112 protein-coding genes, 1 tRNA gene, 1 pseudogene and 3 riboswitches (2 of these 117 running past the window's edge) are annotated in these 115,343 nt (G+C 48.6%); of the genes and pseudogenes, 77 read left to right on the top strand and 37 right to left on the bottom strand.

The window, feature by feature from the left end; genetic code table 11:
* Window positions 1-896, bottom strand: partial view of an MFS transporter gene (locus tag B8987_RS02530; protein WP_020376379.1) — the 5' portion only. Its footprint begins 562 nt before the window's first position; only the first 896 of its 1,458 coding nucleotides appear in the window; it begins with the start codon at window positions 894-896; the stop codon falls past the left edge of the window.
* Between the two features lie 210 nt (window positions 897-1,106).
* Here B8987_RS02530 and B8987_RS02525 point away from each other — a divergent pair, with 210 nt between their 5' ends.
* Entirely contained in the window at window positions 1,107-3,113 is a 2,007-nt protein-coding gene (locus B8987_RS02525; protein ID WP_020376378.1) for a S9 family peptidase, read from the top strand.
* 114 nt (window positions 3,114-3,227) lie between these two features.
* Here the strand turns inward: B8987_RS02525 and B8987_RS02520 are convergent, their stop codons facing one another.
* The gene (locus B8987_RS02520; RefSeq protein WP_020376377.1) at window positions 3,228-3,656 is read right to left on the bottom strand and encodes a peptidylprolyl isomerase; all 429 of its coding nucleotides are present in this window, start codon (window positions 3,654-3,656) and stop codon (window positions 3,228-3,230) included.
* A 66-nt stretch (window positions 3,657-3,722) separates the two neighbouring features.
* Window positions 3,723-4,535, bottom strand: a complete 813-nt coding sequence (locus B8987_RS02515; protein WP_020376376.1) for a lipoate--protein ligase family protein — start codon at window positions 4,533-4,535, stop codon at window positions 3,723-3,725.
* Window positions 4,536-4,828: 293 nt separating this feature from the next.
* Here B8987_RS02515 and B8987_RS02510 point away from each other — a divergent pair, with 293 nt between their 5' ends.
* Both B8987_RS02510 and B8987_RS02505 read left to right on the top strand, forming a co-directional pair.
* Window positions 4,829-5,263, top strand: a complete 435-nt coding sequence (locus tag B8987_RS02510; RefSeq protein ID WP_020376375.1) for a DUF4149 domain-containing protein — start codon at window positions 4,829-4,831, stop codon at window positions 5,261-5,263.
* 97 nt (window positions 5,264-5,360) lie between these two features.
* Window positions 5,361-6,101, top strand: coding sequence for a hypothetical protein (locus B8987_RS02505; RefSeq protein ID WP_020376374.1), 741 nt, complete (start codon window positions 5,361-5,363; stop codon window positions 6,099-6,101).
* Here the strand turns inward: B8987_RS02505 and B8987_RS02500 are convergent.
* Window positions 6,086-7,264 carry an LL-diaminopimelate aminotransferase gene (locus tag B8987_RS02500; protein ID WP_020376373.1) on the bottom strand — a complete coding sequence of 393 codons (1,179 nt, stop codon included), beginning with the start codon at window positions 7,262-7,264 and terminating at the stop codon, window positions 6,086-6,088. The two genes, B8987_RS02505 and B8987_RS02500, sit on opposite strands and share 16 nt — an antisense overlap.
* 393 nt (window positions 7,265-7,657) lie before the next feature.
* On the opposite strand from B8987_RS02500, the gene dapA reads away from it, so the two are divergent.
* Window positions 7,658-8,563: a 4-hydroxy-tetrahydrodipicolinate synthase gene (gene dapA / locus B8987_RS02495; RefSeq protein ID WP_020376372.1), complete on the top strand. Its 906-nt coding sequence runs from the start codon at window positions 7,658-7,660 to the stop codon at window positions 8,561-8,563.
* A 26-nt stretch (window positions 8,564-8,589) separates the two neighbouring features.
* Here dapA and asnB read toward each other — a convergent pair whose 3' ends face one another.
* Both asnB and moaA read right to left on the bottom strand, forming a co-directional pair.
* Entirely contained in the window at window positions 8,590-10,434 is a 1,845-nt protein-coding gene (asnB, locus tag B8987_RS02490) for an asparagine synthase (glutamine-hydrolyzing) (RefSeq protein ID WP_020376371.1), read from the bottom strand.
* A gap of 148 nt (window positions 10,435-10,582) precedes the next feature.
* Window positions 10,583-11,599 carry a GTP 3',8-cyclase MoaA gene (gene moaA / locus B8987_RS02485; protein WP_020376370.1) on the bottom strand — a complete coding sequence of 339 codons (1,017 nt, stop codon included), beginning with the start codon at window positions 11,597-11,599 and terminating at the stop codon, window positions 10,583-10,585.
* Window positions 11,600-11,746: 147 nt separating this feature from the next.
* Here moaA and B8987_RS02480 point away from each other — a divergent pair, with 147 nt between their 5' ends.
* From B8987_RS02480 to B8987_RS02425, 12 genes are all read left to right on the top strand, one after another.
* Window positions 11,747-13,186, top strand: a complete 1,440-nt coding sequence (locus B8987_RS02480; RefSeq protein ID WP_020376369.1) for a cytochrome ubiquinol oxidase subunit I — start codon at window positions 11,747-11,749, stop codon at window positions 13,184-13,186.
* A gap of 55 nt (window positions 13,187-13,241) precedes the next feature.
* Window positions 13,242-14,252: a cytochrome d ubiquinol oxidase subunit II gene (gene cydB, locus B8987_RS02475; RefSeq protein WP_020376368.1), complete on the top strand. Its 1,011-nt coding sequence runs from the start codon at window positions 13,242-13,244 to the stop codon at window positions 14,250-14,252.
* 145 nt (window positions 14,253-14,397) lie between these two features.
* Window positions 14,398-14,820 (top strand): hypothetical protein, encoded by a 423-nt coding sequence (locus B8987_RS02470; protein ID WP_020376367.1) that lies wholly within the window; start codon window positions 14,398-14,400, stop codon window positions 14,818-14,820.
* Window positions 14,821-14,878: 58 nt separating this feature from the next.
* Window positions 14,879-15,391, top strand: coding sequence for a 5-(carboxyamino)imidazole ribonucleotide mutase (purE, locus tag B8987_RS02465; RefSeq protein ID WP_020376366.1), 513 nt, complete (start codon window positions 14,879-14,881; stop codon window positions 15,389-15,391).
* Window positions 15,388-16,536 carry a 5-(carboxyamino)imidazole ribonucleotide synthase gene (gene purK, locus B8987_RS02460; protein WP_020376365.1) on the top strand — a complete coding sequence of 383 codons (1,149 nt, stop codon included), beginning with the start codon at window positions 15,388-15,390 and terminating at the stop codon, window positions 16,534-16,536. The genes purE and purK overlap by 4 nt, the downstream gene beginning before the upstream one ends.
* A 371-nt stretch (window positions 16,537-16,907) precedes the next feature.
* The gene (locus B8987_RS02455; RefSeq protein ID WP_020376364.1) at window positions 16,908-17,561 is read left to right on the top strand and encodes a twin-arginine translocation signal domain-containing protein; all 654 of its coding nucleotides are present in this window, start codon (window positions 16,908-16,910) and stop codon (window positions 17,559-17,561) included.
* Between the two features lie 26 nt (window positions 17,562-17,587).
* Window positions 17,588-18,406: a cytochrome c oxidase subunit II gene (locus B8987_RS02450; RefSeq protein WP_020376363.1), complete on the top strand. Its 819-nt coding sequence runs from the start codon at window positions 17,588-17,590 to the stop codon at window positions 18,404-18,406.
* Window positions 18,407-18,459: 53 nt separating this feature from the next.
* On the top strand, window positions 18,460-20,367 hold the full coding sequence (locus tag B8987_RS02445; RefSeq protein ID WP_423242301.1) for a cytochrome c oxidase subunit I: 1,908 nt from the start codon (window positions 18,460-18,462) through the stop codon (window positions 20,365-20,367).
* Between the two features lie 30 nt (window positions 20,368-20,397).
* Window positions 20,398-20,970, top strand: a complete 573-nt coding sequence (locus tag B8987_RS02440; RefSeq protein WP_020376361.1) for a cytochrome c oxidase subunit 3 — start codon at window positions 20,398-20,400, stop codon at window positions 20,968-20,970.
* A gap of 47 nt (window positions 20,971-21,017) precedes the next feature.
* Window positions 21,018-21,251 carry a hypothetical protein gene (locus B8987_RS02435; protein ID WP_020376360.1) on the top strand — a complete coding sequence of 78 codons (234 nt, stop codon included), beginning with the start codon at window positions 21,018-21,020 and terminating at the stop codon, window positions 21,249-21,251.
* A 139-nt stretch (window positions 21,252-21,390) separates the two neighbouring features.
* Window positions 21,391-22,293: a heme o synthase gene (locus tag B8987_RS02430; protein WP_020376359.1), complete on the top strand. Its 903-nt coding sequence runs from the start codon at window positions 21,391-21,393 to the stop codon at window positions 22,291-22,293.
* A gap of 135 nt (window positions 22,294-22,428) precedes the next feature.
* Window positions 22,429-23,757, top strand: a complete 1,329-nt coding sequence (locus tag B8987_RS02425; protein ID WP_020376358.1) for an MFS transporter — start codon at window positions 22,429-22,431, stop codon at window positions 23,755-23,757.
* Here the strand turns inward: B8987_RS02425 and B8987_RS02420 are convergent.
* The gene (locus B8987_RS02420; RefSeq protein ID WP_020376357.1) at window positions 23,754-24,239 is read right to left on the bottom strand and encodes a hypothetical protein; all 486 of its coding nucleotides are present in this window, start codon (window positions 24,237-24,239) and stop codon (window positions 23,754-23,756) included. The genes B8987_RS02425 and B8987_RS02420 overlap by 4 nt on opposite strands.
* Window positions 24,240-24,584: 345 nt before the next feature.
* Between B8987_RS02420 and B8987_RS02415 the strand changes: the two genes are divergently transcribed.
* From B8987_RS02415 to B8987_RS02400, 4 genes are all read left to right on the top strand, one after another.
* Entirely contained in the window at window positions 24,585-24,878 is a 294-nt protein-coding gene (locus B8987_RS02415) for a hypothetical protein (protein WP_020376356.1), read from the top strand.
* Between the two features lie 354 nt (window positions 24,879-25,232).
* Window positions 25,233-27,029, top strand: a complete 1,797-nt coding sequence (locus B8987_RS02410; RefSeq protein ID WP_020376355.1) for a S9 family peptidase — start codon at window positions 25,233-25,235, stop codon at window positions 27,027-27,029.
* Between the two features lie 67 nt (window positions 27,030-27,096).
* Window positions 27,097-27,312 (top strand): NfeD family protein, encoded by a 216-nt coding sequence (locus B8987_RS02405; RefSeq protein ID WP_020376354.1) that lies wholly within the window; start codon window positions 27,097-27,099, stop codon window positions 27,310-27,312.
* A 13-nt stretch (window positions 27,313-27,325) separates the two neighbouring features.
* Entirely contained in the window at window positions 27,326-28,300 is a 975-nt protein-coding gene (locus B8987_RS02400; RefSeq protein ID WP_020376353.1) for an SPFH domain-containing protein, read from the top strand.
* Between the two features lie 68 nt (window positions 28,301-28,368).
* Here B8987_RS02400 and B8987_RS02395 read toward each other — a convergent pair whose 3' ends face one another.
* On the bottom strand, window positions 28,369-29,838 hold the full coding sequence (locus B8987_RS02395; protein WP_020376352.1) for an MFS transporter: 1,470 nt from the start codon (window positions 29,836-29,838) through the stop codon (window positions 28,369-28,371).
* 135 nt (window positions 29,839-29,973) lie between these two features.
* Here B8987_RS02395 and B8987_RS02390 point away from each other — a divergent pair, with 135 nt between their 5' ends.
* Entirely contained in the window at window positions 29,974-30,870 is an 897-nt protein-coding gene (locus B8987_RS02390; RefSeq protein WP_020376351.1) for a LysR family transcriptional regulator, read from the top strand.
* Between the two features lie 63 nt (window positions 30,871-30,933).
* Here the strand turns inward: B8987_RS02390 and B8987_RS02385 are convergent, their stop codons facing one another.
* The 3 genes from B8987_RS02385 to merA all read right to left on the bottom strand — a co-directional run bounded on the left by B8987_RS02385 (window position 30,934) and on the right by merA (window position 34,384).
* Entirely contained in the window at window positions 30,934-31,311 is a 378-nt protein-coding gene (locus B8987_RS02385; protein WP_020376350.1) for an ArsR/SmtB family transcription factor, read from the bottom strand.
* Window positions 31,312-31,392: 81 nt separating this feature from the next.
* On the bottom strand, window positions 31,393-32,367 hold the full coding sequence (locus B8987_RS02380) for a glycosyltransferase (RefSeq protein ID WP_020376349.1): 975 nt from the start codon (window positions 32,365-32,367) through the stop codon (window positions 31,393-31,395).
* 100 nt (window positions 32,368-32,467) lie between these two features.
* On the bottom strand, window positions 32,468-34,384 hold the full coding sequence (merA, locus tag B8987_RS02375) for a mercury(II) reductase (protein WP_020376348.1): 1,917 nt from the start codon (window positions 34,382-34,384) through the stop codon (window positions 32,468-32,470).
* A gap of 416 nt (window positions 34,385-34,800) precedes the next feature.
* Between merA and B8987_RS02370 the strand changes: the two genes are divergently transcribed.
* The 5 genes from B8987_RS02370 to B8987_RS02350 all read left to right on the top strand — a co-directional run bounded on the left by B8987_RS02370 (window position 34,801) and on the right by B8987_RS02350 (window position 39,425).
* Window positions 34,801-36,651: a glycoside hydrolase family 15 protein gene (locus B8987_RS02370; RefSeq protein ID WP_084660846.1), complete on the top strand. Its 1,851-nt coding sequence runs from the start codon at window positions 34,801-34,803 to the stop codon at window positions 36,649-36,651.
* Between the two features lie 119 nt (window positions 36,652-36,770).
* Window positions 36,771-37,091, top strand: coding sequence for a nitrate/nitrite transporter NrtS (gene nrtS, locus B8987_RS02365; protein ID WP_020376345.1), 321 nt, complete (start codon window positions 36,771-36,773; stop codon window positions 37,089-37,091).
* A 245-nt stretch (window positions 37,092-37,336) separates the two neighbouring features.
* The gene (locus tag B8987_RS02360) at window positions 37,337-37,828 is read left to right on the top strand and encodes a hypothetical protein (RefSeq protein ID WP_020376344.1); all 492 of its coding nucleotides are present in this window, start codon (window positions 37,337-37,339) and stop codon (window positions 37,826-37,828) included.
* 128 nt (window positions 37,829-37,956) lie between these two features.
* Complete coding sequence (locus tag B8987_RS02355) at window positions 37,957-38,310, top strand: hypothetical protein (protein WP_020376343.1); 354 nt, start codon at window positions 37,957-37,959, stop codon at window positions 38,308-38,310.
* 77 nt (window positions 38,311-38,387) lie between these two features.
* Window positions 38,388-39,425, top strand: a complete 1,038-nt coding sequence (locus B8987_RS02350) for a YncE family protein (protein WP_020376342.1) — start codon at window positions 38,388-38,390, stop codon at window positions 39,423-39,425.
* A gap of 159 nt (window positions 39,426-39,584) precedes the next feature.
* On the opposite strand, the gene B8987_RS02345 is transcribed toward B8987_RS02350, so the two are convergent.
* From B8987_RS02345 to B8987_RS02330, 4 genes are read right to left on the bottom strand one after another with little or no spacing between them, the layout of a single operon-like run.
* On the bottom strand, window positions 39,585-40,268 hold the full coding sequence (locus B8987_RS02345; RefSeq protein WP_020376341.1) for a Crp/Fnr family transcriptional regulator: 684 nt from the start codon (window positions 40,266-40,268) through the stop codon (window positions 39,585-39,587).
* Window positions 40,252-41,259 carry an L-histidine N(alpha)-methyltransferase gene (gene egtD, locus B8987_RS02340; RefSeq protein WP_020376340.1) on the bottom strand — a complete coding sequence of 336 codons (1,008 nt, stop codon included), beginning with the start codon at window positions 41,257-41,259 and terminating at the stop codon, window positions 40,252-40,254. The genes B8987_RS02345 and egtD overlap by 17 nt, the downstream gene beginning before the upstream one ends.
* Window positions 41,256-42,644 carry an ergothioneine biosynthesis protein EgtB gene (gene egtB / locus B8987_RS02335; protein WP_242824018.1) on the bottom strand — a complete coding sequence of 463 codons (1,389 nt, stop codon included), beginning with the start codon at window positions 42,642-42,644 and terminating at the stop codon, window positions 41,256-41,258. Before egtB ends, egtD begins: the two co-directional genes overlap by 4 nt.
* A gap of 58 nt (window positions 42,645-42,702) precedes the next feature.
* The gene (locus B8987_RS02330; protein WP_020376338.1) at window positions 42,703-42,909 is read right to left on the bottom strand and encodes a glutaredoxin family protein; all 207 of its coding nucleotides are present in this window, start codon (window positions 42,907-42,909) and stop codon (window positions 42,703-42,705) included.
* Window positions 42,910-43,258: 349 nt separating this feature from the next.
* Between B8987_RS02330 and B8987_RS02325 the strand changes: the two are divergent.
* Both B8987_RS02325 and B8987_RS02320 read left to right on the top strand, forming a co-directional pair.
* Window positions 43,259-43,660: pseudogene (locus B8987_RS02325) on the top strand (arsenate reductase/protein-tyrosine-phosphatase family protein); the annotation flags it as partial.
* A gap of 102 nt (window positions 43,661-43,762) precedes the next feature.
* Window positions 43,763-44,125: a cupin domain-containing protein gene (locus tag B8987_RS02320; RefSeq protein WP_020376336.1), complete on the top strand. Its 363-nt coding sequence runs from the start codon at window positions 43,763-43,765 to the stop codon at window positions 44,123-44,125.
* A gap of 177 nt (window positions 44,126-44,302) precedes the next feature.
* Here the strand turns inward: B8987_RS02320 and B8987_RS02315 are convergent, their stop codons facing one another.
* Window positions 44,303-44,794, bottom strand: a complete 492-nt coding sequence (locus tag B8987_RS02315) for a hypothetical protein (protein WP_020376335.1) — start codon at window positions 44,792-44,794, stop codon at window positions 44,303-44,305.
* Between the two features lie 372 nt (window positions 44,795-45,166).
* On the opposite strand from B8987_RS02315, the gene eno reads away from it, so the two are divergent.
* The 14 genes from eno to B8987_RS02245 all read left to right on the top strand — a co-directional run bounded on the left by eno (window position 45,167) and on the right by B8987_RS02245 (window position 57,394).
* Window positions 45,167-46,447, top strand: a complete 1,281-nt coding sequence (gene eno / locus B8987_RS02310) for a phosphopyruvate hydratase (RefSeq protein ID WP_020376334.1) — start codon at window positions 45,167-45,169, stop codon at window positions 46,445-46,447.
* 131 nt (window positions 46,448-46,578) lie between these two features.
* Window positions 46,579-47,100, top strand: coding sequence for a hypothetical protein (locus tag B8987_RS02305; RefSeq protein ID WP_020376333.1), 522 nt, complete (start codon window positions 46,579-46,581; stop codon window positions 47,098-47,100).
* 67 nt (window positions 47,101-47,167) lie between these two features.
* Window positions 47,168-47,626 carry an HAD hydrolase family protein gene (locus B8987_RS02300; RefSeq protein ID WP_020376332.1) on the top strand — a complete coding sequence of 153 codons (459 nt, stop codon included), beginning with the start codon at window positions 47,168-47,170 and terminating at the stop codon, window positions 47,624-47,626.
* A 447-nt stretch (window positions 47,627-48,073) separates the two neighbouring features.
* Window positions 48,074-49,078, top strand: coding sequence for an NAD(P)/FAD-dependent oxidoreductase (locus B8987_RS02295; RefSeq protein ID WP_020376331.1), 1,005 nt, complete (start codon window positions 48,074-48,076; stop codon window positions 49,076-49,078).
* Between the two features lie 71 nt (window positions 49,079-49,149).
* On the top strand, window positions 49,150-49,641 hold the full coding sequence (locus B8987_RS02290; RefSeq protein WP_020376330.1) for an HPP family protein: 492 nt from the start codon (window positions 49,150-49,152) through the stop codon (window positions 49,639-49,641).
* 166 nt (window positions 49,642-49,807) lie between these two features.
* Entirely contained in the window at window positions 49,808-50,002 is a 195-nt protein-coding gene (locus tag B8987_RS19305; RefSeq protein WP_028962861.1) for a hypothetical protein, read from the top strand.
* Between the two features lie 486 nt (window positions 50,003-50,488).
* Window positions 50,489-50,557: riboswitch (Fluoride riboswitch) on the top strand.
* Window positions 50,558-50,675: 118 nt separating this feature from the next.
* On the top strand, window positions 50,676-51,059 hold the full coding sequence (locus tag B8987_RS02280) for a DUF190 domain-containing protein (RefSeq protein ID WP_020376328.1): 384 nt from the start codon (window positions 50,676-50,678) through the stop codon (window positions 51,057-51,059).
* A gap of 69 nt (window positions 51,060-51,128) precedes the next feature.
* Window positions 51,129-51,641, top strand: a complete 513-nt coding sequence (locus B8987_RS02275; RefSeq protein ID WP_020376327.1) for a sulfocyanin-like copper-binding protein — start codon at window positions 51,129-51,131, stop codon at window positions 51,639-51,641.
* A 36-nt stretch (window positions 51,642-51,677) separates the two neighbouring features.
* A complete protein-coding gene (locus B8987_RS02270) occupies window positions 51,678-52,325 on the top strand; it encodes a twin-arginine translocation signal domain-containing protein (RefSeq protein WP_084660845.1) in 648 nt (215 codons plus the stop codon).
* 24 nt (window positions 52,326-52,349) lie between these two features.
* Window positions 52,350-53,168 (top strand): cytochrome c oxidase subunit II, encoded by an 819-nt coding sequence (locus tag B8987_RS02265; RefSeq protein WP_084660844.1) that lies wholly within the window; start codon window positions 52,350-52,352, stop codon window positions 53,166-53,168.
* A gap of 53 nt (window positions 53,169-53,221) precedes the next feature.
* Window positions 53,222-55,165, top strand: a complete 1,944-nt coding sequence (locus B8987_RS02260) for a cytochrome c oxidase subunit I (RefSeq protein ID WP_020376323.1) — start codon at window positions 53,222-53,224, stop codon at window positions 55,163-55,165.
* A gap of 12 nt (window positions 55,166-55,177) precedes the next feature.
* Window positions 55,178-55,756, top strand: a complete 579-nt coding sequence (locus B8987_RS02255) for a cytochrome c oxidase subunit 3 family protein (protein WP_020376322.1) — start codon at window positions 55,178-55,180, stop codon at window positions 55,754-55,756.
* A gap of 23 nt (window positions 55,757-55,779) precedes the next feature.
* Window positions 55,780-56,013, top strand: a complete 234-nt coding sequence (locus tag B8987_RS02250; RefSeq protein ID WP_020376321.1) for a hypothetical protein — start codon at window positions 55,780-55,782, stop codon at window positions 56,011-56,013.
* Between the two features lie 196 nt (window positions 56,014-56,209).
* Window positions 56,210-57,394 (top strand): acyltransferase family protein, encoded by a 1,185-nt coding sequence (locus B8987_RS02245; protein WP_020376320.1) that lies wholly within the window; start codon window positions 56,210-56,212, stop codon window positions 57,392-57,394.
* 22 nt (window positions 57,395-57,416) lie between these two features.
* Here the strand turns inward: B8987_RS02245 and B8987_RS02240 are convergent, their stop codons facing one another.
* Together B8987_RS02240 and trxB are read right to left on the bottom strand one after the other, a co-directional pair.
* The gene (locus B8987_RS02240; protein WP_020376319.1) at window positions 57,417-57,686 is read right to left on the bottom strand and encodes a 4Fe-4S dicluster domain-containing protein; all 270 of its coding nucleotides are present in this window, start codon (window positions 57,684-57,686) and stop codon (window positions 57,417-57,419) included.
* Between the two features lie 191 nt (window positions 57,687-57,877).
* On the bottom strand, window positions 57,878-58,837 hold the full coding sequence (gene trxB / locus B8987_RS02235) for a thioredoxin-disulfide reductase (protein WP_020376318.1): 960 nt from the start codon (window positions 58,835-58,837) through the stop codon (window positions 57,878-57,880).
* A gap of 553 nt (window positions 58,838-59,390) precedes the next feature.
* Here trxB and B8987_RS02230 point away from each other — a divergent pair.
* From B8987_RS02230 to ilvD, 8 genes are all read left to right on the top strand, one after another.
* Entirely contained in the window at window positions 59,391-60,800 is a 1,410-nt protein-coding gene (locus tag B8987_RS02230; RefSeq protein ID WP_020376317.1) for an amidase family protein, read from the top strand.
* Between the two features lie 96 nt (window positions 60,801-60,896).
* On the top strand, window positions 60,897-61,745 hold the full coding sequence (locus tag B8987_RS02225; protein ID WP_020376316.1) for a cytochrome c oxidase assembly protein: 849 nt from the start codon (window positions 60,897-60,899) through the stop codon (window positions 61,743-61,745).
* 40 nt (window positions 61,746-61,785) lie between these two features.
* Window positions 61,786-62,610, top strand: a complete 825-nt coding sequence (locus tag B8987_RS02220) for a histidinol-phosphatase (RefSeq protein WP_020376315.1) — start codon at window positions 61,786-61,788, stop codon at window positions 62,608-62,610.
* 24 nt (window positions 62,611-62,634) lie between these two features.
* Window positions 62,635-63,576 (top strand): DMT family transporter, encoded by a 942-nt coding sequence (locus B8987_RS02215; protein ID WP_020376314.1) that lies wholly within the window; start codon window positions 62,635-62,637, stop codon window positions 63,574-63,576.
* 70 nt (window positions 63,577-63,646) lie between these two features.
* Window positions 63,647-63,934, top strand: coding sequence for a hypothetical protein (locus B8987_RS02210; protein ID WP_020376313.1), 288 nt, complete (start codon window positions 63,647-63,649; stop codon window positions 63,932-63,934).
* A 14-nt stretch (window positions 63,935-63,948) separates the two neighbouring features.
* Window positions 63,949-64,584 (top strand): HAD family hydrolase, encoded by a 636-nt coding sequence (locus B8987_RS02205; protein WP_020376312.1) that lies wholly within the window; start codon window positions 63,949-63,951, stop codon window positions 64,582-64,584.
* A gap of 93 nt (window positions 64,585-64,677) precedes the next feature.
* A complete protein-coding gene (locus tag B8987_RS02200; protein WP_020376311.1) occupies window positions 64,678-64,869 on the top strand; it encodes a hypothetical protein in 192 nt (63 codons plus the stop codon).
* A gap of 230 nt (window positions 64,870-65,099) precedes the next feature.
* The gene (gene ilvD / locus B8987_RS02195; protein WP_020376310.1) at window positions 65,100-66,770 is read left to right on the top strand and encodes a dihydroxy-acid dehydratase; all 1,671 of its coding nucleotides are present in this window, start codon (window positions 65,100-65,102) and stop codon (window positions 66,768-66,770) included.
* A 60-nt stretch (window positions 66,771-66,830) separates the two neighbouring features.
* Here ilvD and B8987_RS19300 read toward each other — a convergent pair whose 3' ends face one another.
* Together B8987_RS19300 and B8987_RS02190 are read right to left on the bottom strand one after the other, a co-directional pair.
* Window positions 66,831-67,010 (bottom strand): hypothetical protein, encoded by a 180-nt coding sequence (locus B8987_RS19300; RefSeq protein ID WP_139061678.1) that lies wholly within the window; start codon window positions 67,008-67,010, stop codon window positions 66,831-66,833.
* A gap of 120 nt (window positions 67,011-67,130) precedes the next feature.
* Window positions 67,131-68,306 (bottom strand): acetoin utilization protein AcuC, encoded by a 1,176-nt coding sequence (locus B8987_RS02190; protein WP_020376309.1) that lies wholly within the window; start codon window positions 68,304-68,306, stop codon window positions 67,131-67,133.
* 94 nt (window positions 68,307-68,400) lie between these two features.
* Here B8987_RS02190 and B8987_RS02185 point away from each other — a divergent pair, with 94 nt between their 5' ends.
* The 3 genes from B8987_RS02185 to B8987_RS02175 all read left to right on the top strand — a co-directional run bounded on the left by B8987_RS02185 (window position 68,401) and on the right by B8987_RS02175 (window position 72,027).
* Window positions 68,401-70,752 carry a bifunctional acetate--CoA ligase family protein/GNAT family N-acetyltransferase gene (locus B8987_RS02185; protein ID WP_020376308.1) on the top strand — a complete coding sequence of 784 codons (2,352 nt, stop codon included), beginning with the start codon at window positions 68,401-68,403 and terminating at the stop codon, window positions 70,750-70,752.
* A 319-nt stretch (window positions 70,753-71,071) separates the two neighbouring features.
* Entirely contained in the window at window positions 71,072-71,323 is a 252-nt protein-coding gene (locus B8987_RS02180; protein WP_020376307.1) for a hypothetical protein, read from the top strand.
* A 104-nt stretch (window positions 71,324-71,427) separates the two neighbouring features.
* Complete coding sequence (locus tag B8987_RS02175) at window positions 71,428-72,027, top strand: NUDIX domain-containing protein (RefSeq protein WP_158026957.1); 600 nt, start codon at window positions 71,428-71,430, stop codon at window positions 72,025-72,027.
* Between the two features lie 89 nt (window positions 72,028-72,116).
* Here the strand turns inward: B8987_RS02175 and B8987_RS02170 are convergent, their stop codons facing one another.
* From B8987_RS02170 to B8987_RS02160, 3 genes are all read right to left on the bottom strand, one after another.
* Window positions 72,117-72,671 carry a pyridoxamine 5'-phosphate oxidase family protein gene (locus tag B8987_RS02170; protein WP_020376305.1) on the bottom strand — a complete coding sequence of 185 codons (555 nt, stop codon included), beginning with the start codon at window positions 72,669-72,671 and terminating at the stop codon, window positions 72,117-72,119.
* Window positions 72,672-72,991: 320 nt separating this feature from the next.
* A complete protein-coding gene (locus tag B8987_RS02165) occupies window positions 72,992-74,146 on the bottom strand; it encodes a C40 family peptidase (RefSeq protein WP_020376304.1) in 1,155 nt (384 codons plus the stop codon).
* A gap of 11 nt (window positions 74,147-74,157) precedes the next feature.
* Window positions 74,158-74,310: riboswitch (cyclic di-AMP (ydaO/yuaA leader) on the bottom strand.
* Window positions 74,311-74,454: 144 nt separating this feature from the next.
* Window positions 74,455-75,339, bottom strand: coding sequence for a LysR family transcriptional regulator (locus B8987_RS02160; protein WP_020376303.1), 885 nt, complete (start codon window positions 75,337-75,339; stop codon window positions 74,455-74,457).
* Between the two features lie 114 nt (window positions 75,340-75,453).
* Between B8987_RS02160 and B8987_RS02155 the strand changes: the two genes are divergently transcribed.
* The 5 genes from B8987_RS02155 (at window position 75,454) to B8987_RS02135 (ending at window position 79,788) form a co-directional block, all read left to right on the top strand.
* Window positions 75,454-75,798, top strand: a complete 345-nt coding sequence (locus B8987_RS02155; RefSeq protein WP_020376302.1) for a DUF3147 family protein — start codon at window positions 75,454-75,456, stop codon at window positions 75,796-75,798.
* A gap of 27 nt (window positions 75,799-75,825) precedes the next feature.
* On the top strand, window positions 75,826-76,176 hold the full coding sequence (locus tag B8987_RS02150; protein WP_081503436.1) for a DUF3147 family protein: 351 nt from the start codon (window positions 75,826-75,828) through the stop codon (window positions 76,174-76,176).
* Window positions 76,177-76,290: 114 nt separating this feature from the next.
* Window positions 76,291-77,469, top strand: a complete 1,179-nt coding sequence (locus tag B8987_RS02145; RefSeq protein WP_020376300.1) for a D-alanyl-D-alanine carboxypeptidase family protein — start codon at window positions 76,291-76,293, stop codon at window positions 77,467-77,469.
* A 119-nt stretch (window positions 77,470-77,588) separates the two neighbouring features.
* Window positions 77,589-78,863 carry an LCP family protein gene (locus B8987_RS02140; protein ID WP_020376299.1) on the top strand — a complete coding sequence of 425 codons (1,275 nt, stop codon included), beginning with the start codon at window positions 77,589-77,591 and terminating at the stop codon, window positions 78,861-78,863.
* A 229-nt stretch (window positions 78,864-79,092) separates the two neighbouring features.
* Window positions 79,093-79,788 (top strand): restriction endonuclease, encoded by a 696-nt coding sequence (locus tag B8987_RS02135; RefSeq protein WP_020376298.1) that lies wholly within the window; start codon window positions 79,093-79,095, stop codon window positions 79,786-79,788.
* Here B8987_RS02135 and B8987_RS02130 read toward each other — a convergent pair.
* On the bottom strand, window positions 79,785-80,984 hold the full coding sequence (locus tag B8987_RS02130; RefSeq protein ID WP_020376297.1) for a SufD family Fe-S cluster assembly protein: 1,200 nt from the start codon (window positions 80,982-80,984) through the stop codon (window positions 79,785-79,787). The two genes, B8987_RS02135 and B8987_RS02130, sit on opposite strands and share 4 nt — an antisense overlap.
* 348 nt (window positions 80,985-81,332) lie before the next feature.
* On the opposite strand from B8987_RS02130, the gene ybaK reads away from it, so the two are divergent.
* A complete protein-coding gene (gene ybaK, locus B8987_RS02120; protein ID WP_020376295.1) occupies window positions 81,333-81,818 on the top strand; it encodes a Cys-tRNA(Pro) deacylase in 486 nt (161 codons plus the stop codon).
* A gap of 233 nt (window positions 81,819-82,051) precedes the next feature.
* Here the strand turns inward: ybaK and B8987_RS02115 are convergent, their stop codons facing one another.
* Entirely contained in the window at window positions 82,052-82,621 is a 570-nt protein-coding gene (locus B8987_RS02115) for a COG4315 family predicted lipoprotein (protein ID WP_020376294.1), read from the bottom strand.
* A 451-nt stretch (window positions 82,622-83,072) separates the two neighbouring features.
* On the opposite strand from B8987_RS02115, the gene B8987_RS02110 reads away from it, so the two are divergent.
* The 9 genes from B8987_RS02110 to thiO all read left to right on the top strand — a co-directional run bounded on the left by B8987_RS02110 (window position 83,073) and on the right by thiO (window position 91,760).
* Window positions 83,073-84,443, top strand: a complete 1,371-nt coding sequence (locus tag B8987_RS02110; protein WP_020376293.1) for an ammonium transporter — start codon at window positions 83,073-83,075, stop codon at window positions 84,441-84,443.
* Window positions 84,444-84,545: 102 nt separating this feature from the next.
* Complete coding sequence (hemE, locus tag B8987_RS02105; protein ID WP_020376292.1) at window positions 84,546-85,589, top strand: uroporphyrinogen decarboxylase; 1,044 nt, start codon at window positions 84,546-84,548, stop codon at window positions 85,587-85,589.
* A gap of 48 nt (window positions 85,590-85,637) precedes the next feature.
* Window positions 85,638-86,555 (top strand): ferrochelatase, encoded by a 918-nt coding sequence (gene hemH, locus B8987_RS02100; protein WP_040767971.1) that lies wholly within the window; start codon window positions 85,638-85,640, stop codon window positions 86,553-86,555.
* Window positions 86,556-86,562: 7 nt separating this feature from the next.
* Entirely contained in the window at window positions 86,563-87,978 is a 1,416-nt protein-coding gene (gene hemG, locus B8987_RS02095) for a protoporphyrinogen oxidase (protein ID WP_157782427.1), read from the top strand.
* 172 nt (window positions 87,979-88,150) lie between these two features.
* Window positions 88,151-88,254, top strand: a riboswitch (TPP riboswitch).
* 35 nt (window positions 88,255-88,289) lie between these two features.
* Window positions 88,290-88,907 (top strand): thiamine phosphate synthase, encoded by a 618-nt coding sequence (locus tag B8987_RS02090; RefSeq protein WP_020376289.1) that lies wholly within the window; start codon window positions 88,290-88,292, stop codon window positions 88,905-88,907.
* Window positions 88,898-89,098: a sulfur carrier protein ThiS gene (thiS, locus tag B8987_RS19835; RefSeq protein WP_020376288.1), complete on the top strand. Its 201-nt coding sequence runs from the start codon at window positions 88,898-88,900 to the stop codon at window positions 89,096-89,098. Before B8987_RS02090 ends, thiS begins: the two co-directional genes overlap by 10 nt.
* A gap of 3 nt (window positions 89,099-89,101) precedes the next feature.
* Window positions 89,102-89,881 (top strand): thiazole synthase, encoded by a 780-nt coding sequence (locus B8987_RS02085; RefSeq protein ID WP_020376287.1) that lies wholly within the window; start codon window positions 89,102-89,104, stop codon window positions 89,879-89,881.
* A gap of 4 nt (window positions 89,882-89,885) precedes the next feature.
* Complete coding sequence (locus B8987_RS02080; protein WP_040767898.1) at window positions 89,886-90,629, top strand: HesA/MoeB/ThiF family protein; 744 nt, start codon at window positions 89,886-89,888, stop codon at window positions 90,627-90,629.
* Window positions 90,630-90,632: 3 nt separating this feature from the next.
* Entirely contained in the window at window positions 90,633-91,760 is a 1,128-nt protein-coding gene (gene thiO, locus B8987_RS02075; protein WP_020376285.1) for a glycine oxidase ThiO, read from the top strand.
* Between the two features lie 115 nt (window positions 91,761-91,875).
* Here the strand turns inward: thiO and B8987_RS02070 are convergent, their stop codons facing one another.
* Both B8987_RS02070 and B8987_RS02065 read right to left on the bottom strand, forming a co-directional pair.
* Window positions 91,876-93,468: a fatty acyl-CoA synthetase gene (locus B8987_RS02070; RefSeq protein ID WP_084660843.1), complete on the bottom strand. Its 1,593-nt coding sequence runs from the start codon at window positions 93,466-93,468 to the stop codon at window positions 91,876-91,878.
* Window positions 93,469-93,598: 130 nt separating this feature from the next.
* Window positions 93,599-95,326, bottom strand: coding sequence for a peptide ABC transporter substrate-binding protein (locus B8987_RS02065; protein WP_020376283.1), 1,728 nt, complete (start codon window positions 95,324-95,326; stop codon window positions 93,599-93,601).
* Between the two features lie 329 nt (window positions 95,327-95,655).
* On the opposite strand from B8987_RS02065, the gene B8987_RS02060 reads away from it, so the two are divergent.
* Both B8987_RS02060 and B8987_RS02055 read left to right on the top strand, forming a co-directional pair.
* A complete protein-coding gene (locus B8987_RS02060; protein WP_020376282.1) occupies window positions 95,656-96,363 on the top strand; it encodes a glycerophosphodiester phosphodiesterase in 708 nt (235 codons plus the stop codon).
* 194 nt (window positions 96,364-96,557) lie between these two features.
* Window positions 96,558-98,927 (top strand): glycoside hydrolase family 15 protein, encoded by a 2,370-nt coding sequence (locus tag B8987_RS02055; protein WP_020376281.1) that lies wholly within the window; start codon window positions 96,558-96,560, stop codon window positions 98,925-98,927.
* Window positions 98,928-98,947: 20 nt separating this feature from the next.
* On the opposite strand, the gene B8987_RS02050 is transcribed toward B8987_RS02055, so the two are convergent.
* Window positions 98,948-99,583: a trimeric intracellular cation channel family protein gene (locus tag B8987_RS02050; protein ID WP_020376280.1), complete on the bottom strand. Its 636-nt coding sequence runs from the start codon at window positions 99,581-99,583 to the stop codon at window positions 98,948-98,950.
* A 203-nt stretch (window positions 99,584-99,786) separates the two neighbouring features.
* On the opposite strand from B8987_RS02050, the gene B8987_RS02045 reads away from it, so the two are divergent.
* Window positions 99,787-100,059, top strand: coding sequence for a TMEM165/GDT1 family protein (locus tag B8987_RS02045; RefSeq protein ID WP_020376279.1), 273 nt, complete (start codon window positions 99,787-99,789; stop codon window positions 100,057-100,059).
* Between the two features lie 166 nt (window positions 100,060-100,225).
* Here B8987_RS02045 and B8987_RS02040 read toward each other — a convergent pair whose 3' ends face one another.
* Complete coding sequence (locus B8987_RS02040; protein ID WP_020376278.1) at window positions 100,226-101,209, bottom strand: hypothetical protein; 984 nt, start codon at window positions 101,207-101,209, stop codon at window positions 100,226-100,228.
* Window positions 101,210-101,634: 425 nt separating this feature from the next.
* Between B8987_RS02040 and B8987_RS02035 the strand changes: the two genes are divergently transcribed.
* On the top strand, window positions 101,635-102,570 hold the full coding sequence (locus B8987_RS02035) for a ketopantoate reductase family protein (protein ID WP_157782426.1): 936 nt from the start codon (window positions 101,635-101,637) through the stop codon (window positions 102,568-102,570).
* A gap of 24 nt (window positions 102,571-102,594) precedes the next feature.
* Window positions 102,595-102,669: transfer RNA gene (locus B8987_RS02030), tRNA-Arg, on the top strand.
* Between the two features lie 453 nt (window positions 102,670-103,122).
* On the opposite strand, the gene B8987_RS02020 is transcribed toward B8987_RS02030, so the two are convergent.
* The 4 genes from B8987_RS02020 to B8987_RS02010 all read right to left on the bottom strand — a co-directional run bounded on the left by B8987_RS02020 (window position 103,123) and on the right by B8987_RS02010 (window position 105,566).
* Window positions 103,123-103,488, bottom strand: a complete 366-nt coding sequence (locus tag B8987_RS02020; RefSeq protein ID WP_020376275.1) for a helix-turn-helix domain-containing protein — start codon at window positions 103,486-103,488, stop codon at window positions 103,123-103,125.
* Window positions 103,489-103,921: 433 nt separating this feature from the next.
* Window positions 103,922-104,107 (bottom strand): hypothetical protein, encoded by a 186-nt coding sequence (locus B8987_RS19830; RefSeq protein WP_020376274.1) that lies wholly within the window; start codon window positions 104,105-104,107, stop codon window positions 103,922-103,924.
* Between the two features lie 49 nt (window positions 104,108-104,156).
* Complete coding sequence (locus B8987_RS02015) at window positions 104,157-105,047, bottom strand: restriction endonuclease (RefSeq protein ID WP_020376273.1); 891 nt, start codon at window positions 105,045-105,047, stop codon at window positions 104,157-104,159.
* 60 nt (window positions 105,048-105,107) lie between these two features.
* Window positions 105,108-105,566 carry a hypothetical protein gene (locus tag B8987_RS02010; protein ID WP_020376272.1) on the bottom strand — a complete coding sequence of 153 codons (459 nt, stop codon included), beginning with the start codon at window positions 105,564-105,566 and terminating at the stop codon, window positions 105,108-105,110.
* 108 nt (window positions 105,567-105,674) lie between these two features.
* Between B8987_RS02010 and B8987_RS02005 the strand changes: the two genes are divergently transcribed.
* The gene (locus tag B8987_RS02005; protein WP_020376271.1) at window positions 105,675-106,109 is read left to right on the top strand and encodes a helix-turn-helix domain-containing protein; all 435 of its coding nucleotides are present in this window, start codon (window positions 105,675-105,677) and stop codon (window positions 106,107-106,109) included.
* Between the two features lie 262 nt (window positions 106,110-106,371).
* Window positions 106,372-106,545, top strand: a complete 174-nt coding sequence (locus B8987_RS19295) for a hypothetical protein (protein WP_020376270.1) — start codon at window positions 106,372-106,374, stop codon at window positions 106,543-106,545.
* A 248-nt stretch (window positions 106,546-106,793) separates the two neighbouring features.
* Here the strand turns inward: B8987_RS19295 and B8987_RS02000 are convergent, their stop codons facing one another.
* The 3 genes from B8987_RS02000 to B8987_RS01990 are packed head-to-tail and all read right to left on the bottom strand — an operon-like array spanning window position 106,794 to window position 110,587.
* Window positions 106,794-107,900, bottom strand: coding sequence for a GerAB/ArcD/ProY family transporter (locus tag B8987_RS02000; RefSeq protein ID WP_020376269.1), 1,107 nt, complete (start codon window positions 107,898-107,900; stop codon window positions 106,794-106,796).
* Window positions 107,900-108,997, bottom strand: a complete 1,098-nt coding sequence (locus B8987_RS01995; protein ID WP_020376268.1) for a Ger(x)C family spore germination protein — start codon at window positions 108,995-108,997, stop codon at window positions 107,900-107,902. Before B8987_RS01995 ends, B8987_RS02000 begins: the two co-directional genes overlap by 1 nt.
* Window positions 108,998-110,587 (bottom strand): spore germination protein, encoded by a 1,590-nt coding sequence (locus tag B8987_RS01990; RefSeq protein WP_020376267.1) that lies wholly within the window; start codon window positions 110,585-110,587, stop codon window positions 108,998-109,000.
* Between the two features lie 381 nt (window positions 110,588-110,968).
* Here B8987_RS01990 and B8987_RS01985 point away from each other — a divergent pair, with 381 nt between their 5' ends.
* Window positions 110,969-112,183, top strand: a complete 1,215-nt coding sequence (locus tag B8987_RS01985; protein WP_020376266.1) for an MFS transporter — start codon at window positions 110,969-110,971, stop codon at window positions 112,181-112,183.
* A 294-nt stretch (window positions 112,184-112,477) separates the two neighbouring features.
* Here the strand turns inward: B8987_RS01985 and B8987_RS01980 are convergent, their stop codons facing one another.
* Entirely contained in the window at window positions 112,478-114,838 is a 2,361-nt protein-coding gene (locus tag B8987_RS01980; protein WP_020376265.1) for a GDSL-type esterase/lipase family protein, read from the bottom strand.
* A 319-nt stretch (window positions 114,839-115,157) separates the two neighbouring features.
* On the opposite strand from B8987_RS01980, the gene B8987_RS01975 reads away from it, so the two are divergent.
* Window positions 115,158-115,343, top strand: partial view of an HD-GYP domain-containing protein gene (locus B8987_RS01975; RefSeq protein ID WP_020376264.1) — the beginning only. 1,188 nt of this gene lie beyond the right edge of the window; 186 of the gene's 1,374 nt are visible here — the first part of the coding sequence; its start codon is at window positions 115,158-115,160; its stop codon lies off the right edge, out of view.

The following is a 115,343-nucleotide window of genomic DNA, read 5'->3' as shown; positions in this document are numbered from 1 at the left end:
AAGTAAAAGGGAATGAGAAAAGCAGGAAACATCATGAGCACCCAATAAAAAATGCCAGCCAACATATTAAGTGAGAACGGGCGCACATGGAATAAGCGCAGGGGAATCAAGGGATGGGTGACGTGCGACTCAATGCGGACAAATAGGTAAAGAGATGCTGCCGTAGCCGCGACCAAAACATATCCGTACCACCGGTGAAGATTTGCTAATCCGAATTGGAGGAGTGATGTGGAAACTAAAAACATCAATGCCCCCATCCAATCAAATTTCTGTTGGCGCAAGATCTCATCTTTGGGAAAACGGGGCAGATACCGGTACGATCCCCATAGGCCCCATAATCCAAAAGGAATATTGATCCAAAAAATACTTTGCCAGCCAAAGGCTGCCGTTAATACGCCTCCTAAGGGAGGACCGGCCAATGTGCCAGCTGCGACGACAGAACCAATCATCCCCAAAGCTTTTCCGCGTTCCTGGGGAGAGAATATGAGCGCGACAATGGCCATAACGTTGGCCATAATCATTGCGCCCCCCACGCCTTGGAATATCCGTGCCGACACAAGCCATCCGAAACTCGGCGATAAGGCGCAAAACAGTGAGCCTGTAATAAAAATCGCTATGCCTGCTATGAAAACATCGCGCCGGCCCAAACGGTCTGCCAATTGGCCCATGACGGGTAGAACACCCGTAATCACCAAGAGATAAGCGGTGACAATCCATTGTAAAATGTTAATGGACAAGCTGAATTGATGTTGCATAACAGGCAATGCCACATTAACCACGCTGGAATCCACGTTGACCATAAACGTCCCGGTTGTAGCGGCGGCAAAACTCAGCCACAGTGACCGGCCACTTAATGGGGTGACGCGGCCGGATTGCTTGTCTGATGCGGTAGCCATGTCAAGCCTCCTTGCTACAATTAATATAAAGGATACACGCGCGCTTTGTGCAGTATGCAATCAAAATACTAAAATTTCTTGTATAATGCAAGAATCAGTATAAGATGTTTTATGGTAACGCTGCCGACACGTCCCTTGCTATAATCGCCCTAACCGTTCACGACACACTGTGAAGAGGGGTGTAATCACTGCGAAATGGGGAGACGCACCATGACTTTAAAAGCGGAAGACCTCCTGGCATTAAAAACGTGGGGACAAGCCGTCGCCGCCCCAGATGGCCGGGTATTTTTTGTTGAATCCCAGATAAATAAACAAACCAATGCGGTAGAACACCGCATTATGCAAACCGAACCAGACGGATCCTCCTGGAGTTCGGTCCAGCCTTTTACCCAAGGACCTTCAGATACCCTACCTCAAATATCACCTGATGGACAGTATCTGGCCTTTTTATCACGCCGGTCGGGCAGCAATCAAGTATGGATCATGCCTTTAAAGGGAGGAGAGGCACGGCAGGTTACCCAGATTAAAGGGGGGATTAAGGATTTTGCTTGGCATCCCCGTGGACAAAAAATGGTAGTGATAGCTCACTTGTTTCGGGGACTAATTGAAAATGAAAAATCAGATGATCAGGCAAACTCAGGCTCACCGTCAGATGAGATGTTGGCCTATCGTTTTACGCGTGATGTCAAAATTATTACCAAACAATATTATAAATTTGACGGATCAGGATTTTTAGGGGACTTTATTGACACGGCCGTAAGTGTGGATTTACCGACGAATTCGGTTCAGGTCATGACACCAGGGCTTGAAGATGTCTTTAATCCCGTGTTTTCTGTCGATGGCGAGACATTATTTTATTTACAGCGGCCAAAATCGAGCGCCGATGTCAATCCCCAAATTCGCGAAATCTTTTCTCACGCGGGGCCGAGGAGTCAACAATTGACCCATTTAGGATTAGCCATTAGTCGGTTGATTGTCCATCCCAATGGAAAGACCCTCGTGTTTACCGCAAATGACCCGGAGGATTTAGGATATGGCAACGAAAAGCTCTGGCTATATAATCTCGAAACCGCCCAAGCAAGATGTTTGTCGGACGAATTAGACCGCCCGGTCGGTGATCACACGTTGACTGACGTGGGGGGACTCCCGCTAGACAAACCTGTCGTCAGTCGTGATGGTGAGTGGGTATTGATGTCTTTAAGTGATCATGGACGGGTGAACCTCTGGAAGTTTTCCTTGACTGGTGAGGAGCCTCCTAGAGCCATCACGCAGAATGCCTGGACGGTTTATAGCTATGCACCGCACACTACCGGACTCATTGTCGTGGCATCGGATCCCTTAAATCCTTCAACCATCCAGATCCTAGATGAAGACGGCACCTATTTATCGCCACCGCTTCATGTGTCGCTCCCTTGGGCGCAAGAGGAGCTGGCTATGCCCCTTGCGTATCAAGCGACAAGTGCTGATGGCACAAAGCTCGATGCCTGGATATTGTTACCGTCATCGCCCCAGAAAAATATTCCGGTAATCCTTCAAGTCCATGGTGGGCCTATGGCTATGTATGGGTACCGGTTCATGTTCGAAATGCAATTGTTACGTTCGCTCGGCTATGCCGTCGTTTATGGCAATCCCCGGGGATCGTTGGGATATGGACATGATTTTTGCCGAGCGATCATTGGGCACTGGGGCGATAAAGATTATGCCGATGTGATGGCCATTCTCGATGATGCATTACAGGGTCCAGGCAAAGCGCGATGTGATCAGAAAAAGTTGGGGATTATCGGGGGAAGCTACGGGGGCTTTATGGTCAACTGGGCTATTGCGCATACGGACCGCTTTCGCTGCGCAGTGAGTATGCGTTCGGTCGTGAACCGTTTTAGCGCGATGGGGACGAGTGATTTAGGCTGGTTACGGGTCGCGCAATACGGGACGAAACCATGGTGGGACGATCCCGAGCCTTACTGGCAACAATCTCCCTTGCGCTATGCCTCGTCGATTCATACGCCCCTTTTGATTGAACATCAAATGAATGATTATCGTTTGCCCTTAGAGCAAGGGGAGCAGTTATATCACGCGTTAAAATATTTGGGACGCGAGGTCAAAATGATTCTTTACCCGAATGAATCGCACGGCATGACACGAAATGGAGAGCCATGGCACCGGGTGTTTCGTCTTCACCAAATTACTAGCTGGTTTGCAGCTTATCTTCAGCACTAACTCTGCTTAGGGGAAAACAATAGGGACATGGGTCAAGGCTTTGCCAGTGGATACATGGGTAGTGAAAGGGAGGGCTGAGGTTAAACCTTAGCCCTCCCTTAGCCGTAGCTGAAATTATTCGTCTTGAATCGTGACCCGGGTCATGTGGTCGCCTTGACGAATACTATCTAACACATCAAAGCCTTCGATAACCCGGCCAAATACAGTGTGGACGCCATCGAGATGGGGCTGGGGACTGTGACAAATAAAGAACTGGCTGCCGCCAGTGTCCCGGCCGCGGTGAGCCATCGATAATGATCCCCTCAGGTGTTTGTGGGGATTGCCTTCGGTTTCACATTTAATCGTATATCCTGGTCCTCCCGTCCCATCTCCATTGGGATCTCCACCTTGAATAACAAAATTTGGAATAACTCGGTGAAAGGTGAGACCATCATAAAATCCAGAACGGGCGAGTTTCGCAAAATTGGCGACGGTACCCGGCGCTTCATTGGGGTAGAGTTCCAAGACCATCGTGCCTTTATCTGTTTCAATCGTTGCATGCATATGAATCTTCCTCCTATATGTTGAAGATGATACTGCGTTAAAGACAGGAAATTTCTGAGTGATGAGTTAGCCTGTTCGGCCCGAGGGTTCGGAAATAGGATCCCCACGCAGGCAACGTAGAGTATTTAATTCTCGAGCTTCTTGCCATTCCTCGGGCGAAAAGGGCTCGGAAATTAGGTGATAGTGTTGTTCAAACCCGGCTATCAAGGCATCATGCACATCTTGGATCGTGACCTGGGAAAATCCTGGATGATGACTCAGGGCGGTCACGACATCAGCCCGCAATATTTGTTGGCTTCCCGCTCGGTGATAAAATTCTTGAATGAACTCTGTCGTTCTCACAGGATCTTGCTGCACTAAGATCATGCCGGAAACGAGGGCAGACCCTCCCCGAATGGCTTGCGCAATGCCGGCAATTTTCTTGCCGTCACGAGTGACGAGATCATAAGGACCTTCACAATACGAGCCTTCGGCACGTCCAAATTGGGTGGCAATACCCAGCATGCGCAATCCATCGATAATGGGGGCGGTCATATCCCGGAAATTTTGTTCCCACACGGTCAAGTCCCGGCACGGGCGGGAGACTGCGAAACTTATGCACGTGCGATCCAAAAGGACGGCAGAACCGCCTCCGACACGCATATACACGGGGTATCCTTGATTTTGTGCCCAATTTAAAGCTTCGTCCAAAAATGGTAGTCGCCGATCTTTGGGACCTAACAAGAGATAGGGATTATGCTCACGTATTAAAATACCCCATGACTCTGTTCTCGCCGACCAGCGACCTAGGACTTCTGCTAAAACGGGTGATAAGTGAAAGGTTTCAGGATTGTTGGCAGCTGTAATGGTAATGAAGCGAGCATCTGGCAATATCGTCACTGCGTGCGTCCTTTCTGTCTGACCGTTCACAGGATATGATCATGGTCGGTGCTCATGAACACATCAAACGGAAATCGTGTTGGGCAAATCACAAGAACCCTGAAAATCCTCTTCCGTAATGGTACGAAAAAGCGACCAGACAAGCAACCACAGAAGAGCTGAGCCAAAAGATGGGTGCCATAATCCTGATGAACTACAAGATTCTTTTCTTGCAAAACATGTCGGTCTTCTTTGAGTCTGACATAATATTCTAGGGATAGAGAGTAAACCCACAATAAGGGCGGGGTGAGGACATGACCGTCATGGTCGGGCGGTTTTTATGGAGAATTGGGAGTGGGATATGGTTAGGCACGATTATTTTTTTCTCGTTAGTGGTGGCCCCGGCCATTTTTTTAGAACTGCCCATGGTCGATGCTGGCCGTTTATTGGTTCGCATTTTTCCCGCATATTACGGCATCGGTTTGTGGGGCGGAGGTTTGGCGCTCATTGGTTCTCTGTTGGCAGCGTGGTATGCCTCAAGCCGCAAGAACTGGCTACTATTTATTGAAGCGCTGTTAGCATGGATATTAGTGGTATACGCTAACCGGCTTTTAGGAATCATGAATCATTTAAACAGTGCATCGAGCCGGTTTGCCCATCTTCATGGCGAATCGGTGATGATTAATACCGTGATCGGTATTTTATTGATTGTCGGCTTTATTCTTGAAACGTGGATTATTCGCGACTAAATCTCGTTTGACAAAGACAAATCGAAAAAACACATTACAGGTCCGGTGGCGCTTTAAGATAACGCGAAAAGAAGGATTGTATGGTGATGAGAAATCCATGGCAAAAGTGACTCGATGGGTTGCCACGCGCCATTTAGAGGTTGTTGTTGATAAAGAACCGTGGCGTCTTCCCGAGGGACTTCAGCAACAAGTTAACCAATATTGGGACGGCTTAATACGCCACGGGACACCATTTTTCCGCGGTCCCGTGTTGAGTGTTCGTCAAGTGCATGAAGAAGGGTCGAGCGTTTTCATCGAAGGAGTATTGACGGACTATGCCCATTACCTATTTAGCCGGCAATTGCCCGCACAGCACCCCTATCAGGTGCGGGTGCTATTTGCCGCAGCCTGTTTGGTGACTCGGGACAACTGGTTAATTGCCGGGGTGATGAGTCCTGATACATCAAGACCTGGCTGGATTCAGGCGATTGGCGGGTCGCCGAATTTTGACGATATTGTCGACGGGCGTTTTCTTCCCGTCTCTTCCGCTCGGCGTGAAGCTGTGGAGGAGGTCGGAATTGAGATTCCTCCATCGCACTGTGAAGTGAAAGGGTTCACTCAGGACGAAATGGGGCGCATTGCCATTGCCGTCTCGATGTCTTTGGAACAGCGATGTGATGAGATTATCAATGATGTGCGGCGATACTTAAACGCCCTGTCCCAGAACGGGCCGACAGAACTAGAAGACGTGTTAGGCATCCCCATTAGTCCATCGGGTTTACATGTCTTGGAGAGCCAAACACGTCCTGTTGTTCGCTATTTAAAAGCTATTGTTCAAGGATTTTACACTGGCGGATGATCGCGTAAGGCTCGTGCCATGCGGTCTAGCCCTTCTTGAAGCCGGGCCGTGTCAATCGTCAAGGAAATGCGCATCCAACCGCGTCCATGGTCGCCATAGGCTTCTCCAGGTGTGAGCACGACATCGGCATACTGGACAAAATAATTGGTGGCCTCTTGGGAACTCATGCCAAAGGGAGCCGGAAACCACAAATAGAATGTGGATCTGGGCGGGGTAATGGGAATTCCCATATTATTGAGGGCTTTGACGGCCAAATCCCGGCGCTCTTGATATAAAGCGTTCATGGATTGGATAAAAGGAATTGGATTTGAATCAAGGGTGGCGATGGCAGCATCCTGAATGGCGGTGAAAGGACCGGAATCAAGATTACTCTTAAGCGTTCCTAAGGCGTCAATGGCTTCGGGATTGCCCACCGCCGCGGCAATACGCCACCCGGTCATGTTAAAGGGTTTGGATAAGGAATAAAACTCAATCGCAATATTCTTGGCCCCGGGAATTTCTAAAATGGAAGGGGCTTGATATCCATCAAAGCCAATATCGAGATAGGCGCCGTCGCTGCACAAAAGCACATCATGTTTTAAACATAGTTGTACGGCTTCCTCATAAAAGTCACGCGTGGCGATCGCACCAGTGGGATTGTTGGGGTAATTCAGCCACAGCATTTTGGCGCGAGCCCAAACGTTTTCCGGGATGGCAGATAAATCGGGTAAAAATTGCCTTTCGGCAGTAAGAGGGAGAGCATAAGGCTCAGCACCCGCCAAAATGGTTTGGGTATAATAAACGGGATACGCCGGATCGGGGACGAGGACAATATCTCCCGGCTCCGCCATGGCCCATATCAAGTGCGCAATGCCTTCTTTGGACCCGATTAGTCCAAGAACCTCCGAGCGAGGGTCAAGTTCCACGCCAAAGCGGTTATGATACCACTGGGCCATCGATGTCCGGAAATCAAGGCTTCCCAGATAATTGGGATAGCGATGAGTTTCGGGATTATCGACCGCGCGTTTCAAAGCTTCGACAGCGACAGATGCTGTGGGTTGGTCAGGATCCCCAATACCGAGAGAAATGACATCCCGTCCCATTTCGCGTTGTCTCGCTATCAATTTATCGAGTTCTAAGAATAAATACGGGGGAATTTTGTTCATTCGCGATGCCCGTCGCATAATACAGGTAACCTCCTAAAAATCCATGGTGATGGTCAGGTGGGATTCTCAAAACACCTCAGTTATGACACAAGTCTCCACAAAGTGCAACGAAATATATACAAACGTGATGAATTTTTATTTGACGCCAGCGGCACGGCATGATATAGTAACGGCAAGAAAGTAAAACACGCGAAGAACACACAGGGAAAGGAGACAAATCATGGTCCATTCGTTTTTACGCAATGGCTTGATGAAGGTCTCCGTATGTTCTTTTGCTCCTGTTATCCTCTTAGCCTCTGTGAAGTCGTGGAAGAAGCCCGGCGTTAAGACCTGGCCGGCTCGTGCGTAATTTTCGCGCGATCCGGCGTGTCAAGATTTTGGGATATCCACAACATTCAAGGAGGTCTTTTTATGCAATTACCCCGGATTTTTACTGCGATGATTACCCCTTTTAACGATGCTGGTCAAGTGGATTACGATGAAGCAGGTCGATTAGCTAACTGGCTGGTGGAACACGGGAGTGGCGGTCTTATTCTTTCTGGTACCACGGGCGAATCCCCCGCGTTGACGGACCGTGAACGGATGAATTTATTGCGAGCGGTGCGCGAGCAGGTAGGCGATGATGTTCCTTTATGGATGGGCACCGGGACGAATAATACGGTGCACAGCCGGGAACTGTCGTGGGAAGCGGCAGAAAATGGCGCCGATGGCGTTTTGCTCGTTTGTCCCTATTATAATAAACCTCCGCAAGAAGGCCTGATTCGCCATTTTGTTGAGATTGCCACGGGATTACCCGTACCTGTTATGCTCTACAATATTCCTGGCCGAACTGGCGTCAATCTCCTTCCCGCTACGGTGCGAACCATTACCCAAGAATGTGACAATGTTGTGGCGATTAAAGAGGCAGCAGGTTCTTTACCTCAAATGCAAGAACTCATTAATCTTGTTTCGCCGCAAATTCGGGTCTACTCTGGTGACGATGCCATGTACTTTACAGCGTTGACCTTAGGTGCCTATGGCGTGGTTAGTGTGGCATCACACTTGGTGGGCGATGAGCTGGTGACGATGACAGAAAGCCTATTACAAGGAAACTTAGAGCAGGCTCGGCAAATTAATACCACACTCATGCCCATATTCCACGAACTGTTTCGTTACACGAACCCGATTAGCGTGAAATGGGCGATGAATTATCTCGGATTTCATGCCGGCGATGTGCGGCTACCGTTAGTAACTCCACGCCATGAGCAAGCTTTTGAGATGCTGCGACAGTTGATTGACCAGTTAGTTCCAGAGCGGATGTGGCCCCGGGCTAGTTAATTGGGATAAAGACCGGCGTCCGGCCTTTATCCCAGCTCAATGTGGTAATCGGCAAACCAATAATGGGCTTGAATCAAGAATGCGAATAATTGAGCGTTGCCCATTAATTGGCCAAACCACGGAATTTGCTCGGCCATCGGTCCTTGGTTCATCAATTCTTTGACACGCGTGACGTCAACGATTTGATGAAGGGCAGAAGCAGGATCAGCGAGAATGTCTGTTAATTGCTCTCGCATCCTTGCGAAATAGGATGGATTTGGAGTGGAAGGATAAGGGCTTTTTTGACGCCACAAGACATCATCGGGCAGAATCCCTTCCATGGCCTGCCGTAAAATGACCTTGCGGTGTTCGCCTTGTGTTTTCATAGCCCACGGAATATTCCATACGTATTCGACAAGCCGGTGGTCACAAAAAGGCACACGGACTTCGAGCCCCACGGCCATCGTCATCCGGTCTTTGCGATCCAAAAGCGTTGGCAAAAAGCGTGTCAGAGTTAAATAGCTGATTTCGCGTATGCGCGCAGCACTGCGCGATTCGCCTGCCAAGCGCGGCACTTCATCTAACGCTTCTTGATAGCGCTGTTGGGTGTATTCGAACGGCCGAATATAGTGGACGAATTCGTTAGATAAGATACTCACCCGGTCTTGCAGGCGGCGGGCCCAGGGGAAAGTGTGAGCCTCAATAGCATCCGGATGGTGAAACCATGGGTAACCCCCGAATATTTCATCAGCCGCTTCGCCCGAAAGCCCGACGGTCGCTTGTTGTTTGATGGCGCGGGCAAATACCAGCAACGATGTATCAACGTCTGCCATGCCAGGCAGATCCCGGGCGTGCAACGAGGCAACGAGATTATCGACAAGATCGGGCGTATCCAATACGATCCGGGAATGGATGGTGCCGAGATATTCTGATACGCGGTTGACCCAGGGGGCATCAAGATTTGTTTGAAATGCTGTCGGCTTAAAATGTTTTTCCATATCGACAAAGTCGATAGAAAACGTTTTTAGCGGACCGCGTTTTTCGTCTTTAAAGGCTTTTACCGCTAAGGCGGTGACGGCACTGGAATCTAATCCACCAGATAACAGGGTGACAACGGGCACGTCAGCAATTAACTGTCGCTTAACCGTATCTTCGAGGAGATCGCGAATGGTTTGTCGTGTGGTAAACACATCGTCAGGGTGTTCGTGGGACACGAGTTGCCAATAACGGTGGGTAGAAATGCGTCCGCGTTTATACTGCAGATATTCGCCTGGCCGCAGCTCATACAACCCGTCAAAGACTCCATGGCCAGGGGTTCTGGCAGGACCTAGCGCAAAAACTTCAGCGAGTCCCTCGCGACTGACACGGTGTGGCATTTGAGGATGAGCCAAAATTGCTTTCATTTCGGATCCAAAAAGGATACCCTGGTGTAGCGGCGCATAAAACAAGGGTTTGACGCCCAGACGGTCCCGTGCCAGAAAAAGCGTTTGTTCGGCTGCATCCCATATGGCAAAGGCAAAAATCCCATTGAGGCGGCTTAATGATTCGTGTCCCCAAGCAATGTAGGCCGTTAAGAGCACTTCGGTATCGGATTGACTGGCGAAGGAATATCCCATGCTGATGAGTTCCTGTCGCAGTTCCCGGTAATTATATAATTCGCCATTGTAAACGATTGTATAAACCCGGCGACCTTCTCGGCGGGACATTGGCTGCATACCGCCTTCGGGATCAATGACGACAAGGCGACGGTGTCCCATCGCGGCATGTTCAGTCACCCAGGTGCCGCTCCCGTCTGGTCCTCGGCACGTTAGGGGCTGAACCATGGCATCTAAAGAAGACTGGTAAGCTCGGATATCTTGCTGCCAGTCAATCCATCCTGCAATCCCGCACATACGTTAACCTCCTCATCTTCAGATTTCCATTGGATGAGAAATCTGTTTACTGAATCAGTGGTTACTCTATGCGCGGGCGCAAAAGGGGGTGAAATGCTTGCATGAGCCAACTTTTGGAGAGATCAGCGAATAATGGTAGGGCAATAATTTATCCACCAATATGCGACATTTCTACTTTGGGCGCGGATGATGTGGCTTGGGACCGCAGTAGGGAATATTGATCGGTACGCCTCTGCCACAGAAGTTGTAATGCGTTCTCAATCTGAGCATCATCCCATCTCTCTTCCCGTAAAAGATGCCGTAAATCAAACCCTTCAGAGCCAAACAAACAGGTATAGAGACGGCCTTCAGGCGAAAGGCGAATGCGGGAACAATGATGGCAAAAGGGTTGGGTTACGGACGCGATGATACCGATTTCACCCCCACCATCTTGATAGCGAAAGCGCCGGGCGACTTCTCCTGGATGATTGGGAGCTAATGGTTCTAATGGCCATTCTTGTTGGAGGATTGCCAGAATTTCTGATGCCGGTACCACATCATCTAGTCGCCATCCATTGGTGTTACCGACATCCATATATTCAATGAATCGTAAGACGACTCCACTATGGCGGAAATGGCGTGCCATGGGAATGATTTGTTGGTCATTGACATCGCGTTTCACAACCATGTTGACTTTAACAGGTCCAAGACCAGCAAAAATGGCGGCATCAATAGCGGAAAGAATTTTTCCGACGGGTACACCAACATCATTGACGGCCTTGAAGACCTCATCAGTGAGGGCATCGAGGCTGATGGTTACACGTTTAAGGCCTGCTTGGCGAAGAAGCATTGCGCGTCTTCGGTCCAAGAAGTAGCCATTGGTGGTCATGGCAATGTCTTCTATGCCCGGAACCTCACTTAATTGCCGAATTAACACATCTAAATCTTGACGTAATAAGGGTTCTCCGCCGGTAATACGCACCTTTTTCACACCTAACTGAGAAAAAATCCTTACAGTGCGCGTTAATTCATCGAATGTCAGTAAATCATGCTTGGGTAAAAAGTGAAATTTGGCGCCAAAGACTTCTTTCGGCATGCAATAGACGCAGCGAAAATTGCAGCGGTCCGTCACGGATAAGCGGAGATCACGCAGCGGACGCTTGTGTTGGTCAGTAACAGTTGGCACAGGAATCCTCACCCTTTCCCCGGTCATTGCATGGCCAGGACTTAATATTCATTTTACCTTTTCTTTGATGTGGGAAGAAGCCCTTTAAAAGATGCCCATTGCGTATGATTCTGGCTATTGTGGCACACCCTATGCTTGGTGATGACAATGACAAATGTCGGATTGGCGCGCTTACAATTTGGGGGAACCTTACTGTATCACTTTCTCTTTGTTCCCTTGACGATTGGATTAGGACTGCTGATTGCCATTTTGGAAACGTTTTACTACCGCTCCCATAACGACGTCTACCGGAAAGCGATGCAATTTTGGATGAAAATTTACTTGGTGAACTTTGCTGTTGGCGTCGTTACGGGAATCATCCAAGAATTTCAGTTTGGCACGAACTGGGCTGATTTTTCTCGCTTTGTCGGGGATGTATTTGGAGCTCCTTTAGCGATTGAAACATTAATGGCGTTTTTCTTAGAATCGACGTTCTTAGGGGTATGGATTTTTGGTTGGGAAAAACTTTCACCCAAAGTTCATCTCTTTGCCATATGGATGGTGGCTTTAGGCTCGGCGATGTCAGCCTTTTGGATTTTAGCGGCCAATTCTTTTATGCAAGAACCGGTGGGCTTTGTCTTTCGTCACGGTCGCACGGAAATGGTAAATTTTTTTGCGGTCTTAGCCAATCCACAACTTTGGTTGGAGTTCCCTCATACCCTGTTCGGCGCGATTGCTACCGGCTCTATTTTCATGGCTGCGGTAAGCTCTTACCATCTTATTCGCCATACCAATGATGAAGTCTTTGAACCGAGTTTCCGGATAGCTATGATTGGCGCCTTGATTGGCAGTGTCTCTGTCTTTATTTTAGGTCATGAGCAAGCCCAACATTTAATTGTGGCCCAACCGATGAAAATGGCAGCGTCAGAAGCATTGTGGCACACCAGTCCCATTCACGCGCCATGGACGATTGTGGGAACTATCGATACCAAAACACACTCCGATCCCTTTGTGTTGCAGATTCCTTACTTGTTAAGCATCCTCGCGTACAACCGGTTAAGCGGACGGGTTACGGGACTATTGGAACTTAACCATCTCTACCAGTTGCGCTATGGGCCCGGGAACTACATGCCGCCCATCGTTTGGACGTTTTGGGCATTTCGTACGATGATATTTGCCGGCACCACTATGATGCTTATCGCTATCGTAGGAGCCTATTTAACTATCAAAGGTAAACGGCCACACTGGTTACTGGTATTGATGGAGTGGACTTTAATCTTACCGTATCTTTCCAATACGGCGGGGTGGGTAATGACCGAAGTAGGCCGTCAACCTTGGGCTGTCTTTGGACTGCTAAGAACCCCAGATGGGGTGTCGCCTACGGTCAGTAATAGTGAATTGTGGACGACAGTTATAGGCTACGGAATTTTGTATCTCAGTATCGCGGTGGCTGCCGTATATCTCTTTTTACTCATCATTCATCAAGGCCCCAGTCAAGAACAAGGTCAAGAAAGTGAGGACGAATCCTCAAAGCATGGCTATTTGCTCCATGGCCATGAGTCGTTAAGACATGCCAAGCCAACGGCTCAGTATGATGACATGCATTGACACCACGATGGAGACATGACGAATAGGGGACTTTAACAGAAGGGAGAGTAATGACATGTTAAATGTGGCCTGGTTTGTGTTAGCCGTGGTCTTGTTCATTGGCTATTTCTTTCTTGAGGGATTTGATTATGGTGTGGGCATGTTGCTTCCCGTTGTGGGGAGGAATGATCATGACCGACGGCTGGTTCTTTCAACTATCGGCCCATTTTGGGATGGAAATGAAGTCTGGCTCATCGCTTCGGGAGGGTCGTTATTAGCGGCATTTCCGGCATGGTATGCCAGTTTCTTAAGCAGCTTTTACCTGGCGTTCTTCTTCCTATTGGCCGGATTGATTGTGCGCGGCGTAGCTATTGAATTTCGAAGCCGCGTCGAGGACCTGAGGTGGCGCCGAGTTTGGGATAGTCTGTTCGTGTGGGGAAGCTTTGTTCCCCCTTTGGTCTGGGGGTTTATTATGGCCAACATGGTAAAAGGGATACCTATTGACGCTCAAGGAAACTTTGTCGGATCTTTACTGCAACTGGTCAATGTCTATTCGATACTCGGTGCGATTTCTGTGGCTTTTGTCTTTGCACTCCAAGGCGCGTTATTTTTGATGATCCGGACCAAAGGGATATTGCATGAACGGGCAGAAAAGGTGGCGTACCGAATTGGACCAGCGGCCACGGGAATTTTTTTGGTTTTCGTCGTCATGACCTATTACCAAACCGATATCGTTCGGCGTTTAGGTCTCGATCCAGGCCCGATTCCCGTGTTTGCTTTTCTGAGTATGATTGCCGTCCGTTTGTTTTTACAGCGAGGCCAAGAAAAGTGGGCATTTGTCTCGACCGGGTTCACAATCGTTTTGTCCACTATTACCATCTTTTTGTCCCTCTATCCCAATGTCATGATCAGTTCTCTCAATCCGTCTTGGAACTTGACGATATATAATGCGGCGGCGAATACTTATAGTCTTCATGTCATGACGGTAATGACAGTCTTTCTCTTGCCGATTGTTTTAGGTTATCAAGCCTGGAGTTATTGGGTTTTCCGCAAGCGCATTGATGAGCACAGCAAATTAGAATACTAAAAAATTCCATGATTCCAAGCTGATCCCAAAGGCCATTGATGTGATACGCTACCGTATGAAAAAGAATAATGCGCCCCTGGGTGACCTGTGACCTCGACGAGTCCTCAAGCGTTATATTGTGTAAAAGCCTCGGGAGTGACATTGTATGCGCGCCAAGTTAGTTGCTTTGATTATAATGGCGCTAGTAGCTGCCTTTGCATGGGTACGCTACCCGCTTTCCTTTCACCATGTGACGACTGGCTCTATGGTGAAGCCCCCTGTATCTCCTGAGGTTAAGCTCGGTAATTTGGGTAGCCTACCCAGCGTGTCGCCTCGTGAATTACAGTCCCTGATCAATCAAGGCTTGGTTTATGGAATTGCCTTAAGATCGGCACATAAAACCGTGCTGTTCTTAGCCAGAACCCCCAATGCACCAAGTCATCTCGTCGTGGCCCATTGGCCTCCTCTTCGTTTTGCTGCGATCGCCGTATTATCAAATCCACTTACCACATTTTCTGGAAATTGGAACCGCGACCAGAAAGAAATCCACTGGCTTCGCTTGTCTTCACACCTTATCCTTGGGACATAGCCCTTTGCAGAAATTGCTATAATAGGGGAAGTATGTCGAGATGAGGAGGAAAAATGGGGTGAAAGTTGCGGTCATCATGGGAAGTCAATCGGATTGGCCCGTGATGAAAGAAGCGGTGGATTTCTTACGTGAAATCGGTGTAGCGGTGGATGCCCATATCTTGTCAGCCCACCGGACTCCCGATCGCATGGCCGAGTTTGCTAAGGCGGCAGAATCCCAAGGATATGGGGTGATCATCGCGGGTGCGGGTGGTGCCGCCCATTTGCCGGGAATGACTGCGGCGTATACAACGTTGCCCGTCATCGGGGTTCCGGTTCCTACGAAAAATCTCCAAGGATTGGATTCACTGCTTTCGATTGTCCAAATGCCTGGGGGAATACCGGTGGCTACCGTGGCCATTGGCCAAGCGAAAAATGCGGCCATTTTAGCGGCAGAAATTCTGGCAGTGCACGATAGCGATCTACGCGCGCGGCTCCATCAAGTGCGCCAGAAAATGGCACAAGATGTGGTGAGCGCTGAGAAGGCATTAAATCGCCAGGACGATGGTGGCCAAGGAGCGGATAAATCATGATTAAGCTCAAACCCGGGGAGTATATTGGCATTATTGGGGGAGGACAGCTTGGTCGCATGATGGCCTATGCGGCTTACCAGTTAGGATACCGTGTAGCGGTTTTGGATCCGGATCCAGACGCACCTTTGGCTCAAATCGCGCATCATCGCATTGTAGCGTCCTACGACGATACGGATGCGGTGAAAAATTTGGCGGCAATGTCATCCGTTATTACCTATGAGTTTGAAAATGTCAGTGTCCCCCAACTGGAAATGATCGCCCATGAACGGCCGGTGTTTCCTAACCCCGGATTATTGGCGATTTCTCAAAACCGGATCTACGAAAAGACCATGTGTCGCCGCTTAGGTCTTAAGACCGCCGATTTTTTGTGGGCGGAGAGTGTTGAACAGCGCGAGCAGTTGCGAAATTTCTCTCACTTTCCCGCCATTGTCAAAACCGCGCGGGGCGGTTATGACGGAAAAGGCCAGATGCGGGTGGATAACGCTAAAGAATTAGCCACGGCATTAACATCATGGCCCGATATGCCTCTTATCGTGGAAGAGTTTGTGCCTTATGACGTCGAGATTTCGGTGGTTTTAACTCGGGATCAAAATCAACATATTGTCGACTTCGGGACGATTGAGAATCACCATCAAAATGGGATTTTAGATGTTTCTATCTCTCCGGCCCGGGTCCCAGAACATATTACGGAAAAAGCCGTGTCCTATGCTCGTCAGATTGCTGTAGATCTGGACCTGGTCGGGACCATGACGGTGGAGTTTTTCGTGGTGGGCAATGACGTGCTCGTCAATGAATTGGCTCCACGCCCGCATAACTCAGGACATTTAACCATCGAGGCGTTTGATTACTCGCAGTTTGATCAACATATTCGAGCTATTTCTGGACTGCCCTTGGGACGTCAGCATCAGCGCAGTCCCGCCGCAATGGCTAATTTGTTGGGGGAATTGTGGCAAAGTGGCGACTTGAATTGGAGTTTTGCACTAGAAACATTAAATACGTATTTACATCTCTATGGGAAAGATGAGCCACGAGTCGGACGGAAAATGGGACACATCACGGCTTTGGCAGATACCCCGGAAACCGCCATGAGACGAGTTCGTCAAGCCCGAGATGCTCTGGGTAACCCTCGCCGCTCCGAGCATTAATCGGAGCGGTTTAACTTTCCTCAACAAACTCCCTCACAAAATCTCAGAGTCTAGGGATTCAGCCTTCGAAAATATAACCTGACACTGTTAAATTTTTATACCCAGGTAAAAACGACATGAATTTGCAAAATTTATGGGATCCCTTTTAGTCTAAACGTGCTACAATCACCTAGTAATGTCGAGTAGTGATTTATTCGGCATAGCATACTAGGCATCTACAACCATATCTTAAGGATGCCAGGGTTTGATAAACCGACAATGAAGTAATTGATTAAGGTTTTATAACCTCAATTGCTGTCGGGTAAACCACTCAATAACATAAGTCCAATTCGGATGAATCCGAGTATGGATTGTGTGAAGGAGGAAGAGGCGTGGAAAAGGATCCCGCCAAAGAAGAGAATATTCTAAATGGCGAAAATGTTGAGGAAAATCAATGGAGTCGTCGCCAGTTTCTCGTGGGTAGTGCAGCCTTAGGCGTAGCCGGTGCGGTCACTCTCTTTGGCCGCCAAGCGCTCGTGGATGCCGCCCGCGGTATCTTTGGATCGCCGGTGAGTTCCGGGACGGTTCATTTATACGCGTACGACTACTATTACATCCCCAATTACATGACCTGGCGCGTTGGCGACCAGATGGACATTATCTTCCAAAATCAAAGTCACACCCACTGGCATGAATGGACCATGGGCCGCCATGTGAATGAGGCCTATTTCCAAGCCTTTGGCAATCTCCCGGCGGACGCCTGGGCCGTCGACTTTTGGGATGGGGTCCATGTGACCTTGAGTGATCCCTATAAGGTTGACAACTTCGTTCCCAATAAAGCGATTGTGACCTATGACGGGCCCAAAGAGCTCTTTAACATTGCCAGTGGTGGAGACTTTAGCCCGACCTTAAAACCCGGCGGAAGCATCCATATTTCCTTTACCGTGCCCAATAAACCCGGGATTTGGGATTATGGCTGCTTTGTGCAACAGTACATTCACTACCGCACGGGCATGCGCGGGAAAGTGTTAATTCTGCCGGCCTAAGGCAATGAGAAAGGAGCGAGCCCTTCATGGGTGAGAATGTCGTCTTTACCATCCTGTGGGTCATTTTGAGTGTTCTCGCCGAGATTGGGGACCGGGTCCTGATTCATCACAACCCGATGTATTATATTGTCTCCAACCAAGGGGAATTGGCCCTACAGGCGTTTGACTTTATTATGGTTGTCTTAACCCCGGTTTTCGTGTTTGTGGCCTTGTTCTTGCTCTTTACCATGGTACGTTTTCACACCAAACGGGGAGAAATGCCGCCTGCGAACCGCCGGTTCGCGGTCGACAACAAAGCCTTTGTGGTGGTGTGGGTCGGTGGTAGTATTGTTTTGAACTTGCTCTTTTTCCTCCATCCCACGACCTCAGCCATGGAGCAGATGTTTGCCTTGGATGAACCTGCAGCCAACACCCACGACTTGATTGTCGATGTCACCGCCAGACAGTGGGAATGGATCTTTAGCTATCCGCAATATGGGTTGACGCAGACAGTCAATGCCAACGGGCAAGACATGTTGGAACTGCCGGTCAACAAGCCCGTGGAATTTGTCTTGCGCTCCTATGACCCTTATCACACCTACGACCAATATGCCGATGTGATTCACAGTTTCTGGATTCCGGCTTTTGGAATTAAAGAAGATGTGATTCCCGGGGAAACCCGTTATGAGTACCTGACCCCTACCAAGATTACGTCCTTCAGCGTGAATCCCATGGTGCGGGTACAATGTGCCGAAGTGTGTGGACCGGGCCATCCGTGGATGGAAGCGCCCTTGAAAGTCGTGTCGCAAGCGCAATTCGCGCAGTGGATTAAATACGAAAAATCTTTAGCCAATGGGGCGGGTTAAGTCGTTTAACAGCCTAAATACCTTGACTAAGATGGAACAAGGAGGTTAAAACCGTGGCTCAAGCCTTGTCGAGAGACATGCAAGATCCCCAAGGCGCCATTCGCCGGAAACCCGGAATGCCGCCTGTACTTCGCGCATTCTTGTGGGCGGCAATTGGCTTTATCGTTGTTGACGCCTTATTCGTAATGGTCGACCCGTTCCGGGGGCATCCGTTTGTCACTGGACCTTCGGTAACTTTAGCGTGGGTCGGCGCCGTGATTGGCTGGTTGTTAGGAGTGGGAGCCTGGGAAGGCGTAATTTTACCCACATTTGGCATCGCCACGACCTGGCGAGAAAAGAGCACAGGATGGCGTCGCTATTTTGAACTCAGTACGGACCACAAGGTTATTGGTTTGCAGTATATGATGTTTGCGACCGGTGGATTTTTAATTGCCGGTGGTATCGCCATGCTCATGCGATACGAACTGATGACCCCATACTTAACGATTTTCCATTACCCCAGCAATTATCTAACCGCCGTGGGTATACACGGAACCATTATGATGTTCTCGTTTGGTACCGTTATGATGATTGGTGGCTTGGGAAACTACTTCGTGCCCTTGATGATTGGAGCGCGCGAAACAGTCTTCTCAAGATTATCGGGAATCGGAGTATGGCTCGTCCCGGCAGGAATTCTCACCGTGCTTTTCAGCCCTCTCTTAGGTGAGTGGTCGACTGGATGGCGTGGCTATGAGCCCTTAGCGGGACAAGATGCAAACGGGATTATTTTCTACTACTTGGGTGTGTTAGCGTTAACGATGTCCTCACTCATCGTGGCTTTAAACTTGGTGGCCACGGTGATGTTCCGTCGAGCTCCGGGATTGACATGGGGCCGTCTACCCTTGTTTGTATGGGGACAAGTCACCGTTAACCTATTAATGTTAATTTGGTTCCCTGAAATTCAAACCACGTTCGTGCTTGGCTTGTTAGACAAGATTGTGCCGTTGAACTTATTTACGGCTACCGGAAGTCCTATGACGTACCTCATGCTCTTCTGGCTGTTTGGACACCCAGAGGTGTACATCATTGCCGTGCCAGCTTTCGCCATATGGAACGAGATTATCCCGGTTATGGCGCAGAAATCGCTGTTTGGGCGCCAGTGGGCTGTTATCGGATTGGTGTTCGTGATGATGTTGTCCGGACTGGTGTGGGCGCACCACATGTTCACCAACTTGCGGAACAGTGAAATCTTGCCCTTCTCCTTCTTCACCGAGATGATTTCGATTCCCACCGGATTTGCGTACATGTCAGCGATTGGGACATTATGGAAATCCAAGATTCGTTTGAATACTCCAGCGTTGTTAGTGCTCATGAGTATGTTCAACTTCCTCATCGGAGGATTGACCGGAGTGTTTTTGGCCGACCCCATTATTAACTTACAGTTGCATGACACCTTCTGGGTGGTCGGACACTTCCACTACACGATTATCGGATCTATGGTCTTCTCGGCAATGGCGGCCATCTATTACTGGTTGCCAAAATGGTCAGGGCGCATTGCGAATGAAACATGGGCCAAGACCTTGTCTATCAACACGTTCTTAGCCTTCAACCTCACCTTCAGCCAGTTCTTCCTCTTAGGACTGCACGGAATGAACCGGTGGGTGCCTGCGTACCCGGCCTACTTACAGCCCATGAACTTTGAAGTATCGATCTTCGCGTTCATTTTAGGAGCCTCGTTCGTGGCACACATCATTTTCATCGGATGGACATGGGGCAATGGTCAGGTTGCTGGAGAGAACCCGTGGAACGCCAAAACTCCTGAATGGTTCACCTCGTCGCCGCCTCCGCGTTATAATTTTCCGACACAGCCGGAAATTGTCGCCGGATTTTACACCTACGGCGAAGGAGCCAAACCCGCTATTAGCCAGACGGCCTTTAGCGAGCTAGCGGCAACGACCAGGCAGCCTCAACCGGAAGCGTAAAACAGCGAGCAGAAAGTAGGTGACTTTAGCGTGTCTAGTCAGTTGGAGCAATTAGGGCTGGAAAAAGAATTGACGCCTCGCAATTATCGCGCTGTGCGTTTCGGATTCCTTTTCTTCGTAGCAACCCAGATTGTCCCTTACGTTGTTCTGTATGAAGCGAAATATGTGTATGCGGGGAGCTATGTCTCTCCCCGCGCTAGTCAAATCTTAGGAGTCGTGACCGCAGCTCTCATGCTCCTCTCCTTGATTGTGGCTTGGGGCGTTATGCGGCTTAGTCGCGAATCCGGTGACCAACAAGCCATTCGAAGCCGGCTTAAAGTCGCTGCGGTTCTTGGCATCTTTGCGATTCTTACGACGTTCTATCAGTGGTCCGGGCGGTACACGTCACCGCAGTCGCGATTTGGTGAAATGTTTTTTGCCATTACCGGGGCAGACATTGTGTATGCGGTCGTGGGACTCATCATGCTCTGGGCCGCAATTTCTCGGGCAGGACGAATTAATCTCAAACCCGAAAAGTACTGGACGGTTGAAGCCGGGGTGTACTTCTGGGTCTTTGTGGCCTTGGCTTGGATTGCGAGTTGGATTGTTGTGTATCTCCTCTAATTGATGGTTGGAGCTTGTCAGAAAAATTTAAGAGGAGGGATATGGATATGGGTGGAGGATTTTGGCCAACCTTACCATTAAAGATGCCGTACAGTGAGGGAGTTCCGCACTGGTGGGATCCAGCGTGGTGGATATTCCAAATCATTGTGATGTCAATTTTGCTCTTGACGCTCAGGCGCGTGGCCATGAGTATTGACCGCGACGAAAAGCCTTCACAGAGTGCATCACGACGACCAGGAACCAGTACGAACACGCAGAAACCCCCGTCGATTCCCGGTTAATGACCAAAGGCTGGCGGAATCGCCAGCCTTTTTTCTTAGATAACTTGGCAAATAGGAAACGGGACGTTATAGTTAGTTCGATAGGATTACTAAATAAGTGCCCCGTATGGCGCAACCTGATTAGACGGAGGTAGCGATAATGTACGCGCAGTCAGTACCCGTGTCGCGTAGTGTTACGACGACGATATTGGATTATATTACCTTGATGAAACCGCGAATTATTTCATTGTTGCTCATTACCGCATACTGCGCGATGGTTGTAGCGGCGGGTCATCTTCCGTCTCTGAGGCTCACGGTGCTCACCATGTTAGGGCTCACACTGTCCAGTGGTGGAGCACACGCGGTAAATATGTGGTATGACCGGGACATTGACCAAATTATGCGTCGGACCAAGATGCGTCCTGTCGCTCAAGGTCGTGTTCCTGCGGTGCATTCGTTAATTTTTGGTATTATCCTTCAAGCGATCTCTTTTGTTGGTTTGGGCATGTTGGTTAACTGGACGACAGCTTTGTGTTCGTTAGGCGGCTTTTTGTTTTACGTTTTTATTTATACCATTTGGCTGAAACGGCGCACCCCGCAAAATATTGTCATTGGAGGAGCAGCTGGTGCTTTCCCGCCGCTGGTGGGATGGGCCGCTGTTACAGGAAATGTGGGATTACCCGCTATCCTCATGTTCCTGATTATTTTCTTATGGACGCCCCCACATTTCTGGGCACTGGCACTCTACAAACAAGACGATTACCGTAATGCCGGTATCCCGATGATGCCTGTGGTTCGGGGAGAACGGGTGACGAAAACTCAAAGTATGATCTATGCATGGCTTTTGTTGGCCGCATCGATTGGATTGTATTTTACGGGTACGGTCTCAGGCATCTATCTCATTATTGCGATCGTTTTAGGGGTAACCTTCATCGGCTATCATGTCTATCTCTTGCAAGAACATGAACCGGAGATCAAATGGGCTAAAAAGACCTTTAAATTCTCCTTGCTATATATGATGGGTATTTTCTTCGCCATGATTGTGGCGCTACCTCACCATTAAATGCTTTCCTTCGAACAGGCCACCCGTTGTCGTGGCCTGTTTTGTCTTTACCAGTGATAGTAAAATTTTAAACTGGGAAAACTGTAAACAAGGCGGTATAGTGGACAGTAGTGTAATGAGTTGGGAGGGCGAACATTGCGACCGAACTATAAAGCGTTAGGCGTTTACTTACTCGGAGTCTTTATCGGAGCATTAGATACGAACGTGCTGGGTCCGGTATTTCCCGTGATCGCCCGCAGCTTCCATGTTAATTTGGAAATTGCCGCGTGGACCGTTACGGCCTATACAGTGGCGTATATCGCCTCGACGGTGCTAGCTGGTGCGTTAGGTGACCGCTTAGGACACCGCAAGGTATTCGTCTGGGGAATTATTCTTTTTGCTGTGGCCTCTATTACGGAAGCCTTGAGCCGGGAATTTGCACTGTTCGTGATTGCTCGAATTGTGCAAGGGGCGGGCGCAGGAGCTGTCTATCCAAATGGCCAGGCGGAAGGACTCAAGCAATTTCCACCGGAAAAGCATGGCATGGCTCTTGGCATGTTTGGAGCTGTGTTTGGTTTGGCCAGTGTTATTGGTCCAACGTTAGGAGGCATTTTAGGGCAGGTATTTGGATGGCCTGCGGTGTTTATCATTAACCTACCGATTGCGCTGATCGTTTTAGCAATGCTGCGCAACGCTCCGCCCTCGACCGTTGTTCCTCGCGCCTTGCCAGATTGGGTAGGAGGCGCGAGTTTCAGTGCTGGGTTAGCTAGCATTCTTTTAGTGATTATGGGCCAAGGCATCATTCGGCTCGTCTTTTTCATTCTTGCCGTGTTTTTCTTTGGTTTGATGATTTGGCGGCAAAAGGTGGCCAAGACGCCGTTTTTGGATTCCAAACCTTTAATGAATAAAGCGGGTGTCGCCATGATGATTGGGGCCGCTTTAATTGGATTAGACATGTCGGCCGCTATCTTTGTACCCGCCTTGGTGCAGTCCGATTTGCATTTCTCTGTCTTACAATCCGGACTCGCGTTATTGCCAGCTGCATTTACCGGGGCATTGTTAGCCGGAGCGGGAGGTATCATGGTCGACCGAATGGGAGCCAAGAAGATTTTGGCCGTCGGCCTTGTGGCAGCTGGTGTGGGAGCCGTGCTTTTGGCGTGGCCGCACTTAACATTTTTCCGGTTTATCCTGGCAATGATGGCATTAGGCTTAGGAACAGCCTTTACCATGGGCGCGCCTTTGAACCGGTTGGCTTTAGATCTCTACAAGACCGATCAAGCAGGAGAAGCCTTATCACTAATGGCAGTATTTCGGGCAACGGGTTTAGCTGCGGGTCCAATCTTGCTGACGGCAGCCAAAGTGGTTCACGGTTTCACCGGCATGTATGGAACCGTCGCCATTGCTTCTGTTATCGGTGCCCTCGTGTTCATGGTTGTGCCTGAACATCGTCCGGGAATGCGCACGTCCTTGGCTCAGAAGGGCTAAGAGGAGGCATGCGCAAAGCCAGATTCAATAAGGCTTGCCGAATTGATCCCTGTAAAAGTATGGATGATCGTACCATGAGCATTGAGAAGAAAGATTGTGGGCAATAGGTCGGTTTTTTTAGCAAAGATGGTGCTGTCTGTAGGATCAATCGTTAGATCCTGCAGCGGCACATGATAGATAGTAGAATATTGGTCGAGTAGATGGCTCAGCGCTTTAATGCCTTTGGGGCTTGATCCTAAGTAATTACCTGAGCCATCGGTTCCATCGCCAGGATTCGTTTTCGGGCCCGCAATACCAATCCCTCCGCGAGGAGAAATATCCAGTAGCGTCACCGCCACATGATGGGCGCGGCCCCATTGGAATAACGCCGGTTCCTGCCACTTGGCTTCCCATGCGCAATATTTACACCAAGAAGCCATACTAATGACGATCCCGCCACGGGGACCGACAAAAGTTGTAGATTCCCATTGATTCTGTTTCACTGACCACACCTTATAGTGCGGAGGCTGGCTGGTGTGAGTTCCACATCCTGAGAGCAGGAACAAAGATGCCACGAAAGGCAGCCAATATCTTTTGCGAGCACGATGCATAGTGGGTTGGTGAACTCCCTTCACAGCGGATTCTTTTGGCTGTATTGTATCACGGATTCTCAACACGACGGGTACGCTTGACATGTTGAAGGAAGCTGATGCCTTTTGATGACAAAACTCGGCTTTGTAGCTCAAAATCCCTAGATGATCTTGATTAGCTCGGGAATCCCTTATAAAATAGGAACCATATCATCTGTTGGCGTAACATTCGGAAAATGGCGGTGGGAGTGGGTAGGCATGGACACACTAGTATTGGATGCAGTTGGGGTCTCCGTTCTTGATGCACTCTGGATTCTCATTCCAACCGGTTTATTTATTGGCTTTGGTTGGTGGATGGTCAAATGGTTGGGTAAGGAGTTTCCTAAAGAGGTGGCTTACGGAGAAGAATATCCTAAATGGCTTCAACCGCCATCGGAGACAAATTCTGGAACGATTCCACCCCACTGGGCTGTAATACGCGGGGGCAAGCGTGGACATAAAATGGCGCCCCGGCCTCGTCGCAAAATGGAACGCCATCACAGTTCGTCGTAACCCCGCAACATCATCTTAATGGTCCGCGTAATGCCAGGAGCTCCTGATACTTGGAGCTTCTGGTATTCTTAATATGGCATAGATGACCGCATAGAGAGATACTGCCCTGTCCGCCTTCATGACATGTATCATAAGGGTTTAATCACCTCATGGATATCTGATTACTTCTGTCGCTTCAGGGTTCTCTTGTCGAAAAAGCCGTCATCACACGACACTCATCACGACCAAATCACCATCCGTGAATGTCCTTTACAAGCCCTTATAACGATGTCATGATGCAATTAAGCTTGATGCGATTTATAACGATATTTAAAGATAGAAAATTGATACCGTCGTGAGAGGAGATTCCATACAGTGAGTGAATGGGAATTTGGACCACCGGATATTGAAGATTTTTTTCGTTATGCGAATATTACCGCGTTTAGCGTGAGTGACGATGAACAGTCTATTGCAGTCGCGACGAATCTTGGGGGAACCTTCGATCTGTGGGGACTCACGATCGGCATTCATTACCCTCATCAATTAAGCCACATGGGCCAGATGATACATGATGTCCATTATGATCCAGCTGGCCGATATATCTTGTTTAGCGCGGATCATGATGGCGATGAAAATACGCAAATGTATTTATTACCGCCCCAAGGCGGAACGGCCAAAATTCTTCGGGAAGCACCTTCCCACAAGCAACTGATTTTGCATGTATCCGAGGACGGTAACCGTCTATATTATGCATCTGACCGGGAGAATCCTTCTTTTTTCAATAATTACCGTCTTAACTTAGAAACCGGCGAGGAAGAATTGCTCGTGAAAGGCGAGGGAGGGGCGACGTATATTGCCCAAGTTTCTCCTAACGAGCGCGTCTTTGTGGTGTTGAAATTATTTGCGAATACCTTTATCGCAGGATTTATCGTACAAGATGGCATATGGCATTCGATTGTGCCTAATCCCCAAACGCCCCATGTCGTATACGGTGCGGAATTTATTGACGATGGGCATTTATATGTCACAACCAACTATGAGAGAGAATTTAGCTATTTGGCCAAGTATGATTTGGCAACACAGCAATTTTCGCCGGTGGCACAGATCGAGGGGCAAGATTTAGCAGACTTGAAATGGGATAAAGAGCGTCAACGCCTTTATGTTTTGGCCCATGCTGGGGTGGAAGACCGATTTTATGTGATGGACCTTACGGTTAATAACCCGTCTTTACAACCGATTGACTTGCCGGTAAGCCTTGTCACGAGTTGGACAGTGGCGCGTTCAGGAACGGTATATGTCCTGGGACAATCGGAAATCATGCCCAATAATTTGTTTCGCTATACTCCTGGCAGCCCGTGGACACCGATAACTGACAACAGGTCGATGGGCATTGATCCAAACACTGCGGTTCATGCCGAAGTTGTGCACTATCCCTCATTCGATGGAACCATTATCGAGGCTTTGTGGTTCTCGCCGCCGGCCGAGCGCCGAAATGGTTACACCATCATTTGGCCGCATGGTGGACCGCAATATGCCGAACGCCGCCAATTTCGAAGTATCGTTCAATATTTTGTCCATGAAGGCTATCAATTTTTTGCACCCAATTTCCGTGGCAGTACGGGTTACGGCAAAACCTTCACAACATTAGTGGAAGGCGATTGGGGCGAGGGCCCCAGGAAAGACATGGTGTCGGGAATCGAATGGCTTTTCCGCATGAATATGGCCCAAAAAGACAAGTTGTTTTTAATGGGTGGAAGCTATGGGGGCTATATGAGTTTGTTACTCCATGGTCGGCACCCTGAATATTTCAAAGCCGTCGTCGATATTTTTGGTCCCTCGAACTTGTTTACTTTTCATGATTCGGTGCCGGAATCATGGAAACCGGTCATGGACATCTTTTTAGGCAATCCGGTTACTCAAGCGGAAAAGTTCCGGGAAGATTCGCCGATAACCTATTTGGATGCGATGACCCGACCCATGTTAGTGATTCAAGGGGCCAATGACCCTCGTGTTGTAAAACAGGAATCGGATCAATTGGTCGAAGCACTGCGAGCACGCGGGCGCGATATTGAGTACATGGTGTTAGAGGACGAAGGACATGGATTTAGTAAAAAGGCCAATGAAATTGCCGTCTATCGCAAAATTGCGGAATTTTTCCGGCAACACCAATGACAATCGTGTGGCGGCCTTCTATGATGAATGAAGACACCAAAGATTGTGGCGGGTATGGGTGAGGACTATGAGATATCGTTCCTCCATTGATCGCTTAATCGGATCGGTCGGGATCGCCGTTACGGTGATCCCTGCAGACCGAATGGGAATGGGCATTGTGAAAGTGAATGGGCAACAATGGTCTGCGGTGACGGATAATCCGGAACCGATTCCGGCGGGTAGCAAAATCTGGGTGAGTGCGCGTGATCAAATCACGCTCATTGTGGTAGCCGATCAAGGCTAAGGGGGCATGGGCCATGTTACAATTTCTTGTCGAAGCCATTATTGTCATCGGCTTAATTATCTTAGCTCTGCGCTCCACGTTACGGATTGTACCCCAAGGTTCTGTCGGTGTTATTGAACGCTTGGGCCGCTTTCATCATGAAGCCCCGCCAGGCCTCGTGATTAAATTGCCCCTAATAGACAATTTAAAATTTGTCAGCACCAAGTCGGTGACCGTGGCATTATCTCCGGAACCCGTGATTACCGCCGACAATGTCAGTCCGGTGATTGATGCCTATTTTTTATACCAAGTTGTGGATGCGAAAAGCTACTTGTATGAAATTCAAAATCCTGAGTTAGCTATTAAAAACATTGTTTCATCGACGTTACGGTCGGAGGTCGGGCAACGCAAATTGGCTGAAGTGATGACGCACCGGGAACAAATCAATGCGGCTTTGCGCAATGAACTCGACGAATTAACGGGTCCATGGGGAATTCGAATAGTGCAAGCCTCTATTCGCCAAGTTGACTTGACCGACGAAATGCAAAAGGCGATGGAAGCCCAGAAAAAGGCCGATGCCAACAAATTAGCGGCCATTGAACAAGCGCAAGGACAAAAAGAGGCCAGCATTTTGCAAGCGGAAGGCGCACGCCAAGCGGCCATCGCGCAGGCGGAAGGTGAACAACGAGCGATGATCTTGCGGGCAGATGCTGCCAAACAGGCTCGTATTTTAGAGGCTGAGGCCGAAGCCATCGCGATTCGCAAATTGGCAGAAGCCCAAGCCGAAGCGACGCAAGTAGTGAACCGGGCGGTGTTGGGACTAGCTGAAGATGACGCGCATGAATGGCATCCCGAAAAAATCCAAGCGATTTTGCGACTAAAGTCGTTAGAAACCTTGAGTGCAGTGGGGCAGTCTCAATCGACGAAGTTGGTACTGCCCGGCGAGATTACTGGCTTGGCTGGTTTAATTGATGCCTTAAAAACCCCAAGCTCGGGCACTTCCGATTAAATGTTAAATGTGAAAATCTCCCAAGCACCCAGCGACTGTCAAACGCCTGTGCCGGATGCTTGGGAATATTAGTGAACAGCACTTTGCGATTGTTCGACTAAGGCTGGCGACTGGTGACCGCGCAGAAATGAAAGACATGCTGATATCAGGGCCATCAAGGCCATGAACACAAAGGCCCAGTTTAGACCGTGGACAAAGTGAACGAGTCCTTGGGCATTGACCGCGGTAGGCTCCCCGGCAAAAATTGCTAACATAATGGATGGGGGAACCGTAGCCGCGACCAATGCCAACACCATCCCTACCGAAAATACATTGCCTGTGTTCAGCAACATGGTGCGTGTGCTCGCTGCAATCCCTCGCTCCTCCGGTGCCACGGTGCCCATGATGGCACTTGTGTTAGGCGAATTAAATAGCCCATTTCCCACTCCAGCGATGGTGAGCCACATGGCGATAATGACATAAGGTGTGGATAAGGAAATGGTGAGGGCAAAACCTAAAAGGCTGATAGCCATGATCAGCGCGCCTAATGTGGCCAATATCCGGGCTCCCATGCGATCTGATAACCATCCCGATACCGGAGCGGTCAATCCCATGGCGATAGCCATAGGGATGACGGAGATGCCAGCTTGTAGCGCGTTGTCTCCCCGTGCCCCTTGAAAGTAGAAGATAAAAAGCAGCACGATAGCACCGCGTCCCATGGCGATAAAAAAGTTTGACAAGTTGCCCATGGCAAAAGCCCGAATGTGAAATAACCGCAGTTTCAATAAGGGATCGGTCACGACCTTTTCCCAGCGTATAAAGACATAGAACCCTACCACGGCAGTCGCCAATCCCGTATAGACTACTGGGGAGTTCCAGCCCCTGAGTCCGCCCCAGGTAATCGCAATTAACACGCCCAATAGGCTCAGCATATAGGTGAAGTTGCCCCAATAGTCAATGCGCTGGTGGCGTTCGGGCGGCGTTAGGTCACGGAGTAGATGAGATGCCCAAAAAGTGCCTATAATCCCGATCGGTACATTAAACCAAAAAACCCAGTGCCAGTTGAACCAAGTCACGAGCAATCCACCTAACACAGGCCCCGCAATTTGGCCGAGCGCTATCACAATGCTGTTGATGCCTAGTGCGAGCCCAAGCTGCTGGCGAGGAAAGGCATCCGCGACAATCGCCGTAGAGTTGCCCATGACGAGCGATCCGCCGACTGCTTGAAGGGCGCGTATTGCTAGCAACGTTTGCCCATTGGGTGAAAACCCTGCGGCCAAACTCGCAACCGTAAACAACCCAAATCCAGCCACATACCACCGTTTACGTCCGTACATATCCGAAAACCGTCCGACAGTGAGTACCAACACAGTCTGTGTCACCATATAGGCCAACATGACCCAAATGGCCAATAATGAGGACATATGAAGCACGCGGATAAGGGTTGGTAATGCGACGAGAAGGGTCGTGCCATTTAGCATAGCCATAAACATGCCTAAGCTTGTGGCGGACAAGGCCCACCACTTATAGTGGGCTGGGAGTGTGGCACGTGTTGTCATTGTCGTCACTTCCGATTTTGCAAAATTTACCGAACGCGTGATGTCTCGATAGCACTAATTAAAGACGTCCCTCTCTAGACGTCCAAGGCATTTTTCGGTATACATAGGTATAAAAATAATTTATAGGACATAACCATGGAAATTACCCTGCGACAACTAGCCTGTTTAGTGGCGGTAGCTGATCACGGTTCGATTTCCGCTGCGGCCGTGGCATTGGATGTAACCCAACCGACCGTCACCCATCAGTTAAAGCTTTTAGAAGATTTATTGGGTTACCGTCTTGTTGACCGGAGTGCCCGCGGCATTACTGTCCGGCCAGAAGGGCAAATCGTGGTGGACCGAGCCCGTGTTATCCTGCAGCAAACGGCGTCATTAGCGGATGATTTAGTCGACATTCGTACCGTGCATGGCGAAGTGCGTTTAGGGATCATTCAAACGGCATCCGCCGCACACTTCCCGTTTGTGTATCGCAGCTTGATGACGCGGTATCCTGATGTACACTTGATAGTTACAGAAGGACGGTCTATGGATTTAGTGGAAAAAGTGCGTCACGGGGATTTAGATCTGGCGGTGGTCACATTGCCTCTGATGTACACCGACTTGCAAGTCGCGCCATTATGGCGAGAAGAACTGGTGTTAATCGATAATCCCTCATCCTCAGTTCAGGAAGAAGCCATAACCATTAAGCAGCTTGATGGCTTACCCTTTATTGGACTCGATGTAGGGACAGGACTTCAACGTCATGTGTTGGCGTTGTTTCACGAAAACGGCATTCAACCTCGCCTAATTTTTCAAGCGACGAGTATAGCCACAGTTATCGGGTTTGTTGCGGCTGGATTAGGGATTTCTATTGTCCCCAATCAAGCCGCTAGGGTCTATGCAGACGTTGGACAAATTGTGGTGCGCCATTTAAATCCGGCCGCCTTTAGACAGTTAGTCCTTATTTATCGTCCTCTCGAAACCATGTCGAGCGCTGTGCGTGTTATCGCCCAGACTTTTATTACCCAAGCCCGAAGATTTCCCCGGGGATAGGCCGTGTTGGCGATGGCCGTTTTTCCTATGGCCACTTCTTATTACCAGGTGATACAAAACATGCTAGCCAGGATGTGGCACATTGTCTGCATCTTGGGTGTCAGAAGGCTTAACGAAATGGCATGAGGCTATACCCAGCAGATGATCATGCAACATGGCCCGGCTGACATCTAACAAGATACTGACGCGCTCATCACTCAATGAATAAAAGACATAACGACCGTGAGCTTCAGCCCGTACTAAGCCGCAACTCTTGAGACACGTCAGATGGTTTGATAAGTGTCCTTGACCCATCTCCAATTGTTGTACGAGCTGGCTAACATTTAACGGGCCTTGTGTTCTTAAAGTGTCCAAAACACGCAGACGAATGGGGTTGCTCAGGGCTTGCCAAAACGCCGCCAGCAGATCTTCTTGCTGCGCACCAGACAGGCTGAAAAACATGGATTTCCTCCTTTCTTTTTCCCGTTTTTCTTTTTTGCTTTGATTCTTTTTGTGCTGATAGAAGGCATTGAATGTTTGCGGTTACGAAATCCATTGAGACAAAAGCTGGTCATATTGAGATTGTTCAATCCACGGATTGTGCTGTTCGTGAATCACGCGGTGAGCATTGAAACCAATTTCTTGGCGCTGTTTGGGATGATTCCAAAGAAATAGCATGATCTCGACGAATTCTTCCACCGTGTCAAACAAGAAGCCTGTGCTCCCGTGATCAATCAGGGCGGTATTGCCTGGAATCCGGGTGGCAATAACACAGGATCCACAGGCCATAGCCTCCATCAGAGCATTAGATACTCCTTCGGCCGCAGAGGTGTTAAGAACACATCCGGCTCGACAATAGTATTGGGGCATTTGTTGACGGGGAATCTCTCCGACTAAATGAACCCAAGAATGAGGGGCCGCTTTCATTTTTACGCGCGAATCTTCGTCGTCACTCCGAGATGGGCCGGCAATAACAAGATCCAGCTGCGGTCCCTTTTCACGTACTGCCTGAATGAGGTCTATGGCCCAGTGGGTTCGTTTTACAGGCCGTAATCCTCCAGCAATCAATGCAGACGTTAAGTGACTGGAGGGCGGGATAACACCCGGCCGAAAGAGTTGATGATCCACAGCCGGAACGATCACATGTACTTTGGATTCCCAGTGTGGGGCAACACTTAAGAGACGGTCCCTGGCATTTGGGGTAAAGACAATATGACCTTTGACGTGGTCTAACAAGGCGATCATTTCGGGAAAAGTGGCAAGGCCGTCCCATAAATCGGTTCCGGTCCAGATCACGGCGATGCGTTCGGGGTTAGCTCCGGACTGAATGAGCGGAACCCCGACTGTCCAAGCGTTATAGGCCAAGATAAAGTCGTACCCACCAAATGCTGGACGGCGAGTAACCACACCTTTCCAACCTTTGGGTTCGAGTTCTTGGACAATCCGTTCAGCGGTAATGGCATTGCCCCCGGTTGCCGGTGTATCCGGGGGAATAACATGGGCAATAAATCGTGACACACTTTTCGCCTCCTTGTTAGCGATTGTTGGCGACATGCTCGTTAATACGGCAAAGGCAAATCATTGGGAAAGGGCCCGAAAGTCTTGGGCCCTTTGTGAATTAGCCGGCGCAGCAGGATAGTTTACTCACGTCTTTGTCAAAAGTCAGTGCGGTGAGCTTGAGACCTTCGGCCATCGTTAAGTAGGGAGCCAGTGAGTCGGTGAGGTCGTCAATGGTCAATCCAAACTTAACGGCTAAAGTGGCAGCGTATATAACATCTCCTGCATTTTCCGAGACGACTTGGGCCCCCACGATACGGCCTGAAGCTTCCTCGGCAACGAGTTTGAACACCCCGCGCGTATCACGGTTGGCTAAAGCGCGAGTCACGGCTTCTAATGGCAGGACGGCTGACTTTACCGCGATCCCTTTCTTTTTAGCCTGGTCTTCTGTCATTCCGACGGAAGCAATGGACGGTTGGGTAAAGGTGACCGCGGGCACTGCATCCAGTTTCAAAGTCTGGACAGCGGGTTTTAAACCGAGAGCATTTTGCGCAGCGATTTTTCCTTCATAGGCCGCCACATAAACAAATTGGGGACCCATCGTGACGTCTCCAGCGGCAAATATCGCGGGATTTGTGGTCCGGAGCGTCTCGTCGGTCTTGGGTTCGCCATGTGCACCTTGTTCCACTCCGGCAGCGGGTAAGTTTAACGCCTCGGTATTAGGGACTCGGCCAGCTGCGACTAACAAGGCGTCTCCGATAACGGTGTGAGCCTTCCCATTCACGTGCAGATGCACAGCAATGCTTTCTCCTTGTTTTTCAACATGGTCATATTGGACGCCGGTGAGAACGGTAATACCTTCGGATACCATGACGTCTTGAATGATGTCCCGGACTTCAGCATCATAAGCGGGCATCAAAGCCGGGCTGCGCTGCATCAATGTTACCTCGGAGCCAAAGTGACGGAACAATTCGCCCAGTTCCAAGGCAATATAACCCGATCCGATAACGAGGAGATGTTTGGGGCGTGTCGTCAAATTGAGAGCGGAGGTACTGGTCAAATAGGGCACGCTATCGAGCCCGGCAATATCAGGAATTCGGGGTCTGGCACCCGTGGCAATAATGTATCGTCCTGCGGTGAGAACTCTATCCCCAACGGCTAAACGGTGTTCATCGAGAAATGTCGCTTCGCCCTCGATCAGGTCGATTTCGTATTCAGGCAGCAAGTCAGCATATTTTTTCTGACGGAGTTCCTGCACCAGTTCATCTTTCTGTTCAACTAAGGTCTTCAGATCCGCGGGATTGGCCGTCGTGTGAAGACCCTGAAAGGGATTCTGTTGCGCCCAGTGATGCAAATCGCTGGCGCGAAGAAGGGTTTTTGATGGGACACAACCAATATTGACACAAGTTCCGCCTAAGGTTCCACGCTCAATCATGGCCACAGAAAAACCGGCTCCGCGAGCTTCAATGGCGGCGCCGAAGGCGGCACTACCAGAACCAATCACAATCAGATCATAATCTTGGTCACCGCGCGTTTTGTGTTTAATATCTGTGACTTCCGCATTAACGGTCCGGGATAACGGGCGTACTTCCTTAGGCTTGTATCCGGCCTCTGAAACCGCTTGGCGCAAAGTGTCGAGCGATAAGGTTTCGGGAGCCCAGAATGTGGCTTCTCCGCGGCGGAAATTGGCTGACACATCAGAAGCTCCGGCTTTTGTTAGGGCCTTGGTAATGTGCACTTCGCAATCCGTGCAAGTCATGCCTTGAATATCCATGTGGTAGGGAACCATTTCCGAGGAATCGTTAGGATCTTGAATTTTGACATCCTTGGGTTGATATCCAGCCTGCGCTACGGCTTCTTGGGCTTTGTCAACAGGGAAATCCAAGGGGGCGATAAAGGTTGCCAAACCTTTTTTGTAATCAGCATGCACATCCGTGGCTCCTACCGATTGTAAAGCGTCTTGTACGTGGTGTTCACAACTCGTACAGGTCATTCCTTCAATATCCATGCTAAATAACTTTTTCTTGGAACCTGACATGATCATCTCACCTTTCTTTTTTCCAACAGGCCTTCTTTACGGACTACTGTGGTCCTTGAAAATGAAAAGGCCCACAGCTTCTTGCGATCTCTTTAGGTAATCTGTGTTCGTAGGGCCGCAACCATACATCACCATGAATGGGTTATACCACCATTGGTCTAAATATATCATAAAATCACAATATGTAAATGGGTTGGAAGGGGTTAGCAGGAATGAAACATGTTGAGAAACAGGCAAACATCTTATCGTGCTTGGCATGGAAGTGGCCACAATTATTTTACCTATGCAATGTAGGGTAGATCACACTATGACATTGTGATTTTATGATATGTTAAAAGCAGAAGGATAACAGGCACTATGATTAGGAAGTTTGCCGGATAGGAAATGGGTTGGAGCAATGAAAGGACGCCTAAAGTATGGCATGGACTCATGAAAAACTTGAAAAACCTCGCACCGGATTTTGGCCCATAAATCAGTACATGGCTCTTGGGGATATGCGCACGAGTGCTTTAATTGGTCCTGATGGGAGCGTTGATTGGTTATGCTTGCCGCAATTTGATAGCGGCAGTGTGTTTGGGAGGATTTTGGACAAAGATGGAGGCGCCTTTGAATTAACCGCTGTCGAACCGGCTGAGGTCTGGCGGCGGTATTGGCCGCATACCAATGTCATCGAAACCCGTGTCAATACACGTCAGGGAACATGGATTATTCGGGACTGGATGTCTTACGATTCTGTATCGCCACGGCTGAACCGACGTATTCGCGTTATACGGGGGGGTGCCCATATTCGGGTATCAGTTAAACTCCGTCCCGAATATGGCTTAGTTACAGCCCAATTAGCAGCACCCTCACCCTTTCATATCACCTGGACTCATAACGCTCATGTATGGCATTTGGTCTCCGATTTTCCTTTGCATCCGATCGATACCGATGTCTATGGTGAATTCATATTGGACGCCGGTACTACGGGGGGCTTTAGCTTAGGTCTTGACCCCGGCAATGACAGTGGTGAGTGGCTAGAGCAACAGCTTCTTGATTTAAACAATACGGTGAAATTTTGGCAAGATTGGATGCAAATGTGTCCGGATGAAGGGAATTATTCGGAATACATCGAGCGTTCAGCGTTGACATTGAAACTTTTGACTTATGCGCCCACGGGAGCTATTGTGGCAGCTCCTACGACATCGCTGCCAGAAGACCCAGGAGGTGTGCGCAATTGGGATTACCGGTATTCCTGGTTACGAGATGCCAGTATGACCTTAATGGCCTTACACTGGCTAGGACATCCCCATGAAGGGCAAGCTTTTTTCCGGTGGATGTTAACCTGTTGCGCGGTCGATCGCCTCGTATTGCACCCAGTGGTGCCCGGGGGTCTTGTCCACGAATGGGAGCATCCCGCATGGCGTGGATATGAAGACGCGCACCCTGTTCGCATTGGAAACCAGGCAGCCACTCAGAGGCAATTTGACGTGTATGGAGAAGTGCTGGATGCCGCCTGGCAACACTTTCAATATGACGATACAGATTTGTCCGATTTATGGCCCTTTTTTACGGAACTCGCGGAAGAAGCGGCGTTGCATTGGACCGAGCCCGATGAAGGTATTTGGGAAACACGTGGGGAACCCCAACACTTTCTTTATAGCAAGGCGCAGTGTTGGGTGGCTCTTGATCGTGCCCAAAAAATAGCGAAGAAGTGGCAACTTGTGGCTCCTTTGGACCGCTGGCAGCGCATCGCTACCGAGATTCGCGAGACAGTGCTTCAAGAAGGTTACAGTTTGGGCACACAGAGTTTTATGCAGACCTTCAATAAAGACACATTTGATGCGAGTGTTCTCTTATTACCACAGTTAGGTATTGTTTCTGCCCACGACCCGCGGATGGTATCGACTATATCAGCGATAAGGAAGTATCTTTGCGTGCCTGGGGACAACGATGGCCTTTTCTTATACCGTTATCGTGCCATGGACGACGGAATTGTCGGCTCTGAGCATGCTTTTTTGCTTTGTAGTACGTGGTTAATAGGGACAATGGCATTGGCCGGCCAAATTGAAGAGGCCAAAAAGCTTTTAGAGCGGTTTTTGTCCATTGCTCCACACGGATTATTTGCTGAAGAATATGACCCTCTCACTCAGCGGTTTTGGGGAAACTTTCCCCAGGCATTTACCCATTTAGGCGTGATCACAGCGATATTACATGTGGAACAAGCACAGTCTTCTTCCCAAAGTGGACCGCTTAGAGGATGCCGGGGATGGCCTCAGGCCACGTAAAACCGCGTAGGATTTCATCACCTCTCTCTTGTTCCATTGTCTCTTCCCGACAGACAAAGAAGACAAAAAAGACAAAGAAGACAAAGAAGGTAAAGCGTCACACGTAAGTGAGGTGAAGAATGATGAAAACCGAGAAAGAGGAACCGCATTTAGTTTGTCACACCTGTGGCCGTCCCATTGTGCGCTACAGAACCGTTAAAGATTCCCAGGTTGTGTGGCTTTGTGGCCGGGATGCCGCGCTTTATCGGCCATGGGTTCGTAATGGAGTCAAGACGGCACTGGTTGTGGGCACGATTCTCGCCCTGATCAATCATGGGAGTACATATTGGACAGGCCCTTGGACGACAGAATTGTTTGTGAAAACCGGGTTGACATATTGCGTACCCTATGCCGTGTCCATGTGGGGGGCTTTGTCCGCAAGCCGTGTCCATCACGCGTAAGATCGTCATACGATGATATATCCTGCTTTTCGGAAAAAATTCAGGCATAGGCAAACTGACACAGCGCAGTTTGCCTTTCTTATACGACATGATGTAGTGTATAATGGTCATGGACTTGCATGGCGCATAGACATTGTCGTTTGCTGGAAACTCCCATAAATGTGTTCCCACGACGTTTGGAGTGTGAGATAGCTTGCAGAACATTTCTCGAGGGGATGATATCGTCCCCTTAGGAGGTGGAAAGCATGACAAATTCACATGACGTTGCGTGGGGACGCGGCATACTGGGAGGAATCGTGGGGGCTATGGTTATGGCGATGTGGGCCATGATGGTCTCGGCGCTCAGTGGTATGGGGTTGTGGGCACCTGTTCAACTCATTGCCGCGGTATGGTTCGGGGCTTCAGCGATGCATCTGTCTATCGGGATCATCATTGTGGGAATCATGACCCACATGATGATGGGAATGGTCTTGGGTGTGATATTAGCGATTCTCTTTAGGTTTTTGGCTATTCCCAGAGGAATGGGGCGACTAGTGTGGGGAATGGTATACGGACTTGTCATTTGGGTCATTAACCAGTTCGCGGTGTTACCCCTGATCGATCCGCTGATGGCTTCGCACATGCCACCCTGGGCTTTTGCTATTGCACATATGATGTTTGGTGTCGTCAGTGCGGCCTTCTTATTGAATTCATCGTCTGTTGTGGCCAGGCGAGGTCGACATGAGCTAGCTCAATAATGTGAGAAGTCCAACGGGGGAGAGTGCTGTAGGGCTCTCCCTTCGTCCCACAAAAATTCGGATCTCTTACAAGCTAAGGGAGATCATGGCCATGGTTATGAGCATTTCGAGAGTCAATGGGAGGTTCTATGCTGCACCAATTTCTTACTTTATTTGGTTCGGGTGCCGGGGTTATTCATGACGGGCTTTTGGCCGCTGCTCTTGTGGCATATGGCCTCGGCGCCAAACACCTGTGGATTAACGGCAGGTGGGAAGCACGGGGGTTATATGGGCTCGGTGGGATTCTTCTAATCTATTACGAAGTGCACATGATGTGGCTTTGGTTTGTGTTGGGTTTTGTAGCGATTGTCGTAGCGATGGGACTGCCCAGTGGTTCATATCTCAGACGCGATCAGGCGAGGTCCCCAGGCCATGTAGATTCTAAGCGGGACATCGTCCCTCCCACAAAACACCCGTCAAACAGCGATAGAGAACGTCCATGAATTTTTCGCGACACTGTGTGGTTTATGCTGTGTAGCCCACAATCAACGAGTATGCAAATGAGGAGAGGATGTTAACAATGATGATAAAAGCCAGTATGGGTGCCTTAATCTTGGCGGCTTCGATGACTACAGGGTTTTCGTTTAATGCACATGTACCTCTTGGTCACGGTGTACAAGTGGTCGGGGCGTTTTCGGGACCACCTTCGGGACCGGGCCCGGGAACCATTGTGGATTGGGCTGTAGGACAAAGTACCGCGCGAATCGGGTCTTTTGCGCCGTCTGGCACCCTTGAAGGCAACAGCTTTTATGTAGGGTATGATATTCCCCGCCATGAAATTTTCATTCCGACAGAAGCGGGAACTACGGTGGTAATGAAGCCCGGAACCTTGAAACCTATAGCCACGTTTTCGTCTCTGCCGGGAGGTCGTCTTGCCCGGGTGACTCCTAATCATCAGACGGTGCTCGAGCTGTCTTCTACTCAGATTGCGGCATATTCGACCCGAGCAGGCTATTCTCAGCGTTTTGTCGACCCTGTGGGTGGCAACGCTATCATTGTGTCGCCGAATGGCCATGATGCTTTTGTTGGGGGCAATATGGACTCGACTATTACGGAAATTGCGTTGCCATCCGGACGCATTATCCGTCATTTTTCGGTACCGCGGTCTGGAGACCTGGTATGGGCACATGGCCAGATTTTTTCAGCGGACATCAAAACCGGGGTTATGACTGTGTTAAATCCCCGCACGGGAACTATCACGCGGATTCCAACCCCGGAAGTCGATCCTTCATTCAGTTATTCAGATATCCCCGGGGCGAATGCAGGATTTATGCAACTGGCAGTATCTCCGGGACAACAGTATGTCTATGCGGCGGGATTCTCTGGTCACATTTTGAAATTCTCTGCGCTCAATGACACCTACTTAGGCGAGGTTCCTGTGCGTGTCAACCTTCAAGGACTCAACCAGTTAAGTGGTCTAGCCGTGTTACCTGGGGGAAAAACCGCTGTGGTAACGGTGGAAAATTTAAAGGAAACCGCGGTTGTGGAACTTTCATCGGGAAAAATCCTTCGCTTATTGCCCCATGTAGCCAGTAATCGCTGGCTTGTCATTCGCTAAGATCACGGTTTATAACCTAGCACGTGAACATTAACGCGACAGGATAGGGTAATGCCTGTCGCCTTTGTCATATGACGAGGAGCTGTTCACGGGCGGAATGAAGATTCAGGCACCCTTCCCCCGGACACTGGGGAAGGGTACTCATGAAGTTGAGATTGTTTAGTCATCTAACAGATTCTCTAATCGTTTGGGTTGCACACGAATTACCCCCCGTTCTGTTTGCACGGTATCAGCGGGAAATTCGCTAAGAACGAGACTGACGGATTCGCGGGTGGCTCCGATTAAATGGGCGACTTCCTGGTGGGTGAGCTTTAAGTCGATCCGTACCCACCCATGGTCCTCTTCTTGGCCAAATTGATCGGAGAGAGTCAGAAGCAGATATCCAATGCGCGTTTTGACATCTTCAAGCAATAACATCGTCGTTAGTGCTTGCAATTTCCGGATCTCTTGGGAGAGAATTTCAACGAGTTTCAACGCAATCCGGGGACGTTGCTCCATAAACCGCGCTAAATCGGCTTTCCCCATCTTACAAACCAGCGTTGGAGCCACTGTTTTGGCATAACAACTCCCTGCTCCAGTGGCAAACAAGTCCGTTTCGCCAAAAATGTTGCCATCCCCTAGAACCGTCAATGTGAGTTGCTTTCCTTCGGGGGTGACTTGAAATAGTTGAACCCTGCCACGTTTTAAGAAAAAGATTTGTTGAATTTTATCTCCGGGTTCGTAAATAATGGTGTTCGCTGGGTAGGACATAATGGGGACAAGAGCATCAATGGCCGCGATATCCTCTGCACTCAGCTCTGTTAACAAATTAATTTCTGCCAAATAATCAAATTTCGTTTTCATGGATTCCATCCTTTGTTCCCTTCGGAAAGGGACGTAAATAATGAAGACTAAAGGCATTACGTGGATCGGTCCAGACGGCAAGGGGTATCCACCCAGCTTGACGTGCCAAGGTTTGAAACTCGGTAATGGTGTATTTATAGGAGTACTCGGTGAGGATGCGTTCACCCTGCTCAAAGACAAATTCATGCCCGGCAATGCTCACTCGATGAGCATAATGACTAACCAAATACATCGCAATCCGTCCATTTTGAGCTTGGTATTCGGCATGATGGCTAAAATGGTTGACGGGAAAGTTGGCGCCGCACTCGCGGTTAATGCGAGTCAGAACATTGCGATTGAACGCTGCCGTAATCCCTTTCGCGTCATTATAAGCATGATGCAGGATGCTGGCTTGCTTTTTTAAGTCAATGCCAATCAATAAAGCATCACAGGAGGATAGGTTTTGGGCCCACCGTTCAAGAAACTCTTGCGCCTCTGGAGGATCAAAATTGCCAAGCGTTGATCCTAAATAGACCAAAAGCTTGGGATTTTTGTCGATAGTTTGAGGCAACGAGAACGCTGCTCCATAATCTGCGGCGACTCCAATGAACTGACGGTGCAAAAACTCCTGAGACAATGCGGATAAGGCAGAGTGTAACGCATCCAACGATATATCAATGGCAACATATGTGGTGGCTTGGGGCAAATGGCGAAGCAACTGGCGTGTCTTGGCGCCGCTACCGCTGCCCAGTTCGATCAGGGTAACGGGATGAGGCACCAGGGCCTGTAAAGGTTCTTGGATGTGATCTAAGATCGCTTGTTCAGCACGGGTGAGATAATATTCAGGCTGCTTGGTAATTGCTTCGAACAGCAAGGATCCTTGAGCGTCGTAAAATAACTTTGGGGGCAAACGCTTGGGACGTTGGGACAGGCCATCTAACACTTCCGTTAAAATATCTTCCGATTTAGGTTGACGGTCAATAATATGATATCGTGATCGTTCTTGGTTCATTGGACATCTCCTGCCAATCGTAATCCTGAAAAAGCCCATGTGGATTCCGGAGAAAAAAAGTTTCGGTAGGTGGTGCGAATATGTGACTGAGGAGTGAGGGCACATCCACCACGCAGAACATATTGTCCGTTCATGAATTTTCCGTTGTATTCACCTAAAGCACCCTTCGGAGCATGATAGCCTGGATATGGGGCGTAAGGACTTTGGGTCCATTCCCATACCCCGCCTAAGGTGGCGAGCATCGTATTTAGGGGGCCTATTACCGGTTCAGGATGAAAGATTTGGGATTCTAGAAAATTGCTGGCCGTTATCGGCAGATGAGTGGCTGCCCATTCCCACTCGGCTTCGGTGGGTAAGCGTCCCCCTCGCCACCTAGCGAAAGCGTCCGCTTCATAATAGCTGAGATGCACGACGGGTGCATTGAGTTGTAAGGGTAGAAGACCCAAGAGGGTGAATTCAAACCATTCTCCGTCGATTTGGTGCCAATATCGGGGATGTTGCCAATGATGGTCCAATAACCAATGCCAACCATCCGAAAGCCACAGTGTGGGATTTTGGTAGCCGCCATCTAAAATGAATTCAAGAAATTCGTGATTGGTTACAGTACGGTTGGCAATGCGGGCGGGGGTTAACCAGACTTTGTGCCGAGGCTTTTCATTATCATAGGAAAACCCTGTTCCCTCGTAACCTAAAAACGTGATTCCTTCCGGAATTTCGAGCCATTGCCAAGGAGAGATGGTTAAAGACTCCCAGGTTGAGGGGTTATCCTGATAAGCGGGGAAAAGGGGATTTGCAGCAAAATTAGCCAAAATGTCCATCATCAAAAGTTCTTGATGCTGTTGTTCATGATGGAGTCCCCAGCCAATAAGCTCAGCAATCCGGCTGAAAAGCGGCATAGATAACCTAGGAATCCATTGCGTGATTTGATCATCAACTTTTTGCCGATAGTGTATGATGTCCTGAACAGTGGGGCGAGATAATGTTCCCCGACGGTCTCTTGGAAAGTAAGGGCCGACTTGTTCATAATAGGAATTAAATAACATGCGGTAGGCATCTTGTTCGGGACGATAGGTATCACAGAATGGCTGTAAAATGAATGTCTCAAAAAACCAGGTCGTATGGGCTAAATGCCATTTTGGCGGACTTGCTTCAGGACAACTTTGAATGACATAATCTTCGGTTTCGAGCGGCATTGTTAAGTTCATCGTTGTCGCTCGAATGTCATGATAGGCTTTGAGCACGGTGTCTGGGGTAATGGTTTCAAACGAGACCGGGAAAAGGGTTTTTGAGGTCGTGTTAATCACTCCTTCTTGCTGCTTAAGATGGCTTAAGATGGCTTTAAGGTTGCTTAAGGATGCCGTGAGACATACGTCTTTTGTTTCCACTGGCAATTGATAAGCACCGGAACGACGATGCCAGCAGACCGGTGAAGGGATGAATTTATCACGATGTGCTATGACGCCACCATTGTTCTAAGGCGACAGGATCAAATCCGCGAAGGATCTGCTCTCCAATCACTAAGATGGGCGTTTCTTTATAGCCCCATTGCTGCATTTTTTGTTGGGCTACGATATTGTCGGCAATGTTATAGATCTGATAAGGAATTCCTCGTTGTTTAAAAAATATTTCGGCAGCTTCACCCCAGGACACCCGGGATGCGTGTAAATATCGACAGACGGCATAGGGACGTTCTCCCTTCTTGGGATATCAATTGCGAAGCATACGGCTTTAGAGATGAACAGATAACGCTAGAAAATCGCGAACTTTAAAAACCGCTTAATGGCTGGATTTCATTGTAGATAAGATTAGATGTCATGACTGTAATCTGTTTCACATTACGCTGTGGTCTTGTTATTGATGCCGCCGTCTATGTATCTGGATATTGGTATCCATAAACTGTTATATCCTTATTGTATAATGAACTTGGCTTAGTCAAAAGGGGTGGGTCAAGATGTCCCAAGTCGTGAAAATATTGTTTGTGTGAGGAGAAAATGCGCTTCGCAGTCAAATTGCCGAAGCTGCCGCCCACTGGTTCGGTGGACAACATATCGAAGCATTTAGTGCCGGAGTCAATCCTGCCCAACAAGTACGGGTCGAATTGTCACAGCTTCTTGAAGAAATTGGAATACCTTTTGTGATGCATTCTCCTGTGCCTTTGGCTCTTTATGACATGGCAGATTTTGATGTCGTCGTAACCTTATGTGATCCAAGTCGTGCTGTTTGTCCTATTCCTCCTCCTGGACCTTATCACGTGCACTGGTCGATTCCGGGACCTGACGTGTCAAGCTCAGTAGATCCCATAACACACATGAATGGGCTGAGAACACTGCGTGATGAGATTGTCCGTCATGTTCGAAAATTATTGGATGATCAGCCTTGGATCCATGATGAAAAATCTTAAATGCGCTGGCTGTCCTTTTACTCTCGGTGTGCATTGGGGAATATTCGTCCTACGTTCTCATCGAACAAGCTAGACTTTAAACAGAAAAGGGTGTTGACCTTTATGATATCTCCTGTCAATTTGTCGGAAAAATTTCGGTTATTTCATGAAACCTGGCATCCCAAGATTGTGGGCGAAGTCAATGATATGTATGTGAAGCTAGCTAAACTCCAAGGAGAATTTGTGTGGCACCGTCACGAAGAGGAAGATGAAATGTTTTTGGTTGTTAAAGGGACCTTACAAATTCGAATGCGAGACCAGGATCTGACGGTGCGAGAAGGGGAATTCGTCGTGATTCCCCATGGTGTCGATCATATGCCGGTGGCAGCTCAGGAAGTACAAGTTTTGTTATTGGAACCTAAGGCCCCCAAACATACGGGAAATGTGGTTACGGACCAAACGGTCAGCGATTTAGAATGGATTTAACCGCTAAGCCTATAACAATGAATGAAGTTGATGGTCACCTATTCACTTTATTCTTAAGTCGTAATAAGTCGTAATGAGAATCCAGACAAATGGTTTTTTCCCTCTTATCTTCTTTAAGATCCTCTGTGGCAAAGTGCTTCCACAGAGGATCTGCGATGGCAAAGAGTGATGGCTTCTTTAGGTGAGCATATTCCATTCCGGATGATATTGTAATGACCCAATAGTAATCTTACCCTGCGGAACTTTGCGTTCATCAACGGCCCACAGCACGTCATGAGAGGTCATGGTCAATAGACTTGCAGCGCGCCACAAATCCCACGGCGGGGTCAATATAGGGGGAGCGGGACGCATTAAGAGTCCAGCCGGAATGGGTGTAAAGTTTTGAATCCGTTTCATCCATGACCACTCGGATTCTTCAACCGAGGTAAATGGGGGCCATAGACTTTGCGTCACTTGCGATCCCGTATCTAAAAGTTCCTGTAAAACTTCCCGATACCCAATGGTACCAATCAGCCGGTTATGACGGTTGACCACCGCAATCGTAAATTCCGGAGCGGTGAGTTTACGAAAGTAATGTGGAGTTAAATTGAATAGCTGGTGTTCTTCCAGCCAATCGCTAGACGTAATGGGCAGAATCCATGACTCAGATTGGAGGCGTTCTACGCTCATGATAATTCCCCTTTCGGAATCAGGGAATAAAAAAACCCCTGATTGGAAATAATCAGGAGCCATTAGCCGCGAGAACGACATTTAATAAGGCCAGCTCCATGGCCCGTTTGCATTGATAATTTAATTTTAGTTTAGGGAGTGTTGTTGATGCTGTCAAGAAAATCTACGCCATAAGAATCATACTTCGTGATGCATTTAAGAATTTAGACGTTGACCACACAAAGTCGACCGTGGCACAATACTAATCATAATCGGTCATGGTGTTGGCCCTGGCGTGAGCCGAAATGCGGATGTAGCCGCTAATAACACCTTCTCTGGGGAAGGTGTTATTTTTTCATCTTCCCAGAAATAATCCGCAAGGGAGGAAAGAGGATGCCTCACGCAGCCATTGCCGATGTTCACGCGTACCAAATTTTAGATTCCCGTGCTGATGCGACCCTCTTTGTCGAAGTGACCTTAGATACCGGACATAAAGGTGGAGCAGCTGTTCCTCACGGGGCATCTACGGGACGGTATGAAGCTCAAGAAATTCGGGATCAGTCTGGTCTGTATCGACGGGGAGACGTCATGCGAGCGGTGCACGTCGTGAATCACTTGATTAGGCCTGTTATTCTCGGGTTAGACCCAGAACAACAAGACGATATTGATCACCAGTTAATCGGGGGCGACGGTACCGCTTCCAAACACAGATGGGGAGCTAATAGTATTTTAGGAGTATCATTGGCCGTGAGTGCTGCGGCAGCTACGTATCGCAACCTACCTGCCTATGCCTATTTAAATTCTCACTACTCCCCTGGGCTTCCCATTCCCCAAATGAATGTGATTAACGGCGGTGTTCACGCGGATACGAAGATGCCAATTCAAGAATTTCTCCTTATCCCTGGGGGCGCTGACAGTATGCAAGAAGCAGTGGCGATGGGGGTTGACACTTACACAGTATTGAAAGAGATATTGCATCAGCAAGGATACCGGACGACGGTGGGTGACGAGGGAGGATTTGCCCCGGAATTCGCGGATCCTCGCGAAGTTTTCGAGTTGCTCATCTTGAGTATCGAACGGGCTGGATATCGTCCGTTAAGGGATATTGCGCTCGGCATTGATGTGGCAGCGAGTGAACTATTTCAGAACGGACGGTATGCATGGTATGGCCATGAGGTGACGGCTCAAGAACTTATTGATCAGTATGAAACCTGGGTCAGGGATTATCCGCTCATTTCGATAGAGGATGGGTTATCGGAAGATGCCTGGTCTGATTGGGCCGAGTTGATGCGTGAAATGCCTAAGCATGTGAATATTGTCGGCGATGACATTTTTGTCACAAACAAGGAACGGGTTATGCGAGGTATTCAAGAAAGCGCAGCGTCGGCGGTTTTAATTAAATTAAATCAAATTGGTACTTTGACGGAAACTCGTGAAGTTATTGCCATGACTCATGATGCTGGATGGGACGCGATTGTCTCTCATCGTTCCGGAGAAACGTGTGACACCATGATGGTTGATTTGGCCATAGCAGACGGTGTTCGCTTTATTAAGGCAGGGGCTCCCCAGCGTGGAGAGCGTGTGGCGAAATATAATCGTTTGTTGCTCATCGAAGCCATGGATTCGTCTTTACCATTTGCTGGATGGGATTCAGAGCGAGTGAAGGAACAATGACCAGAAGAAATATCGCTTTTAAGCCAAGAGGGATTTGGAGAAAACTGTTATGGAAAAGGGATCGTTATCCAACAATCTTGGCGTCCCAGTGGGATCACTTGTTTATAAGTTCTTTAGACGATGACCAGTGCATGATGTGTGTGGGTCAACAAAGAGGATTAGCTACCCATTTTCAAGAAGTTATGATGAGATCTTCTGCTTATGATGGCAATAAGAAGGACGGGACTTTGTGTCCGCGGCATATTATGGACTTATGCCAGTGGGCAGATTCTTTATCGCCTGACACGATGAATCACAATTGTCCTCACGTTCTAGCTGCCGTTCGTCTCGGCGAGTATGCGTCTTGCTCCGCATGCGAGTTCGAAAAGGCGTTGATATTACGATTTAGTCGATATCTTGTCCAAATGGCTCGTGCTCGCCAAGCCTTACGTTTTTCGGTGTGTTATGCGCATTATCAAGGTCTGGTTGAGATTAAAGGATGGTGGAAACCATTTTTTCCTAAGGAGTGGCAGCGTAAGCGGTGGTGGCATACATGGCTAACTCGCTATTGCCGGGTTATGGTAACCCATGGTCAATTTTTATCGCCCTCCTTGGCTGATGCCTTGATGGCGTGTCAAGAGACAAAGGAGAACCTCAGAATTCCACTGATGTGAGAATTCTTTGAACACATAGGTGTGATAGACATTAGCCGTTAATGAAAAAGTAGGAGAGGATGTCTTGATGTATACCATTGATATTCCCGGCCAAGGCGAACTGCAGCTCGCCCATGCCGTTTTTGATTTTAATGGCACGTTAGCCAATGGAGGTGATTTGTTACCCGATTTAGGGCCCTTACTGTTTCGTGTTTCAAATTTGCTTCCGTGTGTGATTTTAACAGCGGATTCTTTCGGCTCGGTTCATAATGCCCTTAAAGCATTGCCTGTTCGGGTAGAGATCGTGAAAACCGGCAAGGACAAGGCACGGTTTGTTGAACAGTTGGCAGGAGGTGTGGTGGCCGTAGGAAATGGTTGGAATGATTATGAAATGTTTACTCGGGCTGATTTGTCCATTGTTACAGGTGGCCCAGAGGGAACAGCCGCCAAAGTACTTCAAGTGGCGGATATTTTTGTACCGAATATTTATGTTGCCCTTGATTTGCTATTGAATCCCAAAAAAATAATTGCGACGTTACGGATTTAAATCCACCAGTTCTCTTTCCTGATTTTTCCAATTTATTAACCTGAGGGTTCCAGAGCCCTTTCCCCGGTGAAAATAAATAACCGGCGAATGGGTTTTGTCTTGGGGGTTGTAGTGCGTCATTAAAGTCAGTATTCTTGGGGCGATTTCAGGGGCCACTTTGACCGATTTAGTTTGAGAGACAAATATCTATTGGTTGATCATCTTTACGAGAGGGTTCCTTTTACGAAAGGGATGGATGCGGCCAATAGACAAAAATCATCCCCTTGCCAATCTGGGGGCAATCCGCTACATTAAAAAACTAAAGTGTCAAATTGATTCTCTCCTTGGTATAGTCAGATATAGTCGGCTAAATGAAGATAGCCATTGTCGTAAGCCTATACCTGGCCATAACGACCATGATCCGATGAATTCGATGGATATCAACGCGGGCTAGCGCAAGAAATATGATTGGAGGCGGTTCATACGGAATTATATGATGTAACAATCGTCGGCGGAGGGCCCGTGGGATTATTTGGCGCCACCTTGGCGAGTTTGCATGGGATGAAAGTCAAAATTATTGAAAGTTTGCCTGAATTGGGTGGACAATTATATGCCCTCTATCCTGAAAAACCTGTTTATGACGTGGCAGGTTTTCCTGAAATCGCAGCCAAGGATTTGGCGTTAAACTTAGTAGCTCAAATGGAGCGTATGCATCCCGAAGTGGTCTTAAAGGAATCGGTAGAGGCTGTGGAAAGTTTGGATGATGGAAACTTTCTTTTGCATACCACACGGGGCGTGCATTATTCGCGCGCGATTTTATTAGCGGTTGGTATTGGCTCATTTACTCCCCGCAGATTACCTGCCCAAGGGGCTGAAATTTTTGAAGGAAAGGGACTTCACTACTTTGTTCCACCATTAGATACGTTTGCTGGTCAACACGTTTTGGTCGTGGGAGGAGGAGATACCGCCGTTGATTGGGCGCTGGCCGTGTCCAAGAAGGCTCATAAAGTTAGCATTGTCCACCGTCGAAATGAGTTTCGAGCGCAAGAAGACAGTGTTCGGCAAATGCATGAAGCCCCGAACATTTCGATCATTACGCCAGCCGAAGTCGAAGAAATCTATGGCCGCCATCAAGTCACCGGGGTTCGTGTTAAGCATCACGAACAGGGTCCCAGTGAATTAGCTGTGGACGCCATTATTGGTGGATTAGGATTTCATCCGGATTTAGGCCCTGTGAAGACATGGGGAATTGAATTGAAGGGTTCAACAATTAAAGTGTCATTGGATTCTATGCTAACCAGTCGACCTGGGATTTGGGCAGTTGGCGATGCGGTTTACTACCCGGGTAAGGTGAAATTGATTGCGACGGGATTTGGTGAAGTGGGCATTGCTGTGGCGCAAATTCGCTCCTATCTACATCCTGGCGTGTCGGGATTGCCCCATAGTACGACATTAAAAAATAAGCAGCGGTAATTCTGAAGTCACGAATTATCATTGAGAGTCTTATGACGTGTGAGGAAATTACGATGTGAGGCCAAGGATTTATGAGACAACCATTTTTGCAGCGTTATCCGTTTCGGTTGCCATGGCAAACGTATGTGTGGTTTGGTGTGATTCTGGGTTTGTTTGCCTTGATTGATCAACAGCCATGGCATTTGACCGCATTTTTGGTGCCACCATTCGGAGCCACGTTAACCCTCATCGTGGCTTTGCCACAGCAAACGGTGTCGCAACCGGGGCCAATCATTCTTGGAGGTACTTTAAGTGCAGCTGTGGGGAGTTTATTGGGACTATGGTTTCATGGTCCCTTAATTGCTGCCTTGGCAGGGATAATTGTTTTTCTGATATTACCCCCTTTAGGTTTATTTTTTCCTCCCGGCATCGCCTTTGCAATATTTCCCTTACTGGTGAAAACCACTCCGTGGTTTCCCGTGCTTTCCGTCTTTCCTTTTACCGTTGTGGCTTGCGGTTCGGCGAGCTTTTTGAGCCAACACGTTAAAGATTGGCCCTCATATCCTCGGGGGCCAAGTCTTTAATGGCTCGGGAAACCGTGCAAATGCCCAAAAGATGGCCGAATACAGGCATATTTTGTCGAGAAATTTTTTATCTGGACTATACTTCTGGTGTGATATGGTCCATAATTCGTAAGGGTTCTACATTTTTCATATGAATCCTGTAAGACAACAGGGAGGTGGTCAAGGCGTGATTATCCCTTTAACTTATAGATTGAATATTCCGATAACTAATGAATTGGCTAATAAACTTGCTACCTGTGCTCAAGACTTGCGAACAGATGAAGAATCATTAATTGTTGAGGCTCTCGCGTTGTATTTGGATTGCGCCTCCTGCCCTGCTTCTCAACCATCTGATATGACTGTTGCCAAACATCGCAAATAATTCCGACATTGCGAAAATACCCCACATCACCCGATTTGTGCTGGCGTGAATATTCCCTGCCCCTAAATGACATACCGCCAGCCTTAATTGACGCGGAAACGGATACGCCTGTACACTCAGCCAGTCCTCTTTTAGAAACACTTCCTCATGAATGGATATTTGAGCCAAACGTATGGTGAGTAACATTATATACATACATCGTGCCTCATACCTCATACATTGTTGCAAAGAACTACAATAAAATATCATGTCTTATGCTTTAGGTCCGAATTATTTCTGCCTGAGACCTCTCACCCAAACCCAAACTTACAGATGCAAATTGGGAGATGAAATTTACCCATAAATCGTTTTTGGCACCATAACCTAGTAAAATCGTCACCGGGACTCTTTATGTTGAAACGATAACGGGTATTTTGTGCTATTCGCAAAAAAATTCCATAACATGTTGTCAAGTAATGATATTGTGAAGTACAATTCGATTTGTAACTTTAATATGGTCATGGTGTTGACCGCTACCCAACCGCTTGATATCAAGCTAATGACACCTGCCTTTTCTAAGGAGGTTTTGTTTTTTTATGCTGCTACCTTAAATAAATCCTTATGCTTAAGAAGACTTCCTCATGACGATCTTTTGGTAGAACTGCAATGAGTTTTTGAAGGGTGTTGATCGACGATGCATCACACACATAAACCCTTAGTAGGTGATGGAATTCGACTTCGCATTATGATCGGAGAAGATGTACATTGGCATCACAAGCCGCTATATCACCAGATTGTTTTGAAGGCTAGAGAAAATGGATTAGCAGGTACGACTGTGATTCGAGCTCTGGAAGGATATGGGCCTAACTCTCGTATCCATACAGCTAATATCTTGGATTTATCGGATGATTTGCCCGTTGTCGTAGAAATTGTTGATACGAAAGAAGATATTGATAAGTTCCTCCCCGTTCTTGATGAAATGGTAGACGCAGGTCTGATAACGCTAGATCCCGTACAAGTGGTTAAGTACTCCCATGCTCATATATCGGAAGTTAATGATGCCTCGGAAACAAAATAGCAATGCACGTGGATGATCATGCCCGTCACATATGTGGGTTGATTATGTGGAGGGAGAGGATGGTGTTTGGTGAAAAGTAAATGGGCTGGGCTGACAGCTTTGGGTATGCTTGGATTGGCTTTGGCTGGTTGCGGTACGCAAAGCATCAATGCCTCGCAGTGGATGATTGTCCATCCGGCAACCAAGACGGTCGATTTAAAGATTGAAAGCACCTACTCGAGTGCCAAGCAGGCGAATGTGTTTGATGGGTTTACACAGGGACATCTACTCATCACAATTCCTGTCGACTATCACGTTACTATGAACTTTGTGAACAATGGCCCGATACCGGAGTCAATAGGTATCTATGATCATCATCACTTAGCCTTTCCGGGCGCAGGCGAACCGTATGCTCAAGTGGTTACTTCGCCGACGGCAGGGTTATTACCGGGACAAAGCCAATCTTACACGTTTACCGCATCGAAGGTCGGGACGTTTATTTTAGGCGATATGCTTAATGGCGATCCGGACAATACGCCTACGAGCGATTTGTGGGACATCGTGAAAGTGGTGCCGTCCGGAGTGCCATCATTTCAATCCTGAACACAGTAAAGATGAAGATTGGAAGGAGGAACTTGGGTGAACAAATTACCAAATGAGCCCCCGGTTGAACCGGAAATTCCTGAAGAGCAACAATGGAGTCGCCGCCAGTTCCTCGTCGGCAGTGCCGCCTTAGGGGTGGCGGGCGCAGTGACCCTCTTTGGGCGCCAAGCGCTCGTGGATGCCGCGCGCGGTCTCTTTGGATCGCCGGTGAGTTCCGGGACGGTCCACCTCTACGCGTACGACTACTATTACATCCCCAATTACATGACCTGGCGCGTTGGCGACCAGATGGACATTATCTTCCAAAATCAAAGTCACACCCACTGGCATGAATGGACCATGGGCCGCCATGTGAATGAGGCCTATTTCCAAGCCTTTGGCAATCTCTCGGCGGACGCCTGGGCCGTCGACTTTTGGGATGGGGTCCATGTGACCTTGAGTGATCCCTATAACATCGATAACTTTGTGCCCAACAAAGCGATTGTGACCTATGACGGGCCTAAGGCGCTCTTTAACATCCAAACGGGCGGCGACTTTAGCCCGACGTTGAAACCCGGCGGCAGCATCCATATTTCCTTTACCGTGCCCAATAAACCCGGGATTTGGGATTATGGTTGCTTTGTCCAACAGTACATTCACTACCGTACGGGTATGCGCGGGAAAGTCATGATTTTGCCGGCCTGAGGCTGAGAAAGGAGCACGCCCATCATGGGAGAGAATGTCTTATTTACGATTTTATGGGTCGTCTTTAGTGTGTTGGGAGAGATTGGGGACCGGGTCCTGATTCATCACAACCCGATGTATTATATTGTCTCCAACCAAGGGGAATTGGCGCTGCAGGCGTTTAATTTCATCTTGGTGGTCCTCACCCCGATTTTTGTCTTTGTCGTCTTGTTCTTGCTTTTTACCATGGTGCGTTTTCACACCAAGCGGGGGGAAATGCCGCCCGCGAACCGCCGGTTCGCGGTGGACAACAAAGCGTTTGTGGTGATGTGGGTCGGGGGCAGTATTGTCATCAACTTGCTCTTTTTCCTCCATCCCACGACCTCCGCGATGGAGCAGATGTTTGCCTTGGATGAACCTGCAGCCAACACCCACGACTTGATTGTCGATGTCACCGCCCGGCAGTGGGAATGGATCTTTAGCTATCCGCAATATGGGCTGACGCAGACGGTCAATGCCAACGGGCAAGACCTGTTGGAACTGCCGGTCAACAAGCCCGTGGAATTTGTCTTGCGCTCGTATGACCCCTATCACACCTACGACCAATATGCCGATGTGATTCACAGTTTCTGGATTCCGGCCTTTGGCATTAAAGAGGATGTGATTCCCGGGGAAACCCGTTATGAGTACCTGACCCCGACCAAGATTACGTCCTTCAGCGTGAATCCGATGGTGCGGGTGCAATGTGCTGAAGTGTGTGGACCGGGTCATCCGTGGATGGAAGCGCCCTTGAAAGTGGTGTCGCAAGCGCAATTCGCGCAGTGGATTCAATACGAAAAATCGTTAGCCAATGGGGCGGGATAACGCCGCCTTGAACGACCGACGACGATGAGGGAGATTTTGAAGGAGGGATAATCGTGGCACAAGCTGTAATGACGCCCGAACACAAACCGCTCCAGCACCCGAAGAAGGCCATGATGCCTCCGGTGCTGCGGGGATTTTTATGGGCCGCTATTGGATTTCTCTTGGTCAACACGTTTGTGATTGCCGTCGATCCGTTTCGGGGGCATCCCTTTGTGACGGGTCCCTCGGTGACGTTGGGGTGGGTTGGGGCCGTGATAGGATGGCTCTTAGGCATCGGCGTCTATGACGCCGTCTTATTGCCGCTTATGGGCTTTGAAACCCGCTGGGTGGAAAAAGAAAAAGGCTGGCGGCGCTACTGGGAAATTGCCACCGACCACAAGGTCATCGGCATCCAGTATATGATGTTCGCCATGGGGGGGTTCCTGATCGCGGGAGCCATTGCGATGCTCATGCGCTATGAGCTGATGACCCCGTACCTGACGATTTTTCATTATCCCAGCAATTACCTGACGGCGGTGGGGATTCACGGCACCTTGATGATGTTTTCCTTCGCCACCGTGTTCATGATTGGGGGCTTAGGTAACTATTTTGTGCCCCTCATGATTGGGGCCCGTGAAACGGTCCTATCGAAACTCTCAGGCATTGGCGTGTGGTTGGTCCCCGCCGGGATCTTGACCGTGCTCTTTAGCCCGATTTTGGGAGAATGGTCGACCGGCTGGCGCGGCTATGAGCCCTTAGCGGGACAAGATGCCAATGGCATTATCTTCTACTACTTGGGGGTTTTGGCGCTCACCACCTCGTCCCTCATCGTCGCTTTAAACCTGGTGGCGACGGTGATGTTCCGCCGGGCTCCGGGGATGACCTGGGGGCGCTTACCCCTCTTTGTGTGGGGCCAGGTGAGTGTCAATTTGCTGATGCTAATTTGGTTCCCGGAAATTCAGACGACCTTCGTGATGGGGCTGTTAGATAAAATCGTGCCGCTTAACTTCTTTACGGCAACAGGGAGTCCCTTAACCTATCTGATGCTCTTCTGGTTGTTTGGCCACCCTGAAGTGTACATCATTGCCGTCCCCGCCTTCGCCCTATGGAATGAAATTATTCCGGTCATGGCGCAAAAATCGCTGTTTGGCCGACAATGGGCCGTGATTGGCTTGGTGTTCGTGATGATGCTCTCGGGGCTGGTGTGGGCGCACCACATGTTCACCAACTTGCGCAATAGCGAGATCTTGCCGTTCTCCTTCTTCACGGAGATGATTTCCATTCCCACCGGGTTTGCCTACATGGCGGCCATTGGCACGCTGTGGAAGTCGAAAATTCGGCTGACCACCCCGGTCATCTGGATCTTGATGAGCATGTTCAATTTCCTGATCGGGGGCCTCACGGGCGTGTTTTTGGCGGACCCGATTGTCAACTTGCAGCTTCATGACACCTTCTGGGTGGTGGGGCACTTCCACTACACCATTATCGGATCGATGGTCTTCAGTGGCTTTGGGGCGATGTATTACTGGTTGCCGAAACTCTCGGGCCGCATGTACAACGAGACCTGGGGGAAGACGTTGGCGATTATCACCTTCTTTGCCTTCAACCTCACCTTCAGCCAGTTCTTCCTCTTAGGATTACACGGGATGAACCGCTGGGTGCCGGCCTATCCGGCCTACCTCCAACCGATGAACTTTGAGGTGTCGATCTTTGCCTTTATCTTGGGGGCCTCGTTTGTAGCCAATATTATCTACATTGGGTACTGCTGGGCTAATGGCGAAAAAGCGGGCGAGAATCCGTGGAATGCCAAAACGCCGGAGTGGTTTACAGCCTCGCCGCCGCCTCACCACAATTTCCCCGTACAACCCGAAATTGTGGCCAGTCTCTACAAATACGGGGAAGGGTCCACGGTGCCGGTGGTAACCACGGCGATGGATGAGCTGGCTGCCACCAGCCGGGCTTCCACGGATCCCCACTATGACTGGCATGATTATGTGCCGACACCACACAACAAATAGGGGGGAACAACGATGGTGAATAAACCCGAAATGCCTGTCGAGCGCCGCAGTGAGGCGATTACCCCGCATAATTACCGGGCGGTCCGCTTTAGTATGCTGGTCTTTATTGCCACCCAAATTGTGCCGTTCGTCGTCTTGTTTGAGGCGAAGTATCTCTATGACGGCACGTATGTGGCACCGCAAGCCAACCAAGGCTTTGGCGTGGTGGTTGCCGCCTTGATGGCGGTCAGTGCCCTCGTCGCCTGGCAAGCGGTCAAGGCCGGCCGCCACTTGCAAGACCGGGATCGGGTGGGATCCCGCCTCAAAATCGCGGCGGGGTTGGGGCTCTTGGCGCTTTTAGGCCTTGTGTACCAGTGGGGGATGCGGTATGTGTCGCCCCAGTCCCGCTTTGGAGAAATGTACTATGTGATTCTGGGGGCGGATCTGGTGTATGCCGTGATTGGGCTGATAATGCTGGGGATTAGTATTCTCCGCAATGTCCGCCAGAACATGGCTCCCGAACGGTTTTGGACGGCGGAAGCCAGTGTCTACTTCTGGATTTATGTGGCGCTAGCGTGGATTGCGAGCTGGCTCGCCGTCTACATTATTTGAGACCAGAGAGGAGACGAAACGATATGGGAGGCGGATTTTGGCCGACACTACCGCTGAAAATGCCCTACAGCGAAGGCGTCCCGCATTGGTGGGATCCCGCCTGGTGGATTTTTCAGATTGTGGTCATGTCGATCTTATTGCTCACCCTGCGCAAAGTCGCGATGAGCATTGATCGTGATGAAAAATCATCACAAAGGACATCACGAAGGCCTGGAACTGGTGCTAATACGCCACAACCTCCGTCGATTTCAGGATAAGATGACGATTTGTAGGTAAGGGGGCTGGTTATCCAGCCTCCTTCTACTTCTAATGTTCCTGAAGTCTGCCTGAAGTTTGACCATTTTGGGTAGATCGATGGATATGAACTTGGTAGCATAGCCATGTGGTGGCCACCACTTTTACCCCATACGCTCAATCCTCATGAGGAAATTTTGCGATGAAGGAGGACAGCGTGTGATACGTGGTACGAGCGGTCGGCAACAAAAGGGTTGGGTTGGTTCTTCTCCTCCGCGCTATGCTAGGCTGGATGCACTACGGGGAATAGCTATTTTAAGCGTAATGGTCTTTCATGCTGCGATAATCCGGCCATTTTACGGTCCCTGGTGGATGCGTTTCGTGGGTCAAGGTGACCAAGGGGTTGGGCTTTTTTACATGGTGTCCGCGCTCACATTAGTTTTGAGTTGGCAATATCGCCATCACAAGGATGCCGCGCCAGCAAAAGCTTTTTGGACCCGAAGATTTTTTCGCATCGCTCCGTTATTTTATCTAATGTTGCTGGTCACAGGGTTATGGACCACGGGAAATCCTACGGTTGTTCCCACGACAATGCAAGGGCATATCTTTACTTGGGAAAATTTGTTGGCCCATGTGACATTCGTGTTTGGCTGGGTTCCCTGGTTTCAAAATTCGTGGATTGGTGTCGAATGGTCTATCGGTGTGGAAATGACGTTTTACGCATTATTCCCCTTTGTTATGCGGCGTATTTTTCCCAAAGTATCAGCATGGACTTTTCTCGTATGGGGTTTGATGGGAGCTGTGTTATGGCCCATTATTTTGCAGCATCTTTGGTTTACTTGGCCACATTGGGCTCATTCCTTTTTACTATGGAGTTTTCCTACTCAGGCAATATGGTTCGCGGCCGGACTCGGGATGGTGAAGTTCGATCATGAACCGACTTTGCGTGGTTGGAGCACATTATGGCTCATGTGGGCCTTGTTTCTCGGGTGGCATGAGTGGTCTTTCCAAATGGCAAATCTCTTATGGGTGATTCCGAATTATTTATTGGTTTGGCTGACTTGGAAAGATTACTCCGGTTTGTCATGGTTAGTGCACAATAAGGTGTTGCAATATATTGGAACCCGTAGTTACAGTTTATATTTGACCCACTGGTTTATTTTAGGGAAAGTCAGTGACTGGTCTTTTGCGAATACGCATACATTGCAAGGGTTTGTCTTGCGATTATTCGTCGCAGGAGCATTGAGTCTGGCTGTAAGTGAACTCAGTTTTAGATATATTGAGAAACCGGGAATAAATTGGGGGAAGCGGTTGATTGCATACTCGCAATGGGGTTATGTAAAACCTGGACAATCCTCACGGCCATCTGTGAAGCAAGTGGTGTATGACAAAGAACAAGCCTAGGCATGTCCTAGGCTTGTGTCAATTATTTGCGATAATAAGCGGCGTTAATCTCGATGTACTTTTCATCTTCGGGCGCCAAATCTTCTTGCATAAAAATGGCACCAACTGGACATTCCGGAACGCAAGCCCCGCAGTCAATACACACATCGGGATCGATATAAAGCTGGGGAGCCGCTTCGTAAGCTTCGTCACCGTCCAAACTTTGGGCTGGATGAATGCAGTCAACAGGGCAAACTTCGACGCAGCTCTGGTCTTTGGTGTCTTGGCATAAACCAGTAATTACATGGGCCATATGCTTCCTCCTTAAATTTTTGGGGGAGTATCCCCTATATAGTGCAGTATCCATTCCGGGGTGTCAAACAAAAATCTTCATGCCCGAATTGTGTGAACCCGTCAGAAAAACAGCATAATTATACATGAAAGATAGGATATTTCGGTATGCAACAGCCAGGCCGTTCCCTGAAATCGGGAACGGCCTGAATTCTAGTGCGTGCCACTCATGGACCAATCATAGACAAATGAGCCTTCAAGATATTTTTCTACATCCATGGCGGCGCGGCAGCCACTTCCCGCAGCCGTAATGGCTTGACGATAATGGGAGTCCATAACGTCTCCGCAAGCAAATACACCTTGAACGCTCGTGGCGGTATTGTGCGGGTTTGTAATAATATATCCCACTTTATCGGTTTCAACCTGTCCATTGAGAAAAGCGGTATTCGGATTATGACCAATCGCCACAAAAATCCCTTCCGTGTCTAGGACCTTGGTCTCGCCTGTTTTGTTATCGCGAACTTCCAACCCAACGACATGGTTGTTTTCAGACTTCACTGAGACTGGCGTGACATCCATCATCCACTTAATTTTAGGATTGTTGTGGGCCCGTTCCTGCATGACTTTGGATGCGCGCAAGGTATCACGGCGGTGCACAATGGTCACCTCCGACGCAAATTTGGTCAGAAATGTGGCTTCTTCCATGGCTGAATCGCCACCGCCGACGACAATAATTTTCTTGTCACGGAAAAAGAATCCATCACAGGTCGCACAGGTGGAAACGCCATGCCCTAACGCTTCAGCTTCGCCTGGGATGCCGAGCATTTTCGCGGAGGCTCCTGTAGAAATAATCAGCGATTCCGCAAAAAATTCATCGGCTTCATTCACCACAACACGGAACGGACGTGTCTGTAAATCCACGGATGTTGCCATACCAAAAATAAATTCGGCCCCAAACCGTTCGGCTTGTTTCCGCATATTTTCCATCAAATCGGGTCCCATGATGGCATCAGGGAAGCCAGGAAAATTTTCAATTTCGGTCGTCAGAGTCAATTGGCCCCCGGGTTCATTGCCTTCTATAACTAAAGGGCTGAGATTCGCGCGTGCTGCGTAAATTGCTGCCGTAAGCCCTGCCGGCCCGGTTCCTAAAATGATGACTTTGCGAGCATCCATAATTTCACCTCGTTGGTTAAATAGTCATGATATGTTATTTTCCCGTAATAGCTTAAAAATATCGAGCCCTCTCATATATGGTGACGCTTTTGCCGTCATATGACAACACAACACCTGAGATATTGCGAACTCTGGTCAGAGATTGCTTGGCCATAATTCGAATTCATGATACCCCTATGGGGTATCATCGTCAAATGATGCGCCAGGAGCCAACTCGTATTAGTAAACGAGAAAATCTCTGTTGCAGGGAAGGAAACACCGTGCCTAAAGCTTGATATTTTTATTTTCGGCTCTGAAAAGGAGTTTTATAATTAAAATATCCCAAGTGTTCTCGATATAAATTTGTGGGAATCTTATGCCGTAAACTTTTTAGAGCCTTCAAAATAGGACCGAATGAAACGCGAGAGGAGGAACGTCTGGTCTTTTAGAAGCAAAAGCTGAAGATATGACGCGCTATTTAATATGGGTGCCTAAGTGTTCTTGACCCAGAATTATGAGGAGCCACGATGTCCCTCAATCTTTTTGCCTTCTATAAGATTCAGGCTTATCCAACATGTCCCTGATTGCAACCTTTCAAGACCGCTGGAGGCAGCGTAAGATCAGTGCGCAAGAGTGGTTATGGGAATTCTTAACGACCATTGCCGAGTATAACGAGCGGATCAATGCTGTCTTGGAATTGAATCCGCATGTGTTAGCCGAGGCTCGGCGTGCCGATAAAGTCGCACGGTACCAGCATGGCGGACTATTAGCTGGTGTGCCCGTATTAGTGAAAGACAATATTGCTGTTGATGGGGATATGCATACCACAGCAGGCTCGTTGTCTCTTAAAGATAATTATGCCCTAAGAGATGCCTTCGTTATTAAGCAAATTCGCGAGGCCGGAGGCATGATTTTGGGAAAGACCAACTTAACAGAATGGGCTAATTTTATGTCCGACCATATGCCTAATGGTTACAGCTCTCACGGGGGACAAGTCATGAATCCCTATGGCCCCGGAATTTTTGACGTTGGCGGATCCAGTTCAGGATCTGGAGCAGCTATCGCAGCCGGATTTGCGCCTGTGGCTTTAGGTACGGAGACGTCAGGATCCATATTGAGTCCTTCAAGCCAAAATTCGTTGGTGGGCATCAAACCCACAATCGGATTAGTCAGCCGATCCGGCATTGTGCCCATAGCTTATTCGCAAGATACGGCTGGTCCTATGGCCACTACGGTGACTGATGCCGCCATCTTGTTAACGGTTATCCAAGGATTTGATCCCGAAGATCCCGTAACGGCCCTGGCACCGGGATTCCCTGACTACCGGCGAGATTTAATAGCGGATGGATTGCAAAAAAGACGTTTAGGTGTTCCCCGCCAACGGTATCTTGATCAGGCGACTGATGAAGAACGGGCAATTTTTGACCAAGCTCTTGAGGTCCTGCGTAATGCTGGTGCTGAAATTGTAGATCCCGCCAATATCGAAACCGCTAACGAAAACTGGACTTATGATGTGCTTCTTTACGAATTTCCCGCGGCATTAAATGCTTATTTAAACAAGTGGACAAGCAACGGACCCAAAACGCTTAAAGATGTGATAGATTTCAACAATGCCCATAGTCAAGACGCTTTGCGTTATGGACAATCTGTTTTAATGGAGTCCTTTGCAACCCAGGGCCGATTGACGGATGCCCGCTATCTTATGGCCCGTCGTCGTGATTTGGAGTGGTCACAACGTCAAGGCATTGACAAAACCCTAGAGGATTACCGTCTCGATGCGTTAATATTTATGAATAACCGAGGAGCAGACATTGCAGCCAGAGCGGGTTATCCTTCTATTACGGTACCCATGGGATATACCCAGGCAGGAAAGCCGTTGGGTTTGACCTTTACGGCTGGGGCTTTTCAGGAATCGCTCCTGATCCAACTGGCCTATGCTTTTGAGCAAGCCACCAAAGTGCGTAAAGCGCCGGTATTCAAGTAACGACGCCTAAGGACTTAGGTTCTGTGGGAACTTCAAAAGAAAGGGCTATAATGGAGGACATCAATGATTTTCAACTAGAATGAGCGAGGGTATATCATGGCATTTCTGTTTCAGCATTATAACTTTTTTGCGTTATGGCATCCAGAAGTTATGCTTCTCGTCATAATCTTACTGGTTGTCTATTTTCAGTTGTTAGGGCCATTAAAACACCGGTTTGGCGAAAATCTTCCGCCGGTGCCAACCATGCAAAAGGTTTATTTTATCTCGGCCTTAGTTGTCTTTTATTTAGCCATGGGGACACCATTAAAGTTAATCGCGGATGATTATTTGTTTTCCGGACATATGGTTCAATATGCCCTATTAAGCATGGTCTTGCCACCATTATTATTAGCGGGAATTCCTCAATGGATGATTCAAAGTTTGTGGAAAACCCGATTTTGGTACAAGGTCTTACGGGTGGCAACCAATCCCCCCTTTGCGATTATCACGTTTAATGTGATTTTCTCGGCTATCGAGTGGCCTCCATTTTTGGATGCCAGTTTGCGAAACGATTGGGTGTACGTTTTAGAGTCGTATGTCATGTTGTTCTCGGCCATTTTTATGTGGTGGCCGGTTATGTCTCCCGTATTACAAAAAGGATCGCGCAAACTGAGTGTGGTACGAAAAGGCGGAACTCTGCCGGAATTGGGCATGATTTCCCGTGGCTATCAACTGGTTTACATTTTCTTTAATTTCGATTTGATGATGCCAGCATTAGTCTACATTATTGACACAACCCAGCCCTTTTATCAGTTTTACATTCATGCGCCAAGAATTTTTGGGATTTCAGCTCTGGCTGATCAACAACTCGGCGTCTTAATTATGGGGCTATCCATGACTATAGCCTACATTTCGGCCTTTATCGCGACCTATACCAAGTATGATGAATCACATTGGTATGAGTAAGAAACGTCGAAATGGCAGGTCCTGAAGGAGACGACAATGAATGTGGTTTGATCAACATGTACACATGGAGCACGGCCCCTATTCACCCCTTGAATATCCTGAATCCTGGTTGGAACAATTTCTTGCCGTCGCCACGTCACGACATGTTGGGGGCCTTGGTATCGTTGAACATGGCTATCGCTTTTTGGAAAGCGCCGGGTTATTACCGGGAGAATGGTCGCAAAAGCGCTGCTTATACCCTCTTAAAGGATACACCGCGTTTCTTGACCAGGTTCGCCATAAGTATCCCATTGCGGTGGGATTGGAAATGGATTATGTTCCCGAACAGGAAGATGGAATTCGCGACTATTTACGGCAATATTCGTGGGACTTTGTTCTCGGTTCCATTCATTTCATCGACGACTTTGGACTTGATGTCAGTGACATGAAAGATCAATATCTGATGCGAGATTCCGAGGAGATATGGGCTAAATACTATCAGTATTCGATTAAAGCGGTGACGTCGGGACTATTCCACGCCATAACCCATCCCGATTTACCTAAAATTTATGGATTGGCCGAAGTTCCCAGTGATGTATTACGCCCCTGGTACCGCTTATTTGTGGAAGCATTAGCGGATCATCAGGTCGCTTTAGAAATCAATACCGCAGGATTGCGCCGTCCCATCAAAGAAATTTATCCGGACCCGCTGTTACTGCAAGAAGCCGCTAAAGCCCATTTACGTGTGACGTTGGCGTCTGACGCGCATGAGCCGGAAAATGTGGGACTATACTTTGATGAAGCTAAAATCTTGGCCCGTGAATGTGGAATCTGGGCTATTACCGCGTTCACAGCGGATGGGATACGCACCATCTCTTTATCCTAGTGGCTATTAACAGGGGGCCGTGTGTTGAAAGCTATTGGTTTGGGTGTCTTAGCCTCGTTGTTTTTTGCGAGTACGTTTGTTGTGAATCAACTGATGGCGGTTCATGGCGGAAGCTGGCTTTTTAGTAGCAGCCTTCGCTATTTTTATACAGTCCCGCTGTTTCTCTTGTGGGTGCTACTCCAACGTGAGTTAGGCTCCTTGTTCCGACTTATGCGTAAAAATATTTGGCCGTGGATAATCTGGGGCACGGTTGGATTCGGTTTATTTTACGGGCCCCTCACGTATGCCGCGCAATATGGCCCGTCGTGGGCGATCGCTGCGACGTTTCAATTAACGATCGTATTCGGGAGTTTATTGGTTCCTGTGACAACCCACCAACCTATCCCATGGCGATCACTTTGGCCGTCTGTCTTAATCTTGTTGGGAATTTTTATCGTGCAGTGGCATGGTCAACTATCAATGAGCGGACAACAAGTGGGCAGTTTCGTTGCCGTCATGGTGGCTGCCTTGGCGTATCCCTTAGGTAATCGCGAAATGATGGCGTGGACTCAAGGGCAAGTTCATGCACCTGCCCGGATATTCGGTATGACGCTTGGCAGCTTACCATTTTGGATAGTCTTAGCGGCGATAGGGATGAAAACGGTTGGTCCTCCGCCTGTTTGGCAATGGGAACAGACGTTTATTGTGGCTATGGCTTCTGGCGTGATTGCCACGGCCTTGTTCTTTGGCGCCACCGACCAGGCCCATGGTCATCCCGTGATTCTTGCAAAAATCGAAGCCACACAGTCTATGGAAATTGTTTTCACGGTTGTCCTGGCGCAAATTTTTCACTTGTCGGGGACTCTTAGGGGATATGACGAGCTGGGCATAGGCTTGGTGATTGCTGGGATGATCTGGCACAGTTTAAAGGCGCCATTGCCCATGGCTGTTTCCACAGTCCAGAAGTCCAAATCGTCATCGGATTAAATGGCAAAATTTTAAGATGACGACCCCAGTTCACCTTGGTAAACTAAAGAAATTAAAGGGGCGATATCTCATGAGCAAGGTTGCGGCACGAAGTGCTGTCAAAACGGCCATTCAAATGGTCCACCGCTTAAAACCTCAAACGCGACTAGAAATTCTCAATTTCAAAAAGGATCGGGCCGTGCATGTAGAACGGACCAGGGAAGGACAGTTGCGGGTTGCTGAAGACGGCTATGTCCGTCAAGAGTGGCACGTGGATGAACGTGAAGCCGAGGCCTTATTAAAAGATATCATTCCCAGAGAATTCCCCCGCAGTCATGAATTACGGTTTACCGTGAAAAATCTCGATAAAGACCAGTAGATGGGAGGGTCATTTTGGCCGCTTTATTATTTGATTTAGATGGCACGCTGCTTGACACCGTGCCCTTGATTACGACATGCTTTCAGAAAATGTTTCAGAAGTATGGGAATACAGAAATCTCGACGGAAGCAGTCCACGCGCTGTTTGGGCCGGGTGAATCGATTATTTTTCGCCAAAAATTTGGTGACCAGTGGGAAAAAGTCCTCCAAGATTACCTGGAATGTTATGTCCAGGGGCACAATCAGTTGCAGATTGAATCATGGGTCCTTGACTTATTGAAAGAATTACATGCGCAGCATATTCCCTTAGCGATCGTGACGAATAAAGAACGTGATACTACGAGTTTAACCCTTGATTATTTCCAGTTATCCCATTACTTCTCCATGATTATTACGGCTCAGGATGTTGAGCGGCCGAAACCTCACCCCGATGGGATTGTCAAAATCTTGCAAGCATTAGATGTTCCCGCTCAAGATGCCATTTTAATTGGGGATACGATGAATGACAAAGAAGCGGCTCGGCAAAGTGGTATCCAGTTTATCCAGGCTCTATGGTATGTACCCAAGCCCCTATGGCCTAAAGATCCCCAGTGGCAGGTGGCTCATTCCGAAAAGGACTTGCGTGATACATTGCAGTCTTTTCTTCTCTAGCTAGCAACTGCCATAAAAATTTTAACAAAAGGTCGTCTGAAGGAAACCCTTAACGAGTTTGTGGCGTTATTTATAGTAAAGGGGGAAATGCAGATGCCTTTTGTGATGTTCTTAAGTGGTATTATTCTGGCTTTCGTGGTGGTTGTTGCTGGTGCCGCTCTGGTATTGGTATGGACGATTGCTTATGGAACGGGGCGTTACTGCCGCCAGCTGTTGAAGAACGCGCAAAAGTCCCCACAAGGTCTAGGGCTCGTCATTCATCTTCGTGATAAACAAGTTTCGTAATTTCCAAAGAGCCGTTCAAAAACGCATAACGTGTTTGATAACGTGAGGCCTGTGAGGGCCTTTTCGTTTGTCTTGAAGACAAATGGGCGCACCAATCAGATGATGCAAAACGAGGTGCCGGGTCATCTTGCGTAAAAAAATCAAATCAATGTGAATAAACAGTGTATGGTATAATCTATGAAAATATTTTAACTGCCTCTCAATACCACATCACAAAGGATACGATGCTCATGGAAAATTTGCGTAGCCGCGCAATTACTCAAGGTATTCAACGGTCTCCCAACCGTGCCATGTTACGGGCAGTAGGTTTTGGAGATGATGACTTTGAGAAGCCTATTGTAGGGATTGCTAATGGGTTCAGTAGTATTACCCCTTGTAACATCGGGTTAGGAGGATTGGCCGAGCGGGCCGAACGCGCGTTACGGGAAGCGGGTGCGATGCCGCAAGTGTTTGGTATTCCGACCGTCAGTGATGGAATCTCAATGGGAACCGAAGGAATGCATTATTCCTTAGTATCCCGGGAAGTGATTGCTGATTCCATTGAAACGGTCTGTCAAGCACAGCGCATGGATGGCGTATTGGCAATCGGTGGATGCGACAAGAACATGCCCGGTGCCATGATAGCGTTTGCCCGGATGAATATTCCCGCCATTTTCGTCTATGGTGGTACGATTAAACCGGGACATTACCGGGGGCGTGATTTAACCATTGTCAGCAGCTTTGAGGCGGTGGGAGAATATGTGGCCCAACGCATTGACTATCAAGAACTGCTGGAAGTTGAACGGCGTGCCTGTCCTGGGGCGGGATCTTGTGGGGGGATGTATACCGCCAATACGATGTCTTCGGTGTTTGAAGCCATGGGCATTAGTGCCCCATATTCGTCTACGATGGCAGCAGAAGATGATGAAAAGGCGGATAGTGCCGAATTGTCGGCGCGCATTTTGGTTAATGCGATTCAGAAGAATATTCGTCCCCGGGACTTGTTGACCCGAAAAGCTTTTGAAAATGCGATATCAGTTGTCATGGCGTTAGGCGGCTCAACCAATGCCGTTTTGCACCTCTTAGCGATTGCTCACGCGGCGGAAGTCCCCTTAAGTCTTGATGATTTTGAGGTCATCCGGCAACGTGTTCCGGTGTTATGCGATCTAAAACCCTCAGGGCGTTATGTTGCTACCGACCTTCATCGGGCCGGAGGAATTCCACAGGTGATGCGCATGTTGTTGGACCGGGGACTCCTTCATGGCGATGTCCTAACCATTACAGGCGAGACATTGGGCGACTTGTTGCAAGACGTGCCTCCTGAACCCCGGGCCGATCAAGATGTGATTCATTCCTGGAGTAACCCCATCTACCCAAGTGGACATTTAAGTATTCTGAAGGGAAATTTGGCGGAAGAAGGAGCGGTCGCCAAGATTTCTGGGATTAAGCAACACCATATTACCGGGCCGGCTCGCGTGTTTGATTCCGAAGAAGCTTGCATGGAAGCGATCTTATCGAACCAGATTCATCCCGGTGATGTCATTGTTATTCGTTATGAAGGTCCCAAAGGAGGGCCTGGAATGCGGGAGATGTTGTCCCCCACATCCGCACTGATTGGCGCGGGGCTAGGGGATAGTGTGGGTCTGATTACGGATGGACGCTTTTCCGGCGGCACATACGGCTTAGTCGTGGGACACGTCGCTCCAGAAGCTTATGTGGGAGGCACGATTGCTTTAGTGCAAGAAGGGGATTCTATCACCATTGATGCGGATAAGCGTCTTTTACAGCTGAATGTGCCCGAAGAAGAAATCGAACGCCGTCGCCAGCAGTGGCAACCGCCCGATCCGAAATATACCCGTGGCGTACTGGTCAAATACCGTAAACTGGTGTCGAGTAGTAGCCGAGGTGCTGTTACTGATTAAATCTGTCCTCCGCAAAACACCCCGCCGTGATGGTGGGGTGTTTTCTTGATGTTTTGAAATTTAAGCGGAGGGCCGCATGGTCGCCCAGTCTTGTGCCGGGGTCTCGAGCCGGCTAACATAAGAACATTCGGGGTAATTGTCACAAATCGCGTAGACATCGCCAGTAATCTTCAGCGTTTGGTACCGTACAGGATATTGGTGGCAGACCGGGCACAATTCTTCGTTGGAGTGAGTCATCATTATTCCTCCTTGTGAAATCATTCACATATTTGTCAATTACATTATAGCACGGTTTGTTTTGGATGATATGGACTTAACATAAGAATCTGTTAAATTTTTTTAATATTGTTGATCCAAGGATTATTGTAACCAAGAAACAAGTTGTTTGAGATGGTAAACGGTTTGGCGGTTTTGCTGGGTTATGGCGAAGGATGATGGCGTGGTAGGCCGATCTTCCAAACGGTCCAAAAAGGTGCGAGGTAAGGGCTCTGGAGAAGAGGATTGCCATTGTTCGAGCCAAGAAGACGGAATGGTGGCAGAATTGGCTAACGGCTGGTGAATCATTTGCGCCCATAATAACGTCCATGCCCGGGGGACAACACGCAACAGTTCATACCCGCCACCGCCTACGGCTATCCAGCGTCCTTGACTAAATTGGTGTGCCCAAGCATCCACGAGCGACGGAACTTGGGCATAGAAATAGGTGGAAGCTAATAAATCGGTTAACGGATCCCAAAAATGCCCATCACAGCCATGTTGACTAACAATGAGATCCGGCTGAAAAACGGCTAAAGCTTGGGGAACCACTGACAAAAGACTTTCGAGGCTGGATTCATCGTCGCTATAGGGACGCAAGGGCAGGTTGAGGGAAAATCCGTAGCCAGCACCCTCTCCGAGTTCTTCCACACTGCCGGTACCTGGGAAAAGATATTGTCCTGTCTCATGCAACGAGATCGTGAGAACATGAGGATCGTCATAAAATGCTTGTTGAACGCCATCGCCATGATGTGCATCGGTATCAATATAGGCAATCTTCCATGACGTGTGTTCTCGAAGCCATTTGATCGCGATGGCGACATCATTATAAATGCAAAATCCCGAGGCCGATGCCTTTTTGGCATGATGTAAGCCCCCCGCAATATTCAGGGCATGAAGCACCTGTCCGCTGGCCACCAGACGGGCCGCTGTCAGCGTTCCCCCGACGGCTAGAGATCCCGCTTGATGCATTTTCGGAAAGACGGGATCATCTTCGGTTCCCAAACCATAATCTTGTGCTAGGCGCAAAAGATTAGGATTAAGCGTGTCTTCATATGTTTGAAAACGCTGTACCATGTCAATATAGTCGGGTTGATGAATTAAAAAGAGTTCGTCAAAGGTTGCCAAATCCGGTATGATCGTGTCGTGAGGCGTTAATAATCCCATGGTGTCGATGAGGCTTTTGGTGGCAACGAGCCGAAGCGGATTAAAGGGATGAGACGGGCCGAAATCATATTGGGTATATGAAGGGGAATAAACAAACTTCGCTAATTGCGTCATTTTCGCATCCACTCTTTTTGTTTCATTATAAGATTTCTTGACGGAAGTTCATAATGGAGAAGAGGCACTCACAAAGAGCGGGGAAGGATGAGCCATGGCGCGGATCATTTTGCGAGACGGGCGGGTTGCTGACCTTAGGGAAGCGCGTCCTACAGAGACCGACCGGGAAATGTTACGCGAATTATTTCGCAATGCGTCTCCTGATGCTCTTTATCATCGATTTTTTCACATGGTGAAAGAGGTGGATGATGCCGAAATTGACCGCATGTTATCGGCTGGAGGGCGGGGCAAGGCATTAGTCTGTGTGAGTCAAAACCAAATTTTAGGCATTGGCCACTATATTATGGTGTCCGATACGACGGCTGAAGTGGCGTTTTTTGTGGATGAGCGCATTCAAGGGCGAGGACTTGGCACCTTATTACTCGAGCATTTGGCTGAACAAGCATGGAGACGAGGAGTCCTTCAGTTTGAAGCCTATGTACTCAGTGAAAATCAGCCCATGTTGCGCGTGTTCCAAGATAGTGGCTATGAAATCCACGAACAACAAGACTCCGGTGTGATTCACCTGGTTTTGCCGTTGCAGCAAACAGAACGCATCCATGCATTAGCTGGGGCTAGGGAAAAACTGGCCACGGCTGCCTCATTACGTGCCTTTTTTGAACCCTCTGTTGTGGCTATCATTGGAGCATCGCGCGATTCACATCGGCTTGGTCATTTACTATTGCAACATGTCTTAAACGCATCATTTACCGGCGTGGTTTATCCGGTGAACCCAAGTGCCAGGGCCATTTTAGGTGTCAAAGCTTATCCTTCGGTTAAAGACATCCCCGATCCGGTCGATTTAGCTGTGATAGTGGTGCCCCGGGACTTGGTTAGCCAGGTGGTGATGGATTGTATTGAAGCGCATGTCCGTGCGGTACTCATTACTTCCGCAGGATTTTCCGATCAGGATGAAGCGGGTGCCGAGTTGGAGCAATCCATTACACAAATGTTGAGGCACGAAGGAATTCGTCTGGTGGGCCCCAATTCCCTGGGAATCATTAACACGAGTAATGAGGTCCGTATGAACGCGAGCTTTTCGCCGACTTTACCTCCCCAAGGCACGGTGGCTATTGCCAGTCAATCGGGAGCGTTGGGGATTGCCATTCTCGACTATGCGAGCCGAATGGGAGTTGGCGTATCCTCGTTTGTCAGTACTGGCAATAAAGCGGATGTGTCCTCTAACGATCTTCTGCAATATTGGGAAGATGATCCGGCGACAGAAATGATCTTGCTCTACCTAGAATCATTTGGTAATCCTCGAAAATTTACCCGCATTGCACGCCGGATCACGCAACATAAGCCAATTTTAGTGGTGAAAAGTGCACGCAGTGCTGACGCGGTGTTATCTCCTGAAATGGCCTCCCAACATTTTGGCGATGACAATATTGTGAAAGCGTTATTTCAACAAACCGGTATTATCCGTGCCGATACATTGCAGGAATTATTTGATGTTGCCGCGTTATTGAGCTCCATGCCTTTGCCCGCTGGCAAGCGTGTGCAAGTCATTGCTAATGCCTCTGGTGCCGCCGTTATTACCGTGGATGCCTTAAAGGCCGGTGGCATGCACTTGGCTCATCCTCCTATTGACTTAGGATTTACGGCTTTAGCCCCACGGTATTACGACGAAGTCCATGCGGCTTTGAAGGATCCTCATGTGGACGCGATTATTGTCCTTTTTATTCCGGTGGGGATTTCTGAAGCCGCTGGAGTTTCAGCGGCGATTCGTGACGCCGTCATGGACGTTGGCTTGGTCAAACCGATTGTGGCTAACTTTTTGATGACCGGACCAGGTCCCATAGACTATATTCGTGGAGAGTCCTTTAGGATTCCGGTGTATCCATTTCCAGAATTGGCGGTGCGAGCACTTGTTCAGGTGAGCCATTACGCCGCGTACCGGCGACAACCCTTGGGCCATTTGCCTGATTTAGACCGAGTTCATATGACGCAAGCTCGGGCGTTGGCGCGTGCCTGGCAGACAAATGCTCCAATTTGGATTGGCTCACAGAAAACATTCGAACTTTTGGCATTAGCAGGTTTAGAGTCTTCACTTTCCTCTTTCGATCGGCAATCTGCGATCTTAAAATTATCTCTTTCCTGTCATATTGATTCGTTATTTGGTCCGGTTTTAACGGTTCGAACCGCTACGTCTCAAATGGCCCACAGCCGTTTGATTCCTTTGACCGATCGCGACGCCATGGCATTAGCGCACGGAATTGTGAAAGAAGACAATGTCAAGATACTAGCCGATGTTGTAGAGAAATTAACCGATCTTTTTCTCCGGGTGTCCCGTTTGATCGATGACGTTCCGGAAATTATGGAATTGACGATCCCACACGTTATGGTGAATCACTATGAACACGCAATAGAAGACGCGAATACTTGTCTCGAACCCCGTGCGATGTAAATCCGAAAAATCCCTAAAAAGTCGATCAGATTAATGTCCTCATGATAGTCTCACGTGGTACCATAAAAAATAATGGAGAATATCGGAAACACGCAAATGATATCGCTCCGGATTGATGCGAATATATTGGAAGCAAGAAGAAGTTTTTTAACAAGGTTTCTGATGGGCAGGAAAATCATTCATCAATGTCGAATCATGAATCGATTTATTAGACCACCGAAGGGGGTGTATCTTCACGCTTAAGGCAACTGCCAAAGAACCCGTATGGCTCGACCAGGGTTATGTCTACTGGAAATTAGGGGTTCAAACCTGCGAAGGTGTGCCTATTATCGCTGTGGACATTATCGGGAAAATGTCGGCTGCACTGTTTATGCGGTTAAAGGCGCGACATCAATGTCCGAAAACATACGTTGAATACTTTGTGGCCCATGCCTTGCAATATGATGCGCAATCGATGGAATACATCGGATATGACGAGACAGGTACATATATTGTGACGGTCCCCGATAATATTAAAGTGTTAAAACGCATGGTGGAACGCGTATTGCACGATGCGCGTGTGCGCGGATAGGCGCTTTTTTCACCCCATTCGAGAAATTGCTAAAATAAGGTGAGCCCAGTAAGGGAAATAGGGAAACAGGTGGCCATTTCTCGTTGGTCATGGGGGGATATGTCGTGAAAAATGAAGATCAGGGACTCACACCCGCTCGAATTGGCCAAATTCTTGAAGCGTTGGCGCTTGACGGACAACATTATGCCGATAATGTTTACGATCAAGCTCGTTATGCCCGGATTCACAAATTAGCCCGCATATTAGGCGGATTACCTGAAGATGCTCCGTTGTTAAGTGAGATCACGCCGGTCACGCCTAAAGTTGGGGTCGATGGGGCGGTGATTAATGGGGACGCGATTTTGCTGATTCAGCGCAAAGATACAGAAAAGTGGGCATTGCCCGGAGGCGCAGTCGAGGTTGGTGAACGTCCGAGTCGTGCTGTGATTCGGGAAGTCGAAGAAGAAACGGGTATTCATATGAAGCCCGACAATGTCGTTGGCGTTTTTGATAATTGGATGGACCGGCGGGTTGTTTCTCACCATCTATATCACATTGTCATTCGCGGTCACAAAATTGGTGGAACCATTAAACCCCAACCTGAAGAAATTCTGGCGGCAGGTTGGTTCACGATGGACCAATTGCCCCCTGCAGATGCCTTTCATCCTGGGCACTATGAACGCGTTCTCAAGGCTTTGCGCGGCGTGATTGGTTATGTCGACTAAAACTCCGGTTCCGTATTCCACTCTGCAAAGTCACGTTTTCTACTCGTAGAAATTTTGCTTTTTGCGACAATTGATTCGGTATTTTCGCCTTATTCCGGACAAATATTTGTGGGAAGCCCGTCTAAACTGTGACGATTTTTCGTTTGTTGATAATGGATAATGCCGTCTCGCCCTTTGGCTTCGGCCCACCGTGAGAGGGTGTCCCGATCCCCTTGATACGATAAATAGGGGACTCCATAACCGCAAGAGGTACTGACCTGGTGGATGGTTGCCATGATAATTTGACGGATGCCCGGATAGTGAGTGGGGAAGGACGGAGAAAGTTCCGGCCACTGGGCATCAGAGGGATGGACAGAATATCCCGTTCCATACAACCTCAGGATTTGAGGGGGCCCATCTATCGCCATAAACATGAAAGTAATACGCCCATTTTCTAAAATATGGGCAGCGGTTTCATTACCGCTTCCCGTGAGGTCAAGATAGCCAACTTGCGTGGGAGAAAAAATCCGAAACACGTCATATCCCTTGGGTGAGAGATTGACGTGGCCTTGGGCGGCGAGAGGAGCAGTGGCTACAAAGAAAATAGGTTGGCGGGAAATAAAGGCTTCATGCTCCGGTAGGAGTTTATCAAAAGTTTTTCCCATGTTTTTCTCCTTCCCTCTCATCTACGATGCTCTCGTCTCAAAAACAGTTTATCTTATGCTCCTGGGTATTGGATAGGGATCCGGTAAATGAAATGCACGACGTTTTTGATCTTGAGTAGGGAAGCAAAGGCGTTTACCATAAAGTACCAAAAGTGAATGGGTTAACATTATTTATTCTTGTGTTAACACATCTTCATTATATGCTTTGCAAGGGGGAATAACCGGTTGATTGACCATGAGGAAAAGGAAATATCCCAAGGATTGTCATGAAGAAAAAAATAGACGAAGACCGAAGTCTTCGTCCGAGATTTGTATTCAGATTACGGGTTTACAGTGCCCGCGCCATAATAGTGATCCAGATAATAGGGACTATTGAGGTTTGATACGCGCACCGTTTGTCCTGGTTCTGGAGATTCGATAAAGGCCTGAGAATAACCTAAGGCCGGATCGGCTCCAATATAAATGCCAACATGGGATGCACCGGGACCATCCGTGCTAAAGAACACTAAATCGCCGGGTTGCAATTGCGATTTGGCGATTTTCGTCACATAAGAATATTGAGCCCAGCTTGTGCGCGGCATGGGCACCCCGTTTTGCCGGAAAACATAGTAGACCAGTCCCGAACAATCAAATCCCGTCGCTGGCGTCGTTCCGCCCCATACATATGGAATGCCTAAAAGATGTTCCGCGGTATTCACAATAGCCTGGCCAAAACTGACTGACGCATTTTGAGCAGGGAGTTGAACCGTGGCGCTCGATGAGGCTTGTCCATTACCGGGGATTTGGAGGACTTCGCCGATATATAAAACATTGGGGTTCGCCAAGTGGTTATATGAAGCCAAAGTCTGCCATGAAATTCCGAATTTTTGGGCAATTAATCCCAAGGTGTCGCCGGCTTGAACCGTATATGTTGTCGAGGAAGAACTGGCAGGAGAAGATGCGGGACTCGCGCTAGAACTTGTCGAACCCGATGCTGAACCAATCACGAGAACTTGTCCGACGGCAATGAGGTTGGGGTTCGCGATATGATTCCATGCTACCAGTTCCGCTACTGTAACATGGAACCGGGCCGCGATCGCTCCTAAAGTGTCGCCCGGCTGCACTGTGTAGGTAGAACGGGCGGTGTCAAAAGTGAGAGAAGCACTCGTTGTTCCCGAACCTAAGGCTGTGCTGGACGATGCATTGCTAATACGCAGGACTTGTCCGACATAAATCGCGTTAGGATTACTAATGTGATTTAAGGCGACTAGTGTCGCAACGGAAGTATGGAACCGATATGCAATACCACTTAATGTGTCCCCAGGTTGCACGGTATAAAAACGCGCGGATAAAAATTTCGGGGCGGCACTGGTGTTGGCAGATGCGAGTGTCAACGGAGATGATGCCGACACAGTTAACATACTCATGGCCGCAGGCACAGACAATAAGCCTACTGCAATGCTCGCAGCGACTTTTTTTGACCGTAAAAGATTCAAGAAATAGGCTCCCTTCCTTCGGATATTGCCTTCGAGGTTAGTTCTGTGGTTCGGGCTGAAGGAGCCCTACATTTGCCCGTTATGGCAAACGATTCACCCTAGGATAAAATCCTAGTAATCCCCCGTACGTAATTACAAAAATTACGATTCGGCGCGTGGAGTCGGACACACTATACGAAATAACGATAAATTTGTCATTATATGTAGAGACCAATTATTACTCAATAGAACCATTTGACACGTGCAATGACCATTTATCACGTGTTTTCACAGATTTAGGAGAAAAATTCCCAAAACCTCTCAAAATGTTACTTAGATTGCCATCCATAGGTGCGCAGAAATGCCAAAAACGTTTGGACCGGATCGGGTAAGCGCCGATGGGCGCGCCAAATCATGCCAATGTCTCGCGTATTGCTTTGGGCTAGGCGCACGAAACCGATGCGGCGAGATTGAATTTCTAATTCCACGGTCCGTTCGGGTACGACACTAATCCCAAAACCATGTTCCACAAAACCAATGATGGCGCCAATACTGGTCAGTTCATGAACGATGTGGGGGTTAAAACCGCGAGCTTGGGCCATGCGAAATAACGCATCTCGAAGTCCATAACCGGGTTCCATCGTAATAAAAGGGAGGTGACGGACCTGTTCTAATGATAAGGGACCTGGCGGCATAGGCATCGCGTGGGGCGTGATAAGGATTAACTCTTCGGTCCACAGAGTTTCGACAGCTAAGAGGGGATCGCTTAGGGGTAAATCGACTAAAGCGAGATGGAGATCGCCCGCTGTAATAGATTTTAACAGGCGTTGCGAACTACCTTCTGTCACTGCAAATTGGATGTCTTTATGTATTCGTTGATATTGGCGAATGACCGTGGGAAGTATAGAGCGGGTGAGGGTAGGTAACACGCCAATGGCGATGGTTCCATGCGAGGACGCGGCCCCTTGAATTTCGGCTTTGGCATCATCAACATTTTGTAACACGCGAAGCGCATAGCGAAGAAGGGTGGCGCCATCATCGGTTAGTTCGACGCCTTGCGCGTGGCGAATAAACAAAGGATGGCCTAACTCTTCTTCTAGTAGCTTGATTTGTTGACTAATGGTGGGTTGGGACACATAGAGACTGGCTGCACCCTTCGTGATGCTTTTATGGTCTGCGACGGCTACAAAATATTCGAGTTGTTTAAGCTCCATCGGTCATCGCCTCCTTTTCTTATCCATAGTTTTTTCCTATACACAATTATAACAAAACCGTCTTAGACGACATAAGGGATTCATTGTAGTCTTAATTATGAGGTGAATGGGCTCATGGATCTTGTATTGAAGTTCTTAATGGGTGGTTTTGCCGTGTCATTTGCAACCTGGCTGACGAAAAAAGTGGGTGGGAAAGCCGGAGGATTTTTGGCGGGATTTCCCGCGGTGTTTACATCGGCTTTAATTGTGGGAGCCATGGCGCATAATGGTCCTCATTTAGACCGGATTCTTCGCCAAATGGCCATGGGTGGAGGTGTTTCGCTAATTGCGGGAATGGCGGTCACACTCATTGCGCCATACGTTTTCAAGCATCAGCGCTTCCATTGGGCTTTTGGATCGCTGCTATTGTTTTGGGGAACCGTCGCGGGTTTAACGGTTGCGGTTATGCAATCGCTTTAGACTTCTAGAGTTTATGGAGGAGGCATCATGATGGTGTCAATCATTCGCTTTATTATTGGGGGATTGATTGTCGTCTCGGTCAGTCTGGTAACCCGGGCCGCTCCGTTTCTGTCCGGAATTTTGTCCGGATTTCCTGCGGTATTTCTCACGTCTTTGATTTTTATTTATTTGTCTTCAGGTCATCAAGGGGTGCGGGCTTATACGACCACGGCAATTTGGGGCATGATCGCCACGTTTTTTGCTGTAGCGGGAACCATCTTAGCCACTTACGGTCACTTCCCATGGCCTGTTGTCATCATCATGGGGCTTATCGTGTATGCGGTATTTGTGGGCGTGGCTATTGTGCTGACCGCGAAAAAACAGATCCCAACGGTCTAACAGCATTTTGATGCAACAACATCACAAAAGTGTAACCCAGGGAACATCCTGGGCGTTTTTTATTTGTGGAATTCTGTTTAATTACTTGTCGATTTTTAGGAAAGAGGGATCGTTGTGGCAAAATGGACATATTTGGCGGGTATTGGTGTTGTTGTGATTGGGGCATTAGGGATACAAATCGGGCGACCCGTAGGGGCCGCCACCTTGACGTCAACGCTCACACCCCCACATATGACGGCATCATTGCAAATGGACTGGCCAAGTGGTCCCGAATCCTATTTAGCGGTGAGTCCCGGCGGCGAAGTGGGGGCTGCCGGAGCGGATCAGCCGATTCCTGTTGGCAGTGTGACCAAAATGATGACCGCTTATTTATTGTTACAAAAGTATCCATTGGGGCTCTATAGCCCAGGTCCGTCGGTAACCATTACCGCACATGATGTTCATGAATATCAGCAGGATATCTTAAGCCAACAATCGGTGGCGAAGGTTGTTCAAGGTGAAAAATTGTCGGAGCGCAAGATTCTGGAAGGCCTACTTGTAGCATCCGGCAACAATATCGCACATATTGCCGCCAACTGGGTATCCGGATCGTCCCAGGCTTTTACCCAGCTCATGAATCAAGAAGCCAAGAAACTGGGGTTGCATCACACCCATTTTGTTGGGCCAAGTGGTTTAAATCCTGGGAATGTCAGCACACCGCGGGATGAAACGATCATCGCCGAAAAAGCCATGCAAATTCCCGTGTTTCGACAAATTGTGGCTATGCCGCAAATTTCGTGGCCTGATAGCTCTCGGCCCATCGAAAACTTTAACTATGTCGTCGGGCATGATGGAATAACGGGAGTTAAAACCGGTTCCACCTTGGCAGCCGGTGGTTGCTTTGTTTTTTCCGCACCGCGAACCATTGGCTCTCACACGGTAACGATATTTGGTGCGGTCTTGGGACAACAAGGGACAAAGCAATTACCCCAGTTACAATCGGCGCTCAATGATGGAGTCAGTTTGATCAATCAATTAACAGCGCAATTAAAACCGGTCTCGTTAGTGCAAAAAGGTCAAGTGGTAGGGAGAATTCAGGCGCCCTGGACCCATTCGGTCTCCCTGATCGCGAATCAATCTGTATCGACTGTCATGTGGCCCGGTGAACATGTGCAAGAACGTATTCATTGGAGTGGAGGGCAAACAGGATCTTTGTCGATTACTGCAGGTTCTCAACATTGGTCAATTCCTCTTATGCTATCAGCCCCCTTGTCCCAGCCAAGCTTGATTTACCGGTTAACGCGTGGCCTTTAAAAGGCAAGAGAAGAAGTCAAAAGGCGAGGAGTCCTGCCCTCTTTGACTCCCGCCTTAGTAGGGGAAGCGCACATTAGACAAACTGACCGGAACCGGAAAGGAAGGATTTGACAGAAATTATGGAGTCACGTCGCCGCAAGTCGCGGAAACATCGAAAGATCTGGCCGTATCTGGTCGGTATCGGGGTGCTAGGTGTGGCAGCCTCTGCGATTGTGTACGGGATGTTTATCGAACATCCAACGCATGCTTTAGCTACGGCTCATGTTTCTTCAAAAAATGCCCATTATACCGCGTATCCATTTACACACCGGGTGACGTTTTTGTTGCTTGGAAGTTCTTTGGAAACCGCAAATCACCATGATATTACCGCCAAGGATGCGCGCAATCGCACGGACACCATGATTCTTGTCTCAATAAATCCGGCCACCAAACAGGTGGGGGTTTTATCCATTCCTCGGGATTCTCGCGTTGAAGTTCCTCCTGTCGGGAAGACCAAGATTGCCGAAGCCAGTTTTTTTGGTGGGGTTCGTGAAACGGTGGCGGTCGTTGAAAACACGTTTCATGTTCCGGTGGACTATTATGCGTATTTAAATTTGTTCCAGTTTGCCAAAATCATCAATGACATGGGAGGGTTGACCGTTGATGTTCCCCAAAATGAAGTCTATCAGCCAGGCGGACCTCTTGGCATAGACCTCAAAAAAGGCGTCCATCATTTAAACGGGCAGCAAGTTCTCGAGTTTGTTCGTTTTCGAAATACGAGTCAGGGCGATATAGGCCGGATTCAGCAACAACAACAAGTGTTGCGGGACATGGCAGCACAACTTCTACAACCCCAGGAAATTCCTCGGTGGCCTCGTTTGGCGCATGATTTGATTTCGGCACTCAGTTATACCAATTTATCGACAGGGCAATTATTGTCGTTGGGACTATTTGCTAAAAGCATTTCACTGTCTTCTGTGCGGTATGCCACGATTCCTGGTTATGCGACCACGCATGTTGACCCTTACATGCATATTCCTTTGAGTTATTGGCATTGGAGCCGGCACCTCACACCTCTTCTGATTCAAAATGTTTTGCTGGGGGACAATCTGACCCCTCAACAAAAACATTCCGTGGTGTTCCAAGTCGAAAGCGGAACGAAGAGTTTAAGACCGGCAGAACAATTGGCACAGAAGCTTCAACAACAAGGATATACCGTGTTGCCAGTAGGATGGGCTAATCATCACAACCATCACCGAACTGTGCTAATAAATACCACAGGGGACCGGTATTTAGGTAACCAAATTGCTAGCATGCTGGGACCCAATCAACAAGAATTTACAGCCTATCACACCACCCCGTGGGACTTTAAAATTGTGGTGGGATCGGATTATTCCCCGCCCAAGGGCTTGTAGGGGACTGGGATAACCTCTAGACTGAATCTGGGATGGGCTAAAGCTTCGTTCTGGCCTTCGTGTTGACTCAGGTGATCGGGGAAAGACCCAAATGAGTCAAAAGGTACCGGGAGATATCCAACTGGGTAATGCTGATTTTTTCTTGATCTTCAAAGGTTTGAGGCCGTGAGGGATGAAAACCCTGAAGAGGCGCGTGAGCGCAGGCGAAAGGAGAGAAGGAGCCAAATCCTTGTCATGGCCCAAAGAAACGGTCATGACAAGGAGATTGGTGAAGAACTTGGGATACTTTGAAGAAATGCAGCGGTTGCGCCGTCAATTACTCGATCAATACTGGCCCAAAATCGAACCGGTGGTGACCCGGTTGTTGGAAAAGCAACGAACCCCTTTAACCCAAGTTCAAATTGAGGCGGTTAGTGCATTGATTGCCGAGACGTTCCATTTAGCTAAAGTGGACCGCATTTATCTAGATATGTTGATTAAACGACTGGAAGCGCGTGTGTTAGGTTATGGGCCGGCATCGGAAAGTCCAGAGGACACCGGACGATATATCACCATCAGCGATTGTGAGTTCATGACCCCCTTGCAATTCTGCCGGGTAATTCGGCATTTATTTGCGAAATTTGGCTATCAAGGAGCGTGTGAGGGAGAGACATGGCTCGAACTGCACCATTTTTCTGGCGGTTCTCAGCGAATTTTGGCGTATTTAGAGGTCAAAAATCGTATTGTTCATGAAGCCGACATCACTCAATTACTATCGCTGAAAAAGCAAAAAGCTATGGAGCGTGCCCTCTTTATCACGGTCGGAAGCTATGACAGCGAAAGCTGGGATCTGGCAACACAACAGGGTATCGAACTGTGGGATGGACACCAACTTGCAGCTTTACTAGACCGAGTGCGGTTGCCGGCCGGGGCGATGTTGGATTAACGCCCCGGAACGTCCTGGCGGGATTTTTGATTGATTAACCGTTGCGCTTCGATCGCGAACTCCATGGGAAGATGGGATAAAAAGCTTTGAGCAATCTCAAGGGGCCGCCCATTTTGATGAGCATCGGTAAGATTCCACGGTTGCACGACAAAATCATTGCCGGTGATTTCTGCACTTGGCTCTGCGATAATGCTCGGATTAGATAAAGTCACTTGGGCACGTCCGGATTTTAATGCCAAAAGATCACGCTGGATGACAGCCCCTTGGGCATGCGGTAAGACATCTTGTGTTCCGGTTATCTGCAAATTGCCCGTGGCTACCCCATGCACGGTGAGAAGGGACGATGAGTGGGGAGCGTCATGGATAATCCGGGGAACATATGAGATCTGTTGGGAGGAAGAGCTGTACAAGTAACTGACCAGATCACAACGCGCCTGTTCGCCTGTTAAAATAACTTCTGTCCATTCACGTGTGTCCTGTCCTCCGAAATGTCCTTCCACCCAAGTTACGTGCGCCTCTTTAGCACAATGTGTGCGCTTTTTTACCCACGTATTCACGTGACTATCCCAGTTTTTGATAGCCGTGTACTTGAGTGATGCAGCTTCTGATAAGATCACTTCCGTCAGCACAATGTGATGCAGCGCGTAATCTAATGAGGGGCGTCCCTCAACAAATTCGGCGCTGGCTCCAGTCCCTAAAATAATTAATTGGCGTTCAATTTGCCCAGGATTGGAGAAGGCACGAAAATAGCTTAACGGGACTTGACAATGGACATGATCCGGAATATAAACCACCATGCCCCCGGTGAAAAACGCGGAGTTAAGAGCCGATAACGGGCTGTCCTGAATAGTAATGAGAGATCCGAGATATTGCTGGATCATGTCCGGATGTTTTTGTAACACGTCATAGAAATCCCCATAAATGATGCCTGAGTCGGACAACGTTTGGCTAAGGCGTTGATAGACCAGGTCTGCTTCGTCAGAATGTTGATAATACGCGGCAATTTCTTGACGGCTCGGCGGCATGGCAAAGGGTATAGGTGCCATTGAAGGCCAAAATGGGGCCACAGCATCCGAGGTTAATCGTTCCCACGCCTTCAAGCGGAAATTTCTCAGCCAGGGTGGCTCTTGCCTCTTTTCACTCATCGTTATAATCATATCTGGCGTGATCTGTTCAAACGGCGGCCATAGTTCCATTTTTGTGTAAATTCCTTCTTCCTAACTTGATATGATCATTCCTCGTAACTGTGTGCAAAAGTTTTGTAGCGATTAACAATATCCCGGTCTGTGCCTTCTTACTCGATTTCCATGACGTTTTCTTAGCACTCGACCTCTTGTGTTGTTCTCTATGAAAAGTATACCATTCACTTAAACAGTTCCTTGACGCCGTGGATTTTGCCCGATGCCGTTTTCAAGGGAATGTCAAGAGGATGACTCAGGGCATCTCGGTGAATCAAAGATGGCCGATTTGTTATGAAGCTTATGTCATTGTTGACTAAGACGGTAATCTGTTTTTTGACTTTTTTCGATTGAGGCGAATGGTCAGTGGCCAAAAAAACCATTGCATGTCGCATATTGGATAAAGCTGGGATTACATATTCCTTACATGAATATGTATGGTCTGAGGATGCAATCGACGCCCTATCCGTTGCCAAAAAATTAGATATTGCGCCCCATTTTATATTTAAAACGCTGGTATTGCGGGGCAATCACACCGGAGTATTAGTGGCTTTGGTGCCAGGAGATGAACAAATTGATTTGAAAAAGCTGGCACGCATTAGTGGCAATAAGCATGTTGAGCTCGTGGTGACCAAAGACCTCCCGGTGTTAACCGGCTACATTCGGGGAGGCGTTTCTCCTTTGGGCATGAAAAAATCTTATCCGTGTTATCTTGACGATTCGGCTATGGTCTTGGACTTTATAAGCATCAGCGCTGGGCAAAGAGGGCTGCAGATTTTTGTGGATCCTCACGCCTTAATTCGGCTGTTATCCGCTCAAGTCACCTCTTTAACGTTGCGTGAAGAATCTTGAAGAAAAATCCCTTACACCGACATATCAGCAAATGGTCAAGAGATCAAAGCGACACGTGAAGCAATGTGGGATAAGGGAGTTAGTCTGTGTGATGAACACGGCTCCTTGGGGAATCACGGCCGTCCCTCAGATTAACGAGTGTTTCAGACGATCGAGATCTCAAACGAAAAAGGCAGGTCGGCACCCTGTAGAGGATGTTAGCCTGCCATCTTTCTTAGCAAAGAGGTCTTCTCTTAATAGCCATAACCGGAACCGGACGATGAAGATGATGAGGATGGATACGAATAGGACGAGGACGACGGGGAATTAGACATCATTGACGGCGAATGTGAGCTCATCTGGGATCCTGTTTGACCGAGATGCGGTGTAGCGACAAACCAGGCGCCAAATAACCCTTCTCCATGAGTTTGTAAAGGTCCCGTATCGCCAGAGTAGCGGTAAAGCAAGTGCCCATTATATTCCACCTGAGGACCATTAGGATCGTGAAGTATCGAAAAATGACTTTTAATGGACGCGGGAGCAGAAATTCCGTTTTTAGCCAATAAGGGAGGCCAAATCAGCGCACAGCTCCCCGTGCATGCAGAATGAGAAGCGGTGTCTTTGGTGAAATAGTAAAGGGTATCCCCTTTGGCATTGGTTAGAACGGGCTCATTATGCCCCTTAACCATGGCTGTTTTGATATCGACCACGGTTTGTGCGGTAGGATGTCCTGAAGAGCCTTGGGCCTGACTTTGGCCACACCCTGCGATAATCAAACTTAGTACTCCACTGGCGGTCACCACAGATAACCATTTATGTCTCACCACTTATTCCCCCTTATGTGACGTTTTCGGATCTTAAGACGCTATGGTTGTTACATCGAGATGTCGTTTCCATTTTGGATGGACCAAATCATGTCTTGAACTTCGGATGCAAATCACATCAATCACCTAATCACTAAAGTTTACGTTTTGTCGTACAGAGATGGATGCACGAAATGAGAAGTGATAGGGAAAGACAAAACCCGTATTCCACAACATCAAATTGGAAGATATGTAAGACCAGTTACGGTACCAACAAGGCGATTTGCTCATAAATTATGTAAGGTGTTAAGGATTATTTGCCAGTTATGTGAGAAATATTTGTTGAAACCGTGTCAGATATATTGATTTTTTCGGTTTCGTTGTGTAACATTACCATAGTCCGATATTCATACGTGCAGATGCATAATTTTTCAGCAATATTGGTTAACGTTTTTTTGAGAGGAGTAAGCCAATGTACATTCCATCCCCTTCCTATTTGAACACAGGCGATAACTCTTGGCAGCTCACGGCCGCGACGTTTGTCGGGTTGATGAGTGTGCCAGGTTTAGCAATTTTATATGGTGGTATTGTCAAGAAAAAATGGGCTGTCAATTCCGCTTTTATGGTTCTTTACGCTTTTTCCATTGTGTTAGTTTCGTGGGTGTTGTTTGGATATAGTATGGGTTTTGGAACTCCTCTTAAACTGGGGCCGGGCATTTTAGGAGCTATGGTCGGAGTACCCCATCCAATTTTGGGGAGTTTGTATGAACAAGGTCAAGCGTCTGTACCGCTAGTATCCGGTGCTATGCCGCCGTTTCAGTTCCCCGGATCGACGTTAGTATACTTCCAGTTTGTGTTTGCAGCCATTACTCCCGCAATTTTAGCTGGCGGCGTCTTGGGACGTATGAATTTCAAAGCATGGATGCTCTTTGTTCCGGTTTGGTCAACCTTGGTGTACAGCGTGAACGCCTTTATGTTGTGGGGCGGTGGCTGGCTTTCACAATTAGGGGCGGTGGACTACAGTGGAGGTTACGTGATTCACGTGGCCGCTGGTATTTCCGGTTTCGTGGCCGCAGCCGTTGTGGGACCTCGCTTAATGCAAGATCGCAAAAATTTCAATCCGAATAACCTCTTAGTCGCGTTAGCAGGTGCCGGAATTCTATGGTTAGGATGGAACGGTTTCAATGGTGGAGACCCCTACTTTGCTAACGCGGATGCAGCGGCAGCTGTCTTAAACACCAACTTAGCCGCAGGTGTGGCCTTGGTAACGTGGATGATTATGGACATGTGGGCGACATCAAAACCCTCGTTAGTGGGAGCTATTAATGGTATGGTTTGTGGCTTGGTGGCCATTACCCCAGCCGCTGGGTATGTCAATGGGTACGGGGCACTGGCCATCGGGGTGGCGGCCGGATTTGTGCCGTGGCTTAGCATGAACAAGTTAGGCCAAACCAAACTATTCCGGAAAGTGGACGACACGCTAGGCGTTTTCCACACGCACGCTGTGGCTGGAGCCCTCGGCGGAATCCTCACGGGAGTCTTTGCGGACCCCAATATGTTTGAATATTTATCGAAGAAAGTGGGTCAAGGTGTTTCGGTTACCGGTTTGATTTACGGCAATCCCCACCAAGTGCTTGTGCAAATCGAAGCGTTGCTGGTGATTGTAGTGTATGACGGCTTAATGACATGGGGGATTTTGAAAGTCATTGGCTTGATTGTTCCCTTGCGGGTGGCTGACAAACAATTGGCCGAAGGCGACATGGCGATTCATGGGGAAGTGTCCCAGGAACCCGAAGAAGAATCTGTACTGGCCGGTGAACCCCAAGTCGCAGAAACGTATTAATTCCAGTTTATCACGTAAGCTCGAGCGCGCCTCTTCCCATGAAGAGAGCGCGCTTCATTATGCTATAATAGCTTGAACATGCCAGAAGGAGGAACAACAGGGGTGAGTCACGCGAGCCGATTTATTGATGCCTGTTGGGGAAAACCTCATGATGCCATTCCCGTCTGGTTTATGCGTCAAGCCGGTCGCTATCAGGCTGGATACCGTCAATTGCGTGAGCAATATTCGTTTTTAGAAATGGCTCATTCGGAAGACGTTATTACCGAAGTCACCTGCCGGCCGGTCGAAGAATTAGGCGTCGACGCCGCGATATTATTTTCGGATATCATGATTCCCTTGGGACCGATGGGAATTGATTTTGATATCCAAGAACATAAAGGGCCTGTGATTGCGCAGCCGATTCGTTCTGCAAAAGATTTAGCCCGGTTACACCCGCTACGACCTGAAGAGGATCTCCCCGAAGTTTTTTCGAGTATCGAACGCATTTGTGCACGCATTGATCCGATTCCCCTCATCGGCTTTGCAGGAGCACCCTTTACCTTAGCGAGTTACATTATTGAGGGCGGTCCCTCTAAGCAATATGAAAATACAAAAAAAATGATGTGGGAACAACCGGCATTGTGGCACGATCTCATGATGCGATTAGCTGAAGGCATTGTCGAACATTTAAGTGCCCAAATTCGCCACGGTGTCCAGGCCGTGCAAATCTTTGACAGCTGGATTGGGACGCTGAGCGTAAACGACTATGCAACTTTTGTGCTGCCGGTCATGCAGTATATTTTTGCGCAATTAGAGAAGTTCCAGGTGCCCACTATTTATTTTGGAACCGGTACAGCAGCGCTATTGCCCTTAATGAAACAAGCGGGAGCCAGTGTGTTGGGGATTGATTGGCGCGTGCCCTTATCCCAAGTTCGTAGGCAATTAGGAAAGGACATTACCCTCCAAGGCAATTTAGATCCGGTTGCTCTGTTATCCTCGTGGGAGGTTATCGCCGATCAGGCCACTCATATTTTGACAATGATGGCTCATGATTCTCGGTATATTTTTAATTTAGGACATGGTGTTCCGCCAGCCGCTAATGCTGACGATCTTAAGCGCTTAGTCCAACTCGTACATGAATATCCTTATCAAGCAAATGAACTATGAAGCGTCCTTATCATTTGACATGTCATGGCAAGGAGATGATGCGGGGTGATGGGTGTCTTGGTGATGGCGTACGGGTCAGCTCAGGATCCAGATGACTTACTGCGCTATTACACACATATTCGTCATGGGCGTGCGCCAAGTCCCGAGCAGTTAGAAAATTTGCGGATGCGCTATGAAGCCATTGGCGGATTTTCGCCGCTTACAGCCATTACTCAAAAGCAGGCGGCAGGGCTCCAAGAGGCATTAAATGTAATGGCAGGAGAGTCATTTCAGGTATTTCTCGGTTTAAAACATTCACCGCCATTTATCGACGAGGCCATCTTGGACATGGCGCGTGCGGGTATCGAACGCTTTGTCGCCCTAGTGTTGGCCCCGCATTATTCGACTATGAGTGTTGGGGAATATTTTGACGAGATTAGAGAGTCACTGGCCCGCCATAATCTGTCTTTGCCCTGGCGAGGCATTTCATCGTGGTATCAAAATTGCCGCTTTATCGATCTCGTTGCGCACCGTGTTCTCAAAGCACGGGAGAAATTTTCGCCCGACGAGCAAGCTGATTTGGTGACGATCTTTACGGCACATAGCTTACCGCAGACAATCTACCAAAAGGGCGATCCGTATCCGACAGAACTGCGACAAAGCGGGGAATTGGTTGCTGAAGCGTGCGGTATCACGCGTTACCGCTACGCATGGCAAAGTGCCGGCAGAACTAAGGAACCGTGGATGGGACCTGACATTGTCGATACGGTTCGCCAGTTGGCCAGTGAAGGTTACTACCACGTCTTAATCTGTCCGATAGGATTTGTCTCAGATCATCTCGAAGTACTCTATGATTTGGATATTGAGTGCCAACAAGTCGCTCAAGACCTCGGAGTACATATGGAAAGAACCGCGTCATTTAATGATGACCCGAAGTTTCTGGAGATGTTGGCACATCTCGTTATGGAGACGTCTCAATTGGAGTGAGGAAGGCATGATGCGTGTTGCATTGGTAGGCGGGGGATTAACGGGACTTTCTGCGGCATATTATCTAGAGCAGTATTACCCGAATGTGACAATGGATTTATTCGAAGCCGGAGATCAGTTGGGCGGATGGGTGCGTACCGATACCGACCATGATATTGTGTTGGAGAAAGGGCCAGATTCCTTCCTAGCGACAAAGCCAGATCTTGTGGAATTGTGTGAAAAGGTCGGATTAGGGCCGCATTTAATTGGGACCAATCCGCGCGTTCGCGGTGCTTATGTATTTTGGCGAGATCGATATTATCCCATTCCCGACGGCATTCAAACGGGTGTGCCGACTAAAGCCAAACCGGTGTTAACGAGTCCCTTGCTTTCGTTAACGGGAAAAATAGCGTTAGCCAAAGATTTTATTATGAGCAAAGGGCCAACCACGGACCAATCGCTTGGCCATTTCCTTCGGCGACGTTTTGGCAATCAAATCGTAGACCGGCTCGCAGCACCGATGTTGTCGGGAATATTTGCTGGGGATATTGACCAGATGAGTTTAAAGGCCACGTTTCCTCATCTGTTAGCTGCGGAACAACAAGCGCGTTCTGTTTATTTGGGATCAAAGCGGCGCATTCCACCAGCTCCCAACGAATTTGTGCAACGCTATCATAGTGCTTTTTTGACGGTTGACCGGGGGCTGGAGCAAATCATTCATAGTCTGGCCGCGGCGCTTTCACGCACTCAGGTGCTGTTATCGGAACCTGTCGAGCGCATTGAACCGGCATCCCATCAGAAGTGGTCGGTTATTTCCGCCAAGCGCCAGGGTGAATATGATGCGGTCATCATGACGATTCCGGCTTATGCCAGTGCGCAAATCCTAGCCTTTTTACCCCATGAAGCCCAAACGATTTTGCAAAATATTCCGTATGCGAATCTCGCTGTGATTGGGGCAGCTTATGATCCCGCCGATATTCCCGTGAAAACGGATAAGACGGGGTTTTTGGTGCCTAAACAAGCTGACTTGCGCATGACGGCGGTAACCTGGGTGTCTTCAAAGTGGCATTATCCGCACGTGGCACCCCTATTTGTGTTGCGGGCCTTTTATGGACGGTCCACAGAAAATATTTTGGAGTATGATGACGACACATTAACGCAGCTGTTTTATCGTGAAATTGAGCGCACTATGCACATTCAACACCCTCCTAAATATTTGCGGGTATTTCGTATTCCTAAGGGCATGCCGCAATATGTGGTGGGGCATCTTGAGCGAATTGCTGAGCTGCATCAGTATCTTGCCTCCTTCCCAGGACTCTTTGTGCTGGGAGCTTTCGAAGGGGGAGTAGGGATGCCGGACCGGGTAAAACAAGCGAAAGACATGGCGCAAACCTTTGGCCAACAAATGGGATTGTCTACCGCGGAGTATGAGACATCATCATAATCGCGACTTTCCTGGTCCTGAGGATAGTCTGTCGTCAACAATTTTTTAAAGCCCCTTGACATTTCGTTGTGATTCAGGCCATCATGAATGCAAGCCATTCCTGTCTTCACCGAAAGCATAAAGGGACTTCTGTAGAAAAAGCATGGAACGGCTGAAACCAAAAATATCATCAAATGATCGCTAGGGGTGTCCTTAAAGGGACTGAGAACGGCATAAGCCGTACCCTTCGAACCTGATATGGTTAGCACCATCGTAGGGAAGCGAGTGTTGTCCGCTCGCATGCGGATTTTTTTATTTGGGGCGGGTATGAGATGGTAATTGGCGTAATCGATGTACCGCGGTTTCCTCATAGTGCGTGGTCCATATTGCCCAGTTTGCAAGGCATTCTTGATGGTCTCATTGTGCGCGATAAAGAAGGGCTCGCTCCTTCCGTAAAGAGCACGGCCTTAAAAATCCGCGAAATGGCTCCGGGTCTTCCGCTGTGGATTAATTCCTACGTTTCGGTGGCGCTTTCTTTACCAGCCGATGGGTTGGCACTGCCTGCAAATTCTGCCCCGGCCGCATCATTGCGCTCCATTTGGCATAAGCCCATTATGGCGTCTGTGCATACCCTTGACGAGTTAGCTTATCACCAAGGAGCGGACTATTATCTGTGGGGTCACGCTTTTGTCTCCACATCCAAACCGGGTTTGGCTCCCCGGTCCTGGTCGGATCTGCGCCAAATTATCCATCAAGCCAGTGCCCCTGTTCTCGTTATTGGGGGCATTAACCAAGACAATGTTCAAGCATTCCAAGGAATAGGAATTTATGGTGTCTGCTTGTCTGATGGCTTGTGGTATGAGGCCAATCCGATTGCCGCGTGTGAAAAGATTAAAAGCCATTTACGATCTTCGTACCCGAACTCACCAGGAGGTACACCATGCGACTGATTATCAATGGAGAACCGCGTGACTTGCCAAATGTTCGAACCGTCAAAGAGATGTTAGATGTCTTAGGAGTGGATCATCAAACCGTCGCCGTGATGGTCAATGGCGAAATTATTGGCCGTACGGATTTCGACCAGGCCCAGGTGCAAGAGAGTCATACCGTGGAAATTGTACGATTTGTCGGAGGGGGTTAAGACATGGGGAATGTTTTGCAAATTGGGGAATATACTTTTAGATCCCGTTTGATTGTCGGAACGGGAAAATATCAAACTTTTGACCTGATGCGCGATGCGATTGTCGCATCGGGAACCGAACTCGTTACCGTAGCACTGCGGCGGGTGAATTTAGACAATCCCAGCGAACCGTCCTTACTCGATTTTATTCCTAAGAACGTACGGATTTTACCGAATACGGCTGGCTGTTACACGGCGAAAGAGGCCATTGCCGTAGCGCATTTGGCGAAAGCCGCGGGCATTGGCACCCTAGTTAAATTGGAGATTATTGGCGATCAAGAGTTATTATGGCCTGATCCGATTGAAACCTTGGAAGCGACCAAAGTGTTAGTGCAAGAGGGTTTTACGGTGATGGTTTATACCACCCCGGATCCGGTTTTGGCCAAATATCTCGATAAAGCGGGAGCCCATGCCATCATGCCCTTGGGTTCGCCGATTGGATCGGGTCAAGGTGTCTTGGATGTCGAGGCCGTACGCCGATTCAAACAGCGGGTGTCAGTGCCTGTCATCGTTGATGCCGGCATTGGTAGTCCGCAAGATGCCTGTCTTGCCATGGAAAACGGAGCCGATGCGGTTCTGATTAATACAGCAATAGCCCAAGCAGGGGACCCCGTGATGATGGCCCAAGCGATGAAATGGGCTGTAGAGGCGGGCCGTTTAGGTTTTGAAGCAGGACGGATGCCCAAAAGACAAGACGCGGTCGCGTCTTCTCCCACAACGGGTATGATTGCTGCAGGTCAATAACATCATGGTGATAACGGATAAAGACCGTGTCAGGCGACTCGTATCGTTGCCAGATGCCAAGCCTTCTTGGGCTAAACGGCTCAAGGAAAGCCGTGTGGCTATTGTTGGCATGGGAGGATTGGGTAACGCCTCAGCTTTATACCTGGCGGCGCAAGGCGTAGGCCACCTAACGCTTTATGATCCTGACCGGGTGAGTGCCCACAATCTAGGACGGCAAATCTTGTTTCGGCCAACCGATATTGGCCGGCTCAAAGTCCAGGCTGCTCGCGAACACTTGCAAGAGGTCGCACCGAACGCGTCGTTTCACATCGAACCGGTTGCCCTGAATGACGACAATGCGGAGCAGCTGTTACAAGGGCATGACGTCATTGTTGACGGTCTCGACAACTGGATTACGAGAACGGTGTTGAACCGTTTTAGTGTGCGTTCTCATGTACCCGTCGTGTTCGCCGGGGCCATTGGCTATGAAGCCCAAGTGTATGTCGTCAATGGCGGTAAACCCTGTTTGCAGTGCCTTTTTGGGGATAGTTCCTATGCTGATCAAGATTGTGCGGTCACGGGAGTTTTGGGACCCGTGGTGGGCATGGCTGGCACCGTTCAAGCGCAAGAAGTATTAAAAATCTTGTTACATACCGGAGATATCTTACAAGGCCGAATTTGGACCTATGATGCGTACCGGGCTCAATCACGCGTTGTCCGATTTTCGGCCCGCAAGGAGTGTGCCGTGTGTGGTGGGGAAGGGGAATGACCAATGGAGGAGATGCAAAACAGCCAAGACTTCATTGTCGTCGGAGCCGGCATTATCGGCGCTATGATTGCGTACCGCTTAGTGACGCATGGCTACTCGGTCATGCTGGTCGATCAGGGACCGCCCGGTGGCCAAGCATCGCGGGCTGCAGCGGGCATATTATCGCCAACGGCCGAAGCGGGATCATCCGTGCCTTTTTTCGATTTGCTACAGGCGAGTTTCCTTCGGTATCCTGCCTTAATCGAAGAAATTGAAGAAGCCAGTCAGATGCATGTCGATCTGCATCAAACGGGTGTGATTCAAGCCGCGTTAGATGACGTGGAAGCCAATCGCCTTCATGAGTTATATCGCTGGCAAAAGACGAAAGTGGCGGTCGAATGGGTCACATCCGCACAATTGAAAGATCTGGAACCGGATATGCAACATGCTGTGGGGGCTTTATATGCACCTCATGAGATGCAGGTACATGGTCCTAAATTGGTACAGGCTCTGGTACGGGCCGGAAATCATGCTGGCATGGTAAGTCGTTTTGGTGTTATGGTCCAACGTTTTTTGACATCAAAGAGTGGGGATGTTCTGGGAATCGAAACCACTAAGGGACAGTACCGGGCTCAAAAAGCCGTCATTGTCGCTGCAGGTTCATGGGCTCAGTCGATTTTGGCGACATTGGACGAGGTGCGCGCCTTACCCGTTAAGCCCATCCGTGGCCAAATTCTTGCGTTAACCAGTGATGAAGTTCCCATACGCCATATTGTCTTCGCGCATCACAGGTACGTGGTGCCCAAACCCGATGGCCGATTGATTTTGGGTGCGACGGAAGATGATGCGGGATTTGATGACCGAGTCACGGCGGATGGGGTCGCTCAATTGGCTCAGTCGTTTCATTATTTTGGTCCTCGAGTTCCCCAGATGCATTGGCAAGCCATTTGGGCTGGACTAAGGCCCATGGCGCCGGATGGTCTTCCTATCTTGGGGCCATGGCCTGGACGCCAAGGGCTTTACGTGGCAGCGGGACATTACCGCAATGGCGTGCTATTATCGGCCATTACAGGGGATTTGGTCCTAAACTGGGCACAAAATGGTACGTTGCCTCCCTCTGGGTTTTTACCTGAGCGTTTTTGGAGATCGTGAAAAGTCTGTGCCGGCATGAAGCCTTTATCGATCAAGACCCCCAGCATTTGTGGATGCTGAGGGTCTTGATCGTCAAACCACGATGTGTAGGTTTATGTGGTGCGACAGGCACGCTTTAAGCTTTTGAAATCTGACCCGGATCTTCACTTATAGTCCGACGCAGTTCCCGTTTTAAGATTTTTCCCGTCGGATTTTTCGGTAAGGAAGAGGCTATCATGACCTCTTTAGGAACTTTGTAGGGGGCGAGATGTTTCCGACACCAGGCAATGATATCGGAGGGACTCATGGTTGTGCCGTCTTTTAAGACAACCACGGCCACGACCTTTTCGATCCAATAAGGATCGGGAACACCAATCACAGCCACTTCGAAAATCCCCGGCAATTGGTAAATGACTTCTTCGACTTCGCGACTGGCGACATTTTCGCCACCGGTTTTAATCATATCTTTCTTACGGTCGACCACAGTTAAATAGCCTTCTTCATCCATGATTCCTAAGTCACCACTGTGAAACCATCCTCCTTGAAAGACTTCTTGAGTCTTTTCGGGATCGCGGTAATAACCCGGCATGATATGCGGACTCCGGTGGCATATTTCACCAATCTCGTTACACGGTACCGGATGATTATGCTCATCAAGTAGAATTGTTTCCACATTGAGGGCTGGTTGACCGCATGATCCAAGTTTTCTGAGCTGATCCTGAGGTTTTAGGACGGTGGCTAACGGAGCGATTTCGGTTTGACCGTAAAAATTCCAAAATTGGGTATGGGGTAACCGTCGACTGAGTTCCAATAGAATTTCCTTAGGCATAATCGCCGCACCATAATGACCTTTCGTCAAAGAGCTTAAATCATACTGATCGAAGAGGGGAGAGCGGAGTAAGCTAATCCATACGGTTGGTGGTGCAAAGAATTCCGTAACCCGTTCTTCCGCAATGAGAGGGAGAATAATATCAGGACGGGGCATCGATGTAATGACGTGCGTGGCGCCTAAGTAGGTATAAGGACCTAAAAACACATGTTGTTGTGCACTATGGTAAAACGGTAAAGCATGTAGGACAATATCGTCTGCAGAAAATCCCCCGTCGATGACCACACTCACATATTCGTGAATCAAATTGCTATGGGTTAGCATAACGCCTTTGGGACGAGATTCTGTTCCCGATGTGTAAAGGATTTGGGCCAGGTCATCGCCTGAAGGTCCATCGACAGGGAAATCTGTAAAACTTGGTGATGAAGCTAAAGAAGATAAAGCGGGGAATGTCTCCCATCCCCTAGCCTCCTCGAGGGGAATCAGCACAAAAAGACGATGTGTGAGGGGAGCCAGATCGGGTTGTAATAAGATGGCCCTATCAATTCGTTCGGTAAATTCCCTGTCGCTGATGATGCCATCGACCTCAGCATGGCTCAAAATGTAAGCAATTTCGTGGGCTGATAACATGAAGTTGATGGGAACGAGGATTACGCCCAATTGGGCAGCGGCGAAAATGAGCGTCGCATATTCCGCGGAGTTTCGGGCATCAACCGCGATTTTGTCCCCTTTATGGAATCCCTGCTGAAAAAGGTATTGGGCCATATTTTTAGCCGCCCATTCCCATTCCCGGTAGGTAAGCCGACACGTTGGGCTAATCACCGCGATTTTTTCGGGATAACGGGCAGCGGACCGATGGAGAAGATCATATAAGTTATGGCGATGAATAAGGGAGTGCATGCGTAAGACTCCTTTTTGATACGAGTATAACGAATATTAGAGGAAAAATTTTGTCTATTCGTAAGATGCGTGATAAGCCAGCAGATAGCCCCGAAGACAGGCGTTTTGCGACCGTCTTCGGGGAATGATTTTACGACGGAGACAGAGTCCAATAATTGGGAGAATACAGATCTGAGACCGGATTAAAGGTTTTGACGGAGCCATGCAAGGTGTTGGCATGCACATTAAAAGATGGCGTCCACGGCATCCACAACACGGGCAAATCCTGGGCGGCCCATTTTTGGTAAGCATCGAGACGTTGTTGGATTTGATGAGGTGTTCCGGGTTCATAGGTTTTGGTGATTAATTGATCCATCACGGAGCTATGATATCCACCAAAATTGGCACCGGCACCTGTTTTGAACAAGCCTCCACCGGTGGGATAAAAGTCTGGCTCATATGTCCATCCCCCTCCCCACCAAACCATGTTCCATTTACTGGGATCGCTTTGGTTGGCTTGGGCAATGATTTGGTCGAACGGCTGTGACTGCAAGGTGACCGCGATTCCTTCTTTGGCCCAGCTGCTTTTTAGTAACTGCGCAATATCACTAACCGTGTTGCTGCCACTCACATATGTCAAAGTAAATGCCAGGCGAGTCGATCCTTTGGTCATGACACCGTTGACCATGTGCCACCCATGTTTTTCTAGCAATTGTTTTCCAGCTTGAGGATTGTAGGGATAGAGTGGCGACTTTAATTGACTATCGTAAAAATGCGTGGGCGGCTCGGAGGGGATGGGACTATCTTCTACCACACCATAACCATGATAAAACGTGGAAATAATCCCGGGTTGGTTGATTCCCATTTGTAAGGCTTCTCGCACATAGCGGGAGTCAAAAGCTTTTCCAAGGCCTCCTGGAGCCTCGGGATTTAAGTTGGGTTGCAAGTAATTAAAGCCAAATAAATACGCTGTGGTTAAGGTGTCATTGTGCAGTTGAGTTCGTGAGTTCCATAATGAAGCGGGGAGATATCCGACCGTAATCGTCCCGGTTTTTAGCCCTTCAAATTCAGCCTGCGGTGAGGTTTCATATTGGAAAATCACTTTAGCCAGTGATGATTTGTGTCCTCCATAATGGGGATTGGGAATAAATGTCCAGTTATTATTGGGCTCCATACTGGCAAACTGATAAGGCCCATCGACCACGTGATAGGGCTCAGCCCCTGGAGAATTGGCGACCGATTTGATGTAGGCCAATTCCTTGATGATGTTATGAGGATATTTATCCCATACGGCAACCGGCAGGGGAGTAATCTGGGCTAAACCATTATGTTCAAACCAAATCGGATTGACAGAAGATTTTAGCGTAATTTGAACGGTTGTTGGATTGATAGCGGAAACGTTTTTCCACAATTCCGGAATTCCGCCAACACCACTACCGGCGTGGCTCCACGGTAAATGGGGATTGGATGAACTCGTTGTTTGGATAAGATTCCAGGCAAATAACACATCCTGCGCTGTAATAGGTTGATTATTTGACCAACGGTAGCGTGAACTCAGGTGCAGAGTAAAAACGGTATCATTATGAGATACTGTAATACTCGAGACAAGAGAATGAGCGAAATCAATCCCATCTGTTGGGGTAATATCCAACAACGGTTTGTACATCAAATTCTCGACCTGCATATTGACATCCGAGCCAAATCCCACTGCACGTATGGGGAAGAACCAGTTGGGCGATGTTTGTGGGGCTAAGGCAATGACGGCCGTCCCTCCTTTGACGACGGTCTTGGTTGGAGCCGATGTCTGATTTCCGCATCCCGCCGAGATTAGGGATAGCACGAGACTTGAGGTTAGAATAAGAGATTTACGTGGGGACAATTTTCATCAGCCTCCTGAATGTTCATGCAGATGATTCTAGTCAACAATCACAATAACCTTTGATAAGAATGGGGATAGATTTAATCTAACTTCAGCTATGCAATTAACAAAGAATAATTATACATATTCGACAATTTTTTCGAATTTCCTCCAGATATTAGTCCTATTTCGCCATGACATTTACGCGGTTTTCCAACCATGTTCTCCATAGATCTAAGCCGCAGACTGCGATCGCTTTTGCTATAGTGAAATGAGATTTAAATCTTTAGAATGTAGCGGCCAAAGTCTCATGTTGTCTCGTGATTTTGTCATTGAAGGAGCATGCGGACATGTTTTGGGGTTATAAACAAATGAAACCATTGATATGGGCACATCGCGGTTACGCGGCCCGGTATCCGGAGAATAGTCTGCCGGCATTTTTCGACGCGTACCATGCTGGCGCTCACGGGATTGAATGCGATTTGCAAATGGCTCGAGATGGTACCATTGTCTTGGCTCATGATGCAGCATTGCGGGGAGTAGATGGGCAGCCCATATTGATTAAAGATCTCGACTGGTTAGAGATACAGGTACTGACTCAAGGCAGGATGAACCGCCTCGAAGATTTGGCCCAATTGCCCCAGGGATTATTCATGAATTTAGAGCTGAAAGAACAAGGGCCGTTGGATGCCCTTTTTGTAGATCGTTTAGTTCCTATCATGGAGCATGATCATTGGAAAAATCGCATTCTTTTTTCATCATTTAGTGGAACCTTATTAACGCTTTTAGAAAAACGTTTGCCACATATTTCGCGCGCTGCCCTGTGGGCGAGTTGGTTGCCGGATCCAGAAGAGTTTGCAAGCCTCGTGCATGTCGATGCCGTTCACGTTGCGGCACCGTTTTTAAATCTGGAATCGCTAAACCGTTATCACCAGGCCGGCTATCGTCTCGCCGTATGGAATCTTCAAAACGCTCAGGTCATGACTGAATGGATTCATCATGGGATTGATGGGGTCATCATCGATAATCCTCTTTGGATGGCGGAAATCCCAAAATGAACGTCGGCCGATGAGGGTGGATTCAACTGTCGACAAAACGGGATCAGGGTACAGCCCTCAGCCCATTGCAAAAATTTCACGGCTTTTAATCCTGATAGACCAACCTTTTCGTTGTGGTACTCATGCATAATGAAAAGAAACAAGACATTGAGGCAGTTTCTTTGTTCGTACAACAAAGGTAGGGAGGGGATTTGATGCAGGCACCCGGAGCACCAGGACTCGAACCCCGGTGGACCAGTAGTGATAAAATGGCGGTCGGCACATCCATTGCCGGAACCTCGCGCGTATGGTTTACCTTATCGCATGGAATTTTAAATGAAATCTATTTTCCTCGGATGGATCAGGCCAATACCCGCGACGCGCAATTTCTTGTCCTCACTCGTGATGGCCGGTTTCTGGAAGAAAAACGGGATTTGCGGCACGATTTTCATTATATAGATCCTGATGCGCCCGCTTTTGAACTCATTAATACCGATCCTCAAGGCACGTTTCGGATTATCAAACGAATTGTCACATGGCCCGACGGCAATGTCGTTATTCAACAGTTTCGCTTTGAAGTTCTCCACGGATCGATTGAAGACTTTCGAGTTTTTTTGTTAGTCGCACCCCATATTGGCAATCAGGGAGCACATAATAACGCGCAAATTATCACCTTGCGTGAAGAGCCAGCATTATTGGCTTGGCGGGAAGCTACGGCATTATGCATTCAATCGACTGCAAAATTCAAATCGTGCAGTGTCGGTTATGTGGGAGCATCCGATGGCTGGACACAACTATATTACCGGCGGACTCTGGAAGCCTATGATGAGGCTTTAGACGGTAATGTGGCATTAACCGCAGAACTGGATTTAACAGAACCCGAACAGATGATTGCTCTGGCTTTTGGGCGGAGCATCCAAGAAGCCAAATTTACGGCATCCTTAGCGCTATTGCATCCCTATTACACGATTGAACAACGCTATATTCAACAGTGGCGTGAATATATGAGCGGTTTAAGTGGTCTTTTACCCTATGATGACCCCCATAGTCGTGAGCAGCGCATTTCGGCCATGGTTCTAAAAATTCACCACGGCAAATTATTTCCCGGAGGCATCATTGCATCCTTATCAATTCCCTGGGGTAATGCTGCGGGGGATGGCAATATGGGTGGGTACCATTTGGTGTGGCCAAGGGACATGGTCGAAGCCGCCCAGGCATTTATTGCCTTGGGAGACATTGAGGCGGCATGGCAGGCATTACTGTTTCTGATTGCGACGCAGAAGGCTGATGGATCATGGCCGCAGAATTTTTGGTTGGACGGTGTACCCTATTGGTCAGGATCTCAGCTTGACGAAACTGCTTTTCCCATTCATTTAGCCTATCATTTATGGCAATTAAAAGATATAAAAAATCAACGGGCGGTTTACGGCATGGTCAAAAAAGCTCTCCGTTATATTTGTCTATCGGGTCCGGTAACACAACAAGACCGGTGGGAAGAAGATGGTGGGTATTCGCCCTCCACATTAGCCGCCACGATTAGTGCCTTAGTTCTGGGCGCTGATTTAGCCCGTCAGCAAGGCGATGACAATATTGCCGAATTTTGTGAGCATCTGGCCGATTATTGGCAAGGTCGCATTGACAAATGGACTTTTACCGAGCATGGGCAAGTGGATCCCCGTTTTCCGCGTCATTATGTCCGCATTCATGTCTCCGTTCCGCCCAGTCCCGATGGTCGGGTGGAACATGGCTATGTTCCCATCAAGAATGTGTTACCAGGCGAACCGAATCAATATCCGGAAGAAGCCGTGATTGACGGCGGATTTTTGGAACTGGTCCGTTACGGCCTAAAATCACCACGCGATCCCCACATTGTGGATTCAGTAGCCGCCTATGATGCCGTGTTAAAGGTCGATTTGCCCTATGGGCCCTTATGGCATCGGTATAATCATGATGGATATGGCGAAATGCCTGACGGATCCCCATTTCAAGGTGCGGGTCAAGGACGTCTGTGGCCCTTATTGGCTGGAGAGAGAGGGCATTATGCGCTAGCCCTGGGAGAGTCTCCCGAGCCCTATTTAAAAGCCATGGAAGGAGCCTCTAGTGTAGGGGGAATGATTCCCGAGCAAGTTTGGGATCAACCCGATATCCCTGAAAAAGAACTCTACTTTGGCCGTCCTTCAGGATCCGCTATGCCTTTAGTTTGGGCTCATGCGGAATATATCAAATTACTGCGGTCGGCCATGGATGGCCGCGTGTTTGAGTTACCGGACGTGGTCAGAATGCGTTACACGGTGCATCCAACGCACTCTGCCATGGTGTTTTGGCAATTTAATCATAAGCGCCATCACTTTTATGCCAGTGATGAAACCCTACGGATTGTTGTGCCCCAATTTGCACAGTGTGTTTTTACCACAAATGAATGGAAAACTCACGAGATGCAGGACATGAGGGACAACGGGTTAGGCGTGTACTTTCTCGATGTCGATCTCAAAGGACAGGACATGGTGGAATTTACGTTTTATTGGCCGGAAGCAGGACACTGGGAGGGCCAAAACTACCGTCTCGATTTAATTAAAACTTCTTAACGCATGACGAATCGACGAATTTAAGGAGTCGGTGATTGGCTTTTTTGCCGGCTCCATTGCGTGAAGAGATGGTGTGGTACCCGCCAGTGAAAGATGACCGATATCATACGCAAGCTAACAATCGAACCCAACAGAATATAGAGTTGAACAGGACTTTGGACCCATTTTAGTCCAATCGCCATGCCGCCTAAAATGGTCCAGATGGCATAATATTCGTCATGTTGTAACACAAAAGGTTTGCGTCCCGCGAGGACATCGCGTAACATGCCTCCGCCTATTCCAGTCAAGGTTGCTGCCACAATGACCGTTGCCAATCCATGATGGGCTGAAACAGCGTAGAGGGCTCCTTCAATCGCATAGGCTCCTAGACCCACGGCATCGAAAAAGATCAGAATCAAGGGCCACCGTTTAAGCCATATTGTGGGAAGAAGCAGGATGACAAGCGTCGTCAGCAGTGCGGTCTTGAATAATGCTGATTGACTCCACAATAGTTGGAGAGGAAGGCCAATCAAGAGGTTCCGGATAGCTCCGCCGCCGAAAGCGGTAATAAAGCTTAAGACAAAAATCCCAAAAATATCATAGTTTTCTTCAATGGCAACAAGAGCCCCCGATATGGCAAATGCCATGGTGCCCAAGATATTGAGGATGTCCCACATGTCTTTGCCTCCCAAAATTCGTGAACCGCTTAAAGCGTCATTATAGCATCATTCAGCACCCGGAGGACCTTACACAATAAGCCAGCATGCAAAGAGAAATGCCATAACCCATCCCCTTTTCGTTCATGAAATGGTGCTACCTGTCATAGGTATCCTAAGAGATGGGGAGGACGAAGCACAAGCTCAAGCGGGGAGGGATTTGGGTGGATTGGAAAGTGATGTTGTCAACCTTTGGATTAATTTTCTTTGCCGAATTAGGGGATAAAACACAACTGAGTGTGATGACCCTGTCAGCTCAAAGCAATTCCGCATTATCCGTATTTATTGGCGCCGCTCTGGCTTTATCGTTTAGTGCCTTATTGGGTGTCATTTTTGGGGAAGCCGTAACGAAATTGATCCCAGCTCAATATATTCATTTCGGGGCTGGAGCGGCTTTTGTTATTTTAGGATTTTTGTTGATGACGGGTAAGTTGTAATCGGCACAAAGTGTTAGCGCTGAAAACATGATATAGATTACTTGCATACTTTTGATGACGATGTTCATGATTCCATGTCGTTTTGGATGAACAAAGTGGTTACGAAGAAAATCTCCGCCCCTTGGTAGATTTTAGGGCGGAGATGAGATATTGAGATGATGGGGCGTTAAGCGGACAACCGTGACGACATTTGTTTTTGTCCCTCAACTTTTCGCCAGTACGCTTTGGTGGAAAGAATAAGAAGTAATAAGAGTGGTGCCGTATTTAAATTGGCACCGTAGGCAGGGCGGAACCCAAATCCTTGTCCAAGCCACCAAAAAGCGGCGAGATTGATGGCCAATACGGTCCAAAATAGTGCTTTCGGTGATGGGATGATGAAGAGTACTTCCATCAAGATCATGAGCGCGACGAGGACGAGGTTGATGACTAGAGCGTTATGTTCTAAGAGAACTTGTTCTCCATGTCGTAACGCTATGACCCAGTGTGGCTCGGCCCCATCGACTTGCGGAATCCATACGGGTTGCCATGCGGTGGCCGAACTGAAATGGATAACTTGCCAAATTGTTCCTAATCCCCAGACGACCACGAGCAGTTTAAAAATCCATTGAGGCACTTTGGCATTCGTCCATAAGGACACCGGTGCTAAGAGGGCGAGTGACGCTAACAGCGCAAAAAATCCTGCCCCGGGACTGCCCATCACCAAGGAAGCCGAAGTGTGGGTCAAACCTCCCCAATTCTCCCCGGCAATCCATAAGAAAAATGACCAGATTGCAGAAAGAATGAGGGCAATCCGACCCGTGATATTTTCTCTTTCGGTGAGTAAAACGATTCCTAAGACCATTTGGATGACGATACTCCACAGCGTGTTAGCCACCGGGTGATTGCCCCAAAATGGTGCAAGAGCATGTAATAAAGGGTGAGTTTGAAGAGACTGGGCTGATGCTACCGCCATAGTTGGCCACATTTGGATTAATGAGCTAATCGCCCAATAGGCTCCTAACCCATACCAAAGAATGATGCGGCCTTTGGGGACTTTAGGGGGATGAGTGCGAATGACCAATAAAATGATGACTTTCGCACCGATCCCGAACAAAAGAAAAATCAAAACATCTTCTAGTGATTGTTGATACATCGTTACAGCTGAACTCACATAAAAACCTCCTTTGACACCAATGACACCGGATAACACCGGATAACCGTGGGTGTCACCGCATGATACTGAACGTTCAGGATACCAAAGTCCGAAACACGCATGCGTGATAGCCTTCTCTAGCACGAACCATGATAATCATGACATGACAATTATCTTGATGCTTTAATGAGTGAATTTGGCGGATACACCATAAATACGCGCTGTTGATAAACCCTCTATACTTATTGTAATGCTTTTTGCCTAATTCTTTGAGAGGTTAAACGCCATATATCATGAAAAGTAAATATTCCGGAAATGTTACGGAAGAGCATGGTGCATCGTTTAGAGATGAAGCCTTCACGATGTGGCATGAAAATCTCGCAAGATTTCATGAAACGTTTGTTATAGTAAATAAAGCGGTTAAAAAATCACAGGGTGGTGACATGATGACCGTTTTGATTATTGGAGCCGGTGCATTGGGGACTTATTTTGGTGGAAAACTTATTCAAGAGGGAGTTCCGGTCACATTTTTAGTGCGTTCCGGTCGCTATCAACAAATTCAGAACGACGGACTGGTGGTGCGCAGTGTCCACGGGGACTTTCGTCTGAATCCGCCTATCTTGCAACATATTTCACCCACGACCCATTACGATGTCGTGTTTTTAACGGTGAAAAGCTATCACCTGCCAAATCTGTGGGATACATTAGACCAATTGGTGAGTCAAGGAAGTGTCATCATTCCCTTCTTAAATGGAGTCGCCCACATGGATGAGTTACTCACTCGCTACGGACCAGAGCATGTCTTAGGTGGTATATGCTATACCGAGGCGACACTTCTCCCTAGTGGTGTTGTTGAACAAACGAGCCCAATGCAAGAATTGGTCGTGGGGTCCGTCTCCGGAAAGATACCAGGGGTAGTGGGATCATTGCGAGAAGCTTTTGCACGTCAAGGCGTGCAATTTACCGAGAGTCAAAGTATTATGACCGATATGTGGATTAAATATATTTTTTTGGTGGTGTTCAGTGCCGCAACCACGGTATTTCGAAGTAGCATTGGAGACATTTTAGCGGATGAACAGAGTGCTTCCTGGTTATCCTATGCTCTTGAAGAGACGATAACCGTTGCTAAGTCCCTGAACGTGGCGTTGCCGGAGCATGTGTATAGCCGCATTTGGAACCGGATTCAAAGCCTTCCTTTATCCATGACCTCGTCGATGTTTAAAGATTCTCAGCGGGGATATCCGCTAGAAGTGGAACATCTCCAAGGCTATCTTGCCCGTCAGGCATGGACACATCATGTTCAGATTCCGCGCATGGAAACCGCTTATTGGGCTTTACGCCCACTGGCCCTCGGGCAAAATATTGCGAAGATGGCCTGAACGTGATATTATAATTGAGCGTTTGCGCCCGTGGTGAAGTGGATATCACGCAGGCCTCCGGAGCCTGAAGCAGGGGTTCGAGTCCCTTCGGGCGCACCATTTTTATTTTGCGCCGAAAATCCGCACAGTGTCACGTTTTGCGGGTTTGTTGCTCCCAGATGCTGGATTTGCGTGGTCGGCATCACCATCTTCATAACCCATCCCAGAAACTAGCCCTCCCCACGAAAGAGCCTTGCAGGGGACGAGCAGTGGCTAGGCTTAGGTTTGGAGGTGTAGCCTATGGAAATGCCTAATTTTGACAGAACCATAATGCTAAGGAATACCAAGGGCCAGCTATTTTTTCTCAGCTACTCCGAATCTGAACCGTTCGTTGGCCTCTGCGGTCAGGTTCCGTCCGTTTTCTCATCAGGCATCGGTGCACAAACTATGCCTGTCAATATGTTCGTGGGGTCCTCAGTCCAAGTCATCGTGGACCAAGCGCGAGCATGGATCGGATAACCCAAGGGACTGTCCTTCTGTTTATAACTGGCAGTTTATATCGAGGGATAGATGTTAAATTAGTTTTTCAACCGCAATTTCTTCCCGCCCATGCCGACGTACCGGGTGGTGGTCTGGATGCCGGAGTGGGTCACGAGTTCTTAAATGGTGGAGAGGCTGACGCGCGCTTAATCCTGGGGGAGTGGCGATGGCGGCGTGAAACATATGGAATGTCATGCGAGCAGGACTATTGTCTAGATATTGGAGATTAAACCGGTGGGGATGGTGCGCTGATTTGACGGCCTCATGCACCCAGCGACGCACCATGGACGGACTGAGCTGATGACGACGAGCGACCCATGGCGCATTTTGCGTGTCTTGAGCTTCTTGAACAATCTGTTGTTTGAATTCCGGTGAATCGGTGTGACTCTTTGTACACATTCTTTCCTCTGAATTGATAATAATCCTACCAGGAGAGATCGCGATTGGATGGCGTACCGAAAGTGGGAACGCCATCGATGAGGCCCGGAACCCTTGGATTCCGGGCCTGTTTTTTTTGTGCTATTCCGTACCGCGAAGGAAGTCGTTTGGAATTCGAGAGATCAAACTGTGTAAATCCTAGACATTCGATAGATTTAGATTAACGTCACATGACCCTCGTTGTGAGCTGTTCTAAAATGATTTTCACTTTATGTACCTCGTGGCGCTCTCCGAGGAGGTCATAATACTCTGCTTCTACGATAATGGGACACGACGAAGGCTCGTGGGTCCAGATCACCACGAGATTCCGATTGTGGCCGTCAATCTCCAGGCGATAGCTCTGTTCGGTTGTCGGCCATTGATTTTTACTATCCGCAAATTGATAGCGTTTTCCCTATTTCACCGATTTCACCGGTGCAACTGCTAGGCGGTGTTGCGAGACCATCTCCTTGGACATCTGGTTCGAAGCTCGCCACGACAACAAACCCATTGTCACTACATCCGCTACACTGAACACTCCACTAGCTGCTTCAATAGGTGTTGTATTCGCTTTGAGCCACAACCATATCATGTAAATCAAGCATACCTCTTCTTTATTATTTTCAGATGCAGGCGAGAGCACTATTCCATTAGGGGACCAAATAGTAAATGGGCCGCAACGGCAATAGCTTTCGGTCTGTGTCGGGGATTTCGGGGTAGTGTTGCACCCATAAATCAAACAACCGCTCGAGATTCAGAAGCATGATGCGTCGACGCTCTTGAGACCGCCCCACTTTTTCAGCCTCGGCGGTGAATCCTTCAGTTGATACAAACAGCCCGACGTCGGAGTCCCCCAGAATGGCCAGAAATGATCGTAGTTCCTCGACTGTTGCCTTGTTGTCTCGATGCTTCACCTGAACGAGAATGCGAGGACCCTTGGCTCCTAGGGGATCGGTATGGGCGACAATATCGATACCGCCATCGGGTCCAGGAGGAGCGATCCACTCGACGAAATATCCCATGCTACGTAATAAAGCTGCGACCAGATTTTGAAAATCAAAGGGATTGAGATGTCGGAGATAGTCCTTAATTTGAGCCCACGCCGTTTCTTCGGCTTCTTCCACAATACTGCTGGGGTCCGGCATATCTTGGTCGGTTTCTGTCGATTCCCCGTTACTGTCGTCGCCCGTTAACGTGGCATGCCATTGTTTATAGAGGCGGTTCGCTTCACGTTTTAAGGCGACCGGATCTGTGAATCTGTGATACGCCGACCGACCCGCATCGGTGAGAATCCATTGTCCTTTATCTTTAATAAGCCATCCTGCTTTAACCGGGGCAATCGTTGCAAAACGGACAACTTTTTCGAATCGTCGTATATGAGGTCGCTTTGGATAGGTGCTTTTTTCAAAATCGGTTAACGGCAGTCGTTGTTCGACTTGCGCTAAGACCTCGCGTGCCGGCAATCCGTCAGGATTTTCCGCCAAAACATCGAACACTGCTCGCATGATTTCGCCAATTCGGCGTTGGGTTAGCTGAGCCATAGCGATTTGGAATCTTGCCTCCCGATGGATCTCTTTGCAAAAATCCGTGGCGGAATTACCTTATCCGCAGTGGATGGCGACTGCAGTAGCTGTCTTTATGGCACCCATTACTTCTGGGGTATGAGTGATGATAGGAGTTCGGGTCGAGCAATGGTCACACCCGGGGTTAACACACCGGTAAACTTCAATGCGAACGTTTAGCAAAACCTCTTGGATATCGTCAGGTCTCAGCCGTGTCCTACAGTGGGGACAACACCACGTGGTGTCAAGAAATTCTCCACGAAATTGCCAATCAGGTTGATCGGTAAAGTTGAAGTGTTTTCCCGGATTCCAGATTTCCCAGCGATGTTCGGGCAGTGTTTCTGTGACGATTCCGTAGTCTTCTTCTCCGTCGGGGCGTATAAAGCGAACGGTTCGACTACCGAGATACAGTGAATCCAAAATATCGTCATATACGTCTGTTTGGACGATGCTACGGCAGCCGTCTTGATCATGGACCAGACGTAAAAACGTGTTCATGAGTTTTTCCTCCACCATACTTGTCAATCTGTTAATGGATAGCTAAACTCTAATCGAGTCATTTCGATTATAGGACGTTTATCCCGATCACACAAGGAGGTAACAAGCATGACGCGACCTGAGGGATTTCCGACCGCTCAAGTCGAGCGGCTAACCGGGATTAACGCCAAAACCTTGCACTTTTGGGACCGGAGTGGGTTTTTGTCGCCGAGTCTCGTTCAGGCCCACGGGACAGGGAGCCGGCGGGTTTACAGTTTCCGGGATCTGGTGGCGTTACGGGTGGCCGCGCAGTTACGGGATGCGGGCATTAGTCTCCAATCCTTACGGAAAGTCGTGGCGGTCTTGCGCGACATGTGCAGTCTAGAAAACCCATTAGCCGAAACGTATCTCATCACGAATGGACATGACGTGTTTGAAAAGCGGGGAGACGAAGTGATGTCGGTGCTTCGCCAACCCGGGCAATCAGTGTTTTCGTTTGTGATTGACTTAACCCGCACTGTGGAGCAATTGCAGGCGGACATTCGCCAAACGCAAACCGCGTGAACGCATAAAGACCGGGTTCTGCGGCTCCAGATATGGAGCGACGAAACCGTGCCGACGTTACAGTTTAAAGGTAACCACCATGAGTCACGGGAGATTCGAAGCAGGGCGCTAACGTCTCTATTAAGCCCCCAAATGCTTCTAGACATTCCGTCCGTAATGCGATACGTTCCCATACAGTTATCGACGTGGAAAATTATGGCGTCATGTTCATTATGAAAGGATGTGAAATACATGGGAGAATACGAAAACAATTACCCCGGAATTGAAAGCGCAGTGCATCCAAGAAGCGCTGAATATCCAGAATGCGGCGGCTGTCGCCCGCCGGCATGGGTTATCGGTTCGTCTCGTGCACAAAGTGGTACAGACCGCCACCAGACACGGGACACCCGAAGAGGCGCGTGCCTTAAAGAAAGCCTTACAGCAAGTCACCATCTAGACATTGGGAGTTAAAGCGGCTCAAGGCCTTCGCATCCCCTTACAGACCGAACGGACGATTTTTACGCCCATTGACCCTCTTGGGATCTTTGTCACAAACGGCTGTGGAGTCGCACGCGAATGGACTGAAATCGGCCACAGCGGAAAAAACTCTCTTTGAAAAATATGGACAATAATCATTGTCGAGCCAAAGAGCAATTAAGAATGATTTTGGTGGCGAAATCATATCGTTGTCATCGTGGCATTTGACTAAAGTCGCTGACGATGGTGATGCCAGAGGCTTAGCACGACCGCGCTGACCGTGGTGAAAACGGTCACCGTTAAGGCGACGGGGTCGATACCTCTTACGACCAAGTGCGTGGCGACAATGGGAGTGGGCAAAAAATGGGCAATGAGAAGCCACAGCCCGGCAATGACGGCGATTAAGATGATGCGATAACGTTTGCGGAGATGCCAGCCTTCTTGCAGATTACTCGATAAGACCCATAAATGTACCGCAAGATACAGGATTAATGCGATGACCCACGCAATCATGATGAGGAGTCCGGGGCGACTAATGAATATTGTTTGTACGGTCAAATTCGAAAAAATATAAATCAAGGGCCATTCAAGGGTATCGGCGGCGTTGGGTCCCAAGGTCCCAATGACCAACACGTAAATGAGAATGATAATGAACCCTTGAAACAGGATAGCGGCCAGTGCCCATCGCCTGATGACCGACCAACTGGTGCCGCGGACATGACCTCCCGCTGTCACGATGAGTTCCCCTTGGATCCAAAGATACCAGGTTGCCACAAACCCCCGACCAATGGGAAGCAACTGAATTTGACTGGAGGGGAGAATGGCCATGGGATTGCGGAGATTCCCCAAAGATAAGAGGGTGAGAAGAAGAAAAGACCCAATAACGAGAGGAAACCAAAATTGCACGGTGCGGGCCAAGTGCGTCAGGGATTTACTGGCAAACCAGATGCAGAGCACGGTGATGCTGAGCGTGAACACGAGCCGAGGAGTGCGGGGATAAAAGGCGATGGATAAGAGCTGACTAAAAAGCGCCAGCAAGGCCCCGTCGAGCAGAACATAGAGCAAAGCGGTGGCCATAAACACGGGCCAGCGGAAAATTCCCCATAAAGAGTGCATGCGCCCGAGTTCCGTCGCCCCGACTGTTTTCGGAGGCCAGAGTGTCTGTAACCAGACTAAAATCATGGCGGTGGCAATCGATATGGCAATGGCCCAAGCCGCGTCACGCCCGGAGTCACTAATCACGGTTTGTGGCCAAATATAAACACCGCCTGCCACGACGGAGACCGCCGTCAGTAAGAAAAATTGACCGCGCCCAATGGGTTCTATCGGTTCCATTATCGCGAAACTCCTTCTCCGAGTACCTGAAATTTTACGGTAACCTGCGCACGAATAGGTAATTGGGTTAACTTTTCAGGACTGAACTGTGCAGCGAGGATGGGATGGGCCCATGCGGCACTCTTGGCAAATCCAAAGGGATCGGTATGGGTTTTATTAGCCCATCGTATCGCCGAGAGGGCGTATGCGGCAATGACTTGGGCAGCCTTCTCAGATGCTACTTCTTCCATATGACGGGTCACAACCACCCCTGGAGGTGTCGACATAATGATGCCATGCGCATGAATTGTCACTCGCACAGACACGGCTTGAGAAACGAAGTGGGCATGGACCTTTACGGATTCCCCTACTTTGCCGAGCACAAACTTATAAGAGTCAACGGGTACGGTCAGTACGGAGTGAAGTACGCGACCAGTGAGATAGGCAAACCCTGTCGTGGCCGGGACAGGCATTAACTGAGGAGAACCTTGGGGAGGATAAACAAGAATTTGACGAACCGTTATTCCTCCGGAAATGGGCACGACAAGAGGCATATACGGTGATATACCCGGCGTTTCGGACTGAGCCCACCATTGCCATTCACGTTGATCCAAGTTGATGGCATGACAATTGGTGCAATCAAAATAAGTCGACAAGTAATAATAGGGAACGATAGTTTGAGGAGAACTCCGTGTGAGAAGGCTCGAGGGACCCCTTTGTGCGGCTATCAACCAAAACGTCGCGGGAATGGGACCCATGGCATTTAATGCATCAACAATTTCGGCGACAGAGGAGGTCGGCAGATGGCGATCCAATGCTAATACCTGAAGTTCCCCAAAGGAAATATTGCGATCGATAGCGGCTTGCGCTTCTTCTAATGCTTGGGGCCATGTTTTGGCTTTCACCGTAACGGCATAAAACTGCTGGCTCGGTGGGATGCCGGTGAGACTACCGACGCTGACCGCGACATTGGGAAAAACCATCGTCCACTGATGATGACGTGTCACTCCCATGCCAACGACAATCGCTTCTTGCTCGATAGGTCGTTGATCCCAGCACCCCGTGATAAGGGGGAGAAGGAGTAAGATAATCCATGGTTTAAAATGCCGCCAGGCCATTTAGGATCGTCCTTTCTTTAAATGGGGTGGGGGCACATTATGGGAGTGGCCCATGGTTCGGATGTCTCTTGGGCGGGCGGTGGTGAGACGATGGCGAAAGCGCGTCCACGGCTGTCGAATAAAAAGATCGCGCCAGTCTGTCAACCGAAAAGGGGCAAAGGGAACAAAATAAGGGGTGCCAAACGATGTCAAGTCTGTAAGAAAACCCATGACCACCATGGTGACCCATATGATGCCATATAAGCCTAGCATGGCGCTGGCAAGAAGCATGACAGCATTAACAAGACGCCATGTTCCGGTCAGATCATAAACTGGCACCGAATAAAAACTGAGTGCGGTTAAGGTGATGACGACGATCATTTGTGGGCTCACCAGCCCGGCTTTTACCACCGCAGTGCCCACCACGATGGCGCCGACGGTGCCAATGGTCGTCGACAACGCCTTGGGAAGTCGCAAGGCTGCTTCACGCAAGACCTCGATCACTAAGACCATGAGGAGCGCCTCGACGAGTGGGGTAAAGGGCAGTCCGGCGTGGTCACCCGCTATTAAAATTAAGAGGGCTGGCGGCAAAAGATTGGTATTAACCTCTGTTAAAGCAATATACAAAGCGGGCAGATAGATTCCCATGATCCATCCAAAAAGACGGATCACGCGCACAAAGGAAACATCATACCAGGCTCCCGAGTAATCCATGGCCGTACGGTAGAAATCGGCTAAGGGTGCAGGAGCGATCAGAATAAATGGGTCGCCGTCGACCAAAATCACGGCTTTGCCTTCTAGTAGAGCGCGGGTAGCAATATCGACCCGTTCCGTGGAACGAATGGTTGGAAAGATGGACTGGGGATGATCCCGGATTAACCCCGCGATTTCCGAGGCATTGGAGCGCCCATCGAAATCAATCGTCTTTAATCGTTGGATGATTTGGTCGATAAGAGCGGGATTGGCTAGGCCTCGAAGATAGGCTACAGCCACGTCGGTATGCTGTCTTTGACCTAAAGTTATAGGATGAAAAGTCAAAGCCGGATCATGAAAGCGTTGCCGCAATTGACCCATTTGGGTGGTGAGCAGTTCCGTGAACGCGTCCATGGGACCGCGAATTGTGAGCTCTGTTTGGGGCCGGCCAATACTTCGGGAAGGAAATTTGGTGGTGTCGACTCCCCAAGCCCACGTGATTTCTGGCGCAAAAATAAGGGTCCATCCCTGGGCTAAATGCTGAAGTACATCCGTCCAAGTCGTAATCCGCTTGACAGGAGCTTGACTAATAGGCACCCGGTCCCATTGGTCAGGAGGAGCCGGCGAACTGATCAAGGCAGCCGCGACATCCTGATCCACCTGCTTGGCATCGACAATCGTGGAAAGATAGGCGAGCAATGCGCCCTGTGGCTTGATTGCCGGCGTTTCCACCGTCCGAATCACCAAATCCGGGCTCGGTTTAAACGTGGCCGTTAATAATGGACCCACTTGGGACAAAGACGGCAAATCATTGCCTTCGGTCAGACGTTGTAATAGCTGGTCGATACGAAAGAGAACATCCTGAGTTAAGTTGGTCCAATCTGCGTATAAATCAGGTTGGTCTTTTTTCATAGCCATACAATCTGCCACACTCACTATTTTTATGCAGATCTACCGATCAATTCCGGTGTGTGAGATTGACCCTACAGGGATCAATTTGGGGATTTTCTGGCTTTCAGATGCGTCACACTTTCAAAGAGAGCCAAGCTCTCCTTCCCACTGATGAAATGACGATCGATAGGATTTTACGGATTCTAGATGACAAGACAAAGATGTATGGGCACTTGCAATAACTATAAGCCGCGGCATTTCAGTAGAGGTAAATCCTATATTAAAAAGTCGTAATAGACTTAATTTTTATGAGATTATCTTGATACAATCTTCATGAATGATTACAGGTGTTGTTCCCGAGGGTTCTAACATCGCGAGGGAATTATGGTTTAAGGGTGTATTGATACAGTGAATTCTCTTTTGTATGGCCAAGGATTGATTTTGCTAGTTTATCAAATATATTTGGTGAGTTTGCCGTGGGAAATTTATTCGGCAACTCATAATCCGATCTGGGCCTTATGGGCGTTTATTTTTGAGATGATTCCCTATATTGGTCTTGGCTTGGTTGGCGGACTTTTGGCCGATCGGTTTCATCGTCAACGTCTCCTGGTAGTCCTTAATTTGACCTTGTTTCTCCCTATATTGCTGTTGATGATGTGGCATTATCATCCATCGTGGCACGTCTTGGTGCCTCTGGCCGGATTTGTTATGGGTTCATCATTGGCCAGCGTATTACCCATCATAGAATCATGCTTTCCCTTATTAACTTCGGCCGAGCGTTTATTGCAGATGAATGCCCGGTGGGAAGCCATCAACTATGTTACAGGATTCTTAGGCCCTCTGATTGGCGGAAGCCTTTTAGCTGCAACCGGATATGTTGAGATATTAGTCGTTCAAGGCATATTAGTGCTCACCGCGGTTGTCAGTTTATACCGTGCGCAGAGTCTGAAGAATTTAGGGCTACCACAACGGGTAAACTCTTTCTTCCTAACCCGGGATATAGTATGTTTTCTTCCGCGTCATCCCCAGCTGCGTTGGGGACTAATCTTCAGCGGATTTGTCAATTTTGCGTTGGCGACGTATTCTGGTTTGTTAGTCATTCTATTGCGACTTCATCTCCATCTATCTATTGCACAAATAGGCCTATGGCTGGGCATTGCCAATGGCTTCCCGTATTTGGTGAATCTCTTGATTCAACATGCTCCTGCCGGGATAATACGTGTGGCGGCGCATCGTCCCTTGCTCCTGATGGCCATTGGCGTCGTCGTGCAGGGTCTTGGAGTGCTCTGGGTGAGTTGGGTGAGCATTCCGTGGCTTGTGGTCGTGGGCCAAGCCCTGTACCTGGGGGGAGTCACGATCTATACCACGTTTTGGCGAGCTCTGCGGCAGCAACAAACAGACGCACGCTGGATTGGGAGGATTTCTGGTTTGAGCCGGTCGAGTGCTTATATCGGCTCGGTGCTGGGAGGGATAATGGGATTGTGGCTCTTACATTATTTTGCTGTGCCGCAGATTACCCGTGTAGCGGGTTTCATCGTCATGGGCTTCGGGTTGTTTTCCCTGTTGATGTTAATACCGCGGTTCCCTTGGCTAACCGTTACCAATCGTCGTATCTCGCATTAAAAAATGATGGTGAATGGACTTTTCTGCACAGATTCTAGACCGATATCGCTGCTTAGGGTCTTCTTCCACGGTAGCCCATATACTGAAAGGCATTATGTGAAACCATTATAAAATGAATGGTTCGGGAAATCGATCAGGTTTTAGGGAATTGCCGCCAAAGGGAGAACAGGCTGGGGCTAAGGTTTCGCTATGATTCACTCTCTTGTTCGGGGCATTATCTAGCTTAGAGAAAGGCAACGGACAAAGCCGCTACCAGTCCTAACGGGATGGCAGCGGCTTTGTCATAGTTAAGGTTCAGGGATTTGAGGTATTCAGTAATTGTTCTCCAAGCGTAGCTAAGGTTTCTTGACCGATGACAGAGGGATGCACATTCTCCGTAATAATATCCTGTTGTTCATGACCATCAAAGGCCTGGTAGGCGTTGGCAACGGGAATATGAAAGGCAAGAGCGACTTTGGCGATAATTTGATTCATCGCCAAAATAGGGGGATTGACAAGATTATGCAACGCAGCCATTTGGGTGGGAATGGGATTATAGATATTGTACAAAACAATGTGAGCTTGTGGCGCCTCTTGATGCACTTCTGTCAAAATCATTCCCAGGTTGATGCGAAATTGGTTTAGTGCTTGAGAGATTGCACTCTCTTCAGATGGGGTAAGTTGGTCCGCACTGCTGAATAAGATGCCGTCTTTCAACGCGATGGATAGCAAATCGTTGTTGCCAATATCAATGGTAACGACTTTGGAGGTTTTCAGGGTTTCAAGATACAAAGGAGTGTTCAGTGCTGTCAGTAAATTGGTGGATGTCCACCCGGGTACAGCTAAGTCATTAACGGGAAGATGTTCCTGTTGACCGATAAGGTAGGGGAAAGCCAATGGAGAGGGTTGAAGATTGGGACCTAAGTTGTAGCCAAAACTAATCGAATCGCCTAAGGCTACCAGCGAATTGGCAGCCGGGGCAATATTCATGGTCGTGGTCGTACTTGCGGCTTCGCTAGCATTCGCCACAGCGTTCAGAGGTTTGGCATAAATCACGACTTGATACGTACCCGGTTCTTCAGGAGTAAACTTAAATAAAGCTGGTCCATAGGTGCCAGAAGATATCCATTGACCCTCCGGGGTCTTAAGCCAAAATTGATACTGGATATGAGAAATGCCTGTCGATGATGCGCTCAGGATTTCAGTCTGACCGACCGTCGCCGGCCCTTGTTCTGATGCTTGAACGTGGCTTCCTATTTCAATAACCACACTGTGACTTACGGCGCTACGCCAGTTGTTGGCTGCGAGCTCGGTAGGCGTCATTCCATAGACGACGAGAGTATAGGTCCCTGCGGGTAAATTGGCGAGATGCACTTGAGCACTCTTTGAGTAATTTTGGATCACCGTCCATTGACCCGAAGAATTTTGGAGCCAAAACTGATAAAGCATGGGTTCAGACGATAAGGCTGTATAAGTTAAACGAGTCGCTGACGTGAGTTGTCCTGTTGGTCCTTGCAAAGTGATGGATAAAGGCGGTGCAGCGACGTTATACGCTGTGGTAACATGGCTTGTTGTATTTGTTGAGATGCCCTGTGTTCCCTGCGCATTTTGACTCCAGATGCCATAATATTCTTGACTAACAACGTTCTGCTCGATTGTCGTGTCCCTGACCACCGATCCCTGCCCCATGAGGGTAATTCCAGTAGGCTTAAACAAATGGAATTCCGGGTCAGGACCATTGTCCAATATCGTGTTGTCGCGGACGATAGTGCCGGACATAAGTTGTCCGGGAGCGGTGAGGTGAACGAGCACGCCGGGAATGGTGTTGTGGGAAATGATATTGCCAGATACCACATTATTGAGTGATTGACTTCCCATGGGAGCAACACCAATGTCAATGCCTTGAGCATTTCCAGATACGGTATTATTCAAAATTTGGTTTCCAATGGATCCGGCTTTATTAAAAGAACCCACGACAATGCCGCATCCCCCCGGATTATTTTCCACAACGTTGTTGGATATCTGATTATCTTCTGAGACCATGGAAGGATGATCGGAAAAGGGGTCAGCCAGTCCGGGAGAAAACATCCCATCATCCGTTAAGGTAATCCCTCCTTCAGGGTTATGGATAATCATATTGTCACGAATCACACTGTCCGTAGACCCCATCAGGGTAATGGCTTTGTTTTCAAAAATCGAAGGAGTCGGATTCTGATCGCTTTGTGTAATGGTATCGTGGCTGATAAGGAGATGCGACGCATCAACGCCTAAAATATCTTGATTATTGGCATTTTCTAACGTCAAATGGGAAATTTGGGTACCACTAGCACTCAGGCCAGTAATGAGTATGGCATTATTATATCCTTTAGCATCAATGATGGTGTGTTGCCGTTCGCCGGTTTCCCCTCTAAGGGTCACGGTTTTGGCAATAATGGGACTTTCATGGTAAACGCCAGGTAAGAGCTCAACGGTTGCACCAGTAGGAGCCACAGATAAGGCATAATCGATTGTTTGATAGGGGTGTTCTACGGACCCGCTTCCCATGGTATTGCTGCCTTGCGGGCTCACATATACAGTGACAGACCCAGAGGTGGCCGCGAAAAGAGGAGAACCGGTCCATAACAGGATTCCCAAAGCGCCTGCCATTAAAGGGAATAAAATGCGACGTTTTTGCATAAAACACAACCTTTCGAATAATTTTTCCAACGCTTTATCGTAATATTTGAGGCATACAAATTATGGCATAATGGTAAGGAGTGAATGTGGGTTTTTGGAAGAGAAATTTGTTTTTACCGTCAATTTTTTCAGGCCCTGGATCATGGCAAGAAGCCAAGAAGAGATAGGCTATCCGGCAGAATCTGTAATTTGAGCGCAAAAGATGGGAAATCATTATATAGCATCGGCCTTAGATAGGAGCACGTCTCTTAAAATTGGGTCTAAGGATGCCGTCTTCTCAACCCAGCTGTGATAAGTTGGAAGTGAGGTGAGCATCCCCATGATTAATTACGACCCGGCTATGTCCATTCCCACCGCTGAATTGGTGGCGGCCCTCTCTCGTGCATTAGATCTTACAGAAGGCGAACCCATGGGTCATGCGATGCGCACCTGTTGGATTGGCATGGAAATCGGCCGACATTTAGATTTGCCGGAAAAAGAACGCGCGGAACTCTACTATGCTTTG

This window comes from Sulfobacillus thermosulfidooxidans DSM 9293 (genome assembly GCF_900176145.1).
GTDB lineage: Bacteria > Bacillota > Sulfobacillia > Sulfobacillales > Sulfobacillaceae > Sulfobacillus > Sulfobacillus thermosulfidooxidans.
The sequence above is the reverse complement of the archived record's forward strand: the minus strand, read 5'-3'. Positions and strand labels throughout refer to the sequence as shown.

Bases quoted from the DNA above. Each gene is read 5' to 3' on its own strand.
- B8987_RS02525 (WP_020376378.1), top strand. From the start codon at position 1,107: ATGACTTTAAAAGCGGAAGACCTCCTGGCATTAAAAACGTGGGGACAA.
- B8987_RS02520 (WP_020376377.1), bottom strand. From the start codon at position 3,656: ATGCATGCAACGATTGAAACAGATAAAGGCACGATGGTCTTGGAACTC.
- B8987_RS02510 (WP_020376375.1), top strand. From the start codon at position 4,829: ATGACCGTCATGGTCGGGCGGTTTTTATGGAGAATTGGGAGTGGGATA.
- B8987_RS02505 (WP_020376374.1), top strand. From the start codon at position 5,361: ATGGCAAAAGTGACTCGATGGGTTGCCACGCGCCATTTAGAGGTTGTT.
- B8987_RS02500 (WP_020376373.1), bottom strand. From the start codon at position 7,264: ATGCGACGGGCATCGCGAATGAACAAAATTCCCCCGTATTTATTCTTA.
- dapA (WP_020376372.1), top strand. From the start codon at position 7,658: ATGCAATTACCCCGGATTTTTACTGCGATGATTACCCCTTTTAACGAT.
- asnB (WP_020376371.1), bottom strand. From the start codon at position 10,434: ATGTGCGGGATTGCAGGATGGATTGACTGGCAGCAAGATATCCGAGCT.
- B8987_RS02480 (WP_020376369.1), top strand. From the start codon at position 11,747: ATGACAAATGTCGGATTGGCGCGCTTACAATTTGGGGGAACCTTACTG.
- cydB (WP_020376368.1), top strand. From the start codon at position 13,242: ATGTTAAATGTGGCCTGGTTTGTGTTAGCCGTGGTCTTGTTCATTGGC.
- B8987_RS02470 (WP_020376367.1), top strand. From the start codon at position 14,398: ATGCGCGCCAAGTTAGTTGCTTTGATTATAATGGCGCTAGTAGCTGCC.
- purK (WP_020376365.1), top strand. From the start codon at position 15,388: ATGATTAAGCTCAAACCCGGGGAGTATATTGGCATTATTGGGGGAGGA.
- B8987_RS02450 (WP_020376363.1), top strand. From the start codon at position 17,588: ATGGGTGAGAATGTCGTCTTTACCATCCTGTGGGTCATTTTGAGTGTT.
- B8987_RS02435 (WP_020376360.1), top strand. From the start codon at position 21,018: ATGGGTGGAGGATTTTGGCCAACCTTACCATTAAAGATGCCGTACAGT.
- B8987_RS02430 (WP_020376359.1), top strand. From the start codon at position 21,391: ATGTACGCGCAGTCAGTACCCGTGTCGCGTAGTGTTACGACGACGATA.
- B8987_RS02415 (WP_020376356.1), top strand. From the start codon at position 24,585: ATGGACACACTAGTATTGGATGCAGTTGGGGTCTCCGTTCTTGATGCA.
- B8987_RS02405 (WP_020376354.1), top strand. From the start codon at position 27,097: ATGAGATATCGTTCCTCCATTGATCGCTTAATCGGATCGGTCGGGATC.
- B8987_RS02400 (WP_020376353.1), top strand. From the start codon at position 27,326: ATGTTACAATTTCTTGTCGAAGCCATTATTGTCATCGGCTTAATTATC.
- B8987_RS02395 (WP_020376352.1), bottom strand. From the start codon at position 29,838: ATGACAACACGTGCCACACTCCCAGCCCACTATAAGTGGTGGGCCTTG.
- B8987_RS02390 (WP_020376351.1), top strand. From the start codon at position 29,974: ATGGAAATTACCCTGCGACAACTAGCCTGTTTAGTGGCGGTAGCTGAT.
- B8987_RS02385 (WP_020376350.1), bottom strand. From the start codon at position 31,311: ATGTTTTTCAGCCTGTCTGGTGCGCAGCAAGAAGATCTGCTGGCGGCG.
- merA (WP_020376348.1), bottom strand. From the start codon at position 34,384: ATGTCAGGTTCCAAGAAAAAGTTATTTAGCATGGATATTGAAGGAATG.
- B8987_RS02370 (WP_084660846.1), top strand. From the start codon at position 34,801: ATGGCATGGACTCATGAAAAACTTGAAAAACCTCGCACCGGATTTTGG.
- nrtS (WP_020376345.1), top strand. From the start codon at position 36,771: ATGATGAAAACCGAGAAAGAGGAACCGCATTTAGTTTGTCACACCTGT.
- B8987_RS02360 (WP_020376344.1), top strand. From the start codon at position 37,337: ATGACAAATTCACATGACGTTGCGTGGGGACGCGGCATACTGGGAGGA.
- B8987_RS02355 (WP_020376343.1), top strand. From the start codon at position 37,957: ATGCTGCACCAATTTCTTACTTTATTTGGTTCGGGTGCCGGGGTTATT.
- B8987_RS02350 (WP_020376342.1), top strand. From the start codon at position 38,388: ATGATGATAAAAGCCAGTATGGGTGCCTTAATCTTGGCGGCTTCGATG.
- B8987_RS02345 (WP_020376341.1), bottom strand. From the start codon at position 40,268: ATGAAAACGAAATTTGATTATTTGGCAGAAATTAATTTGTTAACAGAG.
- egtD (WP_020376340.1), bottom strand. From the start codon at position 41,259: ATGAACCAAGAACGATCACGATATCATATTATTGACCGTCAACCTAAA.
- B8987_RS02320 (WP_020376336.1), top strand. From the start codon at position 43,763: ATGATATCTCCTGTCAATTTGTCGGAAAAATTTCGGTTATTTCATGAA.
- B8987_RS02315 (WP_020376335.1), bottom strand. From the start codon at position 44,794: ATGAGCGTAGAACGCCTCCAATCTGAGTCATGGATTCTGCCCATTACG.
- eno (WP_020376334.1), top strand. From the start codon at position 45,167: ATGCCTCACGCAGCCATTGCCGATGTTCACGCGTACCAAATTTTAGAT.
- B8987_RS02305 (WP_020376333.1), top strand. From the start codon at position 46,579: ATGATGTGTGTGGGTCAACAAAGAGGATTAGCTACCCATTTTCAAGAA.
- B8987_RS02300 (WP_020376332.1), top strand. From the start codon at position 47,168: ATGTATACCATTGATATTCCCGGCCAAGGCGAACTGCAGCTCGCCCAT.
- B8987_RS02290 (WP_020376330.1), top strand. From the start codon at position 49,150: ATGAGACAACCATTTTTGCAGCGTTATCCGTTTCGGTTGCCATGGCAA.
- B8987_RS02280 (WP_020376328.1), top strand. From the start codon at position 50,676: ATGCATCACACACATAAACCCTTAGTAGGTGATGGAATTCGACTTCGC.
- B8987_RS02265 (WP_084660844.1), top strand. From the start codon at position 52,350: ATGGGAGAGAATGTCTTATTTACGATTTTATGGGTCGTCTTTAGTGTG.
- B8987_RS02255 (WP_020376322.1), top strand. From the start codon at position 55,178: ATGGTGAATAAACCCGAAATGCCTGTCGAGCGCCGCAGTGAGGCGATT.
- B8987_RS02250 (WP_020376321.1), top strand. From the start codon at position 55,780: ATGGGAGGCGGATTTTGGCCGACACTACCGCTGAAAATGCCCTACAGC.
- B8987_RS02240 (WP_020376319.1), bottom strand. From the start codon at position 57,686: ATGGCCCATGTAATTACTGGTTTATGCCAAGACACCAAAGACCAGAGC.
- trxB (WP_020376318.1), bottom strand. From the start codon at position 58,837: ATGGATGCTCGCAAAGTCATCATTTTAGGAACCGGGCCGGCAGGGCTT.
- B8987_RS02230 (WP_020376317.1), top strand. From the start codon at position 59,391: ATGTCCCTGATTGCAACCTTTCAAGACCGCTGGAGGCAGCGTAAGATC.
- B8987_RS02225 (WP_020376316.1), top strand. From the start codon at position 60,897: ATGGCATTTCTGTTTCAGCATTATAACTTTTTTGCGTTATGGCATCCA.
- B8987_RS02220 (WP_020376315.1), top strand. From the start codon at position 61,786: ATGTGGTTTGATCAACATGTACACATGGAGCACGGCCCCTATTCACCC.
- B8987_RS02210 (WP_020376313.1), top strand. From the start codon at position 63,647: ATGAGCAAGGTTGCGGCACGAAGTGCTGTCAAAACGGCCATTCAAATG.
- B8987_RS02200 (WP_020376311.1), top strand. From the start codon at position 64,678: ATGCCTTTTGTGATGTTCTTAAGTGGTATTATTCTGGCTTTCGTGGTG.
- ilvD (WP_020376310.1), top strand. From the start codon at position 65,100: ATGGAAAATTTGCGTAGCCGCGCAATTACTCAAGGTATTCAACGGTCT.
- B8987_RS19300 (WP_139061678.1), bottom strand. From the start codon at position 67,010: ATGATGACTCACTCCAACGAAGAATTGTGCCCGGTCTGCCACCAATAT.
- B8987_RS02190 (WP_020376309.1), bottom strand. From the start codon at position 68,306: ATGACGCAATTAGCGAAGTTTGTTTATTCCCCTTCATATACCCAATAT.
- B8987_RS02185 (WP_020376308.1), top strand. From the start codon at position 68,401: ATGGCGCGGATCATTTTGCGAGACGGGCGGGTTGCTGACCTTAGGGAA.
- B8987_RS02170 (WP_020376305.1), bottom strand. From the start codon at position 72,671: ATGGGAAAAACTTTTGATAAACTCCTACCGGAGCATGAAGCCTTTATT.
- B8987_RS02160 (WP_020376303.1), bottom strand. From the start codon at position 75,339: ATGGAGCTTAAACAACTCGAATATTTTGTAGCCGTCGCAGACCATAAA.
- B8987_RS02155 (WP_020376302.1), top strand. From the start codon at position 75,454: ATGGATCTTGTATTGAAGTTCTTAATGGGTGGTTTTGCCGTGTCATTT.
- B8987_RS02150 (WP_081503436.1), top strand. From the start codon at position 75,826: ATGATGGTGTCAATCATTCGCTTTATTATTGGGGGATTGATTGTCGTC.
- B8987_RS02140 (WP_020376299.1), top strand. From the start codon at position 77,589: ATGGAGTCACGTCGCCGCAAGTCGCGGAAACATCGAAAGATCTGGCCG.
- B8987_RS02130 (WP_020376297.1), bottom strand. From the start codon at position 80,984: ATGGAACTATGGCCGCCGTTTGAACAGATCACGCCAGATATGATTATA.
- B8987_RS02110 (WP_020376293.1), top strand. From the start codon at position 83,073: ATGTACATTCCATCCCCTTCCTATTTGAACACAGGCGATAACTCTTGG.
- hemH (WP_040767971.1), top strand. From the start codon at position 85,638: ATGGGTGTCTTGGTGATGGCGTACGGGTCAGCTCAGGATCCAGATGAC.
- hemG (WP_157782427.1), top strand. From the start codon at position 86,563: ATGATGCGTGTTGCATTGGTAGGCGGGGGATTAACGGGACTTTCTGCG.
- B8987_RS02090 (WP_020376289.1), top strand. From the start codon at position 88,290: ATGGTAATTGGCGTAATCGATGTACCGCGGTTTCCTCATAGTGCGTGG.
- thiS (WP_020376288.1), top strand. From the start codon at position 88,898: ATGCGACTGATTATCAATGGAGAACCGCGTGACTTGCCAAATGTTCGA.
- B8987_RS02085 (WP_020376287.1), top strand. From the start codon at position 89,102: ATGGGGAATGTTTTGCAAATTGGGGAATATACTTTTAGATCCCGTTTG.
- B8987_RS02080 (WP_040767898.1), top strand. From the start codon at position 89,886: ATGGTGATAACGGATAAAGACCGTGTCAGGCGACTCGTATCGTTGCCA.
- thiO (WP_020376285.1), top strand. From the start codon at position 90,633: ATGGAGGAGATGCAAAACAGCCAAGACTTCATTGTCGTCGGAGCCGGC.
- B8987_RS02070 (WP_084660843.1), bottom strand. From the start codon at position 93,468: ATGCACTCCCTTATTCATCGCCATAACTTATATGATCTTCTCCATCGG.
- B8987_RS02060 (WP_020376282.1), top strand. From the start codon at position 95,656: ATGTTTTGGGGTTATAAACAAATGAAACCATTGATATGGGCACATCGC.
- B8987_RS02055 (WP_020376281.1), top strand. From the start codon at position 96,558: ATGCAGGCACCCGGAGCACCAGGACTCGAACCCCGGTGGACCAGTAGT.
- B8987_RS02050 (WP_020376280.1), bottom strand. From the start codon at position 99,583: ATGTGGGACATCCTCAATATCTTGGGCACCATGGCATTTGCCATATCG.
- B8987_RS02035 (WP_157782426.1), top strand. From the start codon at position 101,635: ATGATGACCGTTTTGATTATTGGAGCCGGTGCATTGGGGACTTATTTT.
- B8987_RS02020 (WP_020376275.1), bottom strand. From the start codon at position 103,488: ATGTGTACAAAGAGTCACACCGATTCACCGGAATTCAAACAACAGATT.
- B8987_RS02015 (WP_020376273.1), bottom strand. From the start codon at position 105,047: ATGGCTCAGCTAACCCAACGCCGAATTGGCGAAATCATGCGAGCAGTG.
- B8987_RS02010 (WP_020376272.1), bottom strand. From the start codon at position 105,566: ATGAACACGTTTTTACGTCTGGTCCATGATCAAGACGGCTGCCGTAGC.
- B8987_RS02005 (WP_020376271.1), top strand. From the start codon at position 105,675: ATGACGCGACCTGAGGGATTTCCGACCGCTCAAGTCGAGCGGCTAACC.
- B8987_RS02000 (WP_020376269.1), bottom strand. From the start codon at position 107,900: ATGGAACCGATAGAACCCATTGGGCGCGGTCAATTTTTCTTACTGACG.
- B8987_RS01995 (WP_020376268.1), bottom strand. From the start codon at position 108,997: ATGGCCTGGCGGCATTTTAAACCATGGATTATCTTACTCCTTCTCCCC.
- B8987_RS01990 (WP_020376267.1), bottom strand. From the start codon at position 110,587: ATGGCTATGAAAAAAGACCAACCTGATTTATACGCAGATTGGACCAAC.
- B8987_RS01980 (WP_020376265.1), bottom strand. From the start codon at position 114,838: ATGCAAAAACGTCGCATTTTATTCCCTTTAATGGCAGGCGCTTTGGGA.